This is a genomic window from Pedobacter nyackensis, from assembly GCF_900176505.1.
GTDB lineage: Bacteria > Bacteroidota > Bacteroidia > Sphingobacteriales > Sphingobacteriaceae > Pedobacter > Pedobacter nyackensis.
This window is the reverse complement of the sequence record NZ_FWYB01000002.1, coordinates 601,951-717,293: the sequence shown is the minus strand read 5'-3', so window position 1 is coordinate 717,293 and position 115,343 is coordinate 601,951. Positions and strand designations below refer to the sequence as shown.

The window sequence follows — 115,343 nt, the reverse complement described above, 5'->3', positions numbered from 1 at the left end:
ACATGAATTTGGAAATAAGATTTGGAACTTCGTTACCCTCTTTATTTTTACTGTAAGAAAAACCGGAATCAAATTGTGATTCAAAGTTAATGGAGCCGAAGAAATACCAGTTTTTAGACAATTGTAAAGCAGCTTTATTATCCCAGAAAATCCTATCCCTGGTCTTTTTCTGCAGCTGATCTTTGTTTTTTATCTTTCCATATTCAAGAATAAGCTCGCTGACATAGCTATAGCTTTCCTTGCTGTATTCTGCTTTGTAATTAACAAGGCCACCTACGGCTAAGGAGTTTACACCTCCGCCTTTCCAGTTGTTTGAAAAGGTTGCCTGGTTGACATTGATGCCTACGGATGTTTTGGTTTTCCAGTAATTTACCCGGGCATCTACTACGCTTGGGGTTAATTCAACGGGCTTAAAAGAGATAGTCCCCGTTCTTGATGGTAAGGGGCTACGCTTTAATTTGATGTCGAGACCTTTAGTGTTAATAGGAATAGTGTCGATCTCCTGAGCATGCAGGGTTGTAGTACCGCAAAAAATTAATAGTAAATAGGCATAAAAACTCTTCATTACTACAAAGAAAAACAAAAAAGTGACGTATTAAAAGTTTAATAGTAAACTATTTGCATAAGACGTGGCAAAATCAGGAGGTTCTGATGTATTTTAGCCAGGAGAAAAACTTCCTTTTCTTTAAATAATCGAGGTTCTGATCACAGGCATAGGCCTCTCTTTCGAACACGATGTTAAAATAAGCACGATGATGATTCCGGTAACGAACCAGGTTAATTAAGTAGTTGATTAGATAGAGTAGGTAAAAGGGAATGATAAGTAGCTCTAGTTGTTGCCTCAAATGGATGCGCTCATGGTTTACTAATATCTTGTCGGTTTTCTGATACTTATCCCTTAAAAGGATAAAAGGAAAGATGGCCATGGCATTGGCGGGAATTTTAGTAAAGATCAAAAATCGCGTTTTCAAAACTTTTCAATAGTTATTTTCGGCAATGCAGGCAGTCTGAAGGCTGATGGGTTACGTTTATAATTGGCGTAATTGTTTTTCAGGTATACCACAAAGGCATAATCAGAGGCGCTTAATACAAAATCGTAGGATGGGCGGTACTGTTGCATAAAATCTTCGGCTTCAAAATCACCTATTTGTAAAACGCGTTTTACGTAGTCAGGTTTAAAGCGATAGTCGACTATTGCTTCTCTATAGTCTTTTTCCAGTATTTTTTGCAGATGGCGAGCATTTTTCCCCTCGCGGCTAAGCAGGTTATAGATGGCATCTATACCTAATCCGGCGCCACCTAAACCCAGATTAAGCAGGTCTTTTGCTTTTCCCTTATCCAAGGCGTATTTGTATTCTTTTAAGGTTTTATCATGGCGTTCTCTGGGGGTGTACTTATCGCCTATAATGGCAACTTCTTTTAATGAAATACCTAGCGATTTTAATTGGAAGTATACTGCTTTCTGATTATTAATGACTAGCGTGTCCAGTGCATAGCCTTGTAAAACCGCAAATAATGTATCACCTGGGTTGGCCTTAATGGTAAATTCTCCTTTTGGGGTATTGTAAATGCCCTCGTCGTTGGTCGAATTGTAAATATAAACCTTGGCCAAACGAAGCTTGGAATCCTTATCTATCACAAAGCCTTTCACCGATGGATGTTGGGCAAATGCTTTAAATGTTAGGCAGTAAAAGAGGATTATCAGGCTAAAAAACTTCATTTAATACAAAATTACAAGATAAGTATATCGATGTAATAATATTAACATTATTTAACTAAGACTAGTTTTTGTCCGATTTTAATTCCTTCGTCGTTAATGTTGTTTAGTGTTTTTATGGTGTCGACAGCGACGTTAAATTTCTTAGAAATGCCATAAAGGGTGTCGCCCTGTTTAACGGTGTAAGAGCCTGGTTTAAAAACAGGAGCCGTATTACTTGCTTCTTCGGTCGTTGGTGTCGGGATTCTCAGCGTATCCGGTGTTTTCATCACTTGTTTTGAAGGAGGACTCACTACCGGTGTAAATTTCTTTTTCTCATTGGGGATGTTCGCATTTATTTCTGAGAACACTTTGTCTTCGCGCTTTAGTTTATCCTTCTCTGATTCCTGTTGGTCGTACTGGTAAAGCTGGTATCGATCTATTACACTAATCAGCATATCCGGGTATTTAGGGTTTGTTGCATAACCTGCCTGTTTTAAGCCCAGAGCCCAGTTTTTATAATCATTTTTATCCAGTTCAAACAAAAAGCTATAGCGCTTTCTTTTTAGGAACTCTGAGTGGTCTTTATACGATTCACGAGCGTCTTTATATACCCTGAAGCAATCGTCGACTTTATCGTCTTCTTTAAAATATCCCTTTCCCTTCCAATCTGAAGTACATTTAATGCCAAAATGGTTGTTGGCATATTTAGCCAGACTGCTGTTGCCGCTTCCCGACTCAATAATGCCCTGTGCCAGAGTAATACTTGCAGGAATGCCGTATTTGTTCATTTCCTCAATAGCAACAGCCTTAAAAGTCTCAATATAATTCAGGGTAGTGTATGATTTAGCATTGGGATTAGCCTTGCTGGACGCTTTTTCAATTTGTTTATTGTTGCGACTATATTTTGTTGATTTACAGGCGTTCAAAAATATAACGGCTAGTAGTGCTAAAGCTAATGTTTTGTTGTTCATTATAATTTAAGTTTTTGTCCGGGTTTAAGGGCAGCGCTTTTTAAACCGTTCTTTTTCATGATTGCTGTTGGTGTGGTACGGCGTGCTTTTGCAATGTTGTGCAGGTTGTCGCCACGTTTAACCGTATAAGTTTTTGTAGATGAGCTTTTACTTCTGTGGGATGCTACAGGTTGTGGTGCAACAGGCTCTATATAATCGTCAGGTCTCTCGTCATATTGTACAAGGTCATTTTTTTTAATGATACCAATAATTTGTGAAGCCCAGGATCTGCTTCTTGCATATCCACCTCGCTGAATACCTTTTGCCCAGTTTTTATAATCATACTGGTCGTATTTATCAAATAGTTTGCTATAGGAGGCCCTGCTTTTTAAGAATTCAAGGAAATGATTATAGGATTCACTTATCGTGGGATAATCCCTATAGGAAGAACGAATTTCGGTATTACTGTTGGCGCCTTTAATTCCGAAATGATTGTTCAGGTAGCGGGCAATTTTACTGGTTCCAGAGGCTGATTCATGAATGGCAACCGCCAGAATGATACTGGCTGGGATGTTATGCTCGCGCATTAGTGTTTGTGCCAGTTCTGCATTATCGCTGATATAATTTTCGGTTGTTTGCGCTTTGGCGCTAAAAATATAGCAGGTTACAAATAGCCAGATGTACAGTACTTTTTTTATCATGCTTTATTTTTTTCTGATGACAAATAGACCGTCCCTAACCGGAAGGATTAATTTTTCTACTCTGTTGTCTGCCAAAATCTTATCATTAAATGTAGTGATGTTTTTAGTGTCCTTGTCTGGGTTGCTGTTCAGAACTTTTCCACTCCATAGTACATTATCAACAATGATTAGCCCACCAGGGCGTACCCTGTCGAAAATCAGGTCGTAATAGGTACCATTGTTCTTTTTGTCTGCATCGATAAAAACCAGGTCGAAGGTTTCATCCAGTCCACTAATGGTTTCATTGGCATCGCCAAGGATGTACTTGATTTTATGATTGTATTCAGATTCTGCAAAGTTCTTGCGAACCATTTCTTCGAGTTCTTCGTTAATGTCGAGGGTATAGAGCATGCCGTTTTCGGTTAAGCCTTCGGCAAGACAAAGTGTTGCATAGCCGGTAAAAGTGCCAATCTCCAGAATTCTGACAGGGCTCACCATTTTACTGAGCATACTTAGTACACGGCCCTGGTAATGCCCGGAAAGCATCCTGGGCATCAAGACTTTAAGGTTGGTTTCTCTGTCTATTCTTTGTAACAATGCACTCTCGGGTTCGCAATAGTTGAGCAGCAGTTGCTGCATATCTTCATTAATTAAGCTCATAAACGTTGTGTTTCCATAAAATATTGCAAGATTATGGTTGCTGAAATGGTGTCTACTCTTTCTTTGTTTCTCCGGTCCTGTTTTTTTAACCCGCTTTGCATGATGGTTTGATGCGCGAGTTTGGACGTGAAGCGTTCATCTATCCAGTGTTGCGGAATATTCGGGAATGTTTTTTTTAAGGTATTGGCAAATCCTTTTACATGCTGAGCAGATTCGGAAGGCGTACCGTCCATTTGCTTCGGGTCGCCAAAAACAAAGGCTTCCACTTGTTCAGTCAGCAGATATTTCTTCAGATATTCAATGATATCCTTAGGATGTATGGTGTCCAGTCCCGTTGCGATAATTTGCAGGGGATCGGTAACGGCTATTCCGATACGTTTGGTTCCATAATCAAAAGCAATAATTCTGGGCATGTGGGCAAAGATAAGTAAAATCCTAAAGGGTCATGAAATGTCAACTTTAGAGTGGCATTACACCCAAGTCTTAAAAAATTGTTATTTTGCACCAAATGCAGTTTAAAGAGATCGTCGGACAGGAGAATATAAAGCAGCAATTGATACAAACAGTTGCCGAGAACAGGATTAGTCATGCTCAGTTGTTTCTGTCTTGTGATGGCAGTGGCGCTTTGCCTTTGGCTATTGCCTATGCTCAGTATATCAATTGTTTGGATAAGCAGCTAGATGACAGCTGTGGGGTTTGCTCTTCATGCCGTAAGTATGAAAGGTATATCCATCCGGATCTGCATTTTTCCTATCCTTTCTTTGCTTCGAAAGATGTGAGGACTGCTGTTGACGTTCTGGAAGAATGGAGGAGTATGCTGCTGGCCGATGCTTATTTTGATATGGACATCTGGCGTTCTAAATTAAGTGCAGAAAACAAGCAGGCCAATATCAATATTGCCGAATGCCACGACATCATTAAGAAATTAAGCTACAAGGCTTTCGAGGCTGAAACGAAGGTGCTAATCATGTGGCTGCCCGAGTATTTGGACAAAGAAGGAAACGCTTTGCTGAAGATTATTGAAGAACCGCCTCAGAACACTTTGTTTATTCTGGTTGCCAATAATCAGGAACAGATTCTTTCTACGTTATTGTCACGTACCCAGATTGTTAAAATACCTAAGCTTTCACATGCAACAGTAGAAAGTTATTTGATGGAAGGTCATGGTTTGTCAGAAAATCAGGCTACAGAATATAGTTTTCTGGCAGATGGGAACCTGATCGAAGCCAAGTCGCTGGTGACGAATACGCACAATGAAAATGCGGATAAGTTTGCGGAGTGGCTGCGGATGGGGTATGGAAATCGGGTGTTGGACCTGACGACCTTTGTGGAGCAGGCTGCAGGTTGGGGAAGAGAAAACCAAAAGAACTTTTTAAAATATGGGATCAGTTTTTTACGCGAATGCAGCTTGTTGCTTAGCGGGGCTGAGGATCTCGTGAAATTACCTGTCAGGGCATTGGAAACAGCTAAAAAGCTCTCCACTCACGTATTGGATCTGAACATGGCGGATGCCATAATCACAGAGTTGGAAAAAGCGCATTATCATATTGAACGAAATGCGAACCCTAAAATTCTGTTTTTAGATGTATCTTTACAATTGGTAAAAATAATTAAGTTTAAAACGTTCCCGAAAGGGACTCAACATATATATAATTAATTATGGGATGTGGAAGTTGTTCTACAGGTGGCGGTTGCGCCCCCGCAGGCTGCAAAAGTAATGGCTCGTGCCTTACTGGCGGATGCGGAAAAATGGAAGTTTACGATTGGCTGTCCAATTTGGATATGCCCTCAAATTATAAGCCTTTTCAAGTAATAGAAGTTAAATTTAAAGGCGCAAGGAAAGAGTTCTTTGTGAACAATGATAACATTTACCTTGAAATTGGCGAGTTGGTAGCGGTTGAAGGACCGACTGGCGGCTATGATATCGGTCACGTTTCACTTACCGGAGAGTTGGTAAGAATGCAAATGAAGCGCAGGAAAACTGCGATTGATCAGGTAACGAGAAAAGTTTACAGGAAAGCTACAGAGGCCGACGTGGAGAAGTGGAAAGCTGCTAAAGCGATGGAATGGGAAACCATGCACAAAGCGCGCACGCTGGCACTGGACTTGCGTTTGTCGATGAAAATTAGCGACGTAGATTATCAGGGAGACAAAACAAAAGCGACTTTCTTTTACACTGCTGAAGGCAGGGTAGATTTCAGGGAGCTGATCAAAAAAATGGCGGAAACGTTCCGTATCAGGATCGAAATGCGCCAGATTGGTATGCGTCAGGAAGCGGGCAGATTGGGCGGAATAGGCTCTTGTGGTCGTGAATTGTGCTGCTCTACCTGGTTAACTAACTTTAAAACAGTATCTACAGCTGCGGCAAGGTACCAGAACTTATCTTTAAATACTTTAAAACTAGCCGGCCAGTGCGGTAAGCTGAAATGCTGCTTAAACTACGAGCTGGATACTTATCTGGATGCGTTGAAGGATATTCCTGATCGCGTAGATAGCTTGCAAACCGAAGTTGGTGTAGCGAGACATCAGAAAACAGATATCTTTAAGAAAATCATGTGGTTTAGTTATCCGAATATGGAAGACTGGATTCCTTTAAAGGTTGACCGTGTAAAAGAAATCATGGCCATGAACAAGAAGGGACAGAAACCTAATAATCTTAAGGAAGAGGCTGTTGAGGTAGCTACAACAACGATAATTGATAAAATTCCTGATTATGAGAATGTGGTTGGACAGGATAGTTTAACCCGTTTGGATGATAAACCTAAAAACAAAGGGAACAGGAATAACCGTAATAACAATCAAAACCGCAATAGAAACAATGCTGATCGAAAAGAGGGGGCAGAGAAAGCGGAGAGAACTGACAGGCCAGAGCGTGTTGACAAGCCGGAACAGAGAGGTCCAAAACCTCCCCAGCAGTCTAAAAATAAACCTGAGGTAAAGAAGGAAAACGCTCCAGGCGGACAAGCGCAACCTAAAGCTCAGGGTGGACAGCCAAAGGTTAAGGCACCTGCGGGACAGGAGCAGCCTAATGCCGAAAAGCCTGCTGGAAACAAAAACAACAGAAATAGGAATAATCGTAGAAAAAAACCAGCGGATAAGCCTAAAAATGAATAATAGTAAAGTTTTACTTTTGGTCACAACCGTTCTTACATTGTTGTTTAGCGGTTGTGATACCAATGATATTGCTGATAGTAATCAAACAATGCCTTCGCGCAACTGGAGTTATGCGAATAAGGTAAAGGTGGTGGTTGATATTCCCGACAGTAATAAGCCTTATAATATTTACTTCAAATTAAGGCATACTGCTGATTACCGGTACTCGAATATTTTTGTGCTGTTTAATGTGAAATCTGCGAACAAAAAGAGCAGTAGCCGCTATGAATTTAAGTTGGCAGAGGCAGATGGGCAATGGACCGGATCGGGTTCGGGGAACTTGTTTACCTATACTTTGCCTATGCTTACTCAATATAAGTTCCCGGCTCCAGGAAGGTATGAGCTCGAACTGGAACAGAATATGCGTGATAACCCCCTTAAGGAGGTTAGTGACGTAGGAATAAAGGTTTCAATTGTTAATTAGTTAAAGCAGCGGTAATAGCTGTTCAAGGGCCATACCACGTGAGCCTTTTAATAGAACCAGGCTATTGTTTATTGGATTGACTTTTAAAAATGCCTCTGCTTCCGCAGGGGTGTTAAAGAAATTACCTTTATGGGTGTCTTTTGCTTCATAGAAGTATTTTCCTATGAAGATCAGGGTATTTACCTGTAGTTTTTCGGCCTGTTCAATGATCAGTTTGTGTTGCATTGCCGACTCCTGACCTAACTCAAACATATCTCCAATAATGACTGTTTTATTGTTGCTGCTTAAATGCTCAATATTGGTAAGTGCTGCGGCCATACTGCTTGGATTGGCATTGTAGAAGTCGCATATCACCGTATTGCTGGCCGTTTTTGTGATTTGTGAGCGGTTGTTATTAGGCGCATAACCCGCTAAACCTGTATTAATCTCATCAGGGCTTACTTCAAAAAATTGTCCGATGCAGATCGCAGCGAGGATATTCTCAAAGTTATAGGTTCCTGTAAGCTGCGCTTCTGTGTTAAATGAGCCTGATTTACTACTCCAACTGAGTTCGATAAATGGATCGGATTTGATTAACCGGCCATATACGGTATTGATTTCTTCTGTTCCGTAATAAATAATTTTATTGAGATTGGCTTTTTCACTCATCTCCATTAAGTAGGGGTTGTTGCGATTGATGAAAGCAAAACCTTCATGTGCTTTGAGGTAGGCGAACAATTCTGCTTTCCCTTTTTTTACGCCTTCAAAGCCGCCAAAGCCATCTAAGTGGGCCATACCGATATTGGTGATCAATCCGTGTGTAGGTTGGGCTATACCGCACAGAAATTCGATTTCTTTTTGGTGATTTGCTCCCATCTCTATTACCGCAATTTCTGTTTTTGAGGTAAGGGAAAGGATGGAAAGTGGAACACCAATATGGTTGTTTAGGTTTCCTTTGGTCGCAAAGGTTTGGTATTTCTGCGAAAGTACGGCCTTGATCAGTTCTTTGGTGGTGGTTTTCCCATTGCTTCCTGTTAAACCAATAACAGGGATACTGAGTTGGTTGCGGTGATGACGGGCCAGATCCTGTAGCGTGGTTAAAACATCAGCAACAAGGATGCATCGATCGCCGGTAAGATAGGTTTCATTGTCAATAATGGCATATGCAGCCCCCTGGTTGATGGCTTGCGTGGCAAATGTGTTGGCGTCAAATTTATCTCCTTTAAGGGCAAAGAATAAGCAGCCATCAACGATGTTCCTCGTGTCTGTGCAGATGGTTGGATGATTGAGGAAATGCTGATATAAAGATTCGATGTTGGCCATATGTTTATTGATAATGATTGGTAAAATTACACTATGAAAGAGAAACAAAAAATATTCTTTAGTACTTTGGTATATTAATTCCTCATTATGAAATACTTTCTGCTTCCATTTCTGTTTTTATTATTGGGGATTGGTGCTGTAAAAGCGCAAGTAAAGTCGCCGGATGAGTTTTTAGGCTATCCTTTAGGAAGCAAGTTTACTCCGCATGAAAAGGTACTGGAGTATTTCAAATACCTGGGGAAGGCTACTAAGAACGTAAAGATTGTGAGTTACGGGAAGAGCTATGAAGGTCGTGAGCTACTGGTGGCGATTGTATCTGCAAAGGGGAACATGGAAAAACTGGAGCAGATCAGGAAGAACAATCTGGATTTAAGTAAGGGGCAGAAAGTAAGTGTAAAATTAGCTAAGCAGCCGCCTATATTGTGGCTAAGTTATAATGTGCATGGGAATGAGGTCAGTTCAACGGAAACTGCAATAAAGACCTTGTATGCGCTTGTAGAAGCTAAAACGTCGAGTATTGAAGAATGGCTAAGGAATGCTGTAGTTGTTATTGATCCGTGTCTAAATCCAGATGGCAGGGAGCGTTATGTGAGCTATTTTAATAGTGTTGCGGGTATAAAGCCTAATCCCAATCCGATGGCAAGGGAGCACATAGAACCCTGGCCTGCTGGTCGTTCTAATCATTATTATTTTGATTTGAATCGCGACTGGGCCTGGCAATCGCAGGTTGAAACACAGCAGCGATTGGTTTTGTATCGCGCGTGGATGCCTGAAGTTCATGTTGATTTTCATGAACAGAATTACAATGAACCTTATTATTTTGCCCCGGCAGCTGAGCCGATACACCAGGATGTAACCGCCTGGCAAAGGGAATTTCAGATGACGGTTGGTAAGAACAATGCGAAATATTTTGATCAGAAGGGCTGGAAGTATTTTACCAGGGAGCAGTTTGATTTGCTGTATCCTTCGTATGGGGATACTTATCCTTTGTATAATGGTGCTATAGGTATGACTTATGAACAGGGAGGAATAGGTGCGGGCTTGGCTGTAGTTACCATTGACGGGGATACATTGACGTTAAAGGATCGGATCGCCCATCATTATACAGCCGGTATGGCTACACTTGAAACGGTGTCAAAGCATTCCGATAAGCTGGTTGATGAGTTTAGAAAGTACTTTGAAAAGGCCTTGGTTAATCCTCCGGGAATTTTTAAGAGCTATGTGGTAAAGGGACAAAATCTGGGCAAACTGAAGCGAATGGCCCAGCTTTTAAAGAAGAATGGGGTGGAGTTCGCTTTTGGAGGAACGCAGTCGATGACGGGTTTTAATTATGAAACCGGGAAAACGGATGGCTTTAAAATAGAAAGGAATGATTTGATTGTAAATCTGGCACAACCTGCAGCGGTATTGGCAAATGTGCTCTTTGAGCCACAAACCAGCGTTAAAGATTCAAATACCTATGACATCACTGCATGGGCCCTGCCTTATGCTTATGGATTAAATGCTTATGCGGTTAAAGAATCCATAAAAGGTAAGTACCTGTCTGTTGAAGAGCCAGGGGTACCGGGCAATGGGCAAAATCCTTATGCATGGCTTTTGCCCTGGAATTCTATTGACGATGCAAAGGTGCTGATCGCGTTGCAGAATGCCGGGATAAAGGTTCGGGTTGCTGAGGAAGGGTTTTCAGCTGGAGGAAGGGCTTACCCGGTAGGGACATTGCTGGTATACAGAGTTGAGAATGAACGTACGGTGAAAGCTTTGTCGACCAAAATTGCTGATATAGAAAAGCAATGGAAGACTTTGTTTTACCCTGTAACGGGTGGTTTTGTAGATAAGGGCAAGGATTTTGGATCGTCAGTTTACCCTGCTTTGACTGTGCCAAAGGTGGCGGTTGTTGCCGGGCCGGATGTTTCGGCACAAAGTATGGGGGAGGTTTGGCATTTCTTTGAGCAAGAATTGGGTTATCCTGTAACGACAATAGGGGTTGATGATATTAATAACCTTGATATTAATAAGGTAAATACGTTGATTCTTCCGGATGGATCGTATGGAGAGAATTTGAATGAAAAAATACAGGATTGGATAAAGATTGGCGGGAAGTTGATTCTGATAGAAGACGCGATATTAAGTGTTATCGGTAAAAAACCGTTTGATATTCAAAAGAAAGAATATTTTAAGGATGAGCTTGCGGCGAATTCTGTATTAAAATACCAGGACAGAAAACAAGCTAATTTATCCAATGCAATTCCTGGTGCTATCTTGAAGGTTGAACTTGACCGGAGCCATCCGATCTCGGCCGGGCTGGGTAATTATTATTATACTTTAAAAACGGACGACAGGCTGTATGAGTTTCTTAATCGGGGCTGGAACACTGGTATTCTGAAATCGGGCAGTTATGTAGCTGGAATTGCCGGTGAGGGGGCGCTTAAAAAGCTAGGTAACGGGATGCTTTTTGGTGTGCAACCTGAAGGAAAAGGCGTAGTTGTTTATTTTGGTGCCAGCGTACTTTTTCGTTCTTTTTGGGAAAATGGAAAACAAATGTTTGCGAACGCTGTTTTCTTAGTGAATTAATCTCTGAAAAGCGTTCTCTGTGGAAGTATCTTATAAGAATCATTGTTCTTTAAGTAGTTTTTATTACACGTGTTTTCGCTTCTTTTATATACCAATTAAGTCTAGAATTAAGGTAGTCCCCCGAATGATGTTTTGAATTAAGATAAATGGTTTGAGTGCTTATTAACTTAAATTTTAATTTATCATGAAAAAACTTATACAAAGTTTGTTCATTTTGGTGCTTGTTGCTGGAGCTGCAATGGCACAGGATCGGACAATTACTGGTACGGTTACAGGAAAAGATGATGGACTTCCAATTCCAGGTGTTTCTGGAAAAATTGTTGGGACCTCTATAGGTACATCAACAGATGCAAATGGTAAGTATGCCATTAAGGTTGCGTCAGGGCAAGCTTCAATCGAATTTTCTTCTCTTGGTTATGTGCGACAGGTAGTCGCTGTAGGCTCGTCAAATATTGTTAATGCGACGATGGTTACTGACGCGAAGCAATTGGGAGAGGTTGTGGTTACTGCGCTTGGTATTAAGCGGGAGGTTAGAGCGCTCGGTTATTCTGCTCAAAGTGTTAAAGGGGATGATTTGACAAAAACTGATCAGGGAGATGTCTTAAAATCACTATCCGGTAAGATTGCAGGTGTACAGATCACCTCTTCATCAGGTACCCCTGGAGCCTCTACTTATATTCAATTAAGGGGGTCAAATACTTTAACGGGGAACAATCAGCCTTTATTTGTGGTAGATGGGAATCCAATTAATAATGCCCAAAATTATTCTGGAGATCCTTCGGATGCTGAGAATAACTTGCTGGCAGGAGCTACCAATTCGAATAGAGGGGCAGATATTGATCCTAATGATATCGAAAGTATAACAGTTTTAAAGGGGCCTGCAGCTGCGGCAATTTACGGTATCGAAGCTGCAAATGGGGCTATTGTAATTACAACTAAGAGAGGTAAAGCAGGGAAAATTCAGGTGGATTTTAATACCGGAGTATCCTTTGATGCGATAAATCGTTATCCTGGCCTCCAAAATCAGTGGGTTAAGGGCTCTGGTGGTGTTCTTTCTCCCTTTACTTCATCCAATCGTTATTCTTGGGGGCCACATGTAAATGACGTATCCTGGAATGGAATTCCTAATGAGTTTGATTCTCACGGGGATGTTGTTTTAAAAACAGACCCTTCTGCTAAAATTCCGTTTGTTCCTTATGATAACTTAGGCACCTTTTTTAGAACGGGTTCCACTTTCACAAATTCTGTTGCAATAAGCGGCGGTAATGAGATCGCAACATATAGAGCTGCTGTGAGTAATGCTTATTCTAATTCAATTGTTCCATTGCAAAATTTTCAGCGTACTTCGGTTTCTTTTGCAGGGGATTTAAAAATTTCTGAAAAATTAAAGATCTCCAGTAATGTAAATTATATCGCCAGTGATGGAAATATGCCTCAACAAGGAAGTAATGTTTCCGGTATTATGCTTGGCTTAACCAGAACACCTATTTCATTTGATAACTCGAATGGTGCCAGTAAGGCGGATGATCCAAAAGCATTTTTATTATCTGATGGATTGGTTCGTTCTTATCGGAATGCAGTTTATGATAACCCATACTGGACAATTAATAAAAATCCTTACTCTACAAATCTAGGTCGTTTATTGGCTAATATTCAAGCCGATTATGATATTGGCCAAGGTTTTACAGCGATGTATCGCGCCGGTATGGATACTTACCAGGATAACAGACATCAGTATTATGAGATTCAATCGGGTGCATTCCCTGATGGACGAATTTTCGATGATCGCTATACTTATAGAAGTTTAAATACGGATTTAATCATTGGATACAGTAAGGATATTTCAGAGAACCTTAGGTTTGATGGAAAGGTAGGTGGTAACTTATATGGCAGAAAAATGGATGAATTGTATACACAAGGGGATAATCTTACTGCTCCTGGTTTTGATAACATCTATAATGCAAGTGCTGTAAAATCTGCAAACTTTATTACCCCATACAGAAAATCGGGTCTTTATTATACGTTGAATTTATCTTATAAATCAATGTTGTATTTTGAAACGACTGGAAGAAATGACTGGACCTCAACTTTGCCTAAGGGAAGTAATTCCTTCTTTTATCCTTCTGCTAATGTAAGCTTTGTGCTTTCGGAGCTTGATGGGCTAAAAGGAGGGGATGTTTTGAGTTTTGCTAAAATTCGTGCATCTATAGCTCAGGTAGGTAAGGATGCAGAAGAGTTTAAGACAAGAACTTTTTATGCACCAACTACCTTCCCTGATGGTTATACCAGTGGTATTTCCTTCCCAAGTGATGGTGTGGCGGGCTATGGTTTATTCAATGTGCTTGGAAATCCAGATTTGAAACCAGAAAAAACTACGGCTTATGAGATTGGAGCACAATTGCAATTTTTTCAAAATCGTTTGGGAATTGATATTACCGGATATTATAGTAAGGGTAAAGATCTGATTTTGGAAGCTCCTATTTCCGGAGCTACAGGTTATCAGTTTATAACTTTGAATTCTGGTTCTGTTAGAAATAGAGGTTTAGAGATTCAGGTTACCGGTACGCCTATAAAGAATACAGATTTCGAATGGTCTGCTTTTCTGAACTTTAGTATGACAAGGAGTAAAGTCCTTTCATTAGCTGATGGGGTTCAGCAGATTACTTTGAATGGGTTTACGGGTACGGTAATCGCTCAGGTTCCGAATATGCCAACGGGGATTATTTATGGATATGGATATACCAGGGATGATGCGGGAAATATTGTTATAGATGATAATGCAATAGCAGATGGTGGAGGATATCCGGTTGTAAATACGGGCGTTCAAAAAGAAATAGGAAATCCTAATCCTAAATTTTTAATGGGTTTGGGGAATACATTTACTTACAAGAACCTGTCATTATATACATTGCTAGATTGGAAATTTAAGGGTGATATCTGGAATGGAACACGTGGTTCGCTTGCCGCGATAGGTACTTCTGATTTAACTAACAATAGAAATACAACGACGGTGTTTCCTGGAGTGCTAGGGCATTTAAATGCGAATGGTGATCTGGTTCACTTTACCTCCCCCGGTGTTGAAGCGCCTGGACCTGGAGGTGTAAACTCAGTTGGGGTGCTTTTAGATGAGGCTTGGTATACTGGTAATGGTGGTGGTTTTGGTAATTTAAATGAAGCTTTTGTTGAAGACGGATCTTACATTAAATTAAGAGAAGTCGCGTTGTCTTATGATTTCAAAAATGTCTTCGGAAACATGAAAAATCCTTTTGTTAAAGGGTTGACCGCTGGTTTGTTCGCAAGGAATATTATTATTTGGACACCTTACCACGGCATCGACCCCGAGACTAGCTTAACCGGTTCTACAAGTGCGCAGGGTATTGACTATTTTAATAGTCCAGGCACAGCAAGTTATGGTTTGAATCTTAGATTTAAATTTTAATCTATCTAAAACATTAAGGACATGAAACGAATATTTATAAATAGAATTAAGAGAAACCAAATACTTGTACTGCTGTTAGCGGTATTGGTCGTTTCTTCTTGTAAAAAGAGTTATTTTTATGATGGGATTAACGATGACCCATCTCAGTTAAAAGATCCGGTTCCATCAAATTTGTTAGCTGGAGTGATTCAATCTACAGGCTATCTTGTTGGGGGAGATGCATCAAGGTTTACAGCAAATTTTATGCAACAGGTAACGGGGTCTGCAAATCAATCTCTTTTGGCAAATAATTATGAGGTGTCTGCTGATGACGTGGACAATATGTGGACTGCCGGTTTGTATCCTAGTATAATGAGTAATGCAAATTCGTTAATTAAAGTTGCAGAAACGAAAAATCAAAAGCATTATGCTGCTGTTGGACAGATCTTAATGGCGTATAATTTGGGCTTAGCTACAGATTTATGGGGCGATGTTCCATATACTGAGGCTTTTTTAGGTAAGGCAAATTTGCAACCAAAATACGATAGTCAAGCAAGTATTTATGCCACTCTTGATAATTTATTGGCAACTGCCATCACTACCTTAAGTACTGACGACGGTAGTCCATTTCAGCCTGGGGATAAAGGAGATGACATGCTTTTTGGGGGTAATCTTCAGCGTTGGAGCAGGTTTGCTCATTCGTTAAGGGCTAAATTTTATTTGCACCAGGCAAAAAAGGACAATACAAACTATGCTAAAGCTATTGCTGAAGCTGCATTAGGCTTTCAGCCAGGAGAAATGGCCGCTATTAATTTTTCGGGTACAAGTGTGGGGACGCAAAATCCATGGGCCCAATTTAACGAACAACGTGGTGACATTGCTTTTGTTGGTACTATTTATGATAAACTTGCGGCCGCAGCTGATCCCAGGTTGGAGGCTTATCAAACTGTAGATGGACCGGATATCTTTTTAGGGCCTCTTTATGGAAGCTCTAACTCTCCTGTTGTTTTAATGAGTTATGATGAGCTTAAATTTATTGAGGCTGAGGCTCACTTTCAAAAACCAGGGCAGGATAGAATCGCTGCTGCGGCGGCTTATAATGCGGGAGTTGTAGCTAATCTAACAAGGACAGTAAATAGTGCTTCATATGCACCAATCGTAGCTAAAACTGCTGTGACTATTACATTAAACGACATCATGACGCAGAAATATTTTGCATTGTTTCTTAATCCGGAGGTTTGGACTGACTGGAGAAGAACAGGGTTGCCTGTGTTAACAGCTCCAGCTGGAAGTTCACTGGGTGGTGCTTTACCAAGGACATTGCTTTATCCTTCAGGGGAGCAGAGGTACAACTCGAATGCGCCTAAAAACACGTCGATGTTGAGGCGTGTTGGATGGGATGTTCAATAGATTTTAAGATCAAAAGATATAATGATGAAGGGTGTCCAAAAAGTATGAACACCCTTTTTTTATTGTCCCATTATGCATTGCAATCACCGAGTAACTCCGGATCGGAATCTGCACAAAAATTGGAGCTGTTCAAATGACAATGAGGCCAACTGTACAATTTAAGGCATTAGCCGCAATACTTGTGCACGAACTCTTCATAGATGAATGTAAAGTCTAGTATTCCATTGATCTTGCGAATAAGGTTATTTTTTGCTTTAAGGTTGGGGGGCAGCCTGTGACTTTGCAGATTAATATGTAAGCCTAGGGCCTTACTGGTTTTTTTTTGTAAAAAAAAATGATGTTATAATAATAGTCTATAAGAAGTGTTAATTAATGTTAAAAGTTTTGTTACATGAGTTGTGTCAGGGGCTTATTGTAATTAAATGTTAAATATCGCTCGATATTCAATATAATATTTTGTTTTAAAACCTTTTTGTAGCTTATGGTGTTTGTATATTAAGTCATTGAATAGTCATAAATTAACATCTAGCTCTTTTTAAGCTATGCAAGCATATCAATATCTCTATATTAGACCATTATTAACTAACCTAAATTTTAATTTCTTATGAAAAAACTTTTACAAAGTTTGTTCATTTTGGTGTTTATCGCAGGAGCTGCGATGGCGCAAGATCGAACAATTACTGGTACAGTTACGGGAAAGGAAGACGGTCTTCCGCTTCCTGGGGTTTCTGTAAAAATCGTGGGTACTCAGAATGGTACCTCAACAGATGCAAATGGTAAATACGCTCTTAAGATTGCATCGGGACAAGCTTCAATTGAAGTCTCTTCAATAGGCTATCTTACCCAGATAGTATCGATTGGTTCATCAAATGTATTAAATGTGGCTTTAGCTACAGATGCGAGGCAACTGGGCGAAGTTGTTGTAACTGCAATGGGTATAACAAGAACTGCCAAATCTCTTGGGTACGCTGTTACTACGATAAAGGGTGATGAATTGACTAAGGCCAGAGAAACTAATGTAATCAATTCCCTTGCGGGTAAAGTTTCAGGTGTTAGAGTTACGTCTCAGTCAGGGACTGTAGGTGGTTCTTCCAAAATTATCATTAGAGGGGCGTCTTCGTTTAACTCAACAGGAACATCCAATCAGCCAATATTTGTAATTGATGGATTACCTGTAGATAACAGTTCTCAGCAGATTAATACCATTACAACCAGTAGTGTTCCTCAGGGAAGTGCAGGTTCTGATTATGGTAATAGAGCTGGGGATTTAAATTCAGATGACATCGAAAGCATTACCGTCCTGAAGGGAGCATCTGCTACAGCGTTGTATGGTGCAAGAGCAAAAAATGGCGCGATTGTTATCACGACTAAAAAAGGGAAGAAAGGACAGGCTTCGGTATCTTTCAATTCTTCTACACGTTTTGACAATGTGCTAAAGCTTCCTGAATTTCAAAATGAATATGCTCAGGGAGTTCAAGGAGCTTATAATAGTGCAAATCCGACTCAGAATAGCCCAAGCGTGAATGGTTGGGGCCCTAAGATCAGTGAGGTTCAGGACCGAACATATACTGATTACCTTGGTCGGAATATAACTTTACAAGCTTATCCGGATAATGTTAAGGATTTCTATGAAACAGGTAAAACATATATTAATTCAGTTTCATTTGAAGGTGGGGGTGATTCTGGCGATTATCGTTTCGGATTTACAAATACTACTCAAGACGGGATCGTTCCAAATGAGAAGCTTAGAAAGAATTCGTTGAGCTTAAATTCTGGCCGAAATATTTTCAAAGGTTTAGATATTAGGACGAGCGCAAACTATACGCGCACAGCAGCGGATGGCCGTCCGGTACAGAGTTCAAACAATCCAAGTGTATTGCAGTCTATCGTTTTTGGCTTGCCTAGAACAATTGACGTAAATTTATTAAGAGATAATTACGTTGATCCTGTTACTAAGCAACAGATTGCTCTAACACCAACCAGAACTGGTAATAATCCATTTTGGGTAGTGAATAACAACAATTTCTCTAACGTTGTCGATCGCTTTTTTGGAAATGCAATTGTTACATATAAACCGCTTGAATGGCTAACCATCTCTAACAACTTAGGTACGGATTTTTACAATGAGTATAGAAAGGGAGTGACCAGACAAGGGACAATTGGGTCATTAACTGGTGATTTTTATGCAGCAAACATTTATAACAGGATTATAAATAACGATTTGATTGTCACAGCTGAGCAAAAGCTAACTAGTGATCTTGATTTAAAGGTGATTGCTGGTTACAACGTTTTTGAATCGTTTTATCGCAGAGATCTTACTGATGCTCAGCAATTGACGATTGATGAGTTGTACAATTATTCAAATGCAGGGAGTGTGGTTACGACCAATACTTCTAATAAAAGAAGAATTCAAGGCGTTTATGGTGACATAGGACTTTCATACAAAGACTTTTTATTCTTAAACGTTACAGGAAGAAATGATTGGTCTTCGACATTACCTGTTCAAAATCAATCGTATTTTTATCCTTCGGTGAGTTCAAGTTTCGTTTTCAGTGAAGTTTTGCCTAAAACCTCTTGGTTTAACTATGGTAAATTAAGAGCCAGTTATGCAAACGTAGGTAGTGATACTGAGCCTTATCAAGGTGCATTTACTTATAGTCCAATTAGTGCTGCATTTGCGCAGTATGGCTATGGTTCAACTTTTCCATTTAATGGTGTCTTGGCATTCAGTAGTCCTTCAGCTATCCCGAACTTAAATCTAAAACCGCAAAACCAAGCTTCGTTTGAGATTGGTACTGAATTAAGGTTCTTAAATAGCCGTGTAAATCTAGATGTGACTTACTACAATACGAATACTTCAGATCAGATAGTAAGCTTACCACTTCCACAATCGACAGGATATTCGACTGCACTAAGAAATGCAGGTTCAGTTAAAAATCATGGGGTTGAGGTTACTCTAGGTTTAGTCCCGGTTAAAGTGTCTGATTTTACCTGGAACATGGACATCAATTTCTCTAAAAATGTACAAACAGTTGAGTTGCCTAAAGAACTAACGTCTTATTCACTGGCTAGCGGCTGGAGCGGACTGTCAATCAAAGCTGAATCTGGTAAGTCATTTGGTATCTATGGTGTTGCCTGGCTGAGAGATGATGCAGGAAATATAGTTATTGATGCTGCTAACGGATTAAGAAAAACAGCTAGTGACAAGAGATTGGGTAACATGAGCCCTGATTGGCTAGGTGGTATTAATAATACTTTTTCTTACAAAGGAGCATCTCTTAGTTTCTTGGTTGATATGAGAAAAGGTGGTGTAATATTCTCTAACTCTGTTTCTACACTGAGAACGAATGGTCTTGCGAAGGAAACTTTACTAAACAGAGGTAATATATTTATCGACAAAGGGGTTGTTGCTTCAGGTGCTACATTTATTCCTAACACGATCCCTGTTACAAGTATGCAGGAATATTGGGCTCAATATTCAACTACAAATACAGAAGCAAATATCTTTGATGCTTCTTACGTAAAACTTCGAGAAGTTAGATTGTCCTACCTGTTGCCATCGAAACTTTTTAAAGGTGGGGCGAAATTCATAAAGGCTGCAGAAATAGGACTTGAAGGTAGAAATTTATGGATCATCCATGATAATGTTCCACATATTGATCCGGAAGCAAACTTTTTTGGAACTGAAAGTGTAGCTGAAGGTGTTGAGTTTAATTCAATACCATCTACAAGAACCCTTGGTTTTAACATAAGACTTAAGATTTAATAGAAATGAAAAAAATTATATATACGTTTAGTGTATTAACTTTATTGTTAACACTATCATCTTGCAAAAAATATCTGGACATTAATAAGAGTCCCAATACAGCTACCGCTGTAGATCCTAAATTATTATTTTCTTATGCATCAGTCGCCTATATAAACCTGAGGTCTAGCGGAGATTTATACATCCCTGTTGGACTCGCTAGTCAAAGTTTGGGCGGAGGAGGTAATAATCCTACAGGATGGTCTGGAGGCGATCCTAGTGCAGATACTTATACATTTTCTGCAAATTTTTTAAATAACACCTGGGTTTCACTTTATGTAAGAGCCGGAGCTAATCTTAAACAGGCTATTAAATTGTCTGAAGCAGCAAGCCCGGTTAATAATAATGCTGCAGCACAATGTAAAGTGCTCCTAGCGATGGTTGTTTACGATATCACTACTACTTTTGGTGATGTTCCTTTTACAGAAGCATGGAATCCTGACATTATTTATCCAAAGTTTGATGATCAAAAAACGGTGCTTGAAGGAACAATATCTATTCTTGATGAAGCGCTGGCCCAATTTGATGAGGCTAGCCCTTTGAAAATCGGAGCAAACGCTGACGGGTACGACTTGTTTTATAAAGGAGATATTGCTAAGTGGAAAAAACTGGCAAAATCGCTTAAGTTGCGTTCATTACTTACCATGGTAGATAAAGATCCTACAAAAGCAGCTGCTGTTGGGGCGATTTTTTCAGCAGGGACTACAAGTTTAGTGAGTTCGGCAGCTGATAATGCCTTGATTGCGTACCAGGATATTGCAAATAAACGAAATCCTAAATATGCGATTGGTTTACAGTATAACAACGGGAATAACTTTTTCTTTGCGACAAAACCTGTTACGGATATTATGGACCCAACACCAGCGCTTGCAGTTGCTGATCCAAGATTGCCGAAATTCTTTGATAAGCCGGCTACAGCTACAAAGTATGTAGGGGTTGTGCCTGGTGATGATGGTGTGGATGCTTTAAATCCGAGGATAGCCAAATCCCTTCATTCTCCTACAGCGCCAGAGGTAATGTTCACTTATCAGGAGCAGTTGTTTAATGAAGCTGAGGTTTATGCAAGAGGATTAGGTGTTGCAGTTGATTTAGCCAAAGCAAGCCAGCTATACAAAAATGCGCTACAAGCATCGTGCTTATTTTTTGGGGTTGATGCGACATCATCGACTAATTTTTCAAATCAATACCCGGTTGGTGTTTTTAGTTCACAGGCTGAAGCTATTAGGGCTATCCATGCTCAGCAATGGGTTGACAAAATGGATAGAGGCTTAGATGCATTTACTCAGTGGAGAAGGTCGGGGGTTGACGGAAGTGAAGTGCCTGTGCTAACATTGCCACTTGGTGCTCCTGCTGGACCGATCTTTAGGAGATATGAGTATCCTATATTAAATGAGATCTCCAGAAATCCTAATGCGCCAAAAACGACAATTAAGTACAATGAAAAAATGTGGTTTGATTTATAATATGAATATGAAAAAGATAATAGTTTTACTATCGATAACTGCCGTTTTTTTACTACAGGCATGTGAAAAAAAAGGGCCAGGAGATAATTATGATTTTAGTAATAGTTTACCTCCGTATGTAGCACTAAGTAGCACTGCTGCTGTAAGTGTTAAACAAGGAACAGCAGCCAACATTTCGTTCCTTGTAAAAACGGCTATACAGCAACAGGTAACAATTACTTATAAAGTGACCGGAGCTATTAATATACCAAGTGCAACAGTAGTTCTGAACAGAGAAGCTTTTACCGTTGCCGCTTCTATACCAACCGCAGGAAGTATTGTTGCTCCGGCTACTACAGCTACTGCAACTTTAACTTTGGTAAGTGCAGTTAAGGCTGATGGGACAGTTTTAACTATCGGATCAAAAAATGATCCTCAAAATCAGAAGGTGGTGATTAATGTTAATTTATAATTTGATTCTTTAATCATTAGGAACGATAATTTATAGGGCGCCTTAAATAGAACAAAGAGTCTATGAGGCGCCCTTTTTAATTTGAATGCCTGTTGTAATTATGATATCTTATATTCAGGATCTTTTCTTCGCACCGTATGTTTTTATAAGTGTGAAGATATTTTGCCAGGAAATTCTGGTAATAGGTCCCTGATCGGAAATAACATATTTCGCGAGCAAGGTTGTACTAATCATTTTAGCTACAGCCTTTTTTATTGGGTCAATCGAATAGTGCTGTGATTCCCGATAGATAGCTTTACTACCTTCCCTATTACCATTGCTCTATTGTCGTCAATATGCCCCACAGGGAAGTTAAAACAAACCGGATAGTCATATTCCTTTACAATATCCCAGATTACCTGCTCGGGACTCGCGCCAAAAGAAATAGTCTCTGGAGTGATTTCATTAAAGGCTCCTACTACCAGTCCTTTTAACTTAGCCAACTTGCCACTGCGTTTCAACATGCGCATCATTCTGTCTATTGAATATTCGCGCTCACCAACATCTTCAAGGAATAAAATCTTATCTGTAAAATCAATCTCTGAAGCGGAACCTTGTAGCATCACCATAAGTGTTAGGTTACCCCCAATCAATGTGCCTTCAGCGATTCCTGGTTTGCAAGGAAACGTGCTGGTATAATCATATTTAACCTCTTCTCCGAATAGTACTTTTCTTAGTGATTCTAATGATTGAGGACTCGCAGAATGAAATGTGTAAGGCATTTGTGCATGAATGCTCTGAGTGTTAAGTTCGGCCAGCAAATGAGAAAGCAAAACGGTAATGTCACTAAACCCGATAATCCATTTGGGTGTTTTCTTGAATTTTGTAAAATCTAACTCATCAATTATCCTGAGGGTACCGTAACCTCCTCTTCCTGCAATAATGGCCTTAATTTCGGAGTCGTCGAGGAAAGTTTGAAGGTCTGATGTCCTTAAAGCATCGCTGCCGGCAAATTGGTGATGCGCAGCGGTAACAGTTTTGCCGATTACAACCTGCAGGCCCCAGCTTTCGAGAATAGCAATGGCAGTATCAATGTCGCCGGGTAATTTCTTTGCCGGACAAACGATTGCAATTTTGTCGCCCTTTTTTAAGTATGCTGGCTGTTTAATCATAGGTAAAAACACTTATCTTTGCCAAAATAATAAAAATAGTTTTGGATAACAGTAAAATAAAAAGATATACCGTTACAGCGGCATTGCCCTATACAAACGGACCGGTACACATAGGACATTTGGCAGGTGTTTATTTGCCTGCGGATACTTATGTAAGGTACCTGCGCTCTAATAATAGAGATGTTAAATTTATTTGCGGCTCTGACGAAAACGGTGTTCCGATTACGTTAAAAGCTAAAAAAGAAGGTGTGTCACCTCAGGTTGTTGTTGATAAATACCACAAAATTATCGGTGATTCTTTTAAAGAATTTGGTGTTTCTTTTGACATTTATCACAGGACATCATCTCTGACACATCACCAAACGGCTTCTGATTTTTTTGAAACCTTATACGAAAAAGGTGTTTTTACAGAAGAAGTTACCGAGCAGTATTATGATGAAAAGGCTCAAACTTTTTTGGCCGATCGTTACATTACCGGAACTTGTCCGAAATGCGGAAATGAAAACGCTTACGGTGATCAGTGTGAAAGCTGCGGCAGTACATTAAATGCTACTGACCTGATCAACCCTAAGTCTACATTATCCGGCGAACCTCCGGTAAGGAAAGAAACGAAGAACTGGTTTTTGCCTTTAGATAAATACGAAGATCGATTAAGAACATATATTGACAGCCACAAGGAATGGAAACCAAATGTTTTTGGACAATGCCAGTCGTGGTTAAATGCAGGCTTACAGCCTCGCGCCATGACGCGCGACCTGGACTGGGGCGTTAAAGTGCCGGTGAAGGATGCGGAGGGTAAAGTGCTTTATGTTTGGTTCGATGCGCCAATTGGTTATATCTCGGCAACTAAGGAACTTTTTGAATATGCGCGTTTGGGCGTTTGGAATCCTGTAGCTGAAGAGTATTACATCAATCAGAATGAACTAGAGGGTGGAAACTGGGAAGATTACTGGAAAGATGAAGAAACGAAGCTGGTGCATTTCATTGGAAAAGACAATATCGTTTTCCATTGCATCATATTCCCGGCGATGTTGATGGCTCATGGTGACTATATCCTTGCGGATAATGTGCCTGCTAATGAATTCCTGAATCTGGAAGGTCAAAAGATCTCGACTTCTAAAAACTGGGCGGTTTGGTTAAATGAGTACCTGGTAGAGTTTAAGGATAAGCAGGATGTGTTACGTTATGTATTGACGGCAACGGCTCCTGAAACTAAGGATAATGATTTTACCTGGAAAGATTTTCAGGCAAGAAATAACAATGAATTGGTTGCTATCCTTGGTAACTTCATAAACAGGGTAATGGTATTGACCCATAAGTACTTTAATGGTAAGGTGCCTATGTGTATGGAAATTAAGCCTGAGGATCAGCAAGTGATTGATGAGTTGGCTGCATATCCTTCAAAAATTGCGGCTTCTATTGAAAACTATCGTTTTAGAGAGGCTTTGGGTGAGGTGATGAATGTTGCTCGCTTAGGAAATAAATACCTGGCTGATACAGAGCCCTGGAAGGTTATTAAAACAGATGAAGATCGCGTACGTACCATTTTAAATATCAGTTTGCAGATTGCTGCCAACATAGAGGTCCTAATTGAGCCATTCCTGCCATTTACAGCGGATAAGTTGATGAAGATGCTGAACTATGGCGGACATCAGTGGGAAGACGCTGGTGCGGTTAATTTGCTGCATCGTGGGCATCAGTTGAATGAGCCAGTATTATTGTTCGATAAAATCGAAGATGAAGAAGTACAGGCGCAAATTGATAAACTGAACTTAAGCAAAGCTAGTAATTCGGCTTCTGTAGCGATTGTAGGGTCTGCGAAAGAGAATATTCAATTTGAGCAGTTTACAGCGGTTGATATTCGTGTAGCGACCATCATTGCTGCGGAAAAGGTGGAAAAGACTAAGAAGCTATTAAAATTGACCCTGGATACAGGAATAGATCAGCGTACGGTTGTGTCGGGTATAGCAGAGTATTATAAGCCTGAAGAGGTAATCGGACAACAGGTAAGCTTAATCGTTAATCTTGCTCCTCGTGAGATTAAAGGCATTGTGTCGCAGGGCATGATCCTGATGTCGGAGGATGCAGACGGTAAGCTGGCTTTTGTGGCGCCAATAGCTCAACATAATAACGGCAGTGTGATCAGGTAGTCTGATCACTTTGCTTTTTAGGCTTCTTTAACTTTCGTGTCTTCTTTTCTTTAAAGATCATTTCGCGCCATTTGTTCTGAATGTCAATTTCTCCTGGGCAAAAGGCTGCTTTTAGGATGGCAGATGGGCTTAAATCCTTGTTGTTGATCATAGCTTTTCCCGCGAAAGTTTTTTCAAAATAATATAAGCCCAGGGCAATAACGCAGAGGGCGCCGGGTGCGCCTTCAAAATTTAATTGTTGTGCAGGGAATGTAAATGGGTGGTTTTTAAGCTCAATTTCAAATGATTGCACTTCCTGGCTTTTATATTGGTCGTTTTTCAGGTCAAATAAAGTTACACTAAAGGCAACAACACAGTATGTGGCACTAGACGGAAACTTAATATCCTTCGGAATCTGCATTTCCGGAAAATCAATAGTCGCAGTTTGTTCGGTCAAACTTACGACAGGTTGGGCAAAAAGGCAGCTTTTTACCAGTGAAACGTCGTTAAATTCAAAGCCGTTAAGGCGGCTGAAGTAATCCTGGCTGAAGTCGAATTCGTTGTCCTTTCCAGTAGTAGCTTTTTGAAGGATCTGATTGCATTCGCCTGTAAAGCGTGATATCATACCCCCATCGTAATAGCGTACTATTTTTTCTATATTGCCTCTAATGTAAGAAGCCAGCGTACTCGCCCGCCCAAAAACAAACGCGGCATCAAAGGTGGCCTGGGTCATGTCTATTTTGGCCTTTTTAGATTTGCCTTGTACAACTTGTTTCTTCCCATTTTTTTTGAATATGAGATCTCCAGCGGCTCCCCGGATAAATTTACCATCAAATGTGGCCATAATAAGAAAGGATTAAGAGGTTAATTAAGAACGGTTCGGGAACGGCTAGATATAATTTCATATACAATGTAAGTTACTTTTATATCATATCCAAGTTTTTATGGCAAAACATGGACCTGATATGGACTGACCATGGACTCACTATGGACTTGCAGTACGGGATGGTCCTAAAATGGAGCCGTATATTCTAGTGTTCGGGATGTTTTAATAGGAGAGATTGTTTGTCAGACAGAAAGCAGAAGATGGTTTCGTTAAGATTTTCCTTTAAGGAGCTCAATTTTTTCACGTTCGCTTTGGAGTAAGCGTTCCAGAAGTTCTACTTTTTCGTTATAAAGTTCGATGACTTTTTCTAAAGGATTGAAGTTGCAAACATTGTAGGAGCCAATTGATCCTTGATTAACACTTGTGTCATTAAAGGTGTTAAAATAATTTACAATGCCTTCTTCACTGAAATTTTTTATGCTGTCTATTGTTACTCCTAAAACAGCAGCAATTTTCTCCAGTGTAGAATCTTCAACTTCTTCGCTTTGTTCAATTTTTGAGATCGCCTGTTGACTTACACCTAATTCTGTAGCCAATGCGTCTTGTTTAATCCCTCGTATTTCACGAATGCGACTAATTTTTCTGCCAATATGCACTTTGTTGGTTTTAGCTGTAGTTTCCATATGAGCAAATATAATTAAAAGCAATCATAGTAAACAACAATTGTAAGGTTGTTAGATACAACTGCCTGTGGTTCTTTACGGCCAGTTCTTTTCGAACATTTGAACTCAACTAAAATCAAAAATTATGAAAAGAAACAGCGTACCTAAGCCGTTAAATGAAGTACATTTTAAAGAGCTTATTCTGTCACTTGCAAAAAAGTTTGATCCTTTGCAGATCATATGTTTTAGCCGGCGTTTTTCATCAGCTGAAATTAATGGTTGTTTTACTGGCGGATCGCTAGTTCAAAGTGGACACTATGCTTTGCTTATGGTTACTGAAAGTCAAAGTCGTATCGACCATGAGGTGCAGGATTATGCCAATGCGCATTATAAGCAAGGTACAGTTACTATTCTGTGCCATAGCAAAGCATCGATTGAAGAAGCTATTAAAGCCAACAGCCGGTTTTTTATCGGTGTATACACAAGCGGGGAATTGCTCTATAGTCAGAATGGCTTACCGGAATTTGACTTTGAAATATCTTTTATTCCTTTGAACGCGGCCGAGGGCGCACAGAAGCATTTTAATCACCGTTTACCTCTGGCCGAAGGCTTTTTGCACGGAGCTGTACAATGTTTGTTAAAAGATCAACATAAGGTTTGCGTGTTTATGCTGCATCAGGCGATGGAACAAGCATGTATTGCTTTGATCCGGGTGCATATTGGTTATCGTTTAGAAATGCATAATTTACATCGGTTGCTTCGTCTGAGCCTTTGTTTTTCGGAGAAACCGTACGGGTTGTTTGTTACTGGCAACGTAAGTGACGACAGGCTTTTCGATATGCTGATTAAAAGTTATTCCCAGGCTCGTTATAAAGATAGTTTCTCCGTAGATAAACAAGATGCCGAGTTGCTTTACGATCGCGTTTCGGCTTTTTTAACGCTAGTTAGGGAGATGTGCGAAAGTAAAATAGCTGAACTACAGCAGCAGGGAGAAGTGTATGAAAATGCTTTGTTAAAAGAAGCATGAAGAATAAATAGAGCACAAATAAATCGTCATCAGTGGTTTGTGATAAAATTTACTACCTGCAAAATTGTTTAATCTCTTATTTAAACAAAGTGTTTTATTGTTATATTTGCGCCTCCTGTCAAACATATATGTTTGAAACGGGCATGGTTTCGTAGTTCAACGGATAGAATAGAAGTTTCCTAAACTTTAGATATGGGTTCGATTCCCGTCGAGACCACCGGGAAGGTGAAATACTCCTTCAGATGGCCTTTCTGTTACAGAGAGGCCATTTCTGTTTCTCAGAACTGGATAAACTAGTCGGTATCTGAAAACCAAACCGACAATAGTTTTCCGTTGTCGTGGTTACAATACTTACTTAAAATGGCAGAGATTAACCTCAAAATTAGGAGGGCCTAATGCAGACAAAGAAACTCCAATCAACGTAGTTAAGCACAAACCAATAATTTCATTTATATATAGTAAATTTAGTGTTTTATAAGTCTTAAACTCTCAGAATGGAAAGGACTATACAAGCTCTTGAGTCTTTATTTACAAAAAAATGTAGTGGTGCATATCCTTATGGGGTGGACTCAAATTATTCGAGAATAGTAGAAACCTTAACCAATACCGTAACCTACAGGGGCAATATCAACCTGGCTACGGCCAATTATTTTATCCGTTCCAAAACCATTACAGACTATTAATATGAAAAAGATAGCACTCATCGCCGTATTCCTGTTGTTCGCTGCCTATGGCCATGGCCAGACCGGAAAAACCGGACAGGAGAATATTCGTATCGATACCATCAAGGGGAGCGGAAATAAGCTTGATACAATCATCACAAGAAAAACCGAGCTCTCGTTTAACAATACCTTCCCTAACAACTACAAGAGAGATGAAACGGTAGTGCAGGCCTTAAGACCCTACATGGTTTCGGAGATTGTAGATCCCGGAAATCAATCGCACCCCATATATCTGTGCCACCTAAGGGAGGCTCGACAAAGATTGCCTGAGGCCAGGCTCGCCCTTTTACAGTGCATCAAAACAGGCAAGATGTCCAGGGAATACATGAGTAAATACAATCTCGCTAATGAAACCGATCTCAATTCAATAACGTTTCTGCATATTCCCGTTTATTACGTCACCCCCAATGTTGCTCTATTTCAAATTGGAGAGAATGTTGCCAAATATTATAATCTTGCGACCGGAGGGTTTACATACCTAATGTTCAGGAGCAATAGACTGGTCGGCTATTTAAACTTTTCTAACGGCAATAGTAAAATAGTGTGGATGCCCAACTTTATTACGGGAGGCTATACTCAAATAAAGAAATTAGGTAAAAAGCCCATTGTTCTAAACCTCGAGGTTCACACAACAAACCCCAAAAGTACAAAGGGGCACATCAACTTGTTTGGATACATAGACCATGGTCATCTAATTTACTCTCTTTATGACGAAGGGATAATTGAAAAAGTAGCCATGGATGCGATCGCAGAGCCTTACGTCTTTTTTAAAAAATCCTATACCCTTGAAACTGCTGAATCATTTTTATTCGGAAACAGCGGTCGTTCCACTGTTAACGAGTGGCTGGACAAGGCGGTTAATAGGTTGAAGAGCAAACCATAAAAGGGAAGGTTAAAAAATACACCTATCGCTGCATTCCGGTTGCTGACTGACTTAGTTTTGATCCGATGAACGAATATAAGGAATGGGTGGAGTTTGTTGTTGAAGCTTTGGTGGAAAATCTGGTGCCAATATAAGGGTAAATAAAAGGGAAACTTATTTGATCAAAAATGATCCGATTTGAACAAAGATGACTCAATTTAAGTCATAAAAAACAGCGTTCTTTCTTCCGTCGAGACCACTCCTTTTGCCAGTAGTTATATATAACTGCTGGTTTTTTTGTATTACGGGGCTATATAATTGTGATACGTAGACGATTTCTATACATGGAGAAGACAACAAATGCTCCTTGTATAATGTTGCCGAAGCAGAAGTAATTCCAACAGATCCGTTTTCTGAATTTTTTGAAATGTTTCTGAATGGTGAGGTGTTTAATGGGCTTGGTGATTGGAGGTAAATGGTTGAAAAACAGAAGCTACCCATTGGTGGTACGGAGGGAAGGACTAAATCGCACTAAGCTTAATCAGCGTTTTATCGCATTTTCTTGTAAAGAAACAGTTACATGTGTTACTGAGGTATTTAAAATTTGTAAATTATTCTTATGAAAAACAAAAACGCTTGTAAGTATCTGGTATTCGGGATATTCTTTCTCGTTACGTTTCTATTCTCATGTAAAAAAGATAGATTAAAAGAGCCGGAAATGCCGGGAATTAGACTTAAGGATAAAGTTTATATAGGAAGTAGTGATGGTAGTTTTTATGCATTGAATGCCACCAATGGTAATTTGATTTGGAAGTATGCAGCTAAAGATTTCTCATATTCTGATCCGATTGTTGTAGGTGAAACGGTCTATGCAGGGTCAGTAGATGGGAATATGTATGCATTTGATGCTATTAATGGTAGAGTCAAATGGAAATTCTTTACTGCTACAGTTGGTATTGAGTCAAGTCCAGCTGTTTCTGATGGCATAATTTATTTCGGGAGTAATAATGGCTTTTTTTATGCCTTGAATGCCGAGACCGGTGAACTTAAATGGAAAATTGAAACATCAAAAAATGTCAGTTCCAGTCCGATCGTTACTAATAATATAGTCTATTTCGGGAGTTCAAATGGTATCATGTATGCAGTTGGTGCAAAGACCGGGAATTTAATTTGGAATTATCAAACTGAGGGCATGATTGGTCAGTCCAGTCCAGCTTTAAGTAATGGTGTTATCTTTATTGGGAGTCGTGATGGTCATTTGTATGCTTTGAACGCGAACGATGGCAGTTTGAAGTGGAAGTATTCAACAGGTGGAATATCTCTGGAGCAGGCTAGTCCTGAAGTAAATAACGGGTTGGTACATGTTGGAGGCTGGTATAACGTAAATGATTTTAGTATCGGTGGATCTTTGCTTGCTCTTGATGAGGTCACGGGTAAATTAAAGTGGGAGAGCCTTAAAGGGATCGGTATTGGCGGTCGTCTTTTTATTTTGAAAGGATTATTGTACGTATCTGCTGATGATGGATATTTTCATGCATTCGATGCGCTAACAGGAGTGGAATTATGGTCTAAAAATATATTGCCAAATGGTTCTGGATCGGTTGGTGCTAACGGATTGGTATTCGTTGGTGCTGGTGGTTATAAAAATATTTATGCTTATGATGCAAGAACTGGAGATGTTAAATGGAAGAATTCAGATATGTCTGGAATCTCCACCTCCACTCCGTGTCTGATTGATTCTCGTGGTATTGTTCATCGTTAATTAAGAGTAATTTTTAATAAGGAATAGTAAGGTCAATCAGAGCCTGGTGGAAAATCTTGTGATATTATAGAGGTAAATAAAAGGAAAACTTATTTGATCAAAAATGATCTGATTTGAACAAACGGGACTCAATTTAAGCCATAAAAAATGACGTTCTTCCTTCCGTCGAGACCACCGCATAAAGCAAAACCCTCTTTAATTCTATTTAAAGAGGGTTTTTTAATGACTTGTTTTTTGGTATAAACATAATGTAACCTTACGCTTTTCAGGTGATGTTACTCCATTGAATTCGACTCATATTTATTTACCAAGGAATCAAGGGTCTTGCTCTGATAATACTCCAAGCAACTTTTTAGGATTGGTTTTTTTTCTTCATAATCTGCTATTACTGAAGGACTAATTTTCGAGGCCGTGATTTTCGATAAGTTATCGACAGCATCGTATGCGTCTTGGTTATAAGCACTGATATCTCTGTATATCCCCATACTAATATCATTGGAATAGGTTGAATCCGCAGTATTCGCATAGGAAAGGCAACTGCAAAAAGCATAGTCCTTCAGCCATTGGCGCCTAGACTCAACTGAGGTACCCGGAGGTTTATCAGTTGAGTTTGATGTTTGTTGATTCGTGCAGCTTCCCAAGTTTATTGATAAAAGCGATAAAAATAAAAAATGGTATTTTCTCATTGCAATTTCCATAATGTTATCTTAGGTACACCTCCTGGTGCATTATAAACGTGCGGGAGACCATAAAGTGTACATTTCGGTGAATGTGGTTCTTCCCCGGTTACAGGAAAGTGTTGCTATGTTTAAATTCTTTGTAAGGAACAATGGTCGATTATTCTTTAAAATAATCAGCCTTTAATACTGAAGGTAGCTATATTTACCGGCCTGATTTAGCTTCAAGTATTTCTGCGTAGGTATAACTAAAGTCAACAAGAAGGTAATTTGCACCCACTACTAATTTCTGGACTTCCTTTTTAAAGGTAATGTGAAAAGCACTTTTTTTGATTCTAGTTTCAATTTTAGCCAGATCCTCTGCGCTAATTAATGATGATTTTTCTATCAAAAAAACCAACTCCAAAGGATAGCCCCTGGTATTGTACTTCATTGCAATAAATAATCCACCTCGCTTTGTTGCCATCTTTTTCAGCTCGTTTAATGGAATAACAGAGGCGCATATGTCTTTAATAATATCATGATCAAATAATATATATTCGTTAACATTTAATCTGAAATTTAGGTTAGGCGTAACCTGTTTTACATTATCTAATTTATTCCTAGTATTGGAGATTTTAACATAGTCTTTTCCACTGTCAGTAGTCGTTCTTTTTATTTTAAATGTTATACCAGAAGCTTTGACCTGTGTTGTGTTGATGGTTGAAATAGGTTGCTGTGCTTTGCACGCTAGTGCAAAACATAAAAACACGATTAAGAGGATATTTTTCATCAGTATATAATTTGTTTTTTAAAGGTGATGAAGCTATCATGAGTTTATTCATTTCGGTTTGTGAGTGTAAACTCATGATGGTTTCATAGGATTTATTTGCATGGAGAAGTTGAAAAAAACTTCAAGTAAAGATACCGGTTTCATATTAAGAAGTATTTGTCCTTTATCAGCGTATCCGGAGTTAAATTGGAATTTCTTTAAGAAGAAATTGTATCTGCCCTGAAAATCATCAAATGTTGTGGGGTATTTCTTGTTATTATCTTTTATTAAATTAAGCCAACCACTATAGTCTTCTCTCAATTCTTCATCTGCATTCATAAATGCACCATATTCCACAGTATTGGTTTTCAAGAGGTCGGTAAATACTGCTGTTTCAAATTCAATATTTGTATAGCCATCAGGATAGCCTTCTGAGGTAGCGATGGCATAGGTATCAGTAGCGATAAACATATCCTGAAAGGCATGAAAAAATTCATGCTCGAAAATATTTGGATAATTAAATGAATCATCATTCAAGAAGGAAAATGTTGAAGTCACCGGATTATAGGACTGGGGTACAAGATTATTTGAGTTCATCATAAAGTCGAATTTTAAATTATTCGACGCCATATGCCTATACAGCTGTTTGTGGATACATGCCCATCTTTCATTACCATCTCCAGATAAAAACCTGCTCAACATAGTCCTTAGTTTTGCCAGTTGTGCCTCAGATAAATTGGTATTCCTCATAATTTTATTTAATGTATCCGTTGGATTTGACAATGGGGGTAATACTATGCCACCTATGGTGTCCTGTGGGACAGCAATACCATCACAATCCTCATAAGTCGGTTCCATTAAGGGGCCGTTGCCAGTATGCCGTTTTTAAGGTACAGCATCCCATTATGGATGACTTTGATGCATATTGATTCATTCACCTTAAAAATCAAATTTCATAAATGAAAAAAGAGCTATTAGTGATAACTATATAACTAAAATGGATACTATTATATCTATTTTAGTTATATTTGGATATAATAATATCCATTATGAAATCAAGGAAGGCTGTGATCTTTCCCAAGTATCAAAAAATTTGGGACCAGCTTGGTGAGAATATCAAGTTGGCGAGAAAACGTAGGAAACTGACTGCCATTCAGCTTGCTGAACGCGCTGCTATTGAAAGGCTAACCCTTCGAAAAATAGAGAGAGGTGATCCTAGTGTATCTATGGGGGCTTATTTCAATGTGCTAAGGGCATTAAATTTACAGGAGGATTTCCTTAAACTGGCTGTTGATGATGAGCTTGGTAGAAAACTTCAGGATCTAGATCTGTTAACCTAATGGCAGCAACGAAAACAGATATATGGGTGTATGCTCATTGGAAAGGTATGGATGCCTCGAAATGCATTGGTGTAATATCTGCACAGCAAAGTAAAGGGAGCAGAATATTCGGTTTTGAGTACGATAAAGACTGGCTAAAGTCAGATCAGGTATTCTTGCTTGATCCCGAAATTGGATTATACTCAGGAACTCAATATCCAGATAAAAAAGACAATTTTGGTGTATTTATGGATTCGATGCCCGATACATGGGGGAGAAAACTCATGCTTCGCCGTGCTGCACAAACAGCGCTCGTAAAAGGAGAGTCAACACCAAAACTATACGAAATTGACTTCTTGTTGGGCGTCCACGATGTTTCAAGAATGGGTGCACTCCGATTTAAGTTGGACCCTAACGGTCCCTTTCTAGATGACAACAAGGATAATCCAACCCCACCAATAACGCATTTGCGAGAGTTGCAGGCCAGTGTTAAAGCATATGAAGAGGATGAGGAAGGAAAAAATGGAGATGAATGGATTCCAATTCTTTTTGCACCCGGATCGTCATTGGGTGGAGCTCGGCCGAAAGCAAATGTTATAGATTTAGATGGTCACCTATGTATTGCAAAGTTTCCTTCAAAAGCTGACACAACTGACAAAGCAGCATGGGAATACCTGGCATACGAACTAGCCTGCAGAGCAGGAATTAATATGCCTATCTGCACTCTTGAAAAGGTAAGGGCGCCATATCATACATTTTTGTCGAGGCGGTTTGATAGGGAAGCAGAGCAACGGATTCATTTCGCATCAGCAATGACCATGACAAGGAACAGTGAAGATACCATTAGAGATGCGACCCCGAGTTACCTTGAAATAGCCGAATTTATACAAACATATGGTTCAAACATAGAGGCGGATTTACATCAATTGTGGAGGCGGATAGTATTTCATATGGCGATCTCCAATACCGACGATCATTTTAGAAACCACGGATTTCTGCTGGAAGAAAAAGGTTGGAGATTATCACCCGCCTATGATATTAATCCCTCAATAGATAAAAATGGACTGGCTTTAAATGTTGATATGGATAATAATGCGCTGGATTTCGAGCTAGCTAAAAGTGTTGGTCAATTTTTCCAGCTTAATAAAGATCAGATGGATAAAATTCTCGATGAAATCGTTATGGTCACTAAGGATTGGCGGGCATTAGCATCGAAATTGGGGATATCACGCGCCGACCAGGAGACCATGTCTCCTGCATTTACATTAGTTACAGGATAGCTTATTATGGGAGCTGTTGGTTTTCTTTAGCTTAGTCCCTAATAAAAGAGTTTGAGATCGGCGAATCTGGACATATTATCTTTTCGCCCTTTCCATTGGATGTTCTTTCAGTAATTGTTCTGTTGTATAGAAATCCTTTTTAGTTTCGGTGGCCTTCCTTGCTGCTTTCACTTTCTCCGGAGAAATAGCAGGCCCGTTATTTCCGAATGATTTACGGAGATAAGTTAATACTGCTGCTACTTCATTATCTTTCAATAAGCCTCCAAATGGCGTCATAGGAACTTGTCCGGGGTACTTTTTACCATTTACCTCTATCGGCCCCATTATGCCTTTCAGTACCAGTTTGATGAGTCTATCGTCACTCCCGTTTACCCATATATTGGGTGTAAGCGGGGGGAAGCCTGCAGCTGTGAGCCCTTTGCCATCAGGTTGATGACAAGTTGTACAGTATCCTTCTTTGTTATAAATAATTTTTCCCTGGTTAAATAATGCAAGTGTTGCGCCTTTGAGCGCTGTTTCTTCCTTTTTCACTTTTTCTTCTGCTACATTTTTCCCGTTCAAATGTGCCACAGCGGTTTTATGGGCATGAACCATCCAGCTATCCAGCGGCAATTTACTGGCTTCTGCTAAAACAGGAAGCCCTTTTTCCTTCCCGATCCATGAAGCAGCTACAATAGCCGTGAGCCTTACACGGTTATTTTTATCCCTGGCGGCTTCCATCAGTAAGTTCGCCTGGTCTGGCAGCTGGTGTCCGGTATAACGTACTACCTGTACTGCCGCAGCTCTTGCACGATAATCTTTCGCTTTCAATACTTGTTTTAAAAGTCGCTGATCTACTTTGTTCATTCCCCAGCTCACCCACAGGCCTTCAAGTAAATGATGTTCATACCTGGCGTCGCTGGTATCCAGTTTCGCTACCCAGGTTGTGAGTTTAGCCAGTACCTGAGCAACATCACGCCCCCTAAGTTCCCGGCGGGTCCTGTAACGGGTCCGATACTCGGGCAGTTTCAGATTATCCAGGAGTTCTTCTATACTGGCACCCGCTATTTTTGCCGGTTTTACCAGAGGCCTGGAAGGATAAGTAATGCGGTAGATCCTTCCATGTGAATGGTCACGCAAGGGGTCCCGTGCATTGTGCTGCATATGCCCGATGAGGATATTATGCCAATCGATTACGAATAAGGAACCGTCGGGTGCAAACTCCAGATCTACCGGGCGGAAATTAGGATCATCGCTCACCAGCAGGTCCATACGGAAACGGGTTTTATAACCTGTTCCGTCGTCTTCCAGCGTATGTTGTTTCGTTCCCAGGAAACCAATGGTATTGTTGATCAGGAAATCTCCCTGAATATCATCAGGAAAATGGCGGCTGGATACAATTTCAATACCTGATGTTGGTCGTACCAGATGCTGCTGTTCTATCAGTTGTCTTGATTTGTGTGTGGCCTGACCATATCTTGGCAATATTGTTCCGGGAAGCATCCAGCGAAAATCGGGACTAGATGTTTCCGCATAAAAGGGCTGCCCCCAATCATCGAATGTAATGCCCCATGGATTTGGAATGGCCAGTTGTGCCGTGCGTTCCAGTTTCCTGCGCCGTGGGTCGTATCTGTAAAAACCACCATTGGTAGCATAAACAGGCCCGTAGGAAGTTTCTACATTGGTACGGAGGAACACCCCTTCGCCCGAATAAATGGCCCCGGAAGGATCTGTTGTGAAGGCATGACTGCTATGGTGCGAGTCGTGGTCATCAAAACCGCTTAACAAAATTTCTTTCTTATCTGCTTTATCATCACCATCGGTATCTGTCAAAAGGATTAGATTAGGTCCCTGTGCTACGTATACACCTTCCGGTGCAATCTCAAAACCGAGTGGTAAATGGAGTCCATCTGTAAAAACAGTTTGTTTATCTGCTTTGCCATCCTGGTTGGTATCTTCAAGAATAATGATCTTGTCGTTAGGCTTTGCATCTCCTACCTTATATTGCGGATAGCTGGGCATGACGGCTACCCACAGCCGTCCTTTATTATCGAACGATAACTGTACAGGTTTGGCCAGGAAGCTAAACTCCGTTTCTGAAGCAAATAATTCCACCTTGTAGCCTGGAGGTACTTTCAGACTGTTTACAGCTTCCTGCCCCATGAGATACTTAAGGCTACCGGTTTTATTGCTGGATGTATAGTTGGTTTTAACCTCTGGTAAAACGCTTGTATGCTTATCAGCAGCTTCCAGATTCATTTTCGTCCCTTTAGCGGCAGCCAGCCAGATAGCAGTGTCCCTGATCGTTGTCATCTCACGGATCTTCTTTATTTCGGCAGGAAAATTGTCTGGCCCATATGGTTTATACCTGCGGCCATATACGTGCACCCCATTAGGAATTTTGAAATCGTTCAACCACATCCAGTTCTTTTCCATTACGGCATCGTGCACCAGCTTTCTATTGCTTTCTGCCGAGGAAGAACCTTCCCCAAAGATCTGGTCTGCCAGCAATACCCCGAGTTTTTTGTATCCTTCTTCATTCAGTTGAGAACCATCGATGGTTAATGGCGCTGTAGTAGCTGCATACCATTTTAATGAAGGGTTGAATACATCTACGAAACGTACTTTATTTTGTGCAGCAATCTCCTTCATTGCACTGGTGTATAGCTGGAGGTTTTCATTTTCCTTTCGGCCATCTGGCAGATCGTAGCTGCTTTTACTGCTAAGGTTCTCAAAAGCAATGGGTGAAACAATCACCAGCTGCGGCGCCGAAGTACCATTATATTTTTGCTTCAGTGTCCATTTAATAAAAGCATCAAGTTCTGCTTTATAGTTGTCAAGCCCCGCTTTTCCTGCAAAAGACTCATTAAATCCAAAAAAGGAAATGATCACATCCGTTTTGAGTCTGCTGAGCCATTGATCAGGCGTCTCAAAAAAACCTTCACCGGGGTCATCCATTTCTAATGTGCCACCGGCATCTTTCCTTTTTACAAGGTTTGCCCTTTCTACCTGGAACTTTTCTGCACCGGGAAAGGCCCATGGAGAATTCCTGCTGGCATGAGGCCGGAAGCCAGGCGTTTCCCCCTCGTCGCACATATTGCGGATGAATAATTCATGCGTTGGAAAACGAAGCTGCAGTTCTGTTTCAAAATTATCATAGTTGATCATTCTCGATCCCAGGTTGTTGCCAATCAAGGCAATACGCGTCCCTTTAGCAATGGCTAGTGGAGTATCTTTATATTTAAAGGCGTTTATAATTACCGCTGCAGGTACAATTGCAAAGAGGCATAGCAAGCTGATCTTTATTAGTCTCATGATCTCTGACGGATTTATTTAGCAACACGGTAAGGTACCTGGATATCCATTTTACCTTTCCATTTCTTTGGCACTTTCAGGCCTAGTTCATCGTGAACGGCATTGATCACGAGCCGCTGAAAAGATTCTATCCTGAAATCTTCGGGATGGCCAAGCGTGGTCATAAAAATCTTTCCACCGAAAGCGTTGGTGCCAGTCCAGGCAACGGGGTTTTCTACAGCTGCTCTTTGCGGGTTTACCGCTTTGCCTGTGAGCAAGATAGTAGAGCCTTTCAGCGGATAATCCGGCACCACATGGTACAACCATGAGCGAACGTAAAAATCCTTTGCTACTCCTGTGAGGATAGGGTTGCCGGATGCTTTGGGAACGATGCTCACATCTGTGCTGCTATTGTGTCCATAGTGTGTATGTTTAGCTTTGCCTCCCCAGCCCGGAGGCGTATTCAATGCAAACTCCCCGAAGGCATTCCATTTTTCGCTGACATGCCCTTTGGGAAAATTGAATGCATGTGTAGTGGTGCGGAAACCCATCACAGGTTTTCCCGACTTCAAGTAGGCTTCAATATGGGCAAGCTGTTCAGGAGGAAGTCTTCGCCAGCGCAAATAGAAAATGGCTAAGTCTGCATCCTTTAATACTTCCAGCCCTGGAATATTCTCTTCGCTGTTGTGGTCCGGAGATGCTTTGAGAACGACGGCCCTCATGCCATAGTTCTTTTCCAGTTCTGCCGCAATGATGGGAAGGGTTTCTTCACCACTGTATTCATGATCTCCACACACAAAAACCACGAGTGGCTTTTTAGTCTTTTTCGGAGATGGCGCACAGAACAACACTGTACTTAGGGTTAACAATAAACCTGCAAAAAAAGTATTCATCTTAATAAGGATTAATGATTATCATACAAACGAGTTACGGTTATATACGCTGTTTAATTCGGGCTGCCGGCCTGTAAGTACTGCCACTACATTATTTACGGTAAGCAGACACATCTGCCGGTATGTGGATGCGGTAAGGCTGGCGGAATGCGGTGTAACAATCGCAGCCGGGTGCTGTACAACAGCCAGGCTCTGCACAGGTGGTTCATCTGGCAGCACATCTGCAGCAAAACCGGCAATGGTCCCCGCGTTCAAAGCATCCAGGAGTGCTAAATGATCTATCAGCGCACCCCTTGCCGTGTTGATCAGGAATGCCCGTGGCTTCATCAATGCGAGTTGTGCTGCTCCGATTATCTCATTCGTTTCATTGCTTAAGGGGAGGTGCAGACTGACTATGTCAGATTGCTGCAATACTTCTTCCATAGGCTGGCCCTGTGCTGATCTGCTCCAGTACAGGACTTTCATACCAAAGGCTTCTCCCAGTCTGGCCACCCGTTTTCCGATATTTCCCATTCCCAGTATGCCAAGGGTTTTGCCGTTCAGCTCATCACCAGCATATTGATTGCGCCAATTCCAGTCGTTCTGTTTAACACGGTCCACCGATCTGTACATATCGCGCATTAACATCAGCATTAAGGCGAGGGTATGCTCCGCAATGGTGGCAGCATTACTGCCAGGGGCATTGATCACCCTGATTTTTCTTGCAGTTGCTTCGGCCACATCTACATTATCCAGGCCCACACCACATCTGGCTGCCACCTGTAAATGGGGGCAGCCTTCCATCAAAACCTTATCTATATGCTTTTTTCCCCTCGTAATGATGGCGTGTACTTCCACATTGTTCAGGACATCTTTTAATTCGGCTTCATCGTATCCTGTGAATACGTTCACATTTTCCTGCAATACCGCTAGTGCTTCCTCTGCGATGGTTTCAAGCAACAATACGTTTTTCATCAGTATATATTTTCTTTTTAAAGGTTATGAAGCTATCATAAGCATATTATTCATTAGCTCTTATTGTTTAATTGCATTCATGAGCTCGCAAGCTCGGTTCATTGCTGTTTGTAAGCTGTTATGCTTATGATGGTTTCATCATGGCTTGTTGTGATACAAAGTAGCGTCGTCAGATTTTAATCCTCTGAAATCGTTTCTTTTTGAAACATACAGGCCCTCTTCGTACAATTCATCTTTAAAGATGCGGTCATCCACTTCCGCTCCTGGTATAGAAGAAATCTCTACCAGGTTGCCTGAAGGATCACGCACAAACATCTGCATGGCACCATCAGGCAGCTTTCTTACTTTTCCCCAGGGATTTACGTCTATAGCGTTCAGTTCTTTCATGCGAAAGAAGATGCTGCTGAAATCGTCTACCTGCACACAGATATGCCCGCGAAATGAAGTGCGGTCTTCCCATTCCGAAATATGCAATTGCTGTTCATCATTAAATTTGAAGAACATCACGGGATAATCGAACCGAAAAGCGGGTAGCGGTTCAAGGCCTAGTTCTTGTTTGTAAAACTCGCCTGCTTTTTCCAGGTTATCTACGATGAGGGTAACGTGGTTAATTTTAAGTGCTTTTGCCATAAGTAATGATTTAAACTGACTGCTTAAACTGTTTCACAAAATCCCAGTTAGGGGTTAGCCCCAATCCCGGAGCTGAGGGCGCGCTGATCTCACCATTTATAACAGAGATCTGTTCGTTCACCAGCTCGTACATCATAGGGTTTCCGCCCAGAGAAAACTCAATAATAGTTGCAGAAGCTGAGGCAAATGCTACGGTTAGCCCGGCCATAAAAGAAAAGGCCGAACCCCAGCAATGAGGTGCCAGCTCTACCTGATGTACACTTGCCAGGTGGCTTACGCGCATCGCCTCTGAAATACCACCAATGATGGCGGCATCCGGCTGGATAACATCTATAGCCCTGATTTGTAAGAGATCATGGATGTCAAAGCTGGTAAACTCACTTTCGCCTGCGGCGATGGGTATGTGGGTGGAAGCCCTTACCTCTGCTGTTCCTTTCCTATTGTCAGGACTGATGGGCTCTTCAAACCAATATACATTACAGTCTTCCACACCCCTGCAAAATTGCTTCGCCTCCGGTACGCTGAAAGTTCCATGTGCATCTACCATCAATTTGATATCCGGCCCCAGCGCAGCTCTCGCAGCCTTTACCCTGTTTATGCTTTTCTGCACAGTATCGTCCATCACCCCAACACGCATCTTCACCCCTTTAAACCCCTTACTCACGTAGCCTTTCAATTGTTCGCCGATATTCTCCTCATCTGCCCAGCCTCCACTTGCATAAGCGGGCATTTTCGCTCTGCAGGCCCCACCCAGCAAGTCCAGTATGGGAACGTTCAGCATTTTTCCCTTAAGGTCCCATAACGCCGTATCAACGCCACTCATGGCGGATATGGTAAGGCCCCGCCTGCCAAGGATAGGAAATTTTCTTCCCCTTGACAACGCATAGTGGTCTCTTGTTCCGTTATACATTTCTTCCCAGAGGCGGGTGATGTCTTTTACAGACTTGCCCAGCAGTACGGGTTTCAGTTCATTTTCGATACAATTTACAATGGAAGCGCATATTCCGGAAGAGCCTACCGCAGCTTTGGCTTCTCCAAATCCCTGTAATCCTGAATCTGTTGTTATCACTACAAGGGTCATGTCAAAATTGGTGAGCAGCCCATAGTCTGAAGTGTGTTGTTTTGCTTCAGGAATTGGGCAACGTAACCAAAATGCTTCTACATTAGTTATTTTCATTAGAATATAATTTGTTTTTTATTTGTGATGAAGCTATCATGATTTTTTCATGCTTTAGATAAGTTTTGATAAGGTATGATATGATTCTTTGGTGAGCATGGTATAAAATGCGTCTGTAACAGAAGAACTGCCATGATCTATCAAGAATTTCTCCTGCTCAGGGCTAAGATTTTCAGGCATTTCATCGATGCAGCCAGGGTAGGGGTTGGCGGGTGTACGATCCAACGGCGCACAGAACTCTACAGAAAGCACACTGTCATAATTTACTTCCCGCAGTGTGTCTATGATCTTTTGCCAGTTGAGGTGCCCCATTCCCGGCGCCATCCTGTTATTATCTGCCACATGAAAACCTACCAGCTTGTCCTTCGCCATTCTTATGGCTTCGAACATATCCCTTTCTTCGATATTCATATGAAAGGTATCGAGGCACACGCCACAGTTTGGGCCAACTTCTGCAGCCAGTGCCAGCGCCTGCTCTGCTCGGTTGATGAAATAGGTTTCAAACCTATTGATAGGCTCTATGCCCAGCAATATGCCAGCGGCTTCACTGTATTCATATATTTCCTTCATGGAATTAATAGCCCGGTCCCATTCTTCTTCAGGTCTTCCGTCCGGCACTATCTTTCCTACTGTACCCGGAACAACTGATACCATATGACCATCCAGCTCTTTCACCATTTTCACTACATCCTTTACATACTGTACAGAAGCGGCGCGTTGCGCCTCGTTGCTGGCCAGCAGGTTACGTTCCCCAAGCATCAGCGTTACAGAGCCCCAGCAGGAGAGGCCATGCTCCTTCATTAGTTTTCTCAGGTCTTTTGTGTTGTACTGATCCGGGCTTCCGGCTATTTCAAGCCGGGTATATCCGATAGCAGAAACCCTTCGTATTGTTGTTTCTATAGTTTCAGCACGCATCCAATTGTGTATCGCGAGTTCCATAACGAGTTATATAAAATGTGGTCAGGTTTGATTGAAGACTATGCTTAGCAAAAGCCTACTATAACAAACTTATTCAGATTTCGGTTGAAATAAAAATACTTCATTTGCCAATTTCTGATACTATATTTACCTTAATGCTTAATTATTGCTTCCGAAAATAAGTATTGTACTAAAAAACAATCATATGAAAGCTTCTTACCGACATATATCTACTCCTGAGGATGCCAGTTTTGCCATCAAGGAATACTGTCAGCCGCGGTTTACGAATACTTTTCATTTTCACCATGGGTATGAAGTGATCCTGATCGTGAAAAGTTCAGGCCATGTATATGTAGGCAACAAGGTGATGAATTATAACGAAGGAGAGATCTTTATGTTCGGGCAGGGCTTGGTGCATTGTTTTTCCAATGACAACTTATCTAAAAATACCCCTGATGTAGCACACGCCATAGTAGTACAGTTCACTGCGGATTTCATGGGAAAGGATTTCTTTGAGAGCCTGGAGCTGAGAAAGATAAAAGAACTGCTGCAGCAATCGGCTTATGGTATAAAATTCAGTAGCGCGGGGCCTTCACTCAGCGCCCTGTTCTTCCAATTCCAGCCTAACCAGCAGATGAGGAACCTGATTCTGTTGCTGCAGGTACTGGAAGAACTGTGCCTGCGCAGTAGCGAAGGCGCTTTATTACTAACAGACGATATCAGGAAAATACGGTTCAGGGAAAGTGATTCTAACAAACTGGGTTCCATTTTCAACTATGTATTTGAAAATTATCATCATAATATAGATATCAGCTCGGCGGCTTCCATGGCCTGCATGAGCAAAGCAGCGTTTTGCCGTTACTTTAAAAGAAGTACCCACAAAACCTTCTCGCAGTTTGTCAATGAGATCAGGATCAGCCATGCTACTAAATTATTAATAGGGAAAGAATATAACATTACAGACATCTGTTATGCCTGTGGTTTTGATAATGTTTCCTATTTCAACAGGCAATTTAAAATTCACCAGGGCATATCACCCAGGGAATACCGTAAAGTATTTATTGAAAGGAACACCAGCACCCCTTTTTTGCGACCTGCCGATTGAAATGTTATTAAAGAAGGAGGAACATAGCTTTAACAAGTTACCCCAATGGAGATCTGATTTCTATTTTAGAAGGATAGTTGTGACCTTGTTCTTTATATTTTACGACAAGTGATTTTGCTGGACTAGTAATTACGTGTATATTTAAGAGCTCTTGACCATCATGATATTAACTGCTTAACAAACCTAATGCGATTAGCCCATTTAATACTTGCACATTGTAGTCCATTGCAACTTGAACGGCTTGTGAAGCGATTAATCTATTCTGAAACAGATGTTTACATCCATTTAGATAAAAAGAGTGACTTAACAAAATTTGTTCATCTGGCATCACTACCAAATGTTCTTTTTATTAAAAATAGAACTAAAGTTACCTGGGGCGACTATACCATGGTAAAAGCGACGTTGGATAGTATGGAGGAGATATTAAGTAACCCTTATGAATATAGCCATATTAACTTACTAAGCGGGCAAGACTATCCTTTAAAAGGTCCTGCCGAAATACAAAGCTTTCTATTTTCAAATCCTGGCAAAACTTTTATGAAGTCCTTTTCAATTTACGAGGATTGGAAAGAGGCTATTGAACGATTAACAAAATACCATTTTAGTGAGTATAATTATCCGCTTAAATATAGAATACAAGGAATATTGAATAAAATATTACCTCCAAAAAGGCTTCCCAATAATTTAAATCCTTATGGATTGTCGCAATGGGTTACGATAGCTCCTGCACATGCAAGGTATGTGATAAATTATTTAAAGGAAAATAGATCTGTAGAGCGCTTTTTTAAGATGACATGGGGTGCTGACGAGTTGGTTTTTCAGACAATCCTCCTAAATTCTGTCTGGAAAGACAATGTCGTAAATGAATATTTACGATATATAAAATTTCCGAAAGGGGGATCAAGACCAATTGTGTTTACAATGGAAGATGCAGATGACATAATGATTTCAGAGCGGTTCTACGCTCGAAAGTTTGACATGGATATTGATAAGGATGTGCTGGATTATATAGATGCGGCAATAGATAAGAAAACTTAATTATTGGAGCGATTTTACTCTTGCTGAGGTTTATTCTTATATCGTATTAATATTTTAGTTAGAATTTTTACAAACCTATATAATGTGCGTTTGCTAGGATGTAGTTTAAACGCGTACGTTACTTGCATAAGGGCCGCCTTAGGGTTGTTTTGTGTATGGTAGATTCGGTCAGACAATATACCAATGTAAATGGCATAATTCATTCTTGCTCTTGTTTTTAACGCTTTTCGCTTATCCGCAGGCAAATAGTTTTGGATAATATTAATTACGGCGGATATGTCTTTAATGTTTTGACCAGTTGTTAAAGAGTTACCTGTAATGTTGTTGGAATGCACCCTATAATAGGCTAATTTTCTTGGTGAGTAGGCAACCGGATAATTTGCAGCAATTCGAGTCCACATTTCCCAATCTTCACCATAATGCACGGCAAAAAAACTACCTAATTTTTCATATACTTCGCGTCTAACGACTATACAAGGTGTTTGTAGCAATTGTCCCTCAGCTATTTTAAGTACCCAGTTATCAATTATGCCAGGCTCCTTTAATATTTGCTCACTATCCCAAAGCCATTTGTCATTTTCATCAATATCAGAACAACCGGTGAATGCGGCGCCCGCCTCAGGATGGCTTTCAAATAACCCGCCAATTTCCTGATAAAATCCTGGTTTAACTAAATCATCGCCATGCAAGATATGTACAAATTTCCCTTTTGCTCTGTTGATACAAGTTTCAAAATTTCTTAGACTACCTACATTACGTGGTTGTTTGAAAAAACCAATACGCCCCTTGCCCAGTTCATTTACTAAGGCCTCTACATCGCTATCGGTGCTAAAATCGTCTATTACTTCAATCTGCATTTGTTTTGCATCCAGAGCCTGCGCTAAGACGCTCTCAATCGTTTTGCGCAGATAATGGATGCAATTGTAAGCAGGGATCATAACCGACCATTCGGGCTGATTCGTATCGGCTGGTAATGGAGCAATTTGAGGTGGCGATTTGGGAGTACGTTCAAGCATTTTATTTGTGATTTTTCTTCAATATTGGGGTTATTAAGATGAGTAATAGTTTTGCCAGCTTTTAATTCCGTTTTGATAAGCTTCTATCTCTTTTTGATCTTTCAACTTACTTTCCTGGCGCTTTAAAACGATCATTACGTTCTCAAGCATTAAGCTTTTATCTGCTGACATATTATAATCGTGGATGCGATAGGCTGCAATTTTTTCAGTATGAGTTATGGTTGGGAAACGTTGAGTGATGTTTAGGTTAATATCATAATCTTCACAGGCTTTTAGTCGTGGATCAAAAAAGTAGGAATAAAAGAGTTCACTTCTATACATTACAGTGGCTTCCATAGCTATATAGTTGCCATGTAAAAGTCCCACGTAATTTTCAGCCCACCTTTCCATTGGTTTTTCTGTTGGTAAAAGGTTTCCGTTATTGTCAACCTTATCATGTGAACCAGATATAAATGCTACTTCTCTATTATTAGAGAAATAACCGAGATTTATTTTGAAAGCCTCTGGGTACAAATAGTCATCAGCATCTAAAAACACCAAAAAACTACCCGTACTGTGCCTTACACCGGTATTGCGAGCACCAGAAAGGCCCAAACGATTAGTCCGGACATATTTAACTCCCGGATAGCTTTTACACACATTCGCTGTATCGTCAGTCGAGCCATCGTCTACAACGATGATCTCTGCGTTTTGATGAGTTTGATTTAATACACTTTCAATGGCCTGACTTAAATACTGTCCATGATTATAACAAGGTATTACAACTGATACAACGGTATTCTTGTCAACCACTGCGCTTTCTTCCAGCGATTTAAGGTATAACAAGCTGCCGTCTCTTATTACATTGCGGTGCTTGCGATAATACAGCCAGCCCGAAATACAACCATGAACCTCGTTGAATGTATTTAACAGGGAATTAAGTCTGAGATGTTTGAGGTCCTGATAGATCTTTTTCAAATAATAATCAGGCAAGCTCTTTTTTACACGAAATAGATCTCCGGCATGACCATAGTTTTCATGTTGTACAAGTACAGAGCTAACCTGGCCACGCATGTAATTGAAAATCTGACTTTTTAAGGAAGCCATATTATCGCGATGCTGATGGTATACAAATAGCTGCGGATAGTAATTACATTGAAAGCCTTCTGCCATTATGCGATACCAAAATTCGGAGTCACCGCTACAGCCAGATGCGCCAACATCTAGCCGTTCATCAAACCATCCAACAAGGTCAAAAACCTCACGTCTGAAAGCCATATTTGCACCAGCACCGATGTCCCATGCAGGGACACCAATATTAACATTGTCAGCAAAATACTCCTTACCAAAAATCTGCGGTAAATAGCCTTTGTTAAAGCCCCAATCTTTCTCAAAAATATATTGTGCTTTGGTTTTTAAACTAACCGGTATAACGAGACCGGTAACAGCCATAGTTTTTGGGTCTTGAAAGGTAGTTTTAAGTAATCTTGTCCAGTTGGGGTCAACAATTACATCGTCATCGGTATAAGCTATTATATGGTGTGTTGCATATCTCGCACCTGTGTTGCGTGCTACATCTAAACCTTTTCGGGGTTCTTTTACATATTTTACAGTAGGATATTTTTTAATAACCTGTTCCGTACTGTCATCGTCAGGGGCGTTATCAATTACTATCAGTTCAAAATCCTTATCGTACGAGTTCATCAACGCTTGCACGCAGTCGTCAATTGCTTTTGGCCTGTTACGGGTACAAATTACAACTGAAAGCTTTTCATCAGTTGGAGGACCTATTTGTAAAGGAATGATGGTTTGTAGTTCTTTTCTGAGGTTTTCCTGATCGTTTGTTAATAGATATTTTTTCCATGATGCCTGGTCATCCCTTTTTTGTAAAGAGGCGTAATAATCAATAGCCTTTTGCATGGCATCAGCAGCTTTCTGCCTTAAGGTACTACTGTCAAAGCTGTTGTTTTCATTATAAAACCAAATGTGTCCTAACGGAATGTTTTTCCACCAAAAAACCAGGTAATAATTAGCCGTAGATGGCCTAAACTGATCGAGTTGATCAATCTGAAGATGCTCAATGGCAAAGGGGCTGAAGTTTTCCATATTTTAAATTTCCTCCTGCTGTAATTGTACTTTGAACTTTGGCCTTACTGCGCCTGGCCAATCACCATACCATGCTGTGTTTGCTCTAAAATCCTCAACATCAAAAGACAAGCAATCTTCAAATTCAAATAAAGCACTGCTCGTGTTTTTTACAAAAATTAAGTTTATTGAATAAGAACCGTTATTTAAAAAGTCACCAGGGATGGTGCATTGACCTTTGATCAAGCCTTTTTTGTATGGTCGAGCCAGCGAGTCAACATCAAAAATACACTCACCCATCACGGTATTTAAGGCGATACTTACCCCCAAATCCATCTCTTCTTTTGGCAAGTACCAGAATTCAAAATCAATGACCAAAGGTGTTCTGATATCAATAATATTACTACCAGACAGGTATTGCGGTAGCATCTCCACCCGTTTAATACGGATGCTATCATTCCCTGGTGCGGTATCGGGATCTGCATATATTCTATGTAGATAAAGGGTTTGCTCTCGCTTTAAGTAATTTGTAATTACATCTTGTGTATTCCCCATATCGATAAGCCGACCTTTTTCCAGATAAATTGCTTTAGTACATAAGTTTTTAAGTGCCTGTGAATTATGGCTTACAAAAAGTACGGTCTTACCCTCCTCTGCGGATACCTGTTTCATTTTACCAAGGCATTTTTTCTGAAATTCGGCATCGCCTACCGCCAATACTTCATCAACGATAAGTATTTCGGGGTCTAAATGCGCTGCTATGGCAAATGCGAGTCTAACGTACATGCCGCTTGAGTAACGCTTTACCGGAGTGTCTAAAAAGCGCTCAATGCCTGAAAAAGCTACAATTTCGTCAAACTTGGATATGATCTCTTTTTTTTGCATCCCCAGGATCTGACCGTTTAAAAATATATTTTCACGCCCTGTTAGTTCAGCATGAAAACCAGTCCCAACTTCCAATAAGCTTGCAATGCGGCCTTTACCTTTAATTGTTCCGGTAGTTGGTAGCGTAATGCGCGACAATACTTTTAATAAGGTTGATTTTCCAGCCCCATTTTTGCCCACAAAACCTACCACATCGCCTTTCATGATTTCAAAGTCGATGTCTTTAAGCGCCCATAGGTCATTTGCTTTGGGTTCAGTGTTAATACTGCTCGTTGTTTTATTGCCGCCAGCTGAAAATGTATTTTTCCAGAAATTTTGCAGGTCTTCTTTAAATGATCCGGACCCTATTACTCCTAAGCGATAATGTTTTGATATGTTTTCTGCTTTTAATATCAGGTTACTCATATTTTATCCCTTAAATAATGTCCATTACTTCTGTTTCTCGTCTTTTAAATAAGACCAAACCGAGCATTAATAAAATAGTAGTACTAGCAACCGCTAATAACAAATAATTATACTGTATCGCACCCTGATTAAAAAACACAGCTCTAAAAGTTTCTATGATAGGTGTTAAGGGGTTTAGCCAAAATAAAAATTGATACTTTTCAGGCACCAAAGAACTTGGAAAAACCACCGGGGTAACAAACATCCCTAAACGAAGTATGTATTGGAAAAAAGTATCTATATCGCGATACCGCGCTGTAAAAACAGAGATCAATAAGCCTGATCCTAATGCAAAAGCTGCGGTTAAGATGATTAAAAAAGGGATAAGCAACAAAGTATAGGATAGGTCAAACTGATCATATACGATATGATAGAATAAAAAGATAACTACAAACAGCATCAGCTGTATCGACAATCTTACCGATTGAGTAATGATATTACTTATTGGTACAATTAATCTTGGGAAATATACTTTATTGAAAATGTGTGCATTGGTGATAAAAGTGTACATGGTACCCGAAATATTGTCGAAAAAGAAAGTCCATATAATAGTCCCCGACAAATAGAACAATATTTTAGGAACACCATCAGTTGATAGTTTCGCAAAACTGCCAAACACAATTAAGTAAATTATGGTGGTTAAAAGAGGCTGTAAAAACATCCAGACAGGACCAATTATGGTTTGCTGGTAACTGGCAATTAAATCACGTCGCACAAAACGCATAATTAACCCCCGATAAGAATAAAGGTCACGCAGACCTAATTTAAACCAGCTTTGGGTTGCGTTTATTTCCCATTGCCAATCTGCTGTTATGTCTTCTTTTTCGTTAAGATTCATTTAAGCTAAGGTATTATTTCTCATCCAATTGTTGAGGTGAAACTCAAATGTTTTTCCATCCCAATTGCCGACCTGGAAACGTGGGATAGTGAGTTTGTCGGTGTCGGCTTTAAAATGCTGAGGGTCTGTTGTGAATGCCAGTCCTACACCTGATTCAGCTAAGATGTCTAAGGTGTTTTGATCCCGGCCACCATGCGGATACGCCAGGTATTTAATAGGATTGCCAGTTAATTCTTCTAAATGGGTAATTCCACCCTGTATCTCACTTTTTTGATAATTATATGGAAAATCCGGCAAGAAAGGATGTGTCATTGTATGCGCGCCAATAGTAAATAGCTTGCCTGACTGTAAATCTAATAGCTCCTTTTTATCCATTGTAAAATACTCGGGCCTGTTATTCGTGTTGTTTGCCCAGGTTTCAAGCGTTTTGATAAAAGTTTGTTGCTGTGTTGCCGGCATTTTCCTTAAAATAACACAAAGGTTTAAATACAGATCGGCAGGGCTAACCATATTGCCCGAATTACCAATATCCCATGAGATATTATCCGGCTGCTCAAGAATTAATTTGTCGGGCAGATTAGGCGATTGCAAGCAAATGCGTTCCAGTGCATCCCACCAAAATTCTTGCTGCTCTCCAATGGAATTCGTGGGAATAAAGAATGTTGCCGGTAGATTATATTTTTCGAGTAAAGGTTTGCCTGCTAAATAATTATCGCGGTAACCATCGTCAAAAGTAATGATTGCGGTATTGGTTGCCATTCGTCTTTTATTTCCAAGTATATCCGCCAATTCTTTTATGGAGATTACATGGTAGGCTTTTAATACCTTTAAGTGTTCTTCGAAATGCTCGGGACTAACGGATAGTTCCCAGGGGTCTGATAAAGGGGTAGCTATCCGGTGATACATTAATACAACACCACGACGCGTATACTTTTGTTTAATAGAAGATAACAAGGAGCGAAACATCATTTTATTTCTTTAATCGGATTGTTATAACGACATCATACGAAGTATCTCTAACCTCAAGTTTGGACTTATCCGTCTCAACAATTCCAACGCCGTGCAAAAATGATATTGCTGCATATATATTTCCGTATGCCTGCACTGTAAAGCTATCAACAGGAAAAAGCTCCGAGAATACGCGGTTCATAGATGCTTCGTTAAAAGACCAGAGCCAGTTTTTACGCCATTCGCCACCCTCAATAGGGCTAATGCCTGGGACTGTGACTAACAGTATGCCATCTTTTTTTAGCATCCTGTAGCAATGTTTTAATGCCGATGTATAGTCAAATATAAACTGCAATGTTTGCGTAAGGATAATGCAATCAAAATGATCTGAAGGTAAATTGTCGGCCTTACTTAAATCGGCAATATAGGTTGCCCCTGGAGCGCCTTCATTTACATGCAATACGTCGCTTTTGGTAACTTTTACACCACCATACTTTAGTGTATAGGCATTATCTGCAATTTCTAAAACGTTGCCTTTAATAGCTGCGGATTCTGTTTCTAAAAAATTCTCGATATAGTAACGGTCAACCGGTCCGCCGCGGTCATAGCCAAAATCATTGCTAAATGGTTTCCCTGACTTAAAATCACCCCAGTTGATTTTTCCCTGAGCGGGTACAAATTCAGGATACAAATTAAAGCGGTTTGCAAGCCTTTTCATAAAAGTGGGCAAGTGCCTTTTTAGGGTAGCTTTTAAACTGTTGTTCATTAATTAATTTTAAAAATAGGTTTGAATACTCTTGTTTTATTAATCGTATTAATCTCAAGGAAAGGTAATAATAATAACAGAAGTTTCGGTAAAAATCATGGTTTTCCTCTTTCTTATCCTACATCAATGTAAGCCTAGGTGTGTTTGCCTAATTTTGAGTCATTAAAAAAGGAGATATTATGGAATTAGGAATTGGAATGTTTGGTGATTTGTCAATTGATCCGCAAACAGGGAAACCACGTGAAGCAAAGGTAAAGCTTCATGAGATTCTGGAGCAAATAAAATTGGCAGATGAAGTTGGATTGGATGTTTTTGGTTTAGGAGAACACCATCGGCCGGACTATGCAGTTTCGGCTCCCGAGATCGTTTTGGCTGCGGCTGCAAGTATTACCAAAAACATCAAATTAACTAGTACTGTAACCGTTTTGAGCTCGGCAGAGCCTGTAAAAGTATACCAGGATTTTTCTACTATTGACTTGATTTCTAATGGTAGGGCAGAAATTGGTGTGGGCCGTGGTAGCTTCATTGAATCCTTTCCGCTATTTGGTTACGATTTAAAGAATTACAATCAGCTGTTTGAGGAGAAGCTTGACCTGTTGTTGAATATCAATAACAATGAAGTTGTAAACTGGACTGGTGAGCTTAGGGCGCCAATGGTAAATCAAATGGTATTGCCGAGAGCAGTAAACAATGGTAAACTACCTATATGGATTGCCGTTGGCGGAACACCTGAATCTGTTTTAAGGGCTGCAAAATTAGGTTTGCCTTTAATTGTAGCCATAATTGGAGGAATGCCGAAGCAGTTTCAGCCTTTAATCGAGTTCTACAAACAAGAATATGTTAAGCACGGACACGATGTGACTAAAATGCAGATTGGAATACATTCACATAGTTTTGTGAGTGATGCTGAAGCTGATCTGGACAAGTACTATTCTAACTATGCTGCACAGATGGATAGGATTGGAGCTACGAGGGGTTGGGCACCTTATACTAAAGCCCAATATAACGGGGGCAGAAGCAAAGAGGGTGCTTTATTTATTGGAGAGTCTGCTGCAGTAGTAGATAAAATCTTGTATATGCATGAGCTGTTTGGTATAACCCGCTTTATAGGTCACATGGATGTTGGCGATCCTTCGCATAAGGAAATGATGAAGGCAATAGAACTTTTTGGAACTAAAGTAGCTCCGGAAGTAAGAGCGGGACTATTATAATATTATCGCAAAAAATTATCTTGAGAAAAGGAAATCATGTAAATTGCGCAAAAATGAATTATGAGCACGATAAATGTTATTCCGGAATACAAGGATTTTAATGAGTTTTATATTCAAGCGGTTCTTCCTTACAAAGAAAAAAATCCGACTGACATTAGGTTAGATGGAAAAATGCTAGGGAGTACAAGGAAGGTCTCAGCTTATTTTTGGTATTTGGATAAGAAATGGGAAGTTGGAGCAGATACGCATATAGATAGATTGAAACTAGCTTTTGAGGCATGTAAAGAGAGCGATGAGCCATTCAAAATAAAATACACAAGAGATAAAAAAGGAGAATATTTAGTGATTAAAGGGCAACCTTTAAGAGATAAAAAGTTTTACGTTTATAGCGTGGATTCAAAATAATCATGCTGTGGCATGAGCGTCTGAAAAAGGGTGAATCATTTTAGAATGTTTCACCCTTTTTGTTAATTGGCCCCTAATTGATCAATTGAGAGCGAGCCGATTTTCATCATAAATGGAGCTTTGATTAACGGGAAAAAAGAGTTATTTTAGGTATAACCCTATTATACTCTCAAATGAAAAGATTGCTTTGCATATTCTTTTTATTTCTGGCCTGTTTTACTACACAGGCTGATGTTTTTGTCGTAACCAGCAATGCCGATAGTGGCCCTGGGACGCTACGCGAAGCACTTACTTTGGCCGCTGCGAATGGAACCCTTGTCTACGATAATATTAATTTTGATTTACCTGGAGATACGGAGACCGATAGAACTATTTTACTTCAAAGTGAATTGCCTTTAGTTAGTAGCCATGTTATTATTGATGGCACTACTCAGCCTGGGCCGGATTTAGGTAATGGCGAGGCCAAAGTTATGATTAAGGCTAATCGATTAGTTTACCAATCCTCTTCGTATGCCTTTGGCTGTTTCAATATTGTCAGTGTTACCAATGTAGAAATTTATGGCTGCGCTTTTGATCAATTTATAGATTTAAAGGTAACAACAAATCCAGATGGCCAATTGGCAGCAGGTAATGGAGTTTATGTTGTGGCAAGCAGTGATATAACAATTGGAGGTCCACGTAGGGGGAATGTTTTCATAGATAATGGTCTTGGAGTACATGTATCAGCTGATCAGAATAATCAAAATAGAAATGCTAAAATTAAAGTGCAAGCAAACTGGTTTGGACTTAACCTCGATGGATCAGAATCAAGTAACAGTAAAAGCGGGCATGCAAGTATTGTAGCCGACGATATGGAATTTGGAGGGCCCGATCGAACCTACGGTAATGTTCTTGGCGGTTATTCTGTATCGGGCGTATCTATTAATGGGAGTAATGTTAAAGTTCGCTCTAATTGGTTTGGTTATCTGGGAGACAAAAGTTTAGGGATTCTAGGGGTAGGCGTTTCATTAGGTATTATGAATGGTGAATTTACAGATAATCTAGCCAATCGATTTGGAATTGATATAGGCGGGAAAAACTTAAGCATATTGCGGAATAAAGAATTCGCTATACCAATACAAATTTTAAGTCCGGGTATAAGACTTAATAATGCCGAGGACATCCAAATTGGGAACGATAATATTGCTGATGTAAATGAGTTTCTGCCCCGTGACTACGGACCACTTTTTAATTTTGGCAGCAAGAATGTAGAAGTAAGAAAAAATATTATTCATTGCACACAGTTTGCTTATAGTATCCGGGATGGAGTTGCTGTTAAAATCCAGGTACTCGTAAACAATGATTCGGAGTATTCGGGCACAGCGACCCCAAATTCTGAGGTTTACATCTACAATGACAATACTGATTGCCCTTCTTGTAGTCCATTGCAGTTTTATGAAAAAGTAAGAGCTGATGTAACAGGTAAGTGGGGCATCACAGGCAATTTCAGCAACAATAGATTTATCGCGAATACCACATTAATTAATACTTCGAGTGAATTTACCCAACCACGGATTTTAAATGGGATTGATGGTCATTGGTACATAAAAACTGATCCTTCTTGCGGTGAAAGCAATGGTAAGCTAGCATTAGCTAATCCGGCTAATTTATTAAAGGTAGAATGGTATGATTCCAATGATGTAAAGGTTGGAGATGAATTGAGCGTTGAAAATTTGCCTCCCGGAGAATATTACGCAAAGGGGTACAATGGAAAGTGTTACACCTTATCGCCTAAGGTTGTTTTATTTAATGTGGAGCTCGAATTCGTAACCACTGACTTAAAAATTCAACAACCTGGATGTGGTAAAAATAATGGCTCTATCAAGGGCTTGTATTATACCCTTTCCGTTGGTGCTGCTGTTAGTTATAAATGGGTGGATGAAAATAACCAGGTTTTGCCTACTGGGGATTTAGACTTGAACAATGTTGGGCCCGGCAGTTATACTTTAGTGGTAACTATGGGAACAAATTGTACAAAATCTTACGGACCGATTGTTTTAAAAAATACTATTGGCCCTGGGATTAACCGTACCGACGCCATAATTATGCATGCAAATTGTGATAATACTGATGGTAGCATAACTGGTGTTACGGCAACAGGATTTGGCAATATTCAATTTGTTTGGAAAGATGAAAAGGATGTAATCGTTGCTCAGACTGCTGATTTAATCAATGTTAGGACGGGCAAGTATACTTTGGAAGTTAAAGATGAAAGCGCTTGCGGGATCATTAGCTCCTCATTTGAAATACCAGCTGAAAATACAATTGGTTTTGATGAACAGGCGGTTTACATAACCAAAACTACCTGTGAAAACACCAATGGATCGATAACGGGAATAAAGCTTGTTGGTACTGGCACTGTAAAATGGTTAAATGAAAATAATGTTGAAGTTGGTCAAGATCTTGATCTGATTCAAGTGCCATCCGGAAAGTACAAAATGGTTATTTCCAATGCATATTGCACAAAAACAAGTTCGATTTTTACCATTGAAAAATTTTTGCTTCCTGCCCCTGTGGTTTTACCAGTTCAGATATGTGCAGCCGGTAGAGCCACAATTGTTCCAGATCAGATCCATGGGGGCGAATTTTTATTATACCCAAGTTTGACAGCCACACAGCCAATAGCTACTACAAAAGATATTTTCAATATTCAAGTGAGCAAAAGCGAGACTTATTTTGTGAGCTATGCCAATGGTATTTGTGAAAGTGTCAGGGTGCCTGTATTGGTAGAGATTACAGAGAATTCTTTAGACATAGCTAATGCCTTCAGTCCTAATAATGATGGGGTTAATGATACCTGGAGGATTAATGGCCTTAGGAGCTACCCTGAGTTCGTGCTAAAAATCTTCAGTAGATATGGTCAGAATGTTTTTACCACCCGAGACCCTCATTTTGCATTTGATGGAACGAGACGTACTGGAGCTCTGCCAGTAGGGGTCTATTATTATGTCTTAAACTTAAGAGCGGGTTGCTCAACAATTAGTGGTAGTTTAACGCTAATAAGGTAAAATTCAACGGGTCGTTTTTATATATTTGCTTTATGTCATCACATCATATCATCAGAGAGAAACAGGAACCTGCACTTTATATTCATCAATTGGGCACGTTTAATGAAGAGTACTTAGGGCAGCTATTGGAGTGGAGCCCTACCTTAATCGTTAATGATTCCATTTATGAAAAGGTAATCAGCATGGGTTTAAAGGTCGATGCTGTTGTGAATTCTTCTGGTGATCATGTGTTTCAGGAGAATACAAAAGTAATTGAGGTTAAAACGGAAGATCTTGATGCGGTGTTAGATTTTTTGATAGCGGATGAATATCAGGCCGTTAATGTGATTGATACAACAAGCAATTTGAGGGAGTTGGGTAGCTATATTGCCGAAATCAATATTGTAGTGCTCACGGAAACGGAGAAAGCATATGCCATTAAATCCGGATTTAATGTTTGGAAACCTAAGGGGAGTGTATTCAAAATTGAAGTGCTGTCTTATTTCGAAACCAGCAACCTGAAACAGGAAGAGAATGGTGATTTTGTGGTGATCAATGATGGTTTCGTTGAGTTTAAGTTTACAACAGAATATTTATTTATCAGTGAGGTATTATGATTCTTTTAAGAAAAGCCAAAGAAGAGGATATTGAAAGCATTCAGCAGCTGGCGAGTAAGACCTGGCCTGATGCTTACGGTAGTATTATCAGCGCAGAACAAATCAGTTATATGCTGGAAAAGATGTACAACCGTGGCGAGTTGCTCTCACAGTTAAAGCAAGGTTATACTTTCTTGATTGCTGAGGAGAATGATAAGGATCTTGGTTTTGCTGCTTTTTCTACAATTGATTCACAACCGCATATTTATAAACTGCACAAGTTATATGTGTTGCCCGAGGCACATGGTAAGGGCTTGGGTAAGCTGTTGATTAATGAAGTAACAGATCTGATCAGGCAGGCCGGAGGAAAGTCGGTTGAGCTCAATGTAAACAGGGAAAATAATGCCGTTGAGTTTTATAAAAGAATCGGCTTTAAAATAAAAGAAACCGTTGACCTTGATGTTGGTAACGGTTTCCTTATGAATGACTATGTGATGCAGATGGCGATTTAATCGTGCTGCTCTACCAATCTTGGAATCCTTGAGGGGGTATCAATCCCCTTGATAATACTTGTAGCGCTAAGTGCAATAGCTTTAATGGTTGCTAGTATATTCGCAGTATCTAATGTGCTGTATTCATCTTTTTCTGTATGATAAAACTGATCTGTATCGATTTGATCGGTACTGATCGTATGAGCAGGGACACCTAATGCAGCAAGTGTTGCATTGTCACTCCTGTAGAACAGGTTCTGTTTGGTGTATGGGTCAGGATGAAAAGTAAACGGTGTGCCATTTAGGTTTTTTTGAAGGATCTTACCAAAGTCAGATTTATCATAGCCTGTAATAAAAGCCGTGTTTTTACCAAATTTGCTCTCTTTTCCGATCATTTCAATGTTAAACATCGCCACTACATCATCCGGGTTGAGTTTCTTGGAGAAATGTCTTGAACCGAAGCCTCCGATTTCTTCGGCTGTAAAGGCCACAAAAACTAAGGTGCGCTCATTGTTATTTAATGCTTTGTAGTATTTTGCCAATGCAATCATAGCGGTAATACCCGAAGCGTCGTCATCAGCGCCGTTGGCAATACTGTCTTGCTGACCGTCTTTTACCTTCATGATGCCCAGGTGGTCGTAGTGTCCTGAAATGACTACCAGTTCTTTGGCTCTGGACTTACCGGGAATGATCCCTGCAACGTTAAACAGTGGTTTTCCCTTTAATTCGAAGCTTTGTCTGAATCCGGTTTCTCCTTCCAGTGGCAGGAGTCCGATGCTTTTAAACTCCGACTCAATAAATTGGGCGGCCTTCTCAATGCCCGGACTAAAAGTCGCTCTGCCCTCCATTTCGTCGCTGCTTAGGGTTTTTATTAGCCCGTCCACATATTCTGCGGTTATAATTTTATTGATGTCCTGCGCCCATGAGAACTGGGTAAACAGCAAGGCTAATAAAGTGTAAAAGGTTTTTTTCATCAGTATATATTTGTTATTTATTCGTAAAGTTGGTTTTTTCTTTTTTCAATTTCTGTGGATACCCGTGTATCGTGCACCCCATCTATGGCAGCTATTTCAAAATCTTTGTCCTTGTCGGATTCATACTCCTGGGCTATCTCAATATTTTCTACTGAATTGTCGTACGGCCCTCTACTGCTCATCAATTTTACGAAAACAGGCAGACATTCAAAAAAAATAAACAATAATCCTATAAATGTTACAGCAAGATAGGTACTCGTGTCTCTCGATCCATCCCGGTTAAAACTAAGCTGGCCGAGCGCCCAGTTTCGGTCTGCAAAGCCAGCGATATTGGCAAGACTATCCAATTGCTTCCCTGTATATAGTTTTTCGGTCATCAGGCCATCAAATTGCTTTCGACTATCGATAAACTTTTCAAGCGTACGAACATCAGCTGTTAAGGTATCCAGGTTCTGTTCCCTTTGTTTCAATTCTGCTTCTTTTCTTTTGGCGTAGGGCCCATAGCCCATTACTCCCGAAGTTTCGGTGGTTTTATTTCCGAATATTTCAAAGTTCAGCTTCTGTCGGTCGGTTTTTATGGCGCTGGCCATCGAATCTCTTTGTGCTTTGGCATCGTTTAGTTTGCCCATTTCTATGGCATATTTGTTTTCGAAGGCTGCGTTCAGGGTATCGATATTTGAGCGCTGATTGTTTAGGTAGCTGACTTTTAAACGTTCTTTGATCTCTTTGTCGAATATTTTAAGCTCCAGCGGGCGGGAAATTACAATCCCGATCATGATGGCCAATAAGATCCGTGGAGTAGCCTGCAGGATTTGCTTGTTCGTAGAAGCGCTTTTATTGATGCTGGATACGATATATCTATCCATATTAAAAATGGCCAGGCCCCAGATGATGCCAAAAAACAGGGCGAAGAACACAGCTCCCTCAGCTCCCTTAAAAACAAAATACATGGCATAACCACCTGATAGGGCTGCAAATAGTCCGGTAAAGAATATGGTGGCACCGATACCTATGTACTTGTTCTGTTCTGTTGAGTGCTTCTCTAACGTTGAGATGTGCACACCTGAACAAAACCAGAAGAAACGGGATATAGCATTCATGATGTAGTCAATTTAGTAAAGAGTTGACTATTAAACGCTCGGGATATTAAGTTGTTACAGAATTTTGTGTTTTATGGAGACTATAATTGCCACATTTTTGTATCATTTATTGCTAGATTCTCAGGATGACGACCGATTTAATTATCTTTGAAAAAATCGAAAAACATGATAAAAGAAATAACCGTTCAGGAACTTAAAGAAAAGCTCGACAACAATGAAGATTTTCAATTGATCGATGTAAGAGAAACATTTGAATATGAAACTTCAAATCTTAATGGACTGAATATTCCTTTGGGAGGTATTTTAATCGAAGCGGATCAGATTTCTCAGGATAAACCGGTAATCATTCATTGCAGAAGCGGTAAAAGAAGTGCTGTTGCGGTAATGCAATTGGAGCAACAATTAGGCTTGACTAATTTATTTAATTTAAAAGGCGGTATTCTTGCATGGCAAGAGGCTTTTGATTCAAATATGCCTGTTTACTAAGTATGGGAAAGAAGATCGCATTAAATGTTTTTTACAACCTGGGTATCATTCTTTCTATTTTTGGAATGATATGGGGTTATAACAACAAAACTTATATAGCAATAATCCTATTTGTGGTTACGGCTGCATTTTTTCTTTATTTAAAGCTGCAGCTGGTAAAGGAAATGCGTAATTCGCTTAAAAACCGGAAGTAAATAACGAAGGTTTTATTCCTTCAAGTCCTAGGCCTGGCAGCTGATTTAGCTGGTATTTGCCGTCTGTCATTTGTGGCGCGGTAAAAGGATTGTTTTTGGTAAGCCATGGGCCGTCCAGGTCGGCCCAGTCGCACAATGGTGCTAAAGCCATTCCAGCTTGTGTGGCGCAGGAAGTTTCACTCATGCAGCCAATCAGCACTTTCATGCCTAAAGCTCTTGCCTTAAGGATCATTTGATGTGCTTCATACATTCCGCCGCTTTTCATCAGCTTAATATTGATGCCGTGATAGGCGCCTTTTAAGCCGTCTAAATCTGCTAAGCGTTGAACGGCTTCGTCGGCTATGATAGGGATGGGGCTACGGCCTGTAAGCCATGCGTTGCCCTCTAAATCGGCTTTGTCCATCGGTTGCTCTACCAATTGTACCCCTTGGTCGTGTAACCAATAAATCATTTCAATGGCCTGCTTTCTGCTTGTCCAGCCTTGATTAGCATCTACATACAGGGGTAAATCACTAGCACTCCTTATGGTGTTGATCAGTTCCTTGTCATTATCCCTTCCCAGTTTAACTTTTAAAACCTTAAATCCTTTTGCATCAGCTACCTTTTCCCTGATTACCTCAGAACTGTCAATGCCAATCGTGTATGATGTAAGCGGCATTTTTAAAGGGTCTGCGCCATAGATCTCATAACAAGGTTTGTTTAGTAGTTTTCCATTGATGTCATTCAGCGCAATATCGATGGCAGCTTTTATAGCAGGATGACCTTTCTCGATGCTATCCAGATACGCCTTGATCTCCTCAAAATTAAATGGATGAACAAATCGCTGCCAGTCTACCTTCTTTAAAAAGGCAACCGCTGTTTCTATGCTTTCGCCCATATAAGGTACCATCGAAGCCTCGCCATAGCCGCAAATGCTTTCAACGCTCTCAACGCTCTCAATGCTCCCTGTGTTTTCCTGGGTTAGTCTGATGAGCATCACGGGAGTGCTGGTACGTGTGAACTTAGCGATAGAAAATGGGTGCTTTAGCTCGAGGTTATAGGCAGTATAAGCAATCTTCATGGGAGAAAGGCTTTTGGTAATTTAAAAGTTATAAAAGTTGTAGCAAAAGCGAATGTAAAAATAATATGCCTAATATTGTGCCCAGTATGAATAGCACGATATACCAACCCTTTAAAAACTTCGATTTCAAGTACAAAAACTGCTTTTTAAGTGGAGATACATTTGAGTCGCCGATTGAAGAAATTAATATATTACCATCATGGTTACTTGAGGTGGCAAACTTTAGTGGCGAAGAGCAGATTAAGCTGCTTGATGAGAGTGTTAGATCATACAATGCCTTAAAAGTGCCATGCAGTACAGAAGTGAAAACTCGTTTTATTGAGCCTTTAGAGGATAAAATAGCTGCGGCTTTTGCCAAAGGCTATGCAGGAGTGTCTGAACTGGATGAGGCTGATCTTTTTAAATGGATTGGCAAGTTTATGTACAGCCTGATTTATATTGAAATGAATGCTGCGGTGCGTTTGCAGCAGCTAAGTGCTGATGGCGTTAACATGTCGCAAGGCCTGATGCATAAGTTTGGTAACCTGAATACGATGGTCCAAAGCATTTACCGTGAGGTGGTGTTTGAGGATTTTACACCATGGTCAATTGTTGTAGTTCCATTGGAAGACAAGGAAACTCCTTTTAGTTTCAGAGATGAGATCAACACCCTTACTTTTTCCTTAAAACTTAAAGATTTTGGAATTGTAGCCTGTTTGCAGGATAATGGTACCAACAAAAAATATCACCAGGAACTGCTTGATCAGATTGGTCATACTCCTTTGTCGGCACCACAGTTTGAAGAACTTTGTGCCAGGTTCTTTTATTCGGCTTACTTGTTTAACCGACTGCCTGAATATGCTATTATGCCTGTAGAGGGCGCTGTGTATATTGATGCAATGCCATTAAAGGGGACGTTAAATAAGTCTTTGTTCGACCATTGGCAGCATAAAACTTATGCTCAGGTATTGCAGGATTTCTGGAAGCCATGGGGACATACATTGTTCGAGATCATTAAAGATCCGACTAACCCAATCAGCTATTTTACACCTCCATCACTGCCCGAAACCCATTAGCCAATTTTGGTAAGTAATTGGCCCAGGAAATGAGGAATTGCTCCCGGAACAATGATTACAGTAATGATCAAGCCACTTAGTGCGCCGAAAAAGTGAGCGTCGTGGTTGATGTTGTCTCTGGATTGTTTAGAAGCGTATACGCAGTAAATAAGGTAAAGTGGACCGAAGATGATTGCCCAGATAGGAATAGGTATCGGGAATATCATCATGGAAGAAAAAGGCTGGAATAAAATATAGCTAAACAACACGGCGCTAATTGCTCCGGATGCGCCTAAGCTATTATACCACATGTCGTTCTTGTGTTTAATTACGGACGGGATATCACTTAATAGCAAGCCTAAAATATAAATCACTCCAAATTGCCATGAGCCAATCATTGCTTCGAGCTGAAAAGCGAAGAAATAAAAGGTCATCATGTTAAATATCAAGTGCATCCAGTCGGCATGAATTAATCCGCTGGTAATTAGTGTGTACAGTTTGTGTTTTCTTGAAACGCTATATGGATGTAGCATAAATTTGCCATATAGGTCATTGTTGCTAAAAGCGTAAATGCTGGTTACAATGGTTAATAAAAAGATAATTGAGGCAACAGGGGTATGATTTAAGTATTCCATTATGATTGATTTCCGATTAATATAGTGTTTTTGTGGACAGTCCGACTTGTCCGAAATGATATTTTAGCCCAATTGAGAAGTAAGTATAGATGTCGGGATTCCCGGTTTTAAACCTAATTGATGAGTCGTCGTATCCATCTAATCCTTCGCCAAGTGTAATATTGGTTTGGTAATTAAAGTTAAGACCGTATCGGTAATATCCCGATTGATTCATAAAGTTGAAGGTGATGCCGAGGTTTAAAGGAACCAAAAGATCTTTAGAACTATCCTTTCCCGGAAATTCGGTGCCCATTGGGTTATCGAAACTTTCTCTTGCCACAAAGCGCATTTTGTTCATTACGATTCCTGCACCTGCGCCGGCATATAAACCTTTGATGGCATTGGTAAAACCGCTGCGTTTGTAGTCAATTAAGCCGCCCAGATAAAGCTTGCCATTAAGGGTGAAGGTTTTGTAGCTATTGATAAATTGACGGCCGTAAGGGTCGCTGTTGATATCGCCTCCATTGATTTCGCCTACCTGACCTTCTGCCCCTAAACTAATAAAGGGGGTAAAGTGGTAATCAAGAGTTCCGTAACCAGATAAGCCAAAATCATGTTTAGCTACGTCGGTAAATGATTGCGTTATTCCTACTCCACCACCCACCACCATTTTATAAAAATTGGATTGGGCATTGACATTTAAACAAAGTAAGAACGATAGTAACGATGTTAAAATTGATTTCAAGTTATCTTAAATTTAAGTATGTAGGCAAAACTATAATCTTTATATAACTTTGTGGTTTTATAAGATTATGCTAAAATATATAAATAAAAACAAATCCCTTCAAAACAGGTTCACAAAATATGTGCAGATCGATACGCAGTCGGATCCGCAATCACCTACCATTCCTTCAACTGAAAAGCAAAAAAACTTAGGAAAGGTCTTGGTTGAGGAGTTGCTTGAAATGGGCGTAGCTGATGCACATTTGGATGAGTATGGTTACGTTTATGCAACTATTCCTTCTAATTCTGATAAGCAGGTTCCTGTAATTTGTTTCTGCTCACACATGGATACGTCTCCTGATTGCAGCGGTTACAATGTAAAGCCGATTATTCACGAAAATTATCAGGGGCAGGATTTGGTACTGCCAGATGATAATTCTGTGGTATTAAAAATGAAAGAGCATGCTGATCTGAAAGACCAGATTGGTAATGATATCATCACGGCAAGTGGTACCACATTGCTAGGAGCGGATAACAAAGCCGGTCTTGCTGAGATTATGGAAGCTGCTGCTTTTTTAGTACAGAATCCTGAATTTAAGCATGGTACTATTAAGATCTTGTTTACTCCTGACGAAGAAATCGGTCGTGGCGTTGATAAGGTGGATATCGAGAAGTTGGGCGCTGATTTTGGTTATACGGTTGATGGTGAAACATTGGGTTCTATTGAAGATGAGACGTTCTCTGCTGATGGAGCGGTATTGACTATTAAAGGTGTAAGCGCACATCCGGGCTTTGCTAAGGGCAAAATGGAAAGTGCGATTAAAATCTTGTCAGATGTGATCAGTTCATTGCCTGCTGATTGTCTTTCTCCTGAATCAACAGAATTGAAAGAAGGGTTTATTCATCCTGTTACCATTAGTGGTAATGTAGAGCAGGCTGAAGCTCGCTTTATCCTTCGTGCGTTTAATGATGAGGAGTTGACAGCGAATGGTGAGTTATTGGACGCTACGGTACAGAATATTATCGAGGATTTCCCTAATTCAACTTATGAATTGAGGATTACGGAACAATATCGCAATATGAAACAGGTGTTAGATAAACACCCTCAGATTATTGAGTTTGGTATTGAAGCTATAAAACGCGCCGGAATTACGCCTAAGCAACAAAGCATCAGAGGTGGTACCGATGGCTCAAGATTGTCGTTTATGGGCTTGCCTTGTCCTAATATTTTTGCGGGAGAGCATGCTTTCCATGGTAAACAGGAATGGGCTTCTGTACAGGATATGGAGAAAGCGGTTGAGACGATTGTTAATATTGCTGCGATCTGGGAAGAACGCGCATAAATGCTTCTTTTTAAGACTAACGCGTGCTAATTAACGCGCGTTAGTCTTGCTAAATATTGGTCCGAATCATCTTCGAAAATAACCTCTGCATTCCAGCCAGTGGCTTTTGCAATATCAATTAGCGTCTTCTGGTCTACATAGATCCATTTGAACCAGTTTCCTTTTACGCTTTTGTACTCATATCTAAAACTCACTTCGCCAAAATAACCATGCTCAGGGAACGGTATTTCCAGGTATAGGTAAGAAAGGTCTGAGCTGTCGAAAACTAACTGCCCATCCTTATTGATTAAGTCTTTTGCTTGTTTCAAAAAGGCTTTCAATCCTGGGATTGATCCGGTAAGACCGATACCGTTCATCATAAATAACAGGGTGTCGTATTTTTTATTACCTTTTGGTACATTGTATTTGAGAATATTCCCTTCGATCGCTTGTTTTAGGCCACGTTGCTTCATGATGGTTACCGCGGCTGCGGATATGTCCATGCCGGTGATATCAAATCCTCTTTTTTGTAATACTAAGGCGTGGCTACCTACGCCTGCACCTACATCCAGCACCTTGCCTTTGCAAAGGTCAAGGGCTTTTAGCTCCAGTTCAGGCATTTCTTTTTCGTCCCTAAAGTAAATGTCGACAGGCATTTCCTCTGGTTCATCATAGGAATTGTGCACCCATAGGGTTTCTGCCGGTGGTTTTATAAACTGGTCTTTTAAAGCTTCTCCGAAAACATCCATGCGGCAAAGATAGAAAAAGAGAAGCTTCTACAGTTCAAATTCCTGGTGATATTCGGGGATAGCTACATTTTTAAAACCAGCGTTGCATACCTTTACAGCGAAGTTTTGCTGTACATCGTAATCACCGTGTACTAAAAATACTTGTTTCACTTTTGTGGGGTCCTGGACGGATAGGAATTGTAAAAGATCCTCATAGTCACCATGTGCACTCATTGATTTAATTGACCTGATTTCGGCTATAACATCGAAATTTTGTCTGAAAAACCATACTTGTTTTTGTCCCGCCATTAAACGGCCTGCTAATGAGCCCGGACTGGCATATCCTACCATTAGAATGGTATTCCTTTGATCGCCGATGTTATTTTTGATGTGATGTCTGACCCTTCCGCCCTCAGCCATTCCTGATGATGAAATGATTACGCAAGGCTGCGGGTCATTGTTTAACGCTTTGGATTCTTCAACACTTTCAATAAACCTGAGCCCTTTAAAGTTAAAGATATCATGATCTACTTTTTGTATTTCTTTTACGCCGTAGTTATAAACCTCAGGATGGTTTTTTAATACTTGTGTCGCTTCCAGCGAAAGGGGACTGTCTACGTAATAAGGGATATTCGGTAGCTCTCCTTTTAACTCCAGGGAGTTTAGTGCGTAAAGTAGTTCCTGGGTGCGTCCAACGCTAAATGCGGGAATGATTACTTTGCCTTTTTTGTCTACGCAGGTGTGCCTGATGACCTCGGCAAGCATGCTTTCGGTTGGGGCAAGTTCGGTGTGTAGGGAATCTCCATAGGTGGATTCCATGATGATGTAATCTGCCTGAGGGAATTTTTGAGGGCTTTTAAGTAGCAGGTCGCCATATCTACCTACGTCTCCACTAAAGGTGATTCGGGTTTCTTTACCATTTTCGTTGATTTGTAAATGGACTGCAGAGCTGCCTACAATATGGCCGGCATCGGTAAATTCGACGGCAATATCGGGACTTATATTAAAAATATGATCGTAAGGATAGGTTTTAAACAGGCTAAGGGCTTTTTCAACGTCTTTATCCGTGTAAAGTGGGACTTCGGGTTCGTCAGCTGGTCTGATTTTTCTGTTTGCATATTCGGCATCCTGCATCTGTATTTTTGCCGAATCCAATAGCAGGATTTCGGCTAGGTCTCTGGTTGCAGGGGTGCAAAAAATAGGGCCTCTAAAACCTTCAGCTACCAAACGGGGCAGCAGTCCGCAATGGTCTATATGGGCGTGCGACAAAATGAAGTAATTCACGTTTATCGGCTTAAATCCAAATGACTCGTTTAAACTTTCGGTAATGTCACCCATTCCCTGGAACATGCCGCAGTCTAACAAAATCTGCGTGCCATTATTTAGTGTGATTAGGTGTTTACTACCTGTTACAGCGCGTGCTGCCCCATGAAAAGCTATCTTCATTTAATAAAATTACGCTCTTACTTTAGCTATTGTCTCTTTAACCTGATCAGTCATATCTGCCAGTTTATCTTTGGAGGCGTCTAATAGGTCGCAAAACCAGTCCGTCATTTTATCTTTTACTTCGCCGCCTTTATCTGTAGATAATATTAATGCAACAGCTGCACCTAAGGCAGCTCCTGCTAATACGCCTGCAATTATTTTAGTTTCTTTCTTCATGGTAATGTATTGTTAAGTGATGAAATTAAGATCAGGTGTTTGAGCCCCGATACATTAGCTAATGTTGAATTAACAAAAAAAGGGCCGAAATAGTTTCGGCCCTTTTCTTTATTGTTTAAATGATGTACCTCCATTAAAGTAGAGGTGGGGATTCTGTTACTTTACGTTTGGACCTTCAAAGAAGACAACTGTATTGTTGAAATTATATGCTAGCTGCATGTTTATAGTTCCATTGCTCTGGAAAGTGAATATCATTGGGCCCGGATTAGAAGATGCATACATGTTTGTCGCGCTTGAAAATAGAAAGCTAGAAAAGGTGATTGCAGCAAAAGCAGGATAAGATTCGCCACTTACAGGTTCAATGGCTACTTCATTGGTGCCTTTGCGTGTGATTTTAATTTTAACATTTTGGTATTCTACTGTATTAGGCGAAGTGCCTAATGTTAACTTTCCCTGATAGGTTTGTGAAACTGCAGCTGATTTGTCGGTGTTTTCTGGCTCGTCTTTGTCTTTACTACAAGAGGTGATGATTACTGAGAATAATAATAAAATAGGGATGATAATTGCTTTTTTCATGATGATTGATTTGGTTAAAAAATTATTAATCCTCCCATCAGAAAAAACTGTGCCAAAGCGACTTATTCTAGATAACTGTTGAATAGAAATTACTTTTTTTAACGTGTAGTTATAGTTTTAGTAGTTTAAATTTAGTTTTGTGGGGTTGCTGATTTCTTAAAATGATTGGTCGTGTAGTTTTCTGTACAAAGGTACACTGGCTGTAAAAAGAAACAGGGACAGTCTTTCGACTCGTCCCTGCTATAAAGATGGTTGATCCACCACAGATCAACCTAAACCAAACAAACTGCAACTATAACGGAGAATGTTGTTGAAAAGTTTGGGGCTAATTCGTAATTGTAATTTCATGACAGTTTGCTGACATGCCAGGCTTAAGATTAACGGGGCATGGATAATTCCCTTCTCTTCAATAACGTCCGGATTTGAGTGCGTTTTAGAGATAAGCGAAGAGCATGATTTTTTATAATTGATTTCTGCTTAAATAAATATATGTTCAACTGTTTGGTAATTAAATATTTCTATCTATCTTTGCAGTCCCTAAAATCTTAGGGGAATAAATAATTGTTAAACAAATTAAATACAAGCAAGTGAATACGTTAAGTTACAAAACTGTCTCTGCCAATGCAAAAACTGTTAACAAACAGTGGGTTGTTGTGGATGCTGAAGGCGAGATTTTGGGGCGCTTGTCATCGAAGATCGCTATGATCATCCGTGGTAAAAACAAGCCTGAGTACACCCCACACGTAGACTGCGGTGATAACGTTATCGTTATTAATGCAGACAAGATCAAGTTGACCGGAAATAAAATGAACGACAAAGTTTATACTTCCTACACTGGTTATCCAGGTGGTCAGCGTTTCATTTCTCCAAAAGAGTTAATGGCGAAACATCCTAAGCGTGTTGTGGAAAAGGCAATAAAAGGTATGTTACCTAAAACAAAATTAGGTGCAAAATTGTACACAAATCTTTTTGTTTATGCAGGTGCTGAGCATCCGCATGCAGCTCAATCACCAACAACCATTAAACTTTAATTAAGGAAGAAATGTCAGTTACAAACACTTCAGGAAGAAGAAAGACTGCAGTTGCTCGTATCTATTTAAAAGAAGGCAACGGCACAATTACCGTAAACGGTAAAGATCACAAAGAATATTTCCCAACATTGCCTTTACAATACATCGTTAACCAATCGTTCACAGTTTCTGAACTAGTTGGTCAGTATGATGTAACTGTAAATGTAGCCGGTGGTGGCGTTAAAGGTCAGGCAGAAGCTGTTCGTTTAGCTATTGCTAAAGCTATTGTTGAATTAGATGCTGAGAAAAAACCAGCATTACGCGCTAAAGGGTTAATGACCCGTGATATGCGTATGGTTGAGCGTAAGAAACCAGGACGCAAGAAAGCACGTAAGAAATTCCAATTCAGTAAACGTTAATCTTAAGGAGACAAAACAATGGCAAGAACTACATATCAAGACTTACTGGATGCAGGTGTACACTTTGGTCACCTTACCCGTAAATGGAACCCAAAAATGGCCCCATACATTTTCATGGAGCGCAATGGTATCCACATTATAGATTTAAATAAAACTTTAACTAAAACTGAAGAAGCTGCTTCAGCAATCAAACAGATCGTTAAATCTGGTCGTAAGATTCTTTTCGTAGCTACTAAGAAACAAGCTAAAGAAATCGTTGCTGATCAAGCAAAAAAAGTAAACATGCCTTACGTAACTGAGCGTTGGTTAGGTGGTATGTTAACTAACTTTGCTACTGTTCGCAAGTCAATCAAGAAGATGGTTACCATCGATAAGATGACTAAAGACGGAACTTACTCGATCCTTTCTAAGAAAGAGCGTTTAATGATCCAACGTGAGCGTATCAAATTAGAAAGCTTATTAGGTGGTATTGCGGACTTAAACCGTTTACCTGCTGCTATCTTTTTAATTGACGTTAAAAAAGAACATATCGCTGTTAGCGAAGCGTTGAAATTAAACATTCCAACTTTTGCAATGGTTGATACCAACTCTGATCCTTCTAACATCGATTTCCCAATCCCAGCGAATGATGATGCTACTAAATCTATCTCTTTAATTACTGATGTTATCATCAAAGCAATTGAAGAAGGTTTAGATGAGCGCAAACGCGAAAAAGACGAGGAAACTGAAAAAGAAGCTGTAGCTGCTAAAGCTGCTGCTGATGCTCCGGAAGCTGCTGCGCCTGGTGCAAGAAGAAAAAAAGTTGAAGCTGATACTGAAGAAGGTACAAGCGAAGAAGCTTAAATAATATAATTGGGTTGTGTATGGTGCGTTGCAGGTTTACTACAACACGTCGTGCACAACCCTTGTTTTTTGATAATAAACTTAAAAAGAAATAAAATGTCTACAGTACAAATTTCTGCAGCTGATGTAAACAAATTGCGCCAACAAACTGGTGCTGGTATGATGGACTGCAAAAAAGCGTTAATCGAAGCTAATGGTGATTTCGAAGCTGCGGTTGATTATTTACGTAAAAAAGGTGCTAAAGTAGCTGCTTCTCGTCAGGATCGTGATTCTAACGAAGGTGTAGTTATCGCTAAAGCTACTACTGATGGTACACGTGGTGTTGTAGTTGAATTAAACTGCGAAACTGATTTCGTGGCTAAAAATGCTGATTTCGTTGCTTTGGCTAACAAATTCACTGATTTAGCTATCGAGAATAACCCTGCTACTTTAGAAGAACTTTTAGCTCTTGAAATTGACGGACAAAAAGTTTCTGATATCATCATTGAAAACACTGGTAAAATCGGTGAGAAAATTGGTATCTCTAAATTTGAATCTGTTACAGGTGAAAAAGTTATTCCTTACATCCACGGTAACTACCGTTTAGGTGTATTGGTTGCTTTAAACCAGGCAGGTGCTGGTGTTGAAGAAGCTGGTAAAGATGTAGCTATGCAAATTGCTGCTATGAGCCCGGTTGCTTTAGATAAAGGTGATGTTGACGCTACTACTATCGAGCGTGAAACTGAAATCGCTAAAGATCAAATCCGCGCTGAAGGTAAACCAGAAGAAATGGTTGAGAAAATTGCTGCTGGTAAATTGAATAAATTCTATAAAGACAACACTTTATTGAACCAGGAGTTTGTTAAAGATTCATCTAAAGATGTACGTAAATTCTTAAATGATGTTTCTAAAGATTTAACTGTTGTTGCGTTTAAACGTATCCAATTAGGAGCTTAATACTTAGTTAATTTTTTTAGAAGAGCCTTCTGTTTTCAGGAGGCTCTTTTTTTTGCCTTATATTTGGGTTCTACAATACACGAATATGATCGCAATAACCAATTGTAAGCTCTTTAAAGACGGTGCGCTGTTGACAGATCAATCTGTTCTCATCGCAAACGGAAAGATCCAAAGGATCTCCAATGAAGAAATTCCGACAGAATATCAACGGATTGATGCAAATGGGGATTTCGTTAGTCCTTCCTTTATTGAACTTCAGATTTATGGCAGTGGTGGCCCGCTTTTCTCCGCCTATCCAACGGCTGATACATTGAAGCAGATGGATGACGATCTGATGAGCAAAGGGACTACAGGCTTTTTAGCTTGTGTAGCGACCAATAGCATGGAAATCATTTACCAATGTCTGGATGCTGCAAAAGCATACATGCCACATGCCAAAGGTTTTTTGGGGTTGCATCTGGAGGGGCCTTATCTTAATTCTAAGCGTAGAGGCGCGCACATCGAAGCTTATATCCATAAGGCAGAACTTGATGAAGTAAAGCGTTTGCTCGACTATGCCGATGGTACTGTGAAAATGATGACACTGGCGGCCGAACTTCAGGATGATGCAGTGATCAATTATTTATTAGATCATCATGTGCTTTTATCTTTAGGGCATAGTGATGCTAATTTTGAGCAGGCTACGGCGGCGTATAACAAAGGCTTTAAGACAACCACACATTTGTTCAACGCCATGCCTTCGATTCATCACAGGGCTCCTAATTTGCCTGTGGCGCTGTTTAATCATCCTACCGCTATGGCTAGTATCATCGCTGATGGAAATCATGTTGATTTTGAAATGGTGAAGATGAGTTATAGCCTAATAAAGGAACGTCTGTTTCTAATTACTGATGCAGTAACGGAATGCAATATCGGCCCATATCAGCACGAACTTTCGGGGGATAAATTTGTAACAGCAGATGGAACGCTATCCGGATCTAACATCACCCTGTTACAAGCCGTACAGAATTGTGTGGAGCATTGTCAGATACCTTTACATGAGGCTTTAAATATGGCTTCAGCTCAGCCTGCGAAGCTTCTGGGTATCGATGATCATGTAGGTGCTTTGCGTGTTGGTAATCGTGCTAATTTGCTGTTATTAAGCCCGGAACTTGAGCTTAAGAAAGTTTTTGTGGAGGGTTTACACATTTGATCCCTTATTAATTAAAACAATTAGTTATTTTTGAAGCCATGAAATATAAACGGATCCTATTAAAATTAAGTGGCGAGTCGCTGATGGGCGAAAAGCAATATGGTATTGATAATGAGGTGGTAAGGCAATATGCCGAAGACATTAAGGCAGTACACGCTCAAGGTCTTGAAATAGCAATCGTTATTGGTGGTGGGAATATTTTTAGAGGATTAAGTGCTGAAAAGTCTGGTATGGACCGTGCACAGGCTGACTACATGGGAATGTTGGCTACTGTAATTAACAGTATGGCTTTGCAAGATGCTTTAGAAAAGGTAGGGCTGAAAACACGTTTACTTACTGCTATTAAAATGGAGCAGATCTGTGAGCCTTTCATTCGCAGAAGAGCTGTACGTCACCTTGAAAAGGGCCGGGTAGTGATTTTTGGAGCCGGAACAGGTAACCCTTATTTTACTACAGATTCGGCAGCAGCATTGCGTGCCATTGAAATAAAAGCTGATGTGGTATTAAAAGGTACACGTGTAGACGGAATTTATACTGCTGACCCTGAAAAGGATCCTACAGCAACTAAATATTCTGAGATTTCTTTTAAAGAAGTTTACGCTAAAGGATTGAATGTAATGGATATGACTGCCTTTACGCTTTGCGAAGAAAATGAATTGCCGATTATCGTTTTCGATATGAATAAAACAGGCAATTTCATGAAAATTGCAAACGGTGACGGGATCGGTACATTGGTTAAGAACTGATTCTAATAAATTTTATATTTTTGGTTAAATTTTACAAAACATGAATGACCTCATAAAGAAACAATTACAAGATGCCCAGGCGAACATGGACAAGGCGATTGACCATTGTGAAGCTGAATTGACTAAAATTCGTGCAGGAAAAGCTTCTGCAGGGATGTTAGACGGCATATTTGTAGATTATTATGGTAGTGCTACCGGCTTATCTCAGGTAGCAAGTATCAATACACCAGATGCACGTACTTTGCTTGTTCAGCCTTGGGAAAAGAATATGTTAGTTCCAATTGAACGCGCTATTATGGAAGCTAACATCGGAATCAATCCTCAGAATGATGGTGTGGTAATCCGTTTGGTTGTTCCTCCATTGACAGAAGAACGCAGAAAGGAACTCGTTAAAAAGGTTAAAGAGGAAACAGAACGTGGTAAAATTACCATTCGTAACATCCGTAAAGATGCCAACGAAAAGATTAAAAAATTAAAAGGTGAAAGTGTTTCTGATGATGAAATCAAAACAGGTGAGGCTGAAGTTCAGAAAATAACAGATGCTTATATCATTAAGGTTGATAAACACTCAGAAGCTAAAGAGAAAGATATCATGACCGTTTAAAGACGGATTATAATCTACTTGTAAATTAAAGGGAATGGAGCTAATGCTTCATTCCCTTTCTTTATTTTTGACAGCTATTTTCGTTTTTCTCCATCCAAACATATAACGCATGAAGATTCTATACAGCTATTTAAAAAATTATAAGAGCCTGATTTTTCTAGCCCTCTTTCTGGCTGCAGTTAACCAGATATTCTCTTTCCTTGATCCGTATGTTTTTCGCCTGATCATTGATAAATACGTAACCAATTATAAAAGCTACTCTACGGAGGAGTTTATAAAAGGAGCAGGGGTACTTATTTTATTGGCTATGGGTGCTGCCATGGTGTCGCGTATTGCGAAAAACTTTCAGGATTATTATGTGAACGTGATTACACAGCGATTAGGGGCACAGATTTATTCTGATGGGCTTGCGCATTCGCTAGAATTGCCTTATCAGGTGTTTGAGGATCAGCGTAGTGGCGAAACGCTTGGAATATTGCAAAAGGTTAGGGTAGATACGGAGAAGTTGGTTCAAGCCTTCATTAACGTGTTATTTACCAGTATTATTGGGATTATATTTGTTACGGTTTACGCCATATCAGTATATTGGGTGATCGCCGTAGTTTATTTTTCTGCTATTCCCTTGCTAGGTTTTTTAAGTTCCTTTCTAAGTAAAAGGATTAAAAAGGTACAAAAGAATATTGTGGCAGAAACTACTTCCCTGGCGGGATCAACTACCGAATCTTTACGTAATATCGAGCTTGTAAAAAGTTTAGGTCTGGCCAAACAGGAGATCAACAGGTTAAATTCTACGACCACTAAAATATTAGGACTGGAGCTTAAAAAGGTTAAATACATCAGGAGTTTGAGCTTTATACAGGGAACATTTGTAAACCTGTTGCGTAATGGTTTGTTGTTTTTGATGATGTACCTGATTTTCGCCGGACGGATTACCGTGGGCGAGTTCTTCTCGTTGTTTATTTATTCGTTCTTCATTTTCGGTCCTTTGCAGGAGCTGGGTAACATTATAAATATTTACAGGGAGACAGAAGTGTCATTGAATAATTTCGAGCGCATCATGTCTATTCCAAAAGATAAAAAACCTGATAATCCAGCTACCTTAACTAAAATTACCGAGCTGGAATTTGAAAATGTTGGATTTAAGCATCAGTCGGCCAACACAAATGCGCTGAACAGTATCAATTTCAAAACGGGGATAGGGGAAACTGTAGCCTTTGTTGGTCCATCAGGATCTGGGAAAACTACGCTTGTTAAGTTATTGGTTGGGTTGTACGGTCCAAAATCGGGAGAGATTAAGTACAATGGCATTCCTGGTCAGCATATAGACCTTGACGTATTGAGAGAGAAGATCGGCTTTGTAACTCAGGATACACAATTGTTCTCCGGAACCATACGTGAGAATCTGCGTTTTGTGAGACCGGAGGCTACTGATGAGGAATGTTTAAGAGTATTGCAACAGGCGGCTTGCCAGAATTTGCTGGCTAGAGCTGATAAGGGATTGGATACGATGATTGGTGAAGGTGGTGTAAAAGTATCGGGTGGTGAGAAGCAACGCTTGTCGATAGCCCGAGCACTATTGCGTAAACCGGATATCCTGGTCTTTGACGAAGCCACCTCTTCATTGGATTCATTGACGGAAGAAGAGATTACAGCTACGATCCGTGAGGTATCTGATATAGACAACCACATTACCATTTTAATCGCACACAGGCTCTCTACGATTAAGCATGCGGATAGGATCTATGTGCTTGAAAAAGGCAATGTAATAGAACAGGGAACACATAACGAATTAGTCGCACTCAATGGCTTATACTATGCCATGTGGAGACAACAGATCGGTGAGCGTTTGACCACCGTTTAAACTTTTTGTTCGTTAATTTCTTCGAGGCCTAATTTGATTAGGCCTTTTGTTTTTAAATAGGTGATCCCTGCAATAGCAATGGTCATGCTACCGCCAAATACTACGGCTGGTACGGTACGCATCAACTTTGCGGTTAAGCCGGATTCGAATGCGCCAATTTCATTGGAAGAACCAATGAACATACTGTTTACTGCCGATACTCGGCCCCGCATTTCGTCGGGTGTAAGGAGTTGCATAATCGTAGAGCGGATGATTACACTTACGCTATCAAATGCACCTTCCATGAACAGGAACATCAGGGTAAGATAGAAGTTTTTAGACAAGCCATAGCAGATGATGCTTGTGCCAAATCCGGTAACTGCAATAAGCAGGTTGCGCCATGGCCTGTTCATAGGTGAAAATCGGGTCATAACCAGCATCGTGACTACTGCACCCATTGATGCTGCCGCACGCATATATCCAAGGCCTTCTGAGCCAACTTTAAGAATGTCTTCAGCAAATACCGGTAAGAGAGATACTGCACCTCCAAAAAACACGGAAAATAGGTCTAGGCTCATTGCCCATAGCATCATTTTGTTTTTAAATACGAATTGCACGCCTTCAGTAAGACTTTTTACAATGCTCTCTTTAGGTATATAACTTGGTAAGTGGGGTTTTAAAAAGAAGATACAAGCCAGTGCAATCGCTATAAATGTAATGATGACGAAATAAGTTATAGTAATTCCGTAGAATGCATAAATCAGACCGCCGGTAAGCGGACCAAGAATGGAGGCTAGTTGCCAGCTTGAGCTATTCCAGGTGCTTGAATTGGGGTATAGTTTTTTTGGAACTATCGACGCCATGATCGAGAAGGATGCCGGACTAAAAAAACCTCGGGCAATACCAATCCCAAATATCATGCAATACATAGTGGGTACGATATAGCTGGTTGGGATATATGCATGCATTTGCTTTGTGGTTACTGCCATCATAATTAATGAGCATAAAAATACCCCGGTAAATATTTTCAGCAGCAAGCCTCTTTTTTCAGTTTTATCGGCCACATAACCGCCGTATAAAGCGATGCAAATGGCAGGGATGGCCTCACATAGGCCAATTAAGCCAAGGGCAAGCGGGTCTTTGGTAAGGTGATAGATATGGAAGCCTATAATTACGGCCTGCATTTGATAAGCGAAGGTAAAGAAGAAACGCATCCCGAGGTATGATCGGAATTCTCTGTAACGCAGGGCCGCGAAAGGGTCAGGTTTCTCTATAGGTTTTGGGTCTTCCAACAGAAAAGTTTTTTAAACAAATGTATGCCATCGCCTTGCAATAACATACATTTATTTAAAAAAGTATTTTACATGATTTTGTCGTAAAATGAGAGGTAGGCAGTTCTCATATCGTCAGCCTGATTTATGGCTGCCGATGCTGCTATTCCGAAAATCCCGGTATTCATCAAGGGGTCTATATCACTAACGGTAACCCCGCCAACAGCGAGTACAGGTAGGTCGATATTTAGGCTTTTCAATTCTTTCATGGCATTTTGATAGCCCTTAACCCCTAATAAAGGAGCGTTATTGGGTTTGGTTATTGTGGTATAAAAAGGGCCAAAACCTGCGTAATCGGCACCTTCATTGGCTAGCCTGATTAAACCTTCTAATGTTGTGGCCGACCCGCCAATGGTTACCGCTTCGCCCAATTGCTCGCGAAGTTTTATAAAGTTAGCATCAAAATCTTCTATATGGAAGCCTTGTATATCGGCTTTGCCGTTTAAATGTACATGATCCGTAACGATCAGGGTAGCACCCCAATCGTCACAGATTTCTGCAATGGCATTGATATCTATCAAAAGCTCATCGTCATTTTTAGTGAAGCAACGGTATTGTATCCATTTTGCTCCAGCCGAGCAGGCAATTTGCGCCTGTTCAATATGGCTGTGTTGGTGGATATCGTGCGTAATAAAATGTAGTTTTTCGATGAACTTTTTCATGGTATTGGTATTCCTTATGTTTTAAAATTTCAAATTTAACGAAAGTAGGAAATTAGTTCCGGCCTGAGGGAAGTAAAAGTTTTCGGTAACAGTTGCCCATGGGTAAATTGAACTATAGGTATAACCGTTGCTTTCGTATTTTTTGTTGAATATGTTGTTGGCTAATAAGCCGATATTGATATTTTTAATGCCTTTTAAGCTAAAATCATAACCTACTCTGGCATTATTTACCCAATAAGCATCTAGCTTGCGGCTATCATTTTGCGTATTGTCCATAAATTGTTTGCTGACATACTTGCTTTGGAAGGCTACAGCAAGGCCGGATAGCGGCTTGTATACCAGTTCGCCGAAAAGGACTGTGTTTGGCGAGAAAGCGATATCAGGATTGGCATAAGTTGTTGCCTGGACGTTGATCAGATCAAAATTGGCATCATATTCAGAAACGTAATCAATATAGTTTTTGATCTTGTTTCTGCTCAATGCAGCATTAGCGTTTACCGCAAATTTAGAACTGATAATATAAGAGCCATCCAATTCAAGACCGATGCGTGAGCTTTTATCTACATTCTGACGGTAAGGGTCGCCGCCATCATTAACCTCTCCGGTAAAAATCAACTGATCTTTATAGAACATACCATACACATTAATACCAACATTGAAATCGGTATTTTTAATGCGGTACCCAGCTTCAACATTGTTAAGGTTTTCTGGTTTAGGTACTGGTAAACCTATTTTTAGATTGGTAAAGTCATCGCGGTTTGGTTCTTTATTCGCCACGCTAAATGACGCATATAAATTACTCTGTTCGTTTAAGAAGTAAGTAGCACCAAATTTAGGATTGAAGAAATTGTAGTCGTTATGGAAATCTAATGGATTACGGTTTTTGTCTAATCCAGTGATGTCGTATTTTACATTTCTATATTGTAAATCGGCAAATAAGCTCAGTTGGCTTATCGGACTGTAGTTTACTTTAGCATAGGTATTGAAATCGTCTTTATTCCCCTTGCCATCATAATAATGATAATCGTTTGTTGCAGTTGAGGCATACTGAGCCCAGATTACCTGGCCAAAATGCTTGCCTCTGTATTGATTGTATGCACCGCCAAGGGTGAAGTTTAAATCAGACTGAGGATTATAGTTGAAGGCATAAGTCACTCCGTAAAAGTCGTTGTCTAACCAACGGCGACGAACAAGGTCTGTCCTGCTTACATCTATCCCACCTGCATTTGCATTAGGCAAGCCATATTTAGAAAATTTCTGGCTGTTTTTGTATTCTTCATAATAGCCTTTACCCTCGGTATAATGGAGGGCTCCATTAAATGAAAACTGTTCGTTGAACTGTTTTGCATACAATGCCTGGTAATGATTTTGGGCGTAATTGTCGTTTTGATCCTTGTAGGTAAACTGGTTGTATTTCCTGTTATCAGAATTAAATAAATTATCACGGTCGGCGTCTGTGTAATATAAATAATCTTTATTGTTGTCGTAATGGGTTTGCAGACCGGCTAAATCGCCTCTTAGTTTTGCCTCCGGAACACCGCTCCAGGCCTGGTAGGTTTTTTCCGTACCGCCAAATATGTTTATCCTTAACAAATCTGTTTTTCCATGGTAAGCACCAGATAGGAAGAATGATTTCAGGTCGGAAGCACCACGGTCTACGAAACCATCAGATTTGATGCGCGACAAGCGACCGTCAAAGCTCCATTTGTTGTCAATTAATCCTGTACCAACTTTAACCGTATTTTTTAAGGTGTTAAATGAACCAAAAGTGTTGTTTAATTCTGCATAGGCATTTTCCGAAGGAGCTGCTGTCTGGATGTTTAAACTTCCGCCGAAGGCACCGGCACCATTCGTTGAGGTGCCTACACCACGTTGGATCTGGATGTTATCTACAGAAGAAGCAAAGTCGGGCATGTTTACCCAAAAGATGCCCTGACTTTCACTGTCGTTATAGGGAATACCATTGATGGTTACATTTACCCTGCTGGCATCGCTACCTCTGACTCTTATTCCGGTATAACCTACCCCTGCACCTGCATCAGAAGTTACCACCACGCCAGGTGTATTGTTTAAAATAAAAGGCAAATCCTGACCAAAGTTGTTTTCCTGAATTTCGGCTTTGCTCATGTTTTTGTAAGTCGTAGCTGATTTCTCGTTGGCTCTGGTTGCATTTACAATTACCTCGTCGGCCAAAAATGCAGTTGGTATTAAAATGAAATCTACGATTGTGTTTGTCTCAAGTTTTATGGTTTTCTCAATGGTTTGATAACCAATAAAGCTTGCGGTAATAGTATAGTTTCCTGCTTTAAGGTTGTTAAACTGGTATTTTCCCTCTGCATCTGTAGTAATTCCTGTGTTCTTATTTTTAAGCCTTACAGAAGTTCCCGGTAATGTTTTGTTTGATTTCTCGGACGTAGTTCCCGAAATACTGAATTGTGCTGTAGCCAGAACCGGCAACAACAGCATTGCCACTATAGCAATAAATAATGTTCTCAATTTTTAATTTTTTAGTTAAACCGCTGCAAGTAAGGGGCACTTACAGCCCAGTTAAACTCCATAACTCCAATCCCTCCGCCGGCATTATCCGGATCAGGTGCATATATCTGCGTACAGATATAATGGGTATGCTCTCAGCCTGTTTTTGTGTTTTTGCAAAACAAGGCACCCCCTTTTGATAAAGCAAAGGTACCTGCTTATTTTGTTAATAACAAGAAAGGGAATTTTGTTTAAGTACGGCGAAGGAATTCGTCAACGACTGTAACGGCATTACTTAGCCTGTTTTCCTGACCGCTAATAATGGTATAGTTTGCATTTAGCGCCTTTAATTCATTGTGCCAGACCTGCATAAAATGCTCCCGTTTATGAGGGAAGTCGCGCAGTGGATCTTCCTGCCATGGCAGGTCAATATCCATTAATAGGTACAGGTCATAATTATAATTCGGTAAGGCATTTAGCACAATTTCCGGCGTTTCGCTAAATACCTCATCACTCCATATTTTTACAGTAAGGAAGGTGGTGTCGCAAAAGATAAAATCCTTTTTAGCAATGCTTAGGATGGATTCTTCAAGAGCCAGTTGTCCGTGAAACATATTTATTTCGTCCTGTAAATCACAAGGTGTGGTTAAGGCTGCGCAATAATAGCGGGCATATTCAGGTACCCATAGGGTCTCATAATGTGATGCCAGTTGTTGTGTTATGGTCGATTTGCCAGTGCTCTCAGGCCCGACAATAGCTATTTTTTTAATTTGTTTGTCCACGATAAGCCCTCCTCCATTCTAAATATCCCACCGATGCAATATAAACATATAGAGCGTACATAAACGCAGTTGCGTATAAGTCTTTATAAATATACACCCCAACGTAGATGATGTCTACAAAAATCCAGATCAACCAGTTTTGTATGATTTTTCTGGCCAGAAAGATTTGAGCGACCAAACTACAGGCTGTACAAAAGCTATCTATATAAGGCAATGAGGCGTCAGTATTTGTATAAAGAAAGTGCCCGAGCAGGAATGTAAAAGTAATGATGGCTACAATTGAAAGCAGGGCTTCTTTTTGTGTGAGGTTGACGATAGGCCTTGAAGCCTCCGGATTATTCCTGTGTTTACTCCAATAGTACCATCCGTAAATGTTCATCCCGAAGAAATAAACCTGCAGTCCCATGTCTGCATAAAGTTTTGATTCGAAGAAAATGAATATATAGATCACTACGCTGATGAGGGCGATGGGCCAACTGTAAATATTATTCTTGGCTGCAAGCCATACGCATAGTATGCCTGTAAATACACCAAACCATTCTAAGGCGCTGGTTTGAATAAAAAATTGAGTGAAACTGTCTTTGAGTAATTCAATCATCGCCCCAAAAGTACTAAACGGATTTGCATTAAAAAATCCATGGATGCTCATACTGAAATTAAACGCGGTATGCCATAGATACAGAAGTACAAATTAAACCGTTATAGATATGATAAATGTTAAACTAAAATCTATGAAAATGAAAAAGGTAAGTTTAAGTTTTTTAATGGTAGCAAGTGTTTTATTTGCCCTATTCGCATTCACTTTGGTGAGAAGCGGTGGGATTCAAGGAAAGGTTTCACCTGCAGATGGAGTTGAAATAGTTATGGCCGTATCCGGAACGGATACTTTAAGAGCAGAGTTGAACAATGGTAGTTTTTCATTTAAAGATGTTAAGCCTGCAACATACACAGTTTGGGTAAAAGCCAAAGCACCGTACAAAGATGCTTCGATAGAAAATGTAGCTGTTGTAGATAGCGCTACGACTGATGTTGGCGAGATAAAACTCGTGCAATAACAGTTTGATTAGTATTTAATTAGGGGGATTTCAGATCCTCCTTTTTTATTTGTTAGGGTTTTTTAAAAAATAGCTGATTTTTAATGCGTAAAACTGTAACTTTGCATCCCGACAGAAGAGTCGGAGTTTTTCAACCTGTTTCAGGTATATCTCTTGGCTGCTCTAGTCCGAAAATAGCATTTTTTTACCATATTATACATTAGACTTTTCAAAGCCTTATGCCTAAAGACACCTCCATACGCTCAGTACTAATTATCGGATCAGGACCTATTATCATTGGTCAAGCTTGCGAATTTGATTATTCGGGATCTCAAGCCGCCTTATCTTTAAAAGAAGAGGGGATTGAAGTTTCAATCATCAATTCGAATCCTGCAACAATCATGACCGACAAGGTGATTGGCGATCATGTTTACCTCTGGCCTCTAACAGTAGATTCGATTGAGCAGATTTTACAGGAACGTAAAATTGATGCTGTATTGCCTACTATGGGTGGACAAACAGCGTTGAACCTTTGTATCGAAGCATCTGAACGCGGGATCTGGGAGAAATATGGAGTTAGGGTAATTGGTGTAGATGTTGCTGCAATCGAGAAAACTGAAAACCGCGAAGCCTTCCGCCAGTTAATGGTTGATATAGGTGTAGGGGTAGCTACATCAAAAATTGCCAACTCGTTCCTGGAAGGTAAAGAAGCCGCTCAGCAAATAGGTTATCCATTGGTAATCCGCCCTTCTTATACATTGGGTGGTTTTGGTGGCGGTTTCGTGCACAAGAAAGAGGAATTTGATCAGGCTTTACAACGTGGACTTGAGGCTTCACCAACCCACGAGGTATTGGTAGAGCAAGCTGTTTTAGGTTGGAAAGAATACGAATTGGAGTTGTTAAGGGACAGTAATGACAATGTGATCATCATCTGCTCTATTGAAAACTTCGATCCAATGGGTATTCACACGGGTGATTCTATCACTGTGGCGCCTGCAATGACATTATCTGATCGTTGCTATCAGGACATGCGTAATCAGGCGATCAAAATGATGCGCGCGATAGGAAACTTCGCTGGTGGTTGTAATGTACAGTTTTCGGTAAATCCTGATAACGATGAGATCATTGCCATCGAGATTAATCCAAGGGTTTCCCGTTCATCGGCGCTGGCGAGTAAGGCTACGGGCTATCCAATTGCGAAAATAGCAGCTAAACTGGCTATTGGTTATAACCTGGATGAGCTTGAAAACCAAATTACAAAAACTACATCTGCATATTTTGAGCCGACACTTGATTATGTTATCGTAAAAGTTCCCCGCTGGAACTTCGATAAATTTAAAGGTGCAAATACGGAATTGGGCTTACAGATGAAATCTGTAGGTGAGGTAATGGCAATCGGACGTACGTTTATCGAAGCAATACAGAAAGCTTGTCAGAGTTTGGAAATAGGTAGAGCTGGTTTAGGTGCTGATGGTAAACATAACCGTAGCATCGACGAGATTATGCACGGCCTTGAGCACCCAAGTTGGAATCGTTTATTCCTGATCAAGGATGCGATGAGCATGGGTGTGCCACTTGAATCTATCCGTAAGGTTACGCGCATCGACAAATGGTTCTTATCACAAATACACGAATTGGTTCAGCTGGAAACAGAATTGAAACGTTATTCACTAAATAATATCCCTAAAGATTTCTTCTTCACCTTAAAGCAAAAAGGGTTCTCTGATATTCAGATAGCTTACCTGCTTGGTAATGTAACAGAAGATGAGGTTTATGACCGCAGAAAATCATTAGGTATCAAACGAGTTTATAAAATGGTTGATACTTGTGCTGCTGAGTTTGCTGCACAAACACCATATTACTACTCAACTTTCGAAGAAGAAAATGAATCTATAGCTTCAGACAAGAAAAAGGTAATCGTTCTGGGATCAGGTCCTAACCGTATCGGTCAGGGCATCGAGTTTGATTACTCTTGTGTGCATGGATTGCTTGCTGCAAAAGAGAGTGATTTTGAAGCCATCATGATAAACTGTAACCCGGAGACGGTTTCTACAGACTTTAACATGGCTGATAAGTTATACTTTGAGCCGGTGTTCTGGGAACATGTACGCGAAATTATTGAGCTAGAGAAACCAGTAGGTGTAATTGTTCAGTTAGGCGGTCAAACGGCCTTGAAAATGGCTGAAAAGCTACATGAAATGGGTGTGAAGATCATCGGTACTTCATATAATGATATGGATGTTGCTGAAGATAGAGGACGCTTCTCAGATCTGTTGAAAGAACTTGAGATCCCTTATCCTAAATACGGTGTTGCAGAGAATGCTGAAGAGGCAATCGTTGTAGCAAATGAAGTAGGTTACCCAGTGTTGGTTAGACCAAGTTATGTACTGGGTGGACAAGGAATGAGCATCGTGATTAACGATGAAGATCTTGAAAAAGCGGTTGTAAAGTTATTAGGTGATTTGCCAGGTAACCGCGTACTGATTGACCATTTCCTTGACAGAGCGGAAGAAACTGAGTCAGACTCTATCTGCGATGGGGATGATGTACATATCGTAGGATTAATGGAGCACATTGAGCCTGCAGGTATTCACTCTGGAGATTCTTTCGCAGTATTGCCTCCATTCAGCTTGTCTGAAAAGGTAATGAACGACATGGAGACTTACTCTAAAAAGATTGCGAGAGCGTTAAACGTAATTGGTTTGTTAAACATCCAGTTTGCGGTTAAAGATGAGAAAGTATATGTAATTGAGGCTAATCCAAGAGCTTCAAGGACTGTTCCTTTCATTGCTAAGGCTTATGATGTTCCTTACATTAACATTGCCGCTAAAGTGATGCTGGGTGTGAATAAACTGAAAGACTTTACTATTGAACGTAAACTTGAAGGTTATGCAATTAAAGAGCCAGTATTCTCTTTCTATAAATTCCCTGAGATAACTAAAGAATTAGGCCCGGAAATGAAGTCGACAGGAGAGGCAATCAGATTCATTAAAGATACTGAAGATCCTTACTTCAGAAAGCTTGTTAAAGATAAATCAATGTACTTATCTAAATAAAACAAAAAATGGCTGTATCGTGAGATACAGCCATTTTTTGTTTTATGTTCATCGCCATTCTAAATTTATTTTGCTTCGCAGCGAATCCTCCTTAACGTTTCGTCCAGATTCTTGTATTCAAGTCGAGATCTTTAATGATCCCATACATAAATCTGATTATTTCCGTGTCTTCATTTAAAGAATTCGAGGTAAGCAGGCTTTTATGGACAGGCGGCTCAAAGTAATCCTTGCTTAAGGGAAATGCAATAAAAATGCAGGATCCTATAAACGACATTGAAATGGTATAACTGCAGCGTTTATTGAGCTCGTTTAGCCGTTCCATCATAGCTGGGGTCAAAATATATCTTGCTTCGACCTGATCTGTTGAGTAGGTTACGAATTCATTGTTAAATTCAGGGTTTTCCAGCTGCACCAGTGTTCTGCCTGAAGAACTGAATATGGGCATTGATTTTGATATCCAGGCTCCCAGAGCGGTCCCCATATCTTTAGGCCTTACTACGGTTACTCCATTGAAATTTTTGTTAAAATCGGCATAAAATACAATTCCTTTTAATATCGTGTGCCAGTGTTCCTGTCTGCCATTTTTTGTCTGCGTAACGGTTTTGTATTCGGCATGAAGTTCGGAAAATGAAAATGTCGTTTTTCCAGTCATTCCTGAGATCTGATCTTCACTCCTATAGCGATCCGGCTCCTTGTTAAAAAGTTGAGAACTGATGAACTCATTTTCCGACAAGCCTAGTGTATAATCCATTTCCAGGCTTTCGTCTATAGTTTTGAGGACTAAAAGGATTACATCATGTTTGAAGCGGTGCCTGTATTCAGCAAATTTTGCATTGGTTTTAGTAAGCAAAACAAGGCCTGTAATGACGATTATTATACCGATAATAAGGCCGGCTATAGCGAATACACTAGAAATAATTCCGCCCACTATTGTTAAAATGCCAGCCCCTATACACAGATAGCTTTTTACTTTTAGTGCAGAAACTTCTTTTCTTTGATTTTCTAAGTCAGCAAGGGCGGTATTTATATATTCTCCGTTTAAAGTATCGATTCCCATTAGCTATTGAAAAGCTCTTTTGCACTAATGTTTTTTCGTTCCTCTTCTGTGTTGGCAAGCACATTTATCGCCTGGTAATTCATCATGCCCGCAATGATACTTCCTGGGAACATCATGATCGCATTGTTATAATCGGTAACCGAAGCATTATAAGTTCTTCTGGCTGCCGCTATCTGCTCCTCGCTTTCTGTCCAGGTAGTCTGGAGGTTAAGAAAATTTTGATTGGCTTTTAAATCCGGATAGTTTTCAACGTTAAGCATTAAGCCCTTCATGCTTGTGCTTAACTGGCTGTCAATTTCCAATTTTTCTTGATTACTGATGTTGCCAGTCATGGCCTTACTACGTAATTCGACTACCTTTTGCAGTAGCCCTCCTTCATAAGTAGTGTATTGTTTTACTGTTTCAATCAAATTAGGTAAAAGATCAAAACGTTTTTTTAACATGACGTCAATTGCAGAGAATGCATTAGTGACCTGGTTTTTTTTCCCAATCAGGGAGTTGTATAGACCGATTCCTATCAAGAGTAATACAACGAGAACAATTAGAGCTATTATCATTTTTTTGGTTGAGTTTTTATAAATATATAAAAAATTCAAAAAAAATCCTCGTTACCATACCGATAACGAGGATAATCATCCCTATTGTTTTGTTAAAGTTCAATGAAGAACGTTAACGATCATACTAAGGCAATTAATAGGCCATTATTAAAAAGATTTCTCTTTAAACTTTAAGTAACTGAAATTCAGCCGTGTATATTATTAGTTAATTTTTTATGTTTTAATCAATTGAGGAAATAAATACTCGAATCGTGTTAATTTGAGGTTGTAATTTCTCATATTTCCACGTTTTAGCCAAAAAGCAAAGAGAACACATCCTCTATTTTACTTACGGCGGTTAATTCAATTTTATATTTCGCAACAATTAGTCCCTTCATGTTGTAATTAGAAATAAAAATACGCTCAAAACCAAGTTTTTCTGCTTCTGAAATGCGTTGTTCTATCCTGCTAACGGCTCTGATTTCACCTGAAAGGCCGACTTCTGCTGCGAAACATATTTTTGATGAAATAAAAATATCCTCGTGAGAAGAAATGATGGCAACCAGGATGGCCAGATCAATGGCCGGGTCCTCCACCTTAATTCCACCGGCTATATTTAAAAATACATCACGGGTGCTGAGCCTAAATCCGCATCGTTTTTCAAGTACAGCCAAAAGCATATTCATGCGTTTGGTGTCGAAGCCATTTGAAGAGCGCTGAGGTGTTCCGTATGCTGCGGTACTCACCAATGCCTGTGTTTCAATTAACATTGGCCTGGCGCCTTCTAAAGTGGCTGATATGGCAATTCCACTAAGTTCTTCATCCCGCTGTGAAAGTAAAATCTCTGAAGGATTTGAAACCTGTCTTAGGCCTGTGCTGTGCATTGCATAAATGCCTAGCTCGGCAGCTGCTCCAAATCTGTTCTTTATAGATCGTAAAATGCGGTATACATGATGTCTGTCGCCCTCAAATTGTAAAACGGTATCAACCATGTGTTCGAGTATTTTAGGCCCTGCAATCGTCCCATCCTTCGTGATGTGACCAATCAGAAATACTGGAGTATCTGTTTCCTTTGCAAAGCGTAATAATTCCGCGGTGCACTCTCTCACTTGAGAAACACTACCCGGGGTTGATTCAATGTGTGCCGAATGTAAAGTTTGAATAGAATCGATAATGATGATATCAGGACCAAGAATTTCTATCTGTTTAAAGATGTTCTGTGTTGATGTTTCTGTTAAAATGTAGCAATCGGCCTTAGGTTTATCAGTGATGCGCTCTGCTCTCATTTTAATCTGCTGCTCACTTTCCTCGCCAGAGACGTATAAGATTTTTTTGCCTGAAATATTTAGGGCAAGTTGCAGCATTAAAGTCGACTTACCGATTCCGGGTTCCCCTCCAATTAAGGTTACAGATCCGGCCACAAGGCCTCCACCAAGCACCCTGTCTAATTCCTGGTCGCCCGTCAGCGTTCGCTCCTCACTGATGGATTGGATATGATCTACCTTATTGGGTTTGCTCACGCGATGGCTTTCCCCGCTAGCCTTCCATGTAGGGACTTTGGCTGCTGATTTTTCAATCACCTCTTCGACAAAGGTATTCCATTCGTTACAGGATGGGCATTTGCCCAGCCATTTTGCTGATTCATATCCACAACTCTGACAAAAATATGCTGATTTAGTTTTAGCCAATTTATTTAAACTTTTAGGATTGATATTGAAAAATTGCCCATAAGGACTCACGAATTTATGCTAATTTCCATAAATAAGCTGCAGATAAAAAGAAACAGGCCTAATCTCTGTTATGAAATTAGGCCTGTTTAAACAAACGTGTTTGTTATTATAGCTTGATCTCTTCGTCTTTAGAAGAAATGAAATGGAATTCGGTAAGGTTATACGATGGAACCGCTTTAACTTTTATGCGCTGTCCAAATTTGAAGAACCATTTCCACTGTAAAGAAAACAATCCTTTTTTAATGTAAGCTTCAATGTATGGGTGTACACTAAGCGTAATATTTTTTTCGTTTTGCTCCTGCAAAATATAGGTCAGATTATTTTCAATGTCATCCATTAAAACAATACTCGCCTTAATTTCTCCCGTACCATCGCAGGTAGGGCATTTCTCGCTGGTCACGATGTTCATTTCAGGTCTTACACGCTGACGGGTGATTTGAACAAGGCCGAATTTACTTGGAGGAAGAATGGTATGCTTAGCGCGGTCCAGCATCATCAGATCTTTTAAATGATCGAATAACATTTTTCTGTTGGCAGGCTTATGCATATCAATAAAATCGATCACAACAATACCTCCCATATCGCGTAAACGTAGTTGACGGGCAATTTCTTTAGCCGCTTCTTTGTTTACCTGGAGTGCATTTTCTTCCTGATTTTCTTTGCTCGCCGTTCTGTTTCCGCTGTTCACATCAACAACATGCAAGGCTTCTGTATGCTCTACCACCAGGTAAGCACCGCCAGCCAGATTTACCGTTTTTCCAAAAGCATTTTTAATTTGCTTCTCGATACCGAAATGTTCAAATATAGGCTCCTTATGCTTGTATACTTTTACAATCTTTTCCATTTCAGGAGATATCTCATGTACATATGAGCGGATATCCTCAAAAAGACTATTGTCGTTTACATAAACATTAGTGAAGTCTGTACTTAAAATATCACGGATCAGTGTGGATGTACGATCCATTTCACCCCAAACACGTTTAGATGGTTCTGCATCAGGTAGCTTCTTAATGAAGTTTTCCCATTTGGTTACAGAATCCAAAAGGTCTTTCTGAAGTTCGGCAACGCCTTTTCCTTCAGATACTGTTCTAATGATTACTCCAAAATTCTTAGGTTTAATACTTTCAATAATCTTTTTTAAGCGATTACGTTCCGTATTACTCTTAATTTTTTTAGAAATAGAAATTACATTAGAGAAGGGTACCAATACAATATATCTTCCTGCTATAGAAAGATCAGAACTTAAACGAGGTCCTTTTGTTGATATTGGCTCTTTTGCGATTTGGACAGGTAGAACGAGATTTTTACTTACAACCTCTGATATTTTACCTGCTTTGTTAATGTCCGCTTCTAATTTGAAATTATCTAATAGTGTGCCATTAACAGAGCCATTACGCTTGATTTTTGTGAGCTTTATTAAAGATTGGACTTGCGGACCCAGATCGAAATAATGCAAAAATGCATCTTTCTCATAACCAACATCTACGAACGCAGCATTTAGACCCGGCATAATTTTCTTTATACGGCCTAAATAAATGTCGCCAACAGCGTAATTGTTATTGATCTGCTCCTTATGAAGTTCTACAAGTTGTTTGTCTTCAACTAAAGCTATGGTTACTCCCGAGGGAGATGAATCTATAATTAGTTCCTTTACCAAAAGCTACAGATTTTAAGGCATCAAATGCCTTATTAACACATGGACAATAAAAAAAAACATTGCTACCAACAACTAAGGCTACGATCAAATCCTAGCCTTAGTTGTTGAGCAATACATTAAGAAAAATTATTTTTTCTTATGTCTGTTTTTTCTTAAACGTTTTTTGCGTTTGTGAGTAGCCATTTTATGTCTTTTTCTTTTTTTACCGCTTGGCATAATTTTAAAGTTTAAATATTTTAAATCTGTTTATTATTTTTTGGTTTTTAATGCAGTCACTCTTTCGTCAATGAATTTCGATAAAGTGGCATTAGCAGCTAACTTTTTGCTTTCTAAATAAGCATCGATAGCTTCGTCATTTTTCCCAAGATTCTCATATGCCGTAGCTAAATAGAAATAAGCATCCGGACTTGGTTTAATCGCGATAATGCTGTTAAACCTTGTGATGGCCTTGTCAAACTGACCTGATTTTATTGCAAAAGTACCTAAGCTCATATTTGCTTTTAAGTTCTTAGGGTCCTTTTTTACTACATCCATTAGCATAGCAATACCTTGCATTGGAGCACCCATACCGTTAACGATAGTGATACCTAACCCGGTTTTTGCATCTGCACTGGTTGAGTCGGCAGCCACAGCATTTGTATAAGCCGAATTGGCTTTCTGCAATAACACTGGCTGTAATAAGCTATCACGGGTGTTATCAAAAGCTTTTAGAAACTTTTCACCTGTTAATAACCAGTTGTTTAAATTAGGCTCTTTAGTAGCAACAATCTCTAAATATAATGCGCTTGGAACAGCTTGTTCCAGATCATCCCATTTTTGAGCCAATAACTTCGCCGCTGGAACTTTTTTGTTTTCAGAAGCGGATTTAAAGGTGTTTTCTAATGAGGTAATCTCTGCAGCGAGACTAGCATTTAGTAAGTTTTTACCGGTAGTAGAAACCTCATCTAAGTTAATAGAAGGAGCCTCGGAAGGCATCTGACCACCCGCAGGTACACCCGCAGTTGGTTCTTCTTTTGGTTTTACCAAACCTTTAATATCCCTCGTAAACAAAAATGCTACTAGCAAAACGATAGCGCCTATTAGAATAATTTGTTTTGAACGGATACTTTTTATCATGGCTATTAAGCTTCTACGCTAAGTTTTTTTGAGTTGCTTTTTACTTTGTCAACAAAAACTTTTGCTGGTTTAAAACTTGGTACAAAGTGCTCTGGGATAATAATCGCTGTATTTTTTGAAATATTTCTTGCAGTTTTTTGTGCTCTCTTTTTTACAACAAAACTACCAAAACCTCTTACATACACATTTTCGCCACCGATCATACTGTTTTTGATGACCTTGAAAAATGCCTCAACGGTTTCTTGTACATCTACCTTTTCAATTCCTGTTTTCGTTGATATTTCTGAAATAATATCTGCCTTAGTCATATTTTTTGTTTTTATTAATTTACTGTGTGTTGTATTTTATCAATGTTTTGGGGTTGCAAAAGTATTGCTTTTTAATGAGATAGGAAAATAAAAGATGATTTATTTGCAAGACCTTCCATCACCGGATTGCAAGTTTTAATAAAATCAAATAATTACGACGTATTTTTGCCTGCATGAGTTTTCAATCAGAAATCGTAAACTGGTATTTATTATATAAACGTGATTTGCCATGGAGAAACACCAAAGATGCCTATGTAATATGGTTATCTGAAGTTATTTTGCAACAAACTCGTGTAGAACAGGGGCTGCCTTATTTCAATAGGTTTTTGGATAACTATCCGGATGTTGTGGCCTTTGCTTCGGCAACAGAAACGCAGATTCTTAAATTATGGCAAGGCTTAGGTTATTATTCCAGAGGAAGAAATATGCATTTCACTGCAAAACAGGTGTGTGAAATCCATAATGGACAGTTTCCTACAAAGTATGACGAGTTGATTAAGCTAAAGGGGGTGGGTGATTATACTGCGGCGGCTATTGCTTCTTTTTCATCAAATGAATCCAAAGCTGTACTTGATGGGAATGTATACAGGGTGCTTTCCCGATACTTTGGCATAGAAACCCCAATAAACAGCAGTGGTGGTAAGAAGGAATTCTTAGCGCTGGCACAATCGCTCATTTCTGATCAGGATGCTTCGGTATATAACCAGGCGATTATGGAATTTGGTGCATTGCAGTGTAAACCAAAATCACCAGAATGCAGCGTATGTCCGCTTCAAACCGGATGTTTCGCCAGAAATAATAATCTCGTGGCTACGCTTCCTGTTAAATTGAATAAGCTTAAAAAACGAACCCGTTACTTTAATTATTTTGTTTGTCTTACAGAGGAGAATCTTCTGGTAAAGAAGCGCAATCCCGGCGACATATGGCAGGAGCTCTATGATTTTCCATTGATAGAAACCACCCAAAATTACCAGGATGATCAGGAAAATTTTTTAACACAGTTGAAGGGTGGTTTTGGCGAAGATTGCAAAATTACAGCATTAAGTCAGCAAAAACATTTATTGACTCACCAAACTATATATGTTCAATTTTTTGGTTTAGATAATTATATCGTTAACTTTAGTAAAGGGGCAGATATAAAATGGGTCTCATTACAAGAGTTTGATGAGTTACCACAGCCTAAAGTGATCACTAATTTTATGGATACTTATTTTATTAAATAGAAAAACCAAATTTCATGTCAGGCATTAATAAAGTTATTTTAGTAGGACATTTAGGCAAAGATCCTGAAGTCAGACATTTAGACGGAGGCGTAACTGTTGCTAGTTTTCCACTGGCCACGTCAGAGACCTATAATAAAGACGGCAAAAGAGTAGAGCAAACTGAATGGCATAATATTGTTTTGTGGAGGGGATTGGCCGAGGTTGCTTCGAAGTATTTGCAAAAAGGCAAGCTGGTTTATATCGAAGGGAAATTGCGTACGCGATCTTTTGAAGATAGAGAAAAGGTAAAAAAGTATGTTACAGAAGTTGTGGCGGAGAATTTTACTATTCTTGGAAGAAAAAGTGATTTTGAGCCACCGGTAAGCACGGAAAATACAACTCCTAAAAGCGAAAGCGAGTATACGGATGTTACAGATCCATCGGGGGATTTACCTTTTTGACTGAAATAAAAAAGGCTGTATCATGATGTGATACAGCCTTTTTTATGATATAGTTTTTATATTATTCTACAGTAACCGACTTAGCCAAGTTTCTTGGCTGATCTACATTGCAGCCTCTTAGAACGGCAATATGGTACGATAACAACTGTAGAGGTATGGTTGCCAGTAATGGTAAAAATGCCTCACTTGCATCAGGTATTTCAATGCAGTAATCGACCATTTTCCTTACTTCAACATCGCCTTCAGTAACAATGGCGAGTACAATTCCTTTTCTGGCTTTTACCTCCTGGATATTGCTGATTACCTTCTCGTAAGAAGAGTTTTTGGTAGCAATTACCACAACCGGCATTTCTTCATCAATTAAGGCGATAGGACCATGTTTCATTTCTGCAGCAGGATAACCTTCGGCATGGATGTAAGAGATCTCCTTAAGCTTTAAAGCGCCCTCTAAGGCTACAGGGAAACCGCTTCCACGACCAAGGAACAAGCAGTTTCTCGAATCCTTAAATTTCTCGGCAATTTCCTCAATCATAGCATTAGATTCTAATGCCTTTTGAATTTTTTCTGGAATGCAGTCCAGTTCCGTAAGCAGTTCAACTAATTTCGAATGCGTTACCGTTCCTTTTTGTTGGGCCATATAGAAAGCCATCAGTGTAAGCACGGTAACCTGAGCGGTAAATGCTTTTGTTGAAGCAACTCCAATTTCAGGACCCGCGTGTGTATACACGCCAGCGTGTGTTAAGCGCGGTATAGAGGCACCAACCACATTGCAAACACCAAATATAGTAGCTCCTTTTTCTTTGGCCATTTCAATAGCAGCCATTGTATCTGCGGTTTCTCCAGATTGAGAAATGGCAATTACTACATCTTTTTCGGTAATGATTGGGTTTCTGTATCTGAATTCTGATGCATATTCAACCTCAACCGGTATACGTGCATATTCTTCAATCAGATATTCACCAACCAGTCCGGCATGCCATGAAGTACCACAGGCAACGATAATAATCCTATCTATATTTTTTAGCTTGTCTGCATATTCTTTGATACCGCCAAGCTGGACTTTTCCTTCACTTGGGTAAATCCGACCACGCATACAATCTCTTATTGAGCGTGGTTGCTCAAAGATCTCCTTAAGCATGAAGTGATCATAGCCACCTTTCTCCAGCATTTCCAGCTTCAGCTCCAATTCCTGAACATAAGGTGTTTGGATTACATTATCCAGACGTTTGATCACCAGTTCATCGCGTTTTAAAAAGGCAATTTCATTATCGTTCAGATAAATTACATTTTTGGTGTATTCTACGATTGGCGTAGCATCCGAAGCGATGAAATATTCACCGTCGCCAACACCAATTACCATCGGACTACCTTTTCTGGCTGCAATCAGTTGTTCAGGTTGATCTTCGTCCATTACAACAATGGCATATGCACCGTTCACTTCATTTAGTGCTAATCTAACTGCTTCTAAAAGATCGGTATCATCGTTTTTGTAGACTTCTTCAATCAAGTGAATCAATACTTCCGTATCTGTATCACTTTTAAACTCATGTCCCCTTGTTTGTAGTTCTTCTTTTAGGGTTGCATAATTTTCGATGATTCCGTTATGGATGATGGTAAGTTTACCACTGTTTGAAGTGTGAGGGTGTGAATTTCTATCAGATGGAGCACCATGGGTTGCCCATCTGGTATGCCCCATTCCAATCGTTCCTGATAAGTTTTTACCGGCAGCAAAATTTTCAAGCTCCTGTACTTTGCCGGCTTTTTTATAGATGTTTAATCCAGTGTCATTAATTAAAGCAATACCGGCACTGTCGTAACCACGGTATTCTAATCTTTTTAGCCCTTTGATAACGATAGGCCAGGCCTCTCTATGGCCGATGTAACCAACTATTCCACACATATATTAGGTTTAAATATTAGGTTTAAAAAATAAATCCCCCAAAAATAATTATTCTTGGGGGATTTGACTATAGGTTCAGATCAATTTAATTTATCTGTGTATAGTAGATGTTAAGTTTTAATGTCTTTTCGCCTGCTGCTGCACCTTTCTTGTGCTTGCTGATTACAGAGCGGGCAGCTGAAGTTACCGAAGGGTTTATATTAAATTCAGTAAGCGAGCTTGGTGCCAAAAATGTACCATAATCTTCAGTTTTTCCATCCAGTAAATCCTGGATATAACTGGTTATAGTGAAAATATATCTTTTGTTAACGGAGTCAAAATAACCGCCGAATAAAACTTCATTTCCAAGTGCTCTAGGGTCTCCGTTGTATACGCCTTGTATGCTGTTGTCGTTGTCAGGTACATTGGCTCTTTGTCCGGCTATGTCATATCTGTAAAGTGACAGACGTTGGGCTGCACTAAAAGGAATAACATCTGTTCCAGCACTTAGGTCAATTACCAATTGCGCTTTGTTTACAATAACCTTGGTATTTGGATTGTTTTTAGCTTTTAAGTCGGCTACAAATTTCTTTAAGTAAGGGAAAGAAATTTTGTTTTTCAATCCTGCTAAAGCTTGTAGGTAGGTGATGTTCTCTGTAGAGTTCGTAATCTGATCTTTTAAAGCGGTTGGGTGTATGTGATTAACAGTGGTTGTTACAGGTCCTGAGTTATTACCAATCGGGAAATTTACAGCCACAGTGTCTTTAGCGGTTGGCGTAGTTGCATTTGTCCTTTTGTAGTAGATCGCAAGATTACCATCTGTTCCGGCATAATTCAGGAACATAATGCCTCCGGCGCCTGTGGCTGTCGAAGTTACTTTCAAGCCTTTAAAGAATTCGAAGAACTTGTTAGGTCTTGATAACTTTGCTGAATCTGCTAAACCAATAAGCTGGGTATTAATAAAAGTATTATTTAACTTAATTCTAATTTGTGGAATTACAGTTCCTAAAGTATCAGGTTTACCGGTAACAATCTGTGTAATTTTGAATTTTGTATTCGGCTTAACTTTACCAGAAAAAGTTCCAATAGAAGCGCCTGTAGCTGGCCAAGTCTGGTTGGTCATGTACTTTTGCTCTTTTGAAATGTCCTTATCCAGCTGCTTTACATCGATTGTATAAACTGAAGTTGTTGTATCGCCATAGAACTGAGATGCATAAGGCAAAATAAGGACAGCTGAATCAATTACTGCATCTTTGCCGAATTTAAAATCATTGCTAGGGATGCTAACCGCCATAGCCAAACTAGCCTCACTCGTGCCGAAAGTAGGATCGGTCATAAAGCCTAAAGGATGTCTAACTAATGATACACCTGATGTTGGATCGTCTACTAAAGTCTGAGATGCAACGGTCGCCGAATCCATTAATGTGCCTTTTATCTCTTGGCCAGATTCCAGATCCAAACCGATAGTGTTGGAGTCTTTACAGGAAGCAAAAAGAAAAAGACCTATCAACATGGTTAATAAGTCTTGTTTTGTAAATTTCATATTTAATTTAATAATACCTGAGTTTATGCTATTGAAGCCAATTCTTCATCTGAAATCTCCTCGTATAAAGCGTAGAAGTTTTCAAAATTTTCTGTTAAATTATAAGCTAAAGTTGGCTTATTAGAATCTTTAACAAATTTTAACACATCCTTGTGTATATTTTCATCGGCTAATACAACTGCATCAGAGTAAGATACGGCTCCCATGTGTAAAACATCGCAATTTGCATTTTCAAACATTTTAGTGTCATCAGCAGTCATTGAATTCATGATTGCTTTTTTATGCATGTCGGCATCTAAAGTCTCGGTAAAGCAGTTTTCGTATATCGAGTAAACTACTTTTGAGTTTTTAAATGTAGGGTCGTTTTTGTAAGTCGTTTTAATGTACGCAGGTACTAATGACGTCATCCAGCCGTGGCAGTGAACAATATCAGGAGCCCAGCCTAATTTCTTAACTGTTTCCAGTGCACCCTTGCAAAAGAAGATTGTTCTTTCGTCGTTGTCAGCATAGAACTTGTTTTCCTTATCTCTGAATACATACTTGCGCTGAAAATAGTCTTCATTGTCAAGGAAGTAAACCTGCATACGGGCAGCGGGGATAGAGGCTACCTTAATGATTAAAGGATTGTCATTGTCATCGATGATGATGTTCATTCCTGACAGACGGATAACCTCGTGCAATCTGTTCCTTCTTTCATTAATGTTCCCAAACCGCGGCATTAATATGCGGATCTCAAATCCCTTATCCTGCATTGCCTGTGGTAATTGACGGGTAATTTCAGAAATCTTTGTGAGTTCAAGGAAAGGCGACATCTCGTGTGTAACAATCAGTAGCTTCGTTTTTGCCATCTCCATATTCTAAATAAAAATTTATGTTAAAGAAAAGATTATCAAGGGGCAAAGGTAAGCAAAATAATAACATTTATCAAGATAATGCGCAAGATGTTTTGTTGGGAATGTATAAATAACCAACTTTGCCCCTTGAAATTTTAAAGGCTGGTTTGAAAGTAATAAACACCATAGCGGCATTAAAGTCGCTGCTTGAGCCAATTAAGTTGGTTCAACAGAAAATTGCCTTGGTACCTACAATGGGTGCTTTGCATAAAGGACACGTGTCGCTCATAAAAATAGCGCAGCAACATGCTGATGTAGTAGTTTGCAGCATTTTTGTAAATCCTACTCAGTTTACCGACCCTAAGGATCTGGAAAAATACCCACGGCCATTGGAACATGATATGAAAATGCTTCAGGAGGCAGGTTGTAATGTTGTGTTTATGCCATCCGTTACAGAAATGTACCCTGAACCAGAGGAATGGCACATTGATCTTGGTCCGGCTGAGTTTCTTTTAGAAGGAGAATTTAGAAAAGGACATTATCAAGGCGTAACCCAGATCGTAAAAAAGCTGTTTGATGCCGTAAGTCCAGATGTTGCTTTCTTTGGCCAGAAGGATTTTCAGCAGGTGCTGATGATTAAGAATATGGTCGCCTGCTTTAATATGCCGATTCAGATTGTTTCCTGTCCGATCATAAGAGAAGATGATGGTCTGGCGATGAGCTCAAGAAACATTCATTTATCGGTGGCAGACAGAGAAAATGCGCTTATATTAAGTAGGGCGTTGGCTTATGTAAAGGATAATTTTGCAAACCAAACCATTCCTATGCTTTTAGAGGCGGCGAAGAAGCTGATCAATGAAACTCCTGGGGTAGAACTTGATTATTTTACTATTGCCAACGGAGAAACCTTGTTGCCGGAAGAAGATAAAGATCATCATGATATCGTGGCTCTTGTTGCCGCAAAGGTTGGTGAGACCCGTCTCATAGATAATATGATACTGAATTAAGAATAGAAAACCTCCCATCCATAAAATTAGCTAACTTTGTAGCATGATTATCGAGATATTAAAATCGAAAATACACCGTGTTAAAGTAACACAGGCTGAATTGCACTATGTTGGTAGCATTACCATTGATGAAGATCTGATGGATGCTGCTCATATCATTGCAAATGAAAAAGTACAGATTGTAAACAACAACAACGGCGAGCGGTTTGAAACGTATGTGATCAAAGGTCCACGTGGTAGCGGAACTGTTTGTTTAAATGGTGCGACTGCAAGAAAAGTACAGGTTGGCGACATCCTGATTATTATGTCTTACGGATCGCTGCCTATAGAAGATGCTAAGAAATACCATCCAATATTAGTATTCCCTGATGATAACAATCGCCTGCTGAAATAAAAAATGCTATGCAGCCATAGTAATCTGATTGAGAATATATAAATTTGGCGTAACTTATTATTATATAATATTATTATGCTATTTCAATTAAGTGAAGAACAATTGATGATCCAGCAGGCTGCAAGAGATTTCGCGCAGACTGAATTAAAACCTGGAGTTATCGAAAGAGATGAGCATCAGAAATTTCCTGCTGAGCAGGTGAAAAAACTGGGCGAGCTGGGCTTTCTGGGTATGATGGTGTCGGAAAAATATAATGGCAGCGGTCTTGATGCTTTGTCTTATGTTTTGGTTATGGAAGAATTATCTAAAATAGATGCTTCAGCTTCTGTAGTTGTTTCTGTAAATAACTCTTTGGTCTGCTACGGACTGGAACTGTTTGGTTCAGAATTTCAAAAAGAAAAATATTTAAAGCCTTTGGCTGCCGGTGAAAAGATCGGGGCCTTCTGTTTATCGGAGCCTGAAGCTGGTTCTGATGCTACTTCGCAGCAAACAACTGCGGAAGATATGGGCGACTATTACCTGTTAAATGGCACTAAAAACTGGATTACCAACGGGAATACAGCTTCTACTTATCTTGTTATTGCACAGACCGATAAATCTTTAAAGCATAAAGGTATCAATGCTTTTATTGTTGAAAAGGGGATGGAAGGTTTTACAGTAGGGCCGAAAGAGAACAAAATGGGTATCCGTGGTTCTGATACACACTCTTTGATGTTTAATGATGTTAAAGTTCCAAAGGAGAACCGCATTGGTGAAGATGGCTTTGGTTTTAAGTTTGCCATGAAAACACTTGAAGGCGGACGGATTGGTATTGCTGCTCAGGCATTGGGTATTGCTGCCGGAGCATACGAATTAGCACTTGAGTATGCTAAGCAACGTAAATCATTCGGTAAGCCAATTGCAGAACATCAGGCTATAGCTTTTAAACTGGCCGATATGGCTACGCAAATTGAGGCTGCACGGATGTTGGTTTATAAAGCTGCATGGTTAAAAGATCAGGGACAGCCTTATACATTGGCAGGTTCAATGGCGAAATTATATGCTTCTAAAGTAGCGATGGATGTGACTGTTGAGGCTGTGCAGATTCATGGTGGATATGGGTTCGTAAAAGAATACCACGTTGAACGATTAATGCGTGATGCAAAGATTACCCAGATCTATGAAGGAACTTCGGAAATCCAAAAGATGGTAATTTCAAGAGAGATCATCAGATAAGTGATAGGATCGTATATTAAAAACGGGTGTTCAGTTTGATCTGGACACCCGTTTTTATTTCTGGTAGTTTCTTTTTAATCTTTTTCTGTTCCGCCAATAGCGCCAAATACGGCTTTGATCAATGCAACTACAATAGCCAATATTGCTGCTGCCCAAAAGCCTGATGTATTGAATCCGATCATCATATTGTCAACTAGTAAAATCATCATCACGGTAATGATAAAAGAAACGAGTCCGAGGGTTAAAAAGTTGATAGGGAATGTTAGTACACGTAGGATAAGTCCGATTGTAGCATTGGCGAGTGCAATTAGGATGGCTGCTACAACAGCGGTTCCAAAACCGTCGACTGTAACGCCCGGTACCAGGTAGCGTGCGCCTATAAATACGGCTAGTCCTGTTAATAAAATTTCTACGATAAGCTTCATAATGTTTAATTTAGTGGAATGGTTAAAGGGTTTCTTCAGCAGTTTTCCGCCTTCTTTGGTGTCGTTTTTTTGTTCGCTTGTTCATCTGCAAATAATAAGCCACTTTTAATTACTTTTTCTGCAGATAGCACTTCGATTGCATTTAATGGCATCGATCCCGTGGGTTTGTTGCAGCTGCAAAGCGCATCTGCCGGGGATTCAACGTTGAACAGTTTGATCTCTGTTCTTCAAACTCCTTCAGAGCGGGATTCAACCTTAAAGGAGCTTCCTGTACCAGGGAGGGTTCTAGTTACAGACAGTAATCTGGTTTTTATTCCGGCACAGCCTTTTGTTAAAGGGAGGGATTACCTCGTTATCACCTATCTGAATGCTCGCTTTGGCGATGCGAAAGATCTGGTCAGTGGCAAACTGAAGCCGGAGGTAAGGCCAATTCAACAAGTACTGACAAGGTAAGTAATGCGTAATCTCTTCGACTAGCCTCCCAGTACCAAAGGAGGAAAAAAGGTAGTTTAAAGGTTGATTGAAGGAGGTTCATAGGGGGGGTAGTCCTTTGAATACCCTTTGATATACCTGTTTAGGACCTTTGATAAAAAAGTGGATCTTAGACAAAAGTAAGATGGGGATGTAAGTAAACTCGTTGGGTCTATTTACTTGATTTTTAATTTATAAATATTTTTCATACCTTTGCGCTGTAATAGAGGTAAGAGGGGGCAGAAGTCCCCTCTTTTCTATTATTGGCAAATTGGTTATGCAAGTAGAAAAAAGAGTAACAGAATTAGTTGAAGAGAAGATTTCGGATAGGCCGGAGTTGTTTTTAGTTGAGGTGAAAATGCTGCCAAACAATAAGCTTATCATTCATGTTGATGGCGATGAGGGAATCAGTATTCAGGATTGCGCAGCTATCAGCAGGCATGTAGGTTTTCATTTGGAAGAAGAGAACACCATTGAAAAGGCCTATAATCTGGAAGTTTCTTCTCCCGGTGTTGGTGAACCCTTAAGGCTGAAAAGACAATATGTAAAAAATATTGGACGTGAGCTGAGTGTGAAACTGACCGGTGGTGAAGTGAAAGAGGGTAAGTTGTTAAGTGCTGATGAAAACAGCATAACCATAGAAGCAAAGGTTAAAGAAAAAGGTAAAAAGGTTCAACTGGTTGAAACCAGTATAGCTTTTAATGATATAACAGAAACAAAGGTTTTAATTTCATTTAAATAAAAATGAGCAATATTAATTTAATCGATTCATTTCAAGAGTTTAAAGACTTCAAGAACATCGACCGTCCTACAGTGATTAGTGTGCTGGAAGAGGTATTTCGCAGTATGCTGCGTAAAAAGTATGGTACGGATGAGAATTGCGACGTAATTGTTAACCCGGACAACGGAGATTTAGAGATCTGGCGTACCAGAAAAGTTATGGAAGATGGCTTTTCTGAGGATGATGATCTGGAAATTGAATTGGCTGAGGTGAAGCAATTAGATCCTGATATGGAAGTTGGCGACGACTACATTGAGCAGATCACTTTGGAAAGCTTTGGTCGTAGGGCTATTTTAGCTGCCCGTCAGACATTGGTTTCTAAAGTATTGGAATTAGAGAAAGACGAGATCTTCAAAAAATATAAAGACAGAGTTGGCGAGATTGTTACCGGTGAAGTTTACCAGGTTTGGAAAAAAGAAACTTTGGTACTTGATGATGAAGGTAACGAGCTAATGATGCCTAAAACAGAACAAATCCCCGCTGATTATTTCAAAAAGGGAGATGCTGTTCGTGCGGTAATCTTGAAAGTTGATATGGTAAATGCTACACCAAAAATCATCATTTCGAGGATTGCTCCTGAGTTTTTACAGCGTTTGTTCGAAATTGAGGTGCCTGAGATTTTCGACGGTTTAATTACCATCAAGAAAATCGTTCGTGAACCAGGAGAGCGTGCTAAGGTTGCTGTTGAGTCTTACGATGACAGGATTGATCCGGTAGGAGCTTGTGTCGGCATGAAAGGTTCACGTATCCATGGTATCGTTAGAGAGCTTAAAAACGAGAATATTGATGTAATTAACTTTACAAACAATATCTCACTATATATTACAAGGGCATTGAGCCCGGCAAAAATCACTTCTATTAAGTTGGATGATGAGACTAAACATGCTTCAGTTTATTTGAAGCCTGATCAGGTTTCTCTGGCAATTGGTCGTGGTGGACATAACATTAAATTGGCTGGTAAATTAACTGGTTATGAGATCGATGTGTACCGTGAAGCAGGTGAAGAAGATGAGGATGTGGATATTGAAGAATTCTCGGATGAAATCGATAGCTGGATCATTGATGAGCTGAAAACTATTGGTTGTGATACAGCTAAGAGTGTGTTAGCACTGTCTGTTGATGAGTTGGTGAAACGTACCGATTTAGAAGAAGAGACCATCAAAGAAGTGATGAGCATTTTAAAATCAGAGTTTGAATAACGTTGGCGATGATGTTTAACAAATTATGTAGTAATTAAAAACTAATTGCCTACACATGAAATAAACAAGAATAAACGTTACTTTTGTATAAGAATTAAAGAAAAAATAGGATATCAATGTCAGACGACAAACCAATAATTTTATTTAAAGCAGTTAAGGAACTTAACGTAGGTATTGCTACGGCCGTTGAGTTTTTAGAAAAGAAAGGCTTTTCTGTAGAGAATAAACCCACTACTAAGCTCTCCCGCGACATGTATAACGCATTGTTGAAAGAGTTTCAGGGCGATAAGATCGTTAAAGAAGAAGCCAATCAGATTGTTATTGGTAAAATTCGTCGTGATGAGCCAGAAGTAACTGATAAAGTTGCTGAAGCACCTAGAAAAACTGTTGAATTTGAGAACGAGGGAATTTTAATTAAAAACCTTAACTCATTTACTCCTCCGGCTGAGAAGCCTAAGGAAGAAGCGGCTCCTGCTGAGAAAGTAGAAGAGAAAGCTGATGAAGGATCTTTACCTGGTGTGAAAATAGTAGGTAAGATCAATCTTGATGATTTGAATGCAAAAACACGCCCTGTTAAGAAAGAGGAGGCACCAGCACCAGCTCCGGAACCTAAGGCTGAAACGCCTGTTGCTCCGGTAGTAGTACCTGTTGCTCCTGTAGAAAAAACACCTGAACCGGTTAAGGAAGTAGAGAAGCCGGTTGAACAGCCTGTTGCAGAAATAAAACCAGAACCTGTTAAGCCTGTGGAAACACCTAAAGCCGAGGAGCAACCAAAACCGGTTGTTGAGGCACCTGTGGTTAAAGCTCCTGAGCCAGTAGTTGCCCCAAAAGTAACTCCTGAACCGCCAAAAGTTGAGAAACCTGAAGAAACTGAAGTGATTAAAGCACGTTCGGTAAAACTTTCTGGTCCAAACATTATTGGAAAGATTACCTTACCGGTAACTCCTGATCGTAAATCACAGCCTGTAGCTTCTTCGGGAGAAAGTGCTGATGCGAAAAGAAAGCGTAAACGCAAAAAAACTCCTGGAGGACATCCTGGTCAGCAAGGCCAGGGACAAGGACAACAAGGAGGTGGTCAGGGTCAGCAAGCACAAGCTGGACAACCTGGGGTACCAAAACCTGCACCTACGTTCAGCAACAGACCAGATTTCAGGAACAATACAAATAATACAGCCAACAGGCCTAACTTTAGAAATAGTAAACCGGGATCTCCTTCCGGACCTAAAGAAGAGCCTACGGAAAAAGAAATACAAGATCAGATTAAAGCAACACTTGCACGTTTAAGTGGAGCAGGTAAGTCTGGTAAGTTTGCACAACGCGCCAAGTTGCGTCGTCAGAAACGTGATGATGTAGCTTTGTCAGCTGATGAGGCGGCAATGGAGCAGGAATTACAATCTCGTGTACTTAAAGTTACGGAGTTTGTAACCGCAAATGAATTGGCCACGATGATGGATGAGCCGGTTACAAAAATTATCGCGACTTGTATGAGTCTTGGTATGTTTGTTTCCATCAACCAACGTTTGGATGCCGAAACTTTAACAATTGTTGCTGACGAGTTTGGTTACGAAATTCAATTCGTTAAACCTGATGATGAAAGTGACATCGTTATTGAAGAAGAGGATACAGAAGAAGATTTATTACCAAGAGCACCAGTTGTAACCATTATGGGTCACGTGGATCACGGTAAAACATCATTGCTGGATTATATCCGTAAAGCGAATGTGGTAGCAGGTGAGGCCGGTGGTATTACCCAGCACATTGGAGCTTATATGGTAACTACACCAACTGGTAAACAAGTTACCTTCCTGGATACACCGGGTCACGAGGCCTTTACGGCGATGCGTGCTCGTGGTGCCAAGGTTGCGGATATTGCAATTATCGTTGTTGCTGCGGATGATGCGGTGATGCCTCAAACAAAAGAGGCGATTAATCACGCACAGGCTGCAGGAGTACCATTGGTATTTGCCTTCACAAAAATTGATAAACCGGGTGCAAATACTGAAAAGATCCGTGAACAATTAGCAGCCATGAATATTCTGGTTGAGGATTGGGGAGGTAACTTCCAGTCGCAGGAGATTTCAGGTAAGAGCGGTTTAAATGTTGACTTACTATTAGAGAAAGTTTTATTAGAGGCTGAATTATTAGACCTTAAAGCTAATCCTAACAAACGTGCTACAGGTAGCGTAATTGAGGCTACATTGGATAAAGGACGTGGTATTGTTACTACTGTACTGGTTCAGGCTGGTACTTTAAAGGTAGGTGATCCTATCCTTGCAGGTAGCTACAGTGGTAAAGTTAAAGCGTTATTTAACGAACGTGGTCAGAAAGTAGATAAAGCAGGCCCATCAGTACCGGTACAGGTATTGGGTATGCAAGGTGCGCCTACTGCAGGTGATAAATTCAATGCACTGGAGAGTGAAGTTGAAGCGAGAGAGATTGCAAACAAACGTTTACAATTGATGCGCGAACAAGGTCTTCGTACACAGAAACACATTACGCTTGATGAGATTGGTCGTCGTTTGGCAATCGGTAACTTTAAAGAGCTTAATTTGATCGTTAAAGGTGACGTGGATGGTTCGATCGAGGCGTTATCAGATTCATTACTGAAACTGTCTACTCCAGAGATTCAAATCAATATCATTAGTAAAGCGGTAGGTCAGATTTCAGAGTCTGATGTATTGTTAGCTTCTGCTTCTGATGCGATCATCATCGGTTTCCAGGTGCGTCCTTCAACAGGTGCACGTAAACTGGCCGAGGCTGAACAGATTGATATCCGTTTATACTCTATCATCTATGATGCGATCAACGAGATCAAAGCTGCGATGGAAGGTATGTTGGCTCCTGAGTTTGAAGAGAAGATCACTGCTAACGTTGAGATCAGAGATACCTTTAAAATCACGAAAGTTGGTACAATTGCCGGATGTATGGTGTTGGATGGTACGATCACACGTAACAGCAAGATCCGTATTGTTAGAGACGGGGTAGTTATTTACACTGGTGAACTGGCTTCATTGAAACGTTATAAAGATGACGTGAAAGAAGTATCAAGAGGTTACGAGTGCGGATTGAACATCCAGAACTTTAATAACATTGAGGTAGGTGATATTGTTGAAGCTTACGAACAAGTTGAAGTGAAAAGGAAGTTGTAAAACTTCTAAGATATAATTAAATGGAAAGCGCATTGGAGGTTAACTTCAATGCGCTTTTTTTGTTGTAATCAACTTTTAGTTGTTTTTTGATAATGCTATTGTAGGTTTAATTCCATTCGCTTGGTTGGAGAAAAGTCCTCAATATTTTGTGTTCTAAAAGTATTTTTTATTGTTTATGCCAGAATATTGTTGACGTAATAATGGGTCTCATTCGTGTAGTGTAATACCGTGTTCACGTAATTCTTAGATTTGCTGTTTTTTATATTCTGATTTTCGAAAAAAATAAAAGTATGAAAAAATTATTATCGCTTTCATTAGTATTACTTTGTTTTCTTTATTCTTGCAAGAAGGAGGAAAGTCAACAAAACACTAATTCTGACAAGAGAATAACGAACGAGAACAATCAATTTAGTGATCTCAAAGAGCCGATCTTTTCAATTTCCTCTAAAAATGGAAAAAGGATGTCTGTAGCAACGACCAGTGATGGTTCTGGATGTGTATCCACTTTGCATACGCAGTCTCAAACATTTGATAAATTAAGTGTATTAGACCCTACCTCTGACATACTATATGTGGGATCTCTTTTAGATGGTAATAGCATCCAAACAGGGCAGTACACTCCAGTTATTCTTTCTTCAGATTATGTTCGTAAGCCAGTCACGTTCTCCGTTTCAATTGAGGGGGCTACCGGACCTATTTCCAAGACAATCGTTCCTCAGCTTAGCTCGTTTAGAGATGCTATGCAGGAAATCACAAATAACCCTGTAAATGGAGAGCAGCCAGCAAGCTTCACCTTTCAGGTAACTAAAGTAAGATCTAAAAAAGAAATAGAGATGATCGCCGGAGCCAACCTAAGTATCGGTTCTTTTTTTACGGCTGTCGCTAATTATGATGAGAGTAACGTTAACCCAAATATTGATGGATATATTTTGGGATTACCGATTACAAACTAGGTAGATGCAAAATCATTTTTTGGACAGTTTCCTTTAGTTGTGTTATCTTCTTGGTGCTTTCGAACAAGTTGAAGTGAAAAGGAAGTTGTAAAACTTCTAAGATATAATTAAATGGAAATCGCATTGAGGTTAACTTTAATGCGCTTTTTTAATGCGATAATAATATCTTTTTAAGTAACAAAAATGATAGTTGAGAAATTTTGGAGCAGTGTTTGATGTTAGCTGATTGAGGTGGAATCCTGGATTGAGAAAAATGAATTTAAAAAGAAGTATAGCTAAGAGAGTTAATAGAATTTTTGCCATAGAGAAAGGAAAAGTGGCTGAACGCCCAATTATAAACTTGTACAATACTAATTATGATAAACGGGTATTGATATCCTATATACAAGCTCCTTTTAGGGAGACTAATAGCTTTAAACATCAAAATTACTTGACTTCTCATATTGTTGCAGAAAGTTTTTCGGAGCGGTGTTACAATGTTGATGTGATAGATTATCGAGGTGATTTTGATATAGAATATGAGAGTTATTCAGCAATTTTTGGCTTTGGAGCCAACTTTGAGCGTTCTTTTTACAGTAAGAGAAAAGATATTCCGAGGATTCATTTTATAACTGGAGCACATCCGGATTTACAGAATGCAATGAGTCTACAAAGTGTGAATGACTTTTACGACATATCCGGATTATGGTTACCAACAGAAGCTAACATCATTGCTGATAATTGCTATTATTCAACATTTGGTCCAGATGCCTCTGTTATTTTGGCTCAAGGTTTTGTATTCGAAGATCATAAGAAAAGAGTTAAAGGGAGACTACACTCACTAAATAATAACATATTGGGCGTGTTTAAGGAATTTAGGCCAAAAGAGGGAAGTAATAACAATTTTTTATACTTAAGCGGTTCACGTTTGATTACAAAAGGGTTACATATTTTGCTGGAGGTAGCTAAACAACGTAAGGATTTAAATTTTTATATTGTTGTATTTGATATTGACCAGGACCTTAGTCGTTATTATCATGATTTGTTATGGAATAGTTCTAATGTTTTTTTGTATCAAAATCTTCGGATGGACTCGGAAGAGATGAGGCTAGTAGTAGAGAACTGTAGTTATTGCATTGCTCCTAGCTATATAGATGGGCTTCCTGGGGGGACTATAGAACCTATGGTAGCGGGCTTAGTTCCCATCGTAAGCAAGTACTGTGGCTTTCCGTCCGAGGAGTTTATTTTTGAACTAGGGGATTTATCTGTTTCCGGTTTAAATGAGACGATTGATAGAGCATTGAGCATGGATAATCAATCTTATCTAGAAGCTAGTAATGCGGTTAAGGACTATGCCCTGGAGAATTATTCTGTCTCCAATGTAAAGCAAGCACTATTGGAGATATTGGATGCGGAACTTCTATAACCTTAAAATAATATAAATACTAAATCGTATACTTGCGCCTATTTCTGTGTATTTCTTTAAAGGGATGCTAGTTAAAAAAGGAATTATAAATTAAAATTCTGATGAAAAGTAAAATTACCGGAGGGCAAACGGAAGTCGTGTTTAACACTAAAGTATTAAATAAGTACGATGTAAAATATTATAGATGTTTGGAAACGGGATTTATTCAAACAGAAGATCCATTTTGGTTGGAAGAGGCATATTCAACTGCAATTACTAAGCTCGATATTGGTTTGGTATCAAGAAATGAGTTGCTAAGAAATAAAACCGTTAAGCTTTTGTCCGATTGTTTTGATGGGAGTAAGAGGTTTTTGGATTATGCTGGTGGATATGGGATGTTTACTCGTATGATGCGAGATATGGGATACGATTTTTATCATCATGATATTTACTGTCAGAATCTTTTTTCTGAGTTTTTTGATCTGGCGAACTGTAAACAGCAGTCAGATTTTGAAGTAGTCACCGCATTTGAAGTGTTTGAACATTTGGCAAATCCACTTGAAGAAATCGGGGCAATTTTGCAGTTTGGTAATAATATTTTGTTCACTACGGAGTTGCAGCCAATAGGGTTGGAGAATATATCTGATTGGTGGTATGTTGTACCAGAAACGGGCCAGCATATTGCCTTATATACTAAGAAAGCTCTGGAGTACATTGCGAAGCAGCTCGGTCTTCATTTACTATCCGATGGAATTAGTATGCATTTATTTACAAAGGAGAAGCTACCTTTCAATCCGTTTGTTGAAAAGGAAAGAGAAAAAGAGCCATTTCTGATCAGAATGATGAGGAGAAAGCTTAATCGTTTTGATCTTAAGCATAGTGCTCAGACACGGAAAAGTTTATTGCAGGACGATTTTGAGTATATAAAAGCAAAGCTACATTAATGCTTTGATGGTAGGTTAAGGTGAGGCGTATTATAATGATTGACTGTTTTCAAGCTCTTCGTTTAACAGCAAGTCCAAAGTTTGAAAAATACTAAGGTCGTAGTCCCAATTGAGTTCTGCTTTCGCTTTAGCATTGTTGCCAAACATGTCTTCTATCTCCGCGGGTCTGTATAATTGATTATCGATTTGACATAAGTGGTGAGGAATGTTTAACTTGTCAAAAATATAGTAAATAATTTCCCGTAAACTTATTGTTTGCCCTGAACAAATCAGGTAATCTGAAGGGTTTTCCTGTTGCAGCATCAAGTACATTGCCTCAACATATTTTGGCGCATAACCAAAGTCCCTTCTGACATCTATATTTCCTACCTTTAGTGCATTGAGGTGCCCTTTGGTTATTTTTATGCTATCCTGGATTACTTTTTTTACAAAAAAGGTATTTTGTCTCAGGTAAGATTCATGATTGAAAAGAATGCCACAACTGATGTGTAAGTTATAGCTTTCTCGGTAGTGAATACAGGTAAAGTGCGCTGCTACCTTTGAAATGGCGTAAGGGCTAAGTGGGTGTAATATGCTATCTTCCGTAATGGGTAAATGATTTACCTTGCCATACATTTCACTGCTGCTGGCTTGATAGAAGCGTATATTTTTATTCAGCATTTTGATGACTTCCAAAATATTGAAGATACTAAGCGTATTGAATTGAAAGGTGCCTATAGGTTGCTGGAAAGATAGAGAGACTGAGCTTTGTGCAGCAAGATTATATATTTCTTTTGGCTCAACCTGTTCAATAATTTTAAATACCTGTGATATATCAAGTAAGTCGCAGGTTAGAAGTTCAACCTGTTCTTTTATTCCAAGGTATGAGAGCCCAGCTAAGTTAGAGCTGTTGTAGCCCCTAACCAGACCAATGACACGGTAATTTTTATTGAGCAATAATTGTGCGAGATAAGCACCGTCCTGTCCCGTTATTCCTGTTATTAGCGCTATTTTTTGTTTCATAGTACTTTTTTATAGATATTAAGACAGTCCATTGCGGTCTTTTTCCAGTTAAATTTCTTTGCCTGCTCAAGGCCTTTTAATCGATAACTTTCTCTAAGTTTTGGATCTTCCAAAAGAAGGGTTATTTTATCTGTTAAATCTGCGGTGTTATTTAATTCAAAATAGACCGCTGCCTCACCGGCAACCTCAGGGAAAGAACTGTGGTTAGCCAGGATGACAGGACAACCACAAGCCATTGATTCTAACACCGGTATACCAAAACCTTCATATTCCGATGGGAATACAAAAAATAAGGCCTTTTTGTAATAAATGGCAAGTTCTACGTCCTGAAAATTCTGCTGAATTACCTGCTGTTCTAAGTTCAGTTCACTGATAAGTTGGTTTTCCTCCTCGGTGAATGGATTGCCGCCTGCACATAGTAAATGTATCTGAGCGTTTTGTTTCAATACAGGGGCAAGTGCCTTTAAAAAAAATGTGAAGTTCTTATAAAGCCCCCTGTTGCCAATAAATAGAACATACTCCTGAGGAAGATCCAGCTTGATTTCTAACTCAGGTTTTATGGCGTGAGCAAGATGAACAACTTCAATTTTTGAAGCATCAACATGCGGGTATAGCACCAATATGTCGTTTTTTGTACTATTAGAGATGGCGATTATTTTAGTTGCCATCTCTAATAGTAGCTTTTTATTAGGTACAGTTACGATGTCATCCCTAAAGTATTGCGGGAATAGCTCATGTATCATATCGTACACCGTCAGGACAAAGGGTTTATCTTTTAAGTGATCTATAAAATATGGGTCATAATAAGTTGGGATAAACAGATCAAATTGTTGTTTCTTCAATAGTTCGATCGTCTTTTCTGTATTTTTCCTTTTTAATTTTTTTGGACGGTAGGAACGAAAAATTTTACTGAATTTAATGAAAATGCTGTTTTTAGCTTGAAAGCTATTAGCGAACAATGGACTTTCTTGATAATGGATGTTTTCAGTATAAAATAAAGGGCAATCTATTTGTATTCCTTTGATTTCATTTAATTGACTCCACATTTCTGTATAGTACCTCGAAATGCCTCCAAATTTTTGTTCGTTAAATATTTTTGGGTCAAGGAGTATTTTTATCATTACTTTTGCTTGGAATATATTGTACACTGCTGGAAGATAATTTTAAACACAATTAGCATTAATAAATTAGGCTTAGTTATGTTATGTATCTACCCGTTGAAAATTGTAAATATAAGAAGTAATGCCTATTATAACTAACTTTTAAGACGATATATGGGATCGAATGATCTGAAAATTTCTATTATAACGATTAACTATAACAATGCTAAAGGCTTAGAAGAAACTATAAATTCGGTGGTTTGCCAGACCTATAAAAATATAGAGTATTTGGTTATCGATGGTGGCTCTGATGACGGTAGCGCTGAAGTTATAAAGCGCTATAGCAATGGAATTAATTATTGGGTGTCGGAGCCTGACAAGGGTATTTATAATGCAATGAACAAGGGTATAAGGGCTGCTACAGGGGATTATTTGCTTTTCATTAACAGTGGAGATATTCTAACTCAGAAAGGCATAATGGACCAGGTGATTCAATTAGGTCTGGATAAGGATCTTGTTTATGGGGATATTGTGTTTGTTAAGGATGGACAGCGTAAAGAATGGCCTTCTGCAACTCAACTTTCTTTTGATACTTTTCGTACTGCGGGACTACCTCATCCCTGTACGTTTATAAAAAGGGTGCTATTTGATGAGGTAGGTCTCTATAATGAAGCACATGTCATTGTATCTGATTGGGAGTTTTTCTTATTAGCTACCTGTAAATACAATGCAAGTTATAAGCATATTCATTTGTTTATATGTGATTTTTGCGAGGAGGGAATCAGTTCCGACCCTCTTAATCAAGCTCTTATACAAGAAGAACGTAATTCTGTTCTTGAGCAGCACTTTTCTTTTTTTATAAAAGATTATGAGGCATATGATCTCATGAAAAGGGAGTTGAATAAAGTCATGTTTTTTGTTAAAGTAAAGCGTTTTTTTAGAAAATTAAAGCAAAAATAAGGCTCAAATGACTCAGAAAGCGTTGGTCTCTGTAATTATCCCTTCCTACAATTATGAACAGTACCTTCCTTATACTTTGGATTGTCTGATTAATCAGTCGTATCAGCATATTGAAGTTATAGTTGTTGATGATGGGTCAAAGGATAATACAAGGGAACTCATGCAACATTATTTGAAGATGGACTCCCGTATCCTCTATTTTTATCAGGAGAATAAGGGGCTTTCTTCCGCAAGAAATTTTGGAATTCATCATTCAAAAGGGGAATATGTTCAGTTTCTGGATGCAGATGACTTGGTTTCAGAACATAAATTAGAACTGCAGGTTGAACACCTTAATAATCACCCGGATTTATATATTTCTTATACTGATGGCTGTTATTTTGCAGATAAAAAACCTTCAGAGTTGTTTAAAACTTTATTATTGACAGAAGAAGAGTGGATGCCAAAATTGAATGGCCTGCACTATGAAGCCATTGAAGTCCTTGTAAAAAGAAATATAATGCCGGTCAATTCGGCTCTAGTTAAAAGCACTGTATTTGAAAAGGCGGGTTTATTCAATGAAAATCTCAGGAGTCTGGAAGACTGGGATTTTTGGTTAAGGTGTGCTTTCGCAAATTTAAAGATTCAATATTTAGATGATGAACGGGCTTTTGCCTTAGTAAGGGTCCACAAGAACAGCATGAGTCAGGATAGGTCTAAGATGTATAGTTATGAACTGGAATTGAGATTGAAAATCCAGGATGCGATCCAAGAATCTTCTGCTTTGAAAGCAGAACAAGTTGAGGTATTAAATAAGTTGAATACAAGGAGCATGCTAGGGGTGTTAAGCTTGTTGATTCGTTCGGTTGGCTTGTTTAAAGTGAATAATCATTTGCCGCTCGCTAAAAAGACTGGAGTTAAAATTTTTATAAAATCTTATCTGAAGGCATTAAATGATTCACGAAAATCTTAATCGGTTTTTTTTAGCTTTCCTCCCCATAAATGTTTAAAAACAAAGTTCAACTTACTTAAAGTACTTTTATTGGAGGTATATAATAGCGCACTGAAATTTTTATACATCAGAATAACCAGACTGAAGCATATATACGAGGTTAATCGCTGTCGATACAGCTGAAGTAGCTGTGCTACAAAATCGGGGTCTTTATTGTGTTTGAATTTCAGAAGGGTCTCTAATTCTACAATTGTGTTTTGAATTTTTCTATTACCGGTAACTGCAGTTGAAATGTTCTTCCTTTCCAATTTTAGAATATTTGTATCGGAATTGTCATGCTGCCTGTATTTAACCAATGGAAGGTTCAGGTAAGCAATGCTTCCCATATTTGTAGCAGTATAGGCTAACCACCTATCGTGAAAGACGCCCTTTGGAAAGGGTAAGCTGCCTTGTTCTACCAGTTCTTTTTTAAACAGACAGGCATGTCCTGATACAGAATTGAAAAACAGGAATGGCCTGAAGTCATTGCCAGCATACATATGGATAATGTCGGACATCCTCTTATTCATGGTCTCCCCATCATCATTAATAAATTCAGAATCGTGGTAGATTAGGAGGTTGTCACCAATATGGTCAACCATTTTGCTGATTTTGTCCAGGGCCCAAATATCATCCTGATCAGAAAGCGCAATGAAATCTCCTGAGCAAAGTTGAATTGCCTTTTCAAAATTCTTAATATAACCCAGGTTTTCTGCATTCTGGTATAGTTTTACAAATGGAAACTTTGTGATGTAATCCTGAATTATCGAGACTGTCTGGTCGGAAGAACGGTCGTCTGTAACAATAATTTCAAGATTTGGATAATCCTGATTTACTAAACTATCTAGTTGTTCGATGAGGTAGTTTTCGCCATTATAGGTACATAGCGCAATAGATATAAGAGGAGTTTGCATAAATCTAATCTGTAAAAGTCTGCATATCGATTAATCGCTTGTAAAGCCCATTATGAGCCATGAGTTCAGAATGATTTCCCTTCTCAACAACCTGGCCCTTGTCAATAACTGCAATTTGATCTGCATGTTGTATGGTACTCAGGCGGTGTGCGATGACAATGGATGTTCTATTCTTCATGAGGTTATTTAATGCCTCCTGGACTAGTTTTTCCGATTCCGTATCGAGTGCAGAGGTTGCTTCATCTAAAAGCATAATCGGCGGATTAGCCAATACAGCACGGGCAATGCAGATCCGTTGTTTCTGGCCACCAGACAGACGATTTCCTCTATCACCTACAAATGTTTGATAGCCGTGTTCTGTATTTAATATAAACTCATGAGCATTGGCAATTTTTGCTGCCGCAATAATTTCTTCTTCTGTGGCTTCCGGTTTCGCAAAAGAAATGTTATTGAAGATCGTGTCATTAAATAATAATGACTCTTGATTTACTGTACCCATTTGGGCACGTATACTCTCAACAGTTAAATCCTTATAATCTCGGCCGTCAATTTTAATGGTGCCGGATTTTGGGTCATGAAAGCGAGGGATAAGATCCATTAATGTACTTTTTCCGCCTCCAGAAGGGCCCACCAGCGCTACAGTTTTGCCTTTTTGAACAGTTAAATTAATATTCCTTAATACCTCTTTTGCACCGTAACTAAAGGAAACATTTTCAAATGTTAAAGCCTGGTTAAATTCATTTATTGTTTCGGCACCCGGTTTATTTACCATCTCTGGTTTGGTATCAATGAGTTCCAATACACGTTCTCCGGCAGCTATACCTGAGTGGATTCCGCTGAAGGCATCAGTTAAAGCCTTTGCAGGGCGCATTACTTGTGAAAATATCGCGATGTATGCAATAAACTGCCCAACTGAAA

General features: G+C 39.7%; 103 protein-coding genes, 1 tRNA gene and 1 pseudogene (2 of these 105 only partly in view). 52 read left to right on the top strand and 53 right to left on the bottom strand.

All coding sequences use genetic code 11. The annotated features are described in order from the left end of the window. From B9A18_RS07305 to ruvX, 7 genes are all read right to left on the bottom strand, one after another. Window positions 1-565 carry the 5' portion of a DUF3078 domain-containing protein gene (locus tag B9A18_RS07305; protein ID WP_084288586.1) on the bottom strand. The gene continues 452 nt to the left of window position 1, outside the view, so only the first 565 of its 1,017 coding nucleotides appear in the window; the start codon lies at window positions 563-565; its stop codon lies beyond the left edge, outside the window. 73 nt (window positions 566-638) lie between these two features. Next, a complete protein-coding gene (locus tag B9A18_RS07300) occupies window positions 639-971 on the bottom strand; it encodes a hypothetical protein (RefSeq protein ID WP_084288585.1) in 333 nt (110 codons plus the stop codon). Continuing rightward, a complete protein-coding gene (locus B9A18_RS07295; RefSeq protein WP_084288584.1) occupies window positions 968-1,720 on the bottom strand; it encodes a hypothetical protein in 753 nt (250 codons plus the stop codon). Before B9A18_RS07295 ends, B9A18_RS07300 begins: the two co-directional genes overlap by 4 nt. A gap of 47 nt (window positions 1,721-1,767) precedes the next feature. Then, entirely contained in the window at window positions 1,768-2,670 is a 903-nt protein-coding gene (locus tag B9A18_RS07290; RefSeq protein WP_084288583.1) for a glucosaminidase domain-containing protein, read from the bottom strand. Continuing rightward, complete coding sequence (locus tag B9A18_RS07285; RefSeq protein ID WP_084288582.1) at window positions 2,670-3,350, bottom strand: glucosaminidase domain and LysM peptidoglycan-binding domain-containing protein; 681 nt, start codon at window positions 3,348-3,350, stop codon at window positions 2,670-2,672. Before B9A18_RS07285 ends, B9A18_RS07290 begins: the two co-directional genes overlap by 1 nt. A gap of 3 nt (window positions 3,351-3,353) precedes the next feature. Further along, window positions 3,354-3,989, bottom strand: a complete 636-nt coding sequence (locus tag B9A18_RS07280; RefSeq protein ID WP_084288581.1) for an O-methyltransferase — start codon at window positions 3,987-3,989, stop codon at window positions 3,354-3,356. After that, window positions 3,986-4,402, bottom strand: a complete 417-nt coding sequence (gene ruvX / locus B9A18_RS07275; protein WP_084288580.1) for a Holliday junction resolvase RuvX — start codon at window positions 4,400-4,402, stop codon at window positions 3,986-3,988. The genes B9A18_RS07280 and ruvX overlap by 4 nt, the downstream gene beginning before the upstream one ends. Window positions 4,403-4,497: 95 nt before the next feature. On the opposite strand from ruvX, the gene B9A18_RS07270 reads away from it, so the two are divergent. From B9A18_RS07270 to B9A18_RS07260, 3 genes are read left to right on the top strand one after another with little or no spacing between them, the layout of a single operon-like run. Next, on the top strand, window positions 4,498-5,646 hold the full coding sequence (locus tag B9A18_RS07270; RefSeq protein ID WP_084288579.1) for a DNA polymerase III subunit: 1,149 nt from the start codon (window positions 4,498-4,500) through the stop codon (window positions 5,644-5,646). 2 nt (window positions 5,647-5,648) lie between these two features. Next, window positions 5,649-7,103: a PSP1 domain-containing protein gene (gene ricT / locus B9A18_RS07265; protein WP_084288578.1), complete on the top strand. Its 1,455-nt coding sequence runs from the start codon at window positions 5,649-5,651 to the stop codon at window positions 7,101-7,103. Further along, entirely contained in the window at window positions 7,096-7,566 is a 471-nt protein-coding gene (locus tag B9A18_RS07260; protein WP_084288577.1) for a gliding motility lipoprotein GldH, read from the top strand. Before ricT ends, B9A18_RS07260 begins: the two co-directional genes overlap by 8 nt. Here B9A18_RS07260 and B9A18_RS07255 read toward each other — a convergent pair whose 3' ends face one another. Then, window positions 7,567-8,868: a UDP-N-acetylmuramoyl-tripeptide--D-alanyl-D-alanine ligase gene (locus B9A18_RS07255; protein ID WP_084288576.1), complete on the bottom strand. Its 1,302-nt coding sequence runs from the start codon at window positions 8,866-8,868 to the stop codon at window positions 7,567-7,569. Between the two features lie 87 nt (window positions 8,869-8,955). Between B9A18_RS07255 and B9A18_RS07250 the strand changes: the two genes are divergently transcribed. The 6 genes from B9A18_RS07250 to B9A18_RS07225 all read left to right on the top strand — a co-directional run bounded on the left by B9A18_RS07250 (window position 8,956) and on the right by B9A18_RS07225 (window position 21,986). Next, a complete protein-coding gene (locus B9A18_RS07250) occupies window positions 8,956-11,439 on the top strand; it encodes a M14 metallopeptidase family protein (protein ID WP_235005255.1) in 2,484 nt (827 codons plus the stop codon). Between the two features lie 184 nt (window positions 11,440-11,623). Further along, window positions 11,624-14,878 (top strand): SusC/RagA family TonB-linked outer membrane protein, encoded by a 3,255-nt coding sequence (locus B9A18_RS07245; protein ID WP_084288575.1) that lies wholly within the window; start codon window positions 11,624-11,626, stop codon window positions 14,876-14,878. Window positions 14,879-14,899: 21 nt separating this feature from the next. Then, window positions 14,900-16,267, top strand: a complete 1,368-nt coding sequence (locus tag B9A18_RS07240; RefSeq protein WP_084288574.1) for a SusD/RagB family nutrient-binding outer membrane lipoprotein — start codon at window positions 14,900-14,902, stop codon at window positions 16,265-16,267. Window positions 16,268-16,871: 604 nt separating this feature from the next. Beyond that, complete coding sequence (locus tag B9A18_RS07235) at window positions 16,872-20,033, top strand: SusC/RagA family TonB-linked outer membrane protein (protein ID WP_084288573.1); 3,162 nt, start codon at window positions 16,872-16,874, stop codon at window positions 20,031-20,033. 5 nt (window positions 20,034-20,038) lie between these two features. Next, window positions 20,039-21,535: a SusD/RagB family nutrient-binding outer membrane lipoprotein gene (locus tag B9A18_RS07230; RefSeq protein WP_084288572.1), complete on the top strand. Its 1,497-nt coding sequence runs from the start codon at window positions 20,039-20,041 to the stop codon at window positions 21,533-21,535. Between the two features lie 7 nt (window positions 21,536-21,542). Beyond that, window positions 21,543-21,986, top strand: coding sequence for a hypothetical protein (locus tag B9A18_RS07225; RefSeq protein WP_144009419.1), 444 nt, complete (start codon window positions 21,543-21,545; stop codon window positions 21,984-21,986). A gap of 251 nt (window positions 21,987-22,237) precedes the next feature. Here B9A18_RS07225 and B9A18_RS07220 read toward each other — a convergent pair whose 3' ends face one another. Then, window positions 22,238-23,137 (bottom strand): S66 peptidase family protein, encoded by a 900-nt coding sequence (locus tag B9A18_RS07220; RefSeq protein WP_084288570.1) that lies wholly within the window; start codon window positions 23,135-23,137, stop codon window positions 22,238-22,240. Between the two features lie 41 nt (window positions 23,138-23,178). Here B9A18_RS07220 and metG point away from each other — a divergent pair, with 41 nt between their 5' ends. Next, window positions 23,179-25,287 (top strand): methionine--tRNA ligase, encoded by a 2,109-nt coding sequence (gene metG, locus B9A18_RS07215; protein ID WP_144009418.1) that lies wholly within the window; start codon window positions 23,179-23,181, stop codon window positions 25,285-25,287. On the opposite strand, the gene B9A18_RS07210 is transcribed toward metG, so the two are convergent. Together B9A18_RS07210 and B9A18_RS07205 are read right to left on the bottom strand one after the other, a co-directional pair. Further along, window positions 25,280-26,110: a hypothetical protein gene (locus tag B9A18_RS07210; protein ID WP_084288568.1), complete on the bottom strand. Its 831-nt coding sequence runs from the start codon at window positions 26,108-26,110 to the stop codon at window positions 25,280-25,282. The genes metG and B9A18_RS07210 overlap by 8 nt on opposite strands. 251 nt (window positions 26,111-26,361) lie before the next feature. After that, window positions 26,362-26,775 (bottom strand): helix-turn-helix domain-containing protein, encoded by a 414-nt coding sequence (locus B9A18_RS07205; RefSeq protein WP_084288567.1) that lies wholly within the window; start codon window positions 26,773-26,775, stop codon window positions 26,362-26,364. A 124-nt stretch (window positions 26,776-26,899) separates the two neighbouring features. Between B9A18_RS07205 and B9A18_RS07200 the strand changes: the two genes are divergently transcribed. The 5 genes from B9A18_RS07200 (at window position 26,900) to B9A18_RS07180 (ending at window position 31,127) form a co-directional block, all read left to right on the top strand. Beyond that, a complete protein-coding gene (locus tag B9A18_RS07200) occupies window positions 26,900-27,781 on the top strand; it encodes a HEPN domain-containing protein (RefSeq protein ID WP_084288566.1) in 882 nt (293 codons plus the stop codon). A gap of 145 nt (window positions 27,782-27,926) precedes the next feature. Beyond that, window positions 27,927-27,998: transfer RNA gene (locus B9A18_RS07195), tRNA-Arg, on the top strand. A 277-nt stretch (window positions 27,999-28,275) separates the two neighbouring features. Beyond that, window positions 28,276-28,464, top strand: coding sequence for a hypothetical protein (locus B9A18_RS07190; protein ID WP_084288565.1), 189 nt, complete (start codon window positions 28,276-28,278; stop codon window positions 28,462-28,464). Between the two features lies 1 nt (window position 28,465). Beyond that, window positions 28,466-29,386, top strand: coding sequence for a hypothetical protein (locus tag B9A18_RS07185; RefSeq protein WP_084288564.1), 921 nt, complete (start codon window positions 28,466-28,468; stop codon window positions 29,384-29,386). A 598-nt stretch (window positions 29,387-29,984) separates the two neighbouring features. After that, window positions 29,985-31,127 (top strand): outer membrane protein assembly factor BamB family protein, encoded by a 1,143-nt coding sequence (locus tag B9A18_RS07180; protein WP_084288563.1) that lies wholly within the window; start codon window positions 29,985-29,987, stop codon window positions 31,125-31,127. An 882-nt stretch (window positions 31,128-32,009) separates the two neighbouring features. On the opposite strand, the gene B9A18_RS07170 is transcribed toward B9A18_RS07180, so the two are convergent. Beyond that, window positions 32,010-32,576, bottom strand: coding sequence for a hypothetical protein (locus B9A18_RS07170; protein ID WP_084288561.1), 567 nt, complete (start codon window positions 32,574-32,576; stop codon window positions 32,010-32,012). Window positions 32,577-32,648: 72 nt separating this feature from the next. Then, complete coding sequence (locus tag B9A18_RS07165) at window positions 32,649-33,413, bottom strand: hypothetical protein (RefSeq protein WP_084288560.1); 765 nt, start codon at window positions 33,411-33,413, stop codon at window positions 32,649-32,651. A 191-nt stretch (window positions 33,414-33,604) separates the two neighbouring features. On the opposite strand from B9A18_RS07165, the gene B9A18_RS07160 reads away from it, so the two are divergent. Together B9A18_RS07160 and B9A18_RS07155 are read left to right on the top strand one after the other, a co-directional pair. Beyond that, window positions 33,605-33,895 carry a helix-turn-helix domain-containing protein gene (locus B9A18_RS07160; protein ID WP_084288559.1) on the top strand — a complete coding sequence of 97 codons (291 nt, stop codon included), beginning with the start codon at window positions 33,605-33,607 and terminating at the stop codon, window positions 33,893-33,895. Next, window positions 33,895-35,154: a type II toxin-antitoxin system HipA family toxin gene (locus tag B9A18_RS07155; RefSeq protein ID WP_084288558.1), complete on the top strand. Its 1,260-nt coding sequence runs from the start codon at window positions 33,895-33,897 to the stop codon at window positions 35,152-35,154. Before B9A18_RS07160 ends, B9A18_RS07155 begins: the two co-directional genes overlap by 1 nt. A gap of 75 nt (window positions 35,155-35,229) precedes the next feature. Here the strand turns inward: B9A18_RS07155 and B9A18_RS07150 are convergent, their stop codons facing one another. The 6 genes from B9A18_RS07150 to B9A18_RS07125 form a co-directional block, all read right to left on the bottom strand. After that, window positions 35,230-38,448, bottom strand: coding sequence for a PVC-type heme-binding CxxCH protein (locus B9A18_RS07150; protein ID WP_084288557.1), 3,219 nt, complete (start codon window positions 38,446-38,448; stop codon window positions 35,230-35,232). 14 nt (window positions 38,449-38,462) lie between these two features. Further along, entirely contained in the window at window positions 38,463-39,149 is a 687-nt protein-coding gene (locus B9A18_RS07145; protein ID WP_200816321.1) for a ThuA domain-containing protein, read from the bottom strand. Window positions 39,150-39,341: 192 nt separating this feature from the next. Continuing rightward, entirely contained in the window at window positions 39,342-40,274 is a 933-nt protein-coding gene (locus B9A18_RS07140) for a 2-hydroxyacid dehydrogenase (RefSeq protein ID WP_200816320.1), read from the bottom strand. Between the two features lie 138 nt (window positions 40,275-40,412). Next, on the bottom strand, window positions 40,413-40,904 hold the full coding sequence (locus B9A18_RS07135; RefSeq protein WP_084288554.1) for a VOC family protein: 492 nt from the start codon (window positions 40,902-40,904) through the stop codon (window positions 40,413-40,415). Between the two features lie 10 nt (window positions 40,905-40,914). Then, window positions 40,915-42,081 (bottom strand): mandelate racemase/muconate lactonizing enzyme family protein, encoded by a 1,167-nt coding sequence (locus B9A18_RS07130; RefSeq protein ID WP_084288553.1) that lies wholly within the window; start codon window positions 42,079-42,081, stop codon window positions 40,915-40,917. Between the two features lie 54 nt (window positions 42,082-42,135). Further along, on the bottom strand, window positions 42,136-43,020 hold the full coding sequence (locus B9A18_RS07125; RefSeq protein WP_084288552.1) for a sugar phosphate isomerase/epimerase family protein: 885 nt from the start codon (window positions 43,018-43,020) through the stop codon (window positions 42,136-42,138). A 184-nt stretch (window positions 43,021-43,204) separates the two neighbouring features. Between B9A18_RS07125 and B9A18_RS07120 the strand changes: the two genes are divergently transcribed. Beyond that, entirely contained in the window at window positions 43,205-44,104 is a 900-nt protein-coding gene (locus B9A18_RS07120) for an AraC family transcriptional regulator (RefSeq protein WP_084288551.1), read from the top strand. Window positions 44,105-44,290: 186 nt separating this feature from the next. Continuing rightward, a complete protein-coding gene (locus B9A18_RS07115) occupies window positions 44,291-45,142 on the top strand; it encodes a beta-1,6-N-acetylglucosaminyltransferase (RefSeq protein ID WP_084288550.1) in 852 nt (283 codons plus the stop codon). A gap of 14 nt (window positions 45,143-45,156) precedes the next feature. On the opposite strand, the gene B9A18_RS07110 is transcribed toward B9A18_RS07115, so the two are convergent. From B9A18_RS07110 to B9A18_RS07085, 6 genes are read right to left on the bottom strand one after another with little or no spacing between them, the layout of a single operon-like run. Further along, window positions 45,157-46,158: a glycosyltransferase family 2 protein gene (locus tag B9A18_RS07110; RefSeq protein ID WP_084288549.1), complete on the bottom strand. Its 1,002-nt coding sequence runs from the start codon at window positions 46,156-46,158 to the stop codon at window positions 45,157-45,159. Between the two features lie 33 nt (window positions 46,159-46,191). Next, window positions 46,192-48,243, bottom strand: a complete 2,052-nt coding sequence (locus B9A18_RS07105) for a glycosyltransferase (protein ID WP_084288548.1) — start codon at window positions 48,241-48,243, stop codon at window positions 46,192-46,194. 3 nt (window positions 48,244-48,246) lie between these two features. After that, window positions 48,247-49,512 (bottom strand): ABC transporter ATP-binding protein, encoded by a 1,266-nt coding sequence (locus B9A18_RS07100; RefSeq protein ID WP_084288547.1) that lies wholly within the window; start codon window positions 49,510-49,512, stop codon window positions 48,247-48,249. 10 nt (window positions 49,513-49,522) lie between these two features. Further along, the gene (locus B9A18_RS07095) at window positions 49,523-50,389 is read right to left on the bottom strand and encodes an ABC transporter permease (RefSeq protein WP_084288546.1); all 867 of its coding nucleotides are present in this window, start codon (window positions 50,387-50,389) and stop codon (window positions 49,523-49,525) included. Further along, on the bottom strand, window positions 50,390-51,358 hold the full coding sequence (locus B9A18_RS07090) for a polysaccharide deacetylase family protein (protein ID WP_084288545.1): 969 nt from the start codon (window positions 51,356-51,358) through the stop codon (window positions 50,390-50,392). Window position 51,359: 1 nt separating this feature from the next. Beyond that, on the bottom strand, window positions 51,360-52,103 hold the full coding sequence (locus tag B9A18_RS07085) for a methyltransferase domain-containing protein (protein WP_084288544.1): 744 nt from the start codon (window positions 52,101-52,103) through the stop codon (window positions 51,360-51,362). A 179-nt stretch (window positions 52,104-52,282) separates the two neighbouring features. On the opposite strand from B9A18_RS07085, the gene B9A18_RS07080 reads away from it, so the two are divergent. The 5 genes from B9A18_RS07080 to B9A18_RS07060 all read left to right on the top strand — a co-directional run bounded on the left by B9A18_RS07080 (window position 52,283) and on the right by B9A18_RS07060 (window position 57,853). Next, complete coding sequence (locus tag B9A18_RS07080; RefSeq protein ID WP_084288543.1) at window positions 52,283-53,314, top strand: Atu2307/SP_0267 family LLM class monooxygenase; 1,032 nt, start codon at window positions 52,283-52,285, stop codon at window positions 53,312-53,314. 60 nt (window positions 53,315-53,374) lie between these two features. Beyond that, a complete protein-coding gene (locus B9A18_RS07075) occupies window positions 53,375-53,719 on the top strand; it encodes a hypothetical protein (RefSeq protein ID WP_084288542.1) in 345 nt (114 codons plus the stop codon). Window positions 53,720-53,892: 173 nt separating this feature from the next. Beyond that, on the top strand, window positions 53,893-56,766 hold the full coding sequence (locus B9A18_RS07070; protein WP_084288541.1) for a T9SS type B sorting domain-containing protein: 2,874 nt from the start codon (window positions 53,893-53,895) through the stop codon (window positions 56,764-56,766). 32 nt (window positions 56,767-56,798) lie between these two features. Next, a complete protein-coding gene (locus tag B9A18_RS07065) occupies window positions 56,799-57,362 on the top strand; it encodes a thiamine pyrophosphokinase (RefSeq protein WP_084288540.1) in 564 nt (187 codons plus the stop codon). Then, window positions 57,359-57,853, top strand: coding sequence for a GNAT family N-acetyltransferase (locus B9A18_RS07060; RefSeq protein ID WP_084288539.1), 495 nt, complete (start codon window positions 57,359-57,361; stop codon window positions 57,851-57,853). The genes B9A18_RS07065 and B9A18_RS07060 overlap by 4 nt, the downstream gene beginning before the upstream one ends. Here B9A18_RS07060 and B9A18_RS07055 read toward each other — a convergent pair. Together B9A18_RS07055 and B9A18_RS07050 are read right to left on the bottom strand one after the other, a co-directional pair. Beyond that, window positions 57,850-58,806, bottom strand: coding sequence for a M20/M25/M40 family metallo-hydrolase (locus B9A18_RS07055; protein WP_084288538.1), 957 nt, complete (start codon window positions 58,804-58,806; stop codon window positions 57,850-57,852). The two genes, B9A18_RS07060 and B9A18_RS07055, sit on opposite strands and share 4 nt — an antisense overlap. A gap of 17 nt (window positions 58,807-58,823) precedes the next feature. Further along, window positions 58,824-59,906, bottom strand: coding sequence for a DUF4407 domain-containing protein (locus B9A18_RS07050; RefSeq protein ID WP_084288537.1), 1,083 nt, complete (start codon window positions 59,904-59,906; stop codon window positions 58,824-58,826). Between the two features lie 168 nt (window positions 59,907-60,074). Between B9A18_RS07050 and B9A18_RS07045 the strand changes: the two genes are divergently transcribed. Both B9A18_RS07045 and B9A18_RS07040 read left to right on the top strand, forming a co-directional pair. Further along, window positions 60,075-60,392 carry a rhodanese-like domain-containing protein gene (locus tag B9A18_RS07045; protein WP_084288785.1) on the top strand — a complete coding sequence of 106 codons (318 nt, stop codon included), beginning with the start codon at window positions 60,075-60,077 and terminating at the stop codon, window positions 60,390-60,392. 2 nt (window positions 60,393-60,394) lie between these two features. Further along, entirely contained in the window at window positions 60,395-60,586 is a 192-nt protein-coding gene (locus B9A18_RS07040; RefSeq protein ID WP_084288536.1) for a DUF6358 family protein, read from the top strand. Here B9A18_RS07040 and B9A18_RS07035 read toward each other — a convergent pair. After that, window positions 60,570-61,646: a dipeptide epimerase gene (locus B9A18_RS07035; RefSeq protein ID WP_084288535.1), complete on the bottom strand. Its 1,077-nt coding sequence runs from the start codon at window positions 61,644-61,646 to the stop codon at window positions 60,570-60,572. The genes B9A18_RS07040 and B9A18_RS07035 overlap by 17 nt on opposite strands. Before the next feature lie 86 nt (window positions 61,647-61,732). On the opposite strand from B9A18_RS07035, the gene B9A18_RS07030 reads away from it, so the two are divergent. Continuing rightward, on the top strand, window positions 61,733-62,701 hold the full coding sequence (locus B9A18_RS07030; protein WP_084288784.1) for a hypothetical protein: 969 nt from the start codon (window positions 61,733-61,735) through the stop codon (window positions 62,699-62,701). On the opposite strand, the gene B9A18_RS07025 is transcribed toward B9A18_RS07030, so the two are convergent. Then, the gene (locus B9A18_RS07025) at window positions 62,698-63,315 is read right to left on the bottom strand and encodes a rhomboid family intramembrane serine protease (protein ID WP_084288534.1); all 618 of its coding nucleotides are present in this window, start codon (window positions 63,313-63,315) and stop codon (window positions 62,698-62,700) included. The two genes, B9A18_RS07030 and B9A18_RS07025, sit on opposite strands and share 4 nt — an antisense overlap. A 16-nt stretch (window positions 63,316-63,331) precedes the next feature. Beyond that, window positions 63,332-64,039, bottom strand: coding sequence for an outer membrane beta-barrel protein (locus B9A18_RS07020; protein ID WP_084288533.1), 708 nt, complete (start codon window positions 64,037-64,039; stop codon window positions 63,332-63,334). Between the two features lie 67 nt (window positions 64,040-64,106). On the opposite strand from B9A18_RS07020, the gene pepT reads away from it, so the two are divergent. Beyond that, on the top strand, window positions 64,107-65,360 hold the full coding sequence (gene pepT / locus B9A18_RS07015; RefSeq protein WP_084288532.1) for a peptidase T: 1,254 nt from the start codon (window positions 64,107-64,109) through the stop codon (window positions 65,358-65,360). A gap of 26 nt (window positions 65,361-65,386) precedes the next feature. Here the strand turns inward: pepT and B9A18_RS07010 are convergent, their stop codons facing one another. From B9A18_RS07010 to B9A18_RS06995, 4 genes are all read right to left on the bottom strand, one after another. Next, entirely contained in the window at window positions 65,387-66,088 is a 702-nt protein-coding gene (locus B9A18_RS07010; protein WP_084288531.1) for a class I SAM-dependent methyltransferase, read from the bottom strand. Window positions 66,089-66,115: 27 nt separating this feature from the next. After that, entirely contained in the window at window positions 66,116-67,513 is a 1,398-nt protein-coding gene (locus B9A18_RS07005; protein ID WP_084288530.1) for an MBL fold metallo-hydrolase RNA specificity domain-containing protein, read from the bottom strand. Window positions 67,514-67,522: 9 nt separating this feature from the next. Further along, window positions 67,523-67,729, bottom strand: a complete 207-nt coding sequence (locus tag B9A18_RS07000) for a YtxH domain-containing protein (RefSeq protein WP_084288529.1) — start codon at window positions 67,727-67,729, stop codon at window positions 67,523-67,525. A 156-nt stretch (window positions 67,730-67,885) separates the two neighbouring features. Continuing rightward, complete coding sequence (locus B9A18_RS06995) at window positions 67,886-68,305, bottom strand: hypothetical protein (RefSeq protein WP_084288527.1); 420 nt, start codon at window positions 68,303-68,305, stop codon at window positions 67,886-67,888. Between the two features lie 587 nt (window positions 68,306-68,892). On the opposite strand from B9A18_RS06995, the gene rplM reads away from it, so the two are divergent. The 8 genes from rplM to B9A18_RS06955 all read left to right on the top strand — a co-directional run bounded on the left by rplM (window position 68,893) and on the right by B9A18_RS06955 (window position 75,916). Next, entirely contained in the window at window positions 68,893-69,336 is a 444-nt protein-coding gene (gene rplM / locus B9A18_RS06990; RefSeq protein WP_084288525.1) for a 50S ribosomal protein L13, read from the top strand. Window positions 69,337-69,347: 11 nt separating this feature from the next. Next, on the top strand, window positions 69,348-69,734 hold the full coding sequence (gene rpsI / locus B9A18_RS06985; protein ID WP_084288523.1) for a 30S ribosomal protein S9: 387 nt from the start codon (window positions 69,348-69,350) through the stop codon (window positions 69,732-69,734). A gap of 18 nt (window positions 69,735-69,752) precedes the next feature. Beyond that, on the top strand, window positions 69,753-70,577 hold the full coding sequence (gene rpsB, locus B9A18_RS06980; RefSeq protein WP_084288521.1) for a 30S ribosomal protein S2: 825 nt from the start codon (window positions 69,753-69,755) through the stop codon (window positions 70,575-70,577). A 96-nt stretch (window positions 70,578-70,673) separates the two neighbouring features. After that, window positions 70,674-71,513 (top strand): translation elongation factor Ts, encoded by an 840-nt coding sequence (tsf, locus tag B9A18_RS06975; RefSeq protein WP_084288519.1) that lies wholly within the window; start codon window positions 70,674-70,676, stop codon window positions 71,511-71,513. Window positions 71,514-71,598: 85 nt separating this feature from the next. Beyond that, complete coding sequence (gene nagA / locus B9A18_RS06970) at window positions 71,599-72,705, top strand: N-acetylglucosamine-6-phosphate deacetylase (protein ID WP_084288517.1); 1,107 nt, start codon at window positions 71,599-71,601, stop codon at window positions 72,703-72,705. A gap of 38 nt (window positions 72,706-72,743) precedes the next feature. After that, window positions 72,744-73,451: a UMP kinase gene (gene pyrH, locus B9A18_RS06965; protein WP_084288515.1), complete on the top strand. Its 708-nt coding sequence runs from the start codon at window positions 72,744-72,746 to the stop codon at window positions 73,449-73,451. Between the two features lie 40 nt (window positions 73,452-73,491). Next, window positions 73,492-74,055 carry a ribosome recycling factor gene (gene frr / locus B9A18_RS06960; RefSeq protein ID WP_084288513.1) on the top strand — a complete coding sequence of 188 codons (564 nt, stop codon included), beginning with the start codon at window positions 73,492-73,494 and terminating at the stop codon, window positions 74,053-74,055. Between the two features lie 109 nt (window positions 74,056-74,164). Further along, window positions 74,165-75,916, top strand: a complete 1,752-nt coding sequence (locus B9A18_RS06955; protein ID WP_084288511.1) for an ABC transporter ATP-binding protein — start codon at window positions 74,165-74,167, stop codon at window positions 75,914-75,916. Here the strand turns inward: B9A18_RS06955 and B9A18_RS06950 are convergent. The 5 genes from B9A18_RS06950 to pnuC form a co-directional block, all read right to left on the bottom strand. Further along, the gene (locus tag B9A18_RS06950) at window positions 75,913-77,187 is read right to left on the bottom strand and encodes an MFS transporter (RefSeq protein ID WP_084288509.1); all 1,275 of its coding nucleotides are present in this window, start codon (window positions 77,185-77,187) and stop codon (window positions 75,913-75,915) included. The genes B9A18_RS06955 and B9A18_RS06950 overlap by 4 nt on opposite strands. A 68-nt stretch (window positions 77,188-77,255) precedes the next feature. Continuing rightward, window positions 77,256-77,888 (bottom strand): thiamine phosphate synthase, encoded by a 633-nt coding sequence (locus B9A18_RS06945; protein ID WP_084288507.1) that lies wholly within the window; start codon window positions 77,886-77,888, stop codon window positions 77,256-77,258. A gap of 21 nt (window positions 77,889-77,909) precedes the next feature. Continuing rightward, window positions 77,910-80,354 carry a TonB-dependent receptor gene (locus tag B9A18_RS06940; RefSeq protein WP_200816329.1) on the bottom strand — a complete coding sequence of 815 codons (2,445 nt, stop codon included), beginning with the start codon at window positions 80,352-80,354 and terminating at the stop codon, window positions 77,910-77,912. Between the two features lie 260 nt (window positions 80,355-80,614). Next, entirely contained in the window at window positions 80,615-81,145 is a 531-nt protein-coding gene (locus tag B9A18_RS06935) for an AAA family ATPase (protein WP_084288504.1), read from the bottom strand. Beyond that, window positions 81,129-81,794 (bottom strand): nicotinamide riboside transporter PnuC, encoded by a 666-nt coding sequence (gene pnuC / locus B9A18_RS06930; protein WP_235005254.1) that lies wholly within the window; start codon window positions 81,792-81,794, stop codon window positions 81,129-81,131. Before pnuC ends, B9A18_RS06935 begins: the two co-directional genes overlap by 17 nt. Window positions 81,795-81,882: 88 nt before the next feature. Between pnuC and B9A18_RS06925 the strand changes: the two genes are divergently transcribed. Next, window positions 81,883-82,200, top strand: a complete 318-nt coding sequence (locus tag B9A18_RS06925; protein WP_084288782.1) for a carboxypeptidase regulatory-like domain-containing protein — start codon at window positions 81,883-81,885, stop codon at window positions 82,198-82,200. Between the two features lie 218 nt (window positions 82,201-82,418). After that, complete coding sequence (gene carB / locus B9A18_RS06920; protein WP_084288502.1) at window positions 82,419-85,235, top strand: carbamoyl-phosphate synthase large subunit; 2,817 nt, start codon at window positions 82,419-82,421, stop codon at window positions 85,233-85,235. A gap of 91 nt (window positions 85,236-85,326) precedes the next feature. On the opposite strand, the gene B9A18_RS06915 is transcribed toward carB, so the two are convergent. The 6 genes and pseudogenes from B9A18_RS06915 to B9A18_RS06890 form a co-directional block, all read right to left on the bottom strand. Beyond that, window positions 85,327-86,292: a DUF3137 domain-containing protein gene (locus B9A18_RS06915; RefSeq protein ID WP_084288500.1), complete on the bottom strand. Its 966-nt coding sequence runs from the start codon at window positions 86,290-86,292 to the stop codon at window positions 85,327-85,329. Then, window positions 86,292-86,849, bottom strand: a complete 558-nt coding sequence (locus B9A18_RS06910; protein WP_084288498.1) for a LemA family protein — start codon at window positions 86,847-86,849, stop codon at window positions 86,292-86,294. Before B9A18_RS06910 ends, B9A18_RS06915 begins: the two co-directional genes overlap by 1 nt. A gap of 290 nt (window positions 86,850-87,139) precedes the next feature. Further along, window positions 87,140-88,516 carry a DNA repair protein RadA gene (radA, locus tag B9A18_RS06905; protein WP_084288781.1) on the bottom strand — a complete coding sequence of 459 codons (1,377 nt, stop codon included), beginning with the start codon at window positions 88,514-88,516 and terminating at the stop codon, window positions 87,140-87,142. A 148-nt stretch (window positions 88,517-88,664) separates the two neighbouring features. Beyond that, window positions 88,665-90,215: an Rne/Rng family ribonuclease gene (locus tag B9A18_RS06900; RefSeq protein ID WP_084288496.1), complete on the bottom strand. Its 1,551-nt coding sequence runs from the start codon at window positions 90,213-90,215 to the stop codon at window positions 88,665-88,667. A 249-nt stretch (window positions 90,216-90,464) separates the two neighbouring features. Beyond that, the gene (locus B9A18_RS06895) at window positions 90,465-91,331 is read right to left on the bottom strand and encodes a tetratricopeptide repeat protein (RefSeq protein WP_084288494.1); all 867 of its coding nucleotides are present in this window, start codon (window positions 91,329-91,331) and stop codon (window positions 90,465-90,467) included. 5 nt (window positions 91,332-91,336) lie between these two features. Then, window positions 91,337-91,657, bottom strand: a pseudogene (locus B9A18_RS06890) (HU family DNA-binding protein); the annotation flags it as partial. Window positions 91,658-91,812: 155 nt separating this feature from the next. On the opposite strand from B9A18_RS06890, the gene mutY reads away from it, so the two are divergent. Next, window positions 91,813-92,862 (top strand): A/G-specific adenine glycosylase, encoded by a 1,050-nt coding sequence (mutY, locus tag B9A18_RS06885; protein ID WP_084288491.1) that lies wholly within the window; start codon window positions 91,813-91,815, stop codon window positions 92,860-92,862. A gap of 14 nt (window positions 92,863-92,876) precedes the next feature. Next, window positions 92,877-93,302, top strand: coding sequence for a single-stranded DNA-binding protein (locus tag B9A18_RS06880; RefSeq protein ID WP_084288489.1), 426 nt, complete (start codon window positions 92,877-92,879; stop codon window positions 93,300-93,302). Window positions 93,303-93,363: 61 nt separating this feature from the next. Here B9A18_RS06880 and glmS read toward each other — a convergent pair whose 3' ends face one another. The 3 genes from glmS to B9A18_RS06865 all read right to left on the bottom strand — a co-directional run bounded on the left by glmS (window position 93,364) and on the right by B9A18_RS06865 (window position 97,572). Continuing rightward, on the bottom strand, window positions 93,364-95,202 hold the full coding sequence (glmS, locus tag B9A18_RS06875; RefSeq protein WP_084288487.1) for a glutamine--fructose-6-phosphate transaminase (isomerizing): 1,839 nt from the start codon (window positions 95,200-95,202) through the stop codon (window positions 93,364-93,366). 85 nt (window positions 95,203-95,287) lie between these two features. After that, window positions 95,288-96,724: a DUF4270 domain-containing protein gene (locus B9A18_RS06870; protein WP_084288485.1), complete on the bottom strand. Its 1,437-nt coding sequence runs from the start codon at window positions 96,722-96,724 to the stop codon at window positions 95,288-95,290. A gap of 23 nt (window positions 96,725-96,747) precedes the next feature. Continuing rightward, window positions 96,748-97,572 carry a glycogen/starch synthase gene (locus tag B9A18_RS06865; protein ID WP_084288780.1) on the bottom strand — a complete coding sequence of 275 codons (825 nt, stop codon included), beginning with the start codon at window positions 97,570-97,572 and terminating at the stop codon, window positions 96,748-96,750. A gap of 152 nt (window positions 97,573-97,724) precedes the next feature. Here B9A18_RS06865 and panC point away from each other — a divergent pair, with 152 nt between their 5' ends. The 3 genes from panC (at window position 97,725) to B9A18_RS06850 (ending at window position 100,173) form a co-directional block, all read left to right on the top strand. After that, window positions 97,725-98,564 carry a pantoate--beta-alanine ligase gene (panC, locus tag B9A18_RS06860; protein ID WP_084288779.1) on the top strand — a complete coding sequence of 280 codons (840 nt, stop codon included), beginning with the start codon at window positions 97,725-97,727 and terminating at the stop codon, window positions 98,562-98,564. Window positions 98,565-98,607: 43 nt separating this feature from the next. Next, window positions 98,608-98,958 (top strand): aspartate 1-decarboxylase, encoded by a 351-nt coding sequence (gene panD / locus B9A18_RS06855; RefSeq protein ID WP_084288483.1) that lies wholly within the window; start codon window positions 98,608-98,610, stop codon window positions 98,956-98,958. A gap of 75 nt (window positions 98,959-99,033) precedes the next feature. Next, window positions 99,034-100,173, top strand: coding sequence for an acyl-CoA dehydrogenase (locus tag B9A18_RS06850; RefSeq protein ID WP_084288481.1), 1,140 nt, complete (start codon window positions 99,034-99,036; stop codon window positions 100,171-100,173). A gap of 74 nt (window positions 100,174-100,247) precedes the next feature. On the opposite strand, the gene B9A18_RS06845 is transcribed toward B9A18_RS06850, so the two are convergent. After that, window positions 100,248-100,598, bottom strand: coding sequence for a phage holin family protein (locus tag B9A18_RS06845; RefSeq protein ID WP_084288479.1), 351 nt, complete (start codon window positions 100,596-100,598; stop codon window positions 100,248-100,250). Between the two features lie 18 nt (window positions 100,599-100,616). On the opposite strand from B9A18_RS06845, the gene B9A18_RS06840 reads away from it, so the two are divergent. The 7 genes from B9A18_RS06840 to B9A18_RS06810 all read left to right on the top strand — a co-directional run bounded on the left by B9A18_RS06840 (window position 100,617) and on the right by B9A18_RS06810 (window position 109,479). Continuing rightward, a complete protein-coding gene (locus tag B9A18_RS06840) occupies window positions 100,617-101,051 on the top strand; it encodes a hypothetical protein (RefSeq protein WP_084288477.1) in 435 nt (144 codons plus the stop codon). Between the two features lie 295 nt (window positions 101,052-101,346). Beyond that, window positions 101,347-101,811, top strand: a complete 465-nt coding sequence (rimP, locus tag B9A18_RS06835; protein ID WP_084288475.1) for a ribosome assembly cofactor RimP — start codon at window positions 101,347-101,349, stop codon at window positions 101,809-101,811. 2 nt (window positions 101,812-101,813) lie between these two features. Then, window positions 101,814-103,049, top strand: a complete 1,236-nt coding sequence (gene nusA / locus B9A18_RS06830; RefSeq protein WP_084288473.1) for a transcription termination factor NusA — start codon at window positions 101,814-101,816, stop codon at window positions 103,047-103,049. A 116-nt stretch (window positions 103,050-103,165) separates the two neighbouring features. Beyond that, a complete protein-coding gene (gene infB, locus B9A18_RS06825; protein ID WP_084288472.1) occupies window positions 103,166-106,198 on the top strand; it encodes a translation initiation factor IF-2 in 3,033 nt (1,010 codons plus the stop codon). 461 nt (window positions 106,199-106,659) lie between these two features. Next, window positions 106,660-107,151: a hypothetical protein gene (locus B9A18_RS06820; RefSeq protein WP_144009416.1), complete on the top strand. Its 492-nt coding sequence runs from the start codon at window positions 106,660-106,662 to the stop codon at window positions 107,149-107,151. Between the two features lie 253 nt (window positions 107,152-107,404). After that, window positions 107,405-108,556, top strand: a complete 1,152-nt coding sequence (locus tag B9A18_RS06815) for a glycosyltransferase (protein WP_084288468.1) — start codon at window positions 107,405-107,407, stop codon at window positions 108,554-108,556. A gap of 101 nt (window positions 108,557-108,657) precedes the next feature. After that, window positions 108,658-109,479 (top strand): class I SAM-dependent methyltransferase, encoded by an 822-nt coding sequence (locus B9A18_RS06810; protein ID WP_084288466.1) that lies wholly within the window; start codon window positions 108,658-108,660, stop codon window positions 109,477-109,479. A 30-nt stretch (window positions 109,480-109,509) separates the two neighbouring features. On the opposite strand, the gene B9A18_RS06805 is transcribed toward B9A18_RS06810, so the two are convergent. Next, window positions 109,510-110,481 (bottom strand): GDP-mannose 4,6-dehydratase, encoded by a 972-nt coding sequence (locus tag B9A18_RS06805; protein WP_084288464.1) that lies wholly within the window; start codon window positions 110,479-110,481, stop codon window positions 109,510-109,512. Further along, window positions 110,478-111,602, bottom strand: a complete 1,125-nt coding sequence (locus B9A18_RS06800; protein ID WP_200816319.1) for a glycosyltransferase family 4 protein — start codon at window positions 111,600-111,602, stop codon at window positions 110,478-110,480. Before B9A18_RS06800 ends, B9A18_RS06805 begins: the two co-directional genes overlap by 4 nt. A gap of 153 nt (window positions 111,603-111,755) precedes the next feature. Here B9A18_RS06800 and B9A18_RS06795 point away from each other — a divergent pair, with 153 nt between their 5' ends. Then, complete coding sequence (locus B9A18_RS06795; protein WP_084288462.1) at window positions 111,756-112,541, top strand: glycosyltransferase family 2 protein; 786 nt, start codon at window positions 111,756-111,758, stop codon at window positions 112,539-112,541. 7 nt (window positions 112,542-112,548) lie between these two features. Continuing rightward, window positions 112,549-113,493 (top strand): glycosyltransferase family 2 protein, encoded by a 945-nt coding sequence (locus B9A18_RS06790; protein ID WP_084288460.1) that lies wholly within the window; start codon window positions 112,549-112,551, stop codon window positions 113,491-113,493. Here the strand turns inward: B9A18_RS06790 and B9A18_RS06785 are convergent. Then, the gene (locus B9A18_RS06785; RefSeq protein ID WP_084288458.1) at window positions 113,490-114,425 is read right to left on the bottom strand and encodes a glycosyltransferase family 2 protein; all 936 of its coding nucleotides are present in this window, start codon (window positions 114,423-114,425) and stop codon (window positions 113,490-113,492) included. The genes B9A18_RS06790 and B9A18_RS06785 overlap by 4 nt on opposite strands. Before the next feature lie 4 nt (window positions 114,426-114,429). Further along, window positions 114,430-115,343: the end of an ABC transporter ATP-binding protein gene (locus B9A18_RS06780; RefSeq protein ID WP_084288456.1), read on the bottom strand. It continues 919 nt past the right edge of the window; only the last 914 of its 1,833 coding nucleotides appear in the window; the start codon falls outside the window, past its right edge; its stop codon occupies window positions 114,430-114,432.

Coding starts and splice junctions, on each gene's coding strand:
- B9A18_RS07295 (WP_084288584.1), bottom strand. CDS start 1,720: ATGAAGTTTTTTAGCCTGATAATCCTCTTTTACTGCCTAACATTTAAA.
- B9A18_RS07290 (WP_084288583.1), bottom strand. CDS start 2,670: ATGAACAACAAAACATTAGCTTTAGCACTACTAGCCGTTATATTTTTG.
- B9A18_RS07285 (WP_084288582.1), bottom strand. CDS start 3,350: ATGATAAAAAAAGTACTGTACATCTGGCTATTTGTAACCTGCTATATT.
- B9A18_RS07280 (WP_084288581.1), bottom strand. CDS start 3,989: ATGAGCTTAATTAATGAAGATATGCAGCAACTGCTGCTCAACTATTGC.
- ruvX (WP_084288580.1), bottom strand. CDS start 4,402: ATGCCCAGAATTATTGCTTTTGATTATGGAACCAAACGTATCGGAATA.
- B9A18_RS07270 (WP_084288579.1), top strand. CDS start 4,498: ATGCAGTTTAAAGAGATCGTCGGACAGGAGAATATAAAGCAGCAATTG.
- ricT (WP_084288578.1), top strand. CDS start 5,649: ATGGGATGTGGAAGTTGTTCTACAGGTGGCGGTTGCGCCCCCGCAGGC.
- B9A18_RS07260 (WP_084288577.1), top strand. CDS start 7,096: ATGAATAATAGTAAAGTTTTACTTTTGGTCACAACCGTTCTTACATTG.
- B9A18_RS07255 (WP_084288576.1), bottom strand. CDS start 8,868: ATGGCCAACATCGAATCTTTATATCAGCATTTCCTCAATCATCCAACC.
- B9A18_RS07250 (WP_235005255.1), top strand. CDS start 8,956: ATGAAATACTTTCTGCTTCCATTTCTGTTTTTATTATTGGGGATTGGT.
- B9A18_RS07245 (WP_084288575.1), top strand. CDS start 11,624: ATGAAAAAACTTATACAAAGTTTGTTCATTTTGGTGCTTGTTGCTGGA.
- B9A18_RS07240 (WP_084288574.1), top strand. CDS start 14,900: ATGAAACGAATATTTATAAATAGAATTAAGAGAAACCAAATACTTGTA.
- B9A18_RS07235 (WP_084288573.1), top strand. CDS start 16,872: ATGAAAAAACTTTTACAAAGTTTGTTCATTTTGGTGTTTATCGCAGGA.
- B9A18_RS07230 (WP_084288572.1), top strand. CDS start 20,039: ATGAAAAAAATTATATATACGTTTAGTGTATTAACTTTATTGTTAACA.
- B9A18_RS07225 (WP_144009419.1), top strand. CDS start 21,543: ATGAAAAAGATAATAGTTTTACTATCGATAACTGCCGTTTTTTTACTA.
- B9A18_RS07220 (WP_084288570.1), bottom strand. CDS start 23,137: ATGATTAAACAGCCAGCATACTTAAAAAAGGGCGACAAAATTGCAATC.
- B9A18_RS07210 (WP_084288568.1), bottom strand. CDS start 26,110: ATGGCCACATTTGATGGTAAATTTATCCGGGGAGCCGCTGGAGATCTC.
- B9A18_RS07205 (WP_084288567.1), bottom strand. CDS start 26,775: ATGGAAACTACAGCTAAAACCAACAAAGTGCATATTGGCAGAAAAATT.
- B9A18_RS07200 (WP_084288566.1), top strand. CDS start 26,900: ATGAAAAGAAACAGCGTACCTAAGCCGTTAAATGAAGTACATTTTAAA.
- B9A18_RS07190 (WP_084288565.1), top strand. CDS start 28,276: ATGGAAAGGACTATACAAGCTCTTGAGTCTTTATTTACAAAAAAATGT.
- B9A18_RS07185 (WP_084288564.1), top strand. CDS start 28,466: ATGAAAAAGATAGCACTCATCGCCGTATTCCTGTTGTTCGCTGCCTAT.
- B9A18_RS07180 (WP_084288563.1), top strand. CDS start 29,985: ATGAAAAACAAAAACGCTTGTAAGTATCTGGTATTCGGGATATTCTTT.
- B9A18_RS07170 (WP_084288561.1), bottom strand. CDS start 32,576: ATGAAAAATATCCTCTTAATCGTGTTTTTATGTTTTGCACTAGCGTGC.
- B9A18_RS07165 (WP_084288560.1), bottom strand. CDS start 33,413: ATGGAACCGACTTATGAGGATTGTGATGGTATTGCTGTCCCACAGGAC.
- B9A18_RS07160 (WP_084288559.1), top strand. CDS start 33,605: ATGAAATCAAGGAAGGCTGTGATCTTTCCCAAGTATCAAAAAATTTGG.
- B9A18_RS07155 (WP_084288558.1), top strand. CDS start 33,895: ATGGCAGCAACGAAAACAGATATATGGGTGTATGCTCATTGGAAAGGT.
- B9A18_RS07150 (WP_084288557.1), bottom strand. CDS start 38,448: ATGAGACTAATAAAGATCAGCTTGCTATGCCTCTTTGCAATTGTACCT.
- B9A18_RS07145 (WP_200816321.1), bottom strand. CDS start 39,149: ATGAGGGCCGTCGTTCTCAAAGCATCTCCGGACCACAACAGCGAAGAG.
- B9A18_RS07140 (WP_200816320.1), bottom strand. CDS start 40,274: ATGAAAAACGTATTGTTGCTTGAAACCATCGCAGAGGAAGCACTAGCG.
- B9A18_RS07135 (WP_084288554.1), bottom strand. CDS start 40,904: ATGGCAAAAGCACTTAAAATTAACCACGTTACCCTCATCGTAGATAAC.
- B9A18_RS07130 (WP_084288553.1), bottom strand. CDS start 42,081: ATGAAAATAACTAATGTAGAAGCATTTTGGTTACGTTGCCCAATTCCT.
- B9A18_RS07125 (WP_084288552.1), bottom strand. CDS start 43,020: ATGGAACTCGCGATACACAATTGGATGCGTGCTGAAACTATAGAAACA.
- B9A18_RS07120 (WP_084288551.1), top strand. CDS start 43,205: ATGAAAGCTTCTTACCGACATATATCTACTCCTGAGGATGCCAGTTTT.
- B9A18_RS07115 (WP_084288550.1), top strand. CDS start 44,291: ATGCGATTAGCCCATTTAATACTTGCACATTGTAGTCCATTGCAACTT.
- B9A18_RS07110 (WP_084288549.1), bottom strand. CDS start 46,158: ATGCTTGAACGTACTCCCAAATCGCCACCTCAAATTGCTCCATTACCA.
- B9A18_RS07105 (WP_084288548.1), bottom strand. CDS start 48,243: ATGGAAAACTTCAGCCCCTTTGCCATTGAGCATCTTCAGATTGATCAA.
- B9A18_RS07100 (WP_084288547.1), bottom strand. CDS start 49,512: ATGAGTAACCTGATATTAAAAGCAGAAAACATATCAAAACATTATCGC.
- B9A18_RS07095 (WP_084288546.1), bottom strand. CDS start 50,389: ATGAATCTTAACGAAAAAGAAGACATAACAGCAGATTGGCAATGGGAA.
- B9A18_RS07090 (WP_084288545.1), bottom strand. CDS start 51,358: ATGATGTTTCGCTCCTTGTTATCTTCTATTAAACAAAAGTATACGCGT.
- B9A18_RS07085 (WP_084288544.1), bottom strand. CDS start 52,103: ATGAACAACAGTTTAAAAGCTACCCTAAAAAGGCACTTGCCCACTTTT.
- B9A18_RS07080 (WP_084288543.1), top strand. CDS start 52,283: ATGGAATTAGGAATTGGAATGTTTGGTGATTTGTCAATTGATCCGCAA.
- B9A18_RS07075 (WP_084288542.1), top strand. CDS start 53,375: ATGAGCACGATAAATGTTATTCCGGAATACAAGGATTTTAATGAGTTT.
- B9A18_RS07070 (WP_084288541.1), top strand. CDS start 53,893: ATGAAAAGATTGCTTTGCATATTCTTTTTATTTCTGGCCTGTTTTACT.
- B9A18_RS07065 (WP_084288540.1), top strand. CDS start 56,799: ATGTCATCACATCATATCATCAGAGAGAAACAGGAACCTGCACTTTAT.
- B9A18_RS07060 (WP_084288539.1), top strand. CDS start 57,359: ATGATTCTTTTAAGAAAAGCCAAAGAAGAGGATATTGAAAGCATTCAG.
- B9A18_RS07055 (WP_084288538.1), bottom strand. CDS start 58,806: ATGAAAAAAACCTTTTACACTTTATTAGCCTTGCTGTTTACCCAGTTC.
- B9A18_RS07050 (WP_084288537.1), bottom strand. CDS start 59,906: ATGAATGCTATATCCCGTTTCTTCTGGTTTTGTTCAGGTGTGCACATC.
- B9A18_RS07040 (WP_084288536.1), top strand. CDS start 60,395: ATGGGAAAGAAGATCGCATTAAATGTTTTTTACAACCTGGGTATCATT.
- B9A18_RS07035 (WP_084288535.1), bottom strand. CDS start 61,646: ATGAAGATTGCTTATACTGCCTATAACCTCGAGCTAAAGCACCCATTT.
- B9A18_RS07030 (WP_084288784.1), top strand. CDS start 61,733: ATGAATAGCACGATATACCAACCCTTTAAAAACTTCGATTTCAAGTAC.
- B9A18_RS07025 (WP_084288534.1), bottom strand. CDS start 63,315: ATGGAATACTTAAATCATACCCCTGTTGCCTCAATTATCTTTTTATTA.
- pepT (WP_084288532.1), top strand. CDS start 64,107: ATGCTAAAATATATAAATAAAAACAAATCCCTTCAAAACAGGTTCACA.
- B9A18_RS07010 (WP_084288531.1), bottom strand. CDS start 66,088: ATGGATGTTTTCGGAGAAGCTTTAAAAGACCAGTTTATAAAACCACCG.
- B9A18_RS07005 (WP_084288530.1), bottom strand. CDS start 67,513: ATGAAGATAGCTTTTCATGGGGCAGCACGCGCTGTAACAGGTAGTAAA.
- B9A18_RS07000 (WP_084288529.1), bottom strand. CDS start 67,729: ATGAAGAAAGAAACTAAAATAATTGCAGGCGTATTAGCAGGAGCTGCC.
- B9A18_RS06995 (WP_084288527.1), bottom strand. CDS start 68,305: ATGAAAAAAGCAATTATCATCCCTATTTTATTATTATTCTCAGTAATC.
- rpsI (WP_084288523.1), top strand. CDS start 69,348: ATGTCAGTTACAAACACTTCAGGAAGAAGAAAGACTGCAGTTGCTCGT.
- rpsB (WP_084288521.1), top strand. CDS start 69,753: ATGGCAAGAACTACATATCAAGACTTACTGGATGCAGGTGTACACTTT.
- tsf (WP_084288519.1), top strand. CDS start 70,674: ATGTCTACAGTACAAATTTCTGCAGCTGATGTAAACAAATTGCGCCAA.
- nagA (WP_084288517.1), top strand. CDS start 71,599: ATGATCGCAATAACCAATTGTAAGCTCTTTAAAGACGGTGCGCTGTTG.
- pyrH (WP_084288515.1), top strand. CDS start 72,744: ATGAAATATAAACGGATCCTATTAAAATTAAGTGGCGAGTCGCTGATG.
- frr (WP_084288513.1), top strand. CDS start 73,492: ATGAATGACCTCATAAAGAAACAATTACAAGATGCCCAGGCGAACATG.
- B9A18_RS06955 (WP_084288511.1), top strand. CDS start 74,165: ATGAAGATTCTATACAGCTATTTAAAAAATTATAAGAGCCTGATTTTT.
- B9A18_RS06945 (WP_084288507.1), bottom strand. CDS start 77,888: ATGAAAAAGTTCATCGAAAAACTACATTTTATTACGCACGATATCCAC.
- B9A18_RS06940 (WP_200816329.1), bottom strand. CDS start 80,354: ATGCTGTTGTTGCCGGTTCTGGCTACAGCACAATTCAGTATTTCGGGA.
- pnuC (WP_235005254.1), bottom strand. CDS start 81,794: ATGAGCATCCATGGATTTTTTAATGCAAATCCGTTTAGTACTTTTGGG.
- B9A18_RS06925 (WP_084288782.1), top strand. CDS start 81,883: ATGAAAAAGGTAAGTTTAAGTTTTTTAATGGTAGCAAGTGTTTTATTT.
- carB (WP_084288502.1), top strand. CDS start 82,419: ATGCCTAAAGACACCTCCATACGCTCAGTACTAATTATCGGATCAGGA.
- B9A18_RS06915 (WP_084288500.1), bottom strand. CDS start 86,292: ATGGGAATCGATACTTTAAACGGAGAATATATAAATACCGCCCTTGCT.
- B9A18_RS06910 (WP_084288498.1), bottom strand. CDS start 86,849: ATGATAATAGCTCTAATTGTTCTCGTTGTATTACTCTTGATAGGAATC.
- B9A18_RS06895 (WP_084288494.1), bottom strand. CDS start 91,331: ATGATAAAAAGTATCCGTTCAAAACAAATTATTCTAATAGGCGCTATC.
- mutY (WP_084288491.1), top strand. CDS start 91,813: ATGAGTTTTCAATCAGAAATCGTAAACTGGTATTTATTATATAAACGT.
- B9A18_RS06880 (WP_084288489.1), top strand. CDS start 92,877: ATGTCAGGCATTAATAAAGTTATTTTAGTAGGACATTTAGGCAAAGAT.
- glmS (WP_084288487.1), bottom strand. CDS start 95,202: ATGTGTGGAATAGTTGGTTACATCGGCCATAGAGAGGCCTGGCCTATC.
- B9A18_RS06870 (WP_084288485.1), bottom strand. CDS start 96,724: ATGAAATTTACAAAACAAGACTTATTAACCATGTTGATAGGTCTTTTT.
- B9A18_RS06865 (WP_084288780.1), bottom strand. CDS start 97,572: ATGGCAAAAACGAAGCTACTGATTGTTACACACGAGATGTCGCCTTTC.
- panD (WP_084288483.1), top strand. CDS start 98,608: ATGATTATCGAGATATTAAAATCGAAAATACACCGTGTTAAAGTAACA.
- B9A18_RS06850 (WP_084288481.1), top strand. CDS start 99,034: ATGCTATTTCAATTAAGTGAAGAACAATTGATGATCCAGCAGGCTGCA.
- B9A18_RS06845 (WP_084288479.1), bottom strand. CDS start 100,598: ATGAAGCTTATCGTAGAAATTTTATTAACAGGACTAGCCGTATTTATA.
- B9A18_RS06840 (WP_084288477.1), top strand. CDS start 100,617: ATGGTTAAAGGGTTTCTTCAGCAGTTTTCCGCCTTCTTTGGTGTCGTT.
- rimP (WP_084288475.1), top strand. CDS start 101,347: ATGCAAGTAGAAAAAAGAGTAACAGAATTAGTTGAAGAGAAGATTTCG.
- nusA (WP_084288473.1), top strand. CDS start 101,814: ATGAGCAATATTAATTTAATCGATTCATTTCAAGAGTTTAAAGACTTC.
- infB (WP_084288472.1), top strand. CDS start 103,166: ATGTCAGACGACAAACCAATAATTTTATTTAAAGCAGTTAAGGAACTT.
- B9A18_RS06820 (WP_144009416.1), top strand. CDS start 106,660: ATGTCTGTAGCAACGACCAGTGATGGTTCTGGATGTGTATCCACTTTG.
- B9A18_RS06815 (WP_084288468.1), top strand. CDS start 107,405: ATGAATTTAAAAAGAAGTATAGCTAAGAGAGTTAATAGAATTTTTGCC.
- B9A18_RS06810 (WP_084288466.1), top strand. CDS start 108,658: ATGAAAAGTAAAATTACCGGAGGGCAAACGGAAGTCGTGTTTAACACT.
- B9A18_RS06805 (WP_084288464.1), bottom strand. CDS start 110,481: ATGAAACAAAAAATAGCGCTAATAACAGGAATAACGGGACAGGACGGT.
- B9A18_RS06800 (WP_200816319.1), bottom strand. CDS start 111,602: ATGATAAAAATACTCCTTGACCCAAAAATATTTAACGAACAAAAATTT.
- B9A18_RS06795 (WP_084288462.1), top strand. CDS start 111,756: ATGGGATCGAATGATCTGAAAATTTCTATTATAACGATTAACTATAAC.
- B9A18_RS06790 (WP_084288460.1), top strand. CDS start 112,549: ATGACTCAGAAAGCGTTGGTCTCTGTAATTATCCCTTCCTACAATTAT.
- B9A18_RS06785 (WP_084288458.1), bottom strand. CDS start 114,425: ATGCAAACTCCTCTTATATCTATTGCGCTATGTACCTATAATGGCGAA.